Below are 110971 nucleotides of genomic sequence, written 5' to 3' on the forward strand. Positions count from 1 at the left end.
GTCTCCGCGAACGGTCCGTCGGTGACCGGCGGCCGCCCCTCGCCGTCGTAGCGGACCCACGTGCCCTCCTGCGCGAGCGCCTGGCCGTCCACGAACTCGCCGCTGTCCTTCAGCCGGTCGGCGAAGTCGTTCATGTACTGGATGTGCGCGGTGATCTCGTCGGGGGTCCACTGGTCCATCGGCACGTCGTTCGCCGGTGCCGGAGCGCCGCGGTAGTGCTTGAGCAGCAGGTACTTGGCCATCTCGGGTCATCTCCCTCGTTGCTGTCGCGACCTATCCTGGCCGCTTCCACCACGGGGACGGCGCCGAAACGCGGATCTCGACATGGTCGGCCGAGATCTTTTCGCCTGGTTGTGGCAAGCCTCGCACTACCTTGGGTGCGGGACCGTTGCGCTGCCGGGCAGCGGCAGCGAGTACCACAATGCCGTTCGAAAAGATCAGTCGTTCACATCGGGGGAGTTTCGATGACCTACCCACCGCAGCCGCCCGGTCCTTACGGCCAGCAACCGCCGCCCGGCTACGGCCAGCAGCCCGGCCCATATGGCCAGCAGGGACCGCAAAGCGGTGGCTTCCCGCAGCAGGGCTACGGGCAGCCCGGTCCGTACGGCCAGCAGCCCGGCTACGGCGGGTTCGGCGGCCCGCCGCCCAAGAAGAGCAACGCCGGCCTGATCATCGGCGTCGTCGTCGGCGTGCTGGTGCTGGTCGGCGGTGGCATCACCGCGGCCGTCATGCTCTCCGGCAACGACTCCGGCGGCTCCACCACCGCGTCATCCGACTCGGGCGACAGCAGTTCGGGCGACGCCGACGCCGATGTCAGGAAGGTCGCGCAGGACTACATCGCCGCGGTCACCGCCAAGAACGAGAGCAGGATCAAGTCACTGTCCTGCAAGGCGGTGCTCGACGAGTACGAGGAGCTGGCGAAGTCCGCCACGCCGGAGCAGAAGAGGCTGGTGGAGGAACTGGAGAACGCGCCCTCGCCCCGGATCACCTACAAGGGCGCCACCGTGTCCGGCAGCGAGGCGAAGGTCAGGTTCAACACCGTCACGTCCTACGGTGGTCAGCCCCAGTCGACCGATGTCGAGTACACGTTCAAGAAGGAGTCTGGCAAGTGGACGTACTGCCAGCTCATCAAGGACCTGAAGCTGCCTGGAATGAAGTGACCTGACGTCGCACCTCGGCCTGGGTCCCGGGGCTCGCCCCACCCTCGCCCCGGCGGGACTTCGGCAGGCTCAGGCGGTGGTGCAGTCGTTGGCGGCCAGGCGCATCAGGACCGTGGTCACCTTCGTGCCGTCGTTCTCGAAGACGTACGACCATCTCGGTGTCGCGGCCATCTGCACGACCAGGCTGGAACCGTTCTGCGCGGCGGTCGGATAGGCGTCCTTCACCTCGGTCACCGTCGAGCCGACGCCGATGTTCTTGGTCGTCTTGGCGTAGCTCGGCACAGTGATCCGCACGATCCCCTCGGCCGGCGAGATGATCACGGCGTTGCCGTCCGCCACCGTCTTCGTCGCGTAGGCCTTGCACCTGTTGTCCGGGTCGGCCGCGCTGCCGGGTTCGACCAGCGATCCGGTCTTCAGCGCGTCGGCCTCGGACATCCCGAGAGCAAGCGTGCCGTACCGGCCCGGCTGCGCCTCCGGGGTGGCCGGCGACGACGCGGTGCTGGAGCGCGGTTTGCTCGGAGATCCGGTGTTCGGGCCGCCGGGGTTGCCGCCGTTGGTCGCCGGTGGCTGCTCGACGGTCTTGGTCACCGTCGAGGTGACCGTGCTGACCGACGGCGGGGGCGGGGTCGTCGTGGCACCCGAGGACGCCGTCTGCAGGAGCGCGCCGACCGGGCTGTCCGCACTCAGCAGGCCCAGCTGGGGCACCCCGAGACCGAGACCGATCAGGGCCACCACGACGAACGCGCCGGAGACGGCGGTGCGCCGGCGGCGGCGCCGGTCGGCACCGCGGACCACCGCCTCGGTCGAGACCGGCGTGGAGTGGACGTCCAGCCGATCGTCGCTGAAGAGCTTGCGCAGCTCGTCGTCGAGGTCGTCCACCGGTCAGTCCCTTCCCAGGCGTGTTCGCAGATTCGCCATCGCCTTGCTGCTCTGGCTCTTCACCGTGCCGCACGAGATTCCGAGGGCGTGCGCGATCTCGGCCTCCGAGAGGTTCTCGTAGTAGCGCAGGACGATCACCGCGCGCTGCCGTGGCGGCAGTTCGCGCAGCGCCTGCCAGAGCGGTTCGTTCTCGAGCCTGCTCAGCTCGGGTGGCACCGCGCCGTTGTCGGGGAAGTCCGCGACGAGACTTTCCCGGCGGCGCCGGCGCCAGATGCTGATGTGCGTGTTCGCCATCGCGCGGCGGACATAAGCCAGCGGGTCGTCACCCTTGCGTTGCACGGCGAGCCAGCGTGAGCCGACCTTCTCCAGCACGGACTGCACGAGATCGGCCGAGTCGTGCGGGTTACCGGTGAGCGCATGGCCATATCGCAGAAGTCCGGGCATCGACATGCGCACGAACTCAGCGAAATCCCCCACGGCTTCCGCTCTTCCCCCGCCGCTTTCGGCGGCCAACTCCAGCTGCAGCACCGCCGTCACGGCACACCCCCTCCCCTGAAGCAGCGAACTGACTTCGGGGAGTTCACGCCCGGACGCGCGGAACGGTTGCCTTACTCAATCACAGAACGGCAACGGCTTCCGGCAGGACGAACGAGCCGTCCGGCCGGCACGGGAAGTCGTGGGTCTCCAGCACCGCCGCGACCGGGATCGGGCCGTAGACGTGCGGGAACCACAGCGGTGAGTCCGCCACCGCCTCCCACCTGACCGGCACGTCGAGCAGCTTCGGGTCGATGACGAGCAGCAGCAGCCCGCTCTGCCCGTGGAAGAACCTGCCCGCCGTCACGTGCACGACACCGCGGTCGGAGCAGTGCACGAACTCCTCGCCGGCGGCGGGCGAGATGGAACCGGCCGACCGGGCAGCAGCCCAGCCGGCCGTCGAGATGATGTGCAGCAGCACTTATCCACAACTTCCTGTGGACAACGTTGTGGACAACGCTGTGGACGGACCTACCGGAGGGTGATCTGACGGCCGCGGAGGCCGTCCCGGGCCCGGCGCTCGGCGTCGCTCAGCGGCTCGTCGGAGGCCAGCGCCTCCAGCAGGCGCCGGCCCAGTGCCTCGGCCGGCTCGGCCCACTCGCGGGCGTGCATCTCGCGGTCCAGGTCCCAGACCGGCACGAGCAGGCCGTGCGCACGGAACGACCCGGCGTACCGGGAACCCTCGCCGAGGTCGAGCTCGCCGCGGGCGGCCAGGCGCGCCATCGCGGGCAGCAGCTTCTCCTCCGGCTCCGGGCGGACCCAGCGCAGGTGCGCCTTGTCGCCCGCGTCCACCCAGTACGCGGCCTTCACGCCGGGGGCGTCGAGGCGCTCGGTCGGCAGGATCGCGGCGTTCGCGCGCTCCAGCGACAGCGCGACGTCACCGGTCGGCTCGGTGCCCTCCGGCATCCACCAGATGAAGTCGGTGTGCAGCACGGGCGTGATGTCGGCCTCGGGGTCGAGCAGGTCCTGCAGCCGGCCGGGGTTCTCGCCGTTGTCCGGCCCGACGACCGGCAGCACGTCACCGGTCTTCGCCTGCTGCGCCCACTGCAGCGCCCGCGCCAGGTCGCGGCTGATGTCACCGGACCGCGTCTGGACCTGCAGCCCCACGAACGGCACGTCGTCGCCGCGGATCAGGCCGGCGGCGGCCATGGGCAGCACGGTCGCCAGCGTGACCTCGCGCCCGTCCTTGACCGGCAGCTTCACGATCGCCGACGGCACGAACTCGCGCAGCGCGATCAGCTCGCACTCGGCGGCCAGCCCCTCGAACGGCCGGGACACGATCACGTCGGTCGCGCCGCCGGGCGCGCCGTGGCAGGCCTTGTAGCGCTTGCCGGACCCGCACGGGCAGGGCTGCTTCGGGTTGATCCCGTCCTTTGGTGCGTCCTTGACCGCGGTCCGCTTGGCCACCTCGGCCCCTCCTCGTGCTCGGGCTTGTCTAGGTCGCCAAGTTAGCCGTCAACAGGCGGCGGGTGTTCGCCGGGGCGTTCGTCGCGAGGTAGCGGACCCCCAGGTCACGGCACAGCGCGATGTCCTCGGCGCCGTCCACCGTCCACACGTACGTCTCGTGACCGGCACGCTTGGCCCGATCGACGTAACCGGGGTCGTTGCGCAGCATGTGCACGCCCGGCCCGGTGTAGTCGGCGAACGGCGGCAGCGCGCCGCCGCGATACCGGCCGAGGCGGTCGAGCAGCAGCACCGTGCGGATGTCCGGTGCCTGCTCGCGGAACGCCTTCACCGCCGTCGGCGAGAACGACATCATGACGATCTGCGAGCTCAGCCCGTGCTTCTTCAGCGCCTCGGCGAGCTTGCCTTCGATCTCGTTGCGGTACCGGACCGGGTGCTTGGTCTCGACGAAGAGCTCCACGGACGAGCCCTTGACCAGGTCCAGCAGCTCGTCGAGCACCAGCAGGTCCGCGGGCTGGCCGTGGCGATGCCAGCTGCCGTAGTCGAACTTCCGCAACTCGGCGAGCGTGAGCGCGCTGACCGTGCCACGGCCGTTCGACGTGCGGGCAAGCGTGCGATCGTGCACACACACGATCTCGCCGTCACGCGACAACCGGATGTCGCACTCCAGCCCGTCCGCTCCCTCCTTCAAGGCCAGCTCGTAAGCGCCGATGGTGTGCTCAGGACGGTCGGTGGACGCGCCACGGTGCGCGACGATCGAGGGCTGCTGCACACACCAGACGATAGTTCCTGCGCAACAATTTGAGTCATCAATCAAATTGACGTGGACGAAACGCCGATCGCGACTTACCGTCCCGCCTTGTGACGTTCGACCAGCGTGATCCCGAGTTCATCGCCGACCCGTACCCGGCCTTCGCCGCCCTCCGCGAAGCCGGTGAGGTGCACCACCACGAGCAGATGGGTGTCGCGGTCGCCGTCTCGCACGCCGCCTGCTCCACGGTGCTGCGGCACCGCTCGTTCGGCCGGATCTGGTCGGACGCGAAGCCGGTCGAGCAGTTCATGGCGTTCAACCTCCTGCACCGCAACTCGATGCTGGAGAACGAGCCGCCCACCCACACCCGCCTGCGCCGCCTGGTCGCCGCCGCGTTCGGCCGCGGCCACGTCGAACGCCTGCGTCCCTGGGTCGCCGACCTGGCCGACCGGCTGGTCGACGAACTGGTCGCCAAGATCTCCGGCCAGGGCCAGGGCGACCTGCTCGCCCACGTCGCCGCACCACTGCCGGTCGAGGTGATCGCCGAACTGCTCGGCGTCCCTCAGCAGGACCGCTACCTGCTGCAGCCGTGGTCGAACGCCATCGTGAAGATGTACGAGTACGGCCTTCCCGCCGAACAACAGGCCCTGGCGGAACGCGCCTCCACCGAGTTCGTCGCCTACCTGCGCGAACTGATCCCGTTGCGCCGCAAGAACCCCGGCCCGGACCTCGTCTCCGACCTGGTCGCCGTCACCGACACCGACGGCGCCAGGCTCACCGAGGACGAACTGGTCGCCACCGCCGTGCTCCTGCTGATGGCAGGCCACGAGGCCACCGTGAACGTGATCGGCAACGGCGTCTACGCCCTGATGCGGCACCGCTCGCAGTGGGAACGCCTCTCCCCCGAGCTGATGCCCACGGCCGTCGAGGAACTGATCCGCTTCGACTCGCCGTTGCAGCTCTTCGAACGCACCGCCACCGAACGCGTGGAGATCGCCGGCCACGTCGTCGAACCCGGCGAGAAGGTCGCCGCCCTGCTCGGCGCCGCCGCGCGCGACCCCTTGGTCTTCGAGAACCCGGACACGCTCGACATCGGCCGCGAGAAGAACCAGCACCTCGGGTTCGGCATGGGCATCCACTACTGCCTGGGCGCGCCACTGGCCCGCATCGAGGTGGAGGCGGCGCTGTCGGCGTTGCGCCGCAAGCTGCCCGGCGCGGTGCTGGCCGAGGAACCGAACCGGCGCGCGGAGTTCGTGATCCGCGGCCTGCACTCGCTGCCGCTGGCCGCGGGCTAGCGCTTCGGATAGCGCTTCGGGAGCTTGAACCCGCGTTCCTTCATCACTTTCCGCAGCCGGTCCGGGTAGTCGGTGATGATGCCGTCCACCCCGTCGTCGATCAGCTTGTGCATCGTCGCCGGGTCGTTCACCGTCCACGGGACCACCTTGAGCCCGTGGCGGTGAGCGTCGGCGACGAGCTCCTTAGTGGTGAAGGGAACGTAGTTCGGGTCGCCGACCTTGCCGTTCTGCGGGTTGCCGTGCACCGGCGACAGGGCATGGGCACCGAAACTGCGAACCGCCTTCGCGACGCTGCCACCGAAGTCGTCCAGGTTCAGCCCGCCCGTCCACGGCGAGCCCGGCCGCAGGAACTCCGGCTGCGTCAACGCCACCACCGGGATCCGCGGCTCGACTTCTTTGAGCCGCATCAACGTGCCCCAGTCGAACGACTGAACCGTCACGTTGGACATGAACCCGGACCGCCGAATCTCCCGCACGGCGCGCTGCACGAACTGCTCACGCGGCGCGGTCTCGTGCGGCGCGGCGGCCTCGACCTTGGTCTCGATGTTGAAGCGGACGCCCCATGCCCGGTGCCTGCGCACCAGGTCGAACAGCTCGGCCAGCGTGGGCATGCGGGCGCCCGGCGACAGTTCCTGGTCCGGGTACTGCGACCACCTGGTGCTGCCGCAGTCGAGCGTCCGCACCTGGGCGAACGTCAGGTCCTTCACGTACTTGCCGGCGTAGGGGAACTCCGGGTCACCGGGGAACGCGGGCGCCGTGTCGAGGCACTTCGCCGGGTTCGTCCTGCGGTCGTGGGTGATGACCTCGCGGCCGTCCCTGGTGATCTGGAGGTCGAGCTCCAGCGTCGTCACGCCGAGCTCGAGCGCCTTGCCGAACGCCTTGAGCGTGCTCTCCACGGTCAGGCCGATGCCGCCGCGGTGTGCCTGGAGGTCGAAGTCCCTGTGGTGGTGCGCCTGGGCCACGCCTGGTGTGACCAGTGCGATCACCAGAGCCCCGATGAGTGTCCGCATCCACCCAACCTGGCACCGACGGGTCAGGCCTGGAAGCCCTTGAGGAAGAACGCCCACTGAACAGACGAGAACACGCCGGGGAGCAGGTGTCAGCTCGGTGTAGCCACCGCGCAGCTTGCTCCGGGAGTGACGACGAGTGTCTCCCGCATCATGTTCGACGCGGACATCAAGCTGGAGATGATGCACAGGTCGTGGATCTCGGTTTCGGTGAAGTGCTCGTGCATGCGGCGCCAGATGTCGTCATCCGCGGACAGGCCGTGGTGATCATTCATGAAGCGCTGCGTGAACTCGATGACCAGGCGTTCGCGGATCGTGAATCCCGGCCACGTCGGGTAGTTCGGAATGTTGTCGTACCATTCGTCACTGATCGGCTCACCGGCATACTCCGCGGAATCGCGCGCGGCGCGCCACTGGGAACAAGAGTCGCAGTCGACGGTCCATGCCGCGTAGTAGCGCGCCGCTTCCCGCTCCTTGGGTGTCACCGTGGAGTCGTTGACGCGCAGGGTGTTGCTCACTTTTCGCAGCGTGTCACGCAGGTCCGGCGATCCGATCTCGGTCTGGATGTAGAGCAACGGGTGCCGGCCTTCAGGAACTCTTGTTCTCACGAATGCCTCCCTCGTTCTGCCCGTCGATGTCGACGATGCGCTTTCCCCGCACACCGCCCGATTCGACGGCGCGGTGGGCCGCGGCGATGTCGGAGAGCGGATGGACGGCGTCCACGACCGGTCGCAGCTGTCCGCTTTCGGCGAGCCGGGTGGCCTCGGCGAACAGTTCCCGCCCTGGGTTGCCGCTGAAGAACCGCACCCGCCGGGAGCCGTGCACCGCCGACGCGGCGATGTAGGCGAATGAGCGTGCGATGTGTTTGAGGTCGAAGCTGATGGCCACCATCCGGCCCTTGGGCGTGAGCAGCTTGCGGAAGGCGGCGAGCTCGGTACCCACGGTGTCGAACACGACGTCGAACGCGCCGAGGTCGGCCGGGCCGGTCGTGGTGTAGCTGAAAACCTCGTCCGCGCCAAGGCTTCGCACGAAGTCGAGGTTGCTCGGTCCGGCCAGGCCGGTGACATGTGCGCCCATCGCCTTGCCCACCTGGACAGCCAGGCTGCCCATGCCGCCACTGGCACCCCGCACGAGCAACCGCTCGCCACGGGTGAGGTGGGCCTTGTCGCGCAGGCCGATGATCGGCACCACGGCTGCCACCACGGACGCCGCCTCGACCGGGGTGAGGTTGCCCGGGGCGAGCGAGACGCGCTGTGGATCCACCGTCAGGTACTCCGCCGCGGCGCCGGTCTGCGCGCCCGCCTCGGCGGTGCGCGGCAGCACGCCCCACACGCGGTCGCCCGTCCGCAGCCCTGAGCGGCCGGTGCCGGTGTCGGCGACCTCGCCCACGAAGTCCACGCCGACACCCTTGGGGAAACGTTTGCCGGTCAGGAGCTTCAGCTCCCCGGAGCGGGCGCTGAGCTCGCCGCCGTTGATGCTGGTCGCCTGGACCCGCACCAGGATGTGGCCCGCAGGTACCTGGGGCACCGGAGCCTTTCCTTCGTACAGCACCTCCGGCGGCCCGTAGCGGTCGTACTGCGCCGCGCGCATCAGTGCCATTTTCCTGCTCCTCTCCGTGTTGATCTTGATCCGAGTCACCGTGTGTGTCGTGGCCAGCCGATGGCCCGCTCGATCGTCTCGGCCGCGGCCAGCAGCCGCTCGTCGGCGAACTTCCGGCCGACGAACATGACCCCGGCCGGCAGACCGTCGGCGACGCCGAGCGGGAGCGTGATGGCCGGGTGGCCGGTCACGTTCGACGGCGCGGTGTTGCCGACCAGGCTCCACGCCCGCAGCGCGCGAGTGGCCGGGTCGAGATCGGGCGCCACCGGGTGCGCCAGTACCGGGACGGTGGGCATGGCCAGCACGTCGCACCCGGCGAGCGCCCGGTCGTAGCCCTCGGTGATCAGGCGGCGCAGGTTGGCCGCCCTGGCGTAGTGGCGGCCACGGCCGTTCCACGCCGCGGCGCTTCCCATGATCAGCATGAGCTTGAGCGTCGGCGCCATGGCGTCCGCCGCGTTCGCGAACCCCTTCTGCAGCGCCGCCGCGAGCTCGGGCCAGTAGTGGCTGCCGTTGCCGAACGTGGCGCCGCCGCTGCGCATCTGGTCGGCGAAGCTCTCCGGAAACAGGTTGAACGCGATCGGCCCGGACAACCGGTGTTCCGGCACCGAGACGCGGGTGATCGTCGCTCCGAGCTCGCGGAGCTGGTCGAGGGACGCGGTGAACGCCCGGCCGACCTCCGGTGCCACTCCGAGCGCTGGGTCCAGTCCCTCGTCCAGCACCCCGATGCGCAGACCCTCGAGCGACGCCGCCGCCGACTCGACCGCGGCCACGGCGTCGATCCGCGGCAGCTGCGTGGGCTGGCGCGGGTCCGGGTCCAGGTCGTCGGTCCCGGCCAGCACCTGCAGGACTGCCGCGACGTCCGCCGTGGTGCGGGCGAGCGGGCCGATGTGGTCGAGCAGCGGCTCGCCGCCGAGCACACCGGAGTGCGGTACCAGGCCGTGGGTGGGCTTGAGGCCGATGAGCCCGCACCACGCCGCCGGGATGCGCACCGATCCGCCGGAATCCGCTCCGACGGCGACGTCGATGTCGTCGTAGTACAGCGCGGCCGCCGAGCCACCGGACGAGCCGCCCGCCGTCCGCGTGGTGTCCCACGGGTTCAGCGTCGGACCGTAGAAGCTCGTGTCGCCGCCGGGGGCGACACCCATGTCGTCCATGTTGGTGATGGCCGAGATGTGCCCGCCCGCGTCGAGCAACCTGCGCACCACGGTGCTGTCGCGGTCGGGCACGAACCCCTGCAGCAACGACGAGCCCGCCGTCATGGGGACGCCGGCCACCGCCATGCAGTCCTTGACCGCGATCCCGGCGCCGGACAGCAGCCCGTGCGCGCCCGGCTTGCGCACGGAGCACCAGCGAACGACCGCGTTGTAGGGATCCCGGCTCGCGTCGACGTCGTCGTGCACGACGCGATCCGCTTCCGCCACCATCGGACCCGAAGGCGCTTGCAGGTCGTCCATCGCCGAGATGATCGGCGTCATCTGGGCAACCGCGGGGAGGACGGTGGCGGCGGCCGACCGCGACATGCCCCACGAGGAGGCGTGGTCGTAGAACGCTTCCTCGGTGATCGTGTGCGGCATGCCGCACCCCTTCCGTTCGTAACCTTGTGGTTGGACGCCGGCCGGGTCAGCCGAGCGCCATGAATCGTTCGGCGACCCATCCCCGGTCGAACGACGTGAACGCGTCGACGGTCAGGACGAGGTCGCTGATCCGCCACCCCGCCGGGGTCAGTTCGTGCTGCTCGCGGTACCGGCCCAGGTGCCACGCGGCCGTCCCGTTGATCGTCAGGGGCTGGCAGAGGTACCAGGTGGAGCGGGCACTCAGCAGATCGCCGGCCACCTCGACATCGCCGCTGACGATGTAGTGCAGCGACCACTCCAGCCGGGCCGCGACGTCGGCGAAGTGCGTGCGCAGCTCCGCGTGGCCCGCGTGCCGGCCCAGCAACTCGCCCCCGTCCCACACAGCCGTCGAGGTGAAGATCTCGTCGATGCGGTCGAGCGGGAACCCGGCGTCACACCAGCGGACATAGGCCATCTGCGACGCCCGGACACTTTCCACGGCCTCCAAGCGCGCCACCCTGGCCTCGAGCGACGCGCTCGGTGCCGTGGTCATCCGGCCTCGTCGAACTTCACGACGGTGGTGAGCTCGCCACCCTCGGACTCGGCGTCGATCGTCATCGTCTGGTACTCGCCCGTCTCCGGGTCGAGGGAGTAAAAGGTGGTCGGGTAGGACGCCGGCAGCTCCACGGCGAGGACCTCGAAGTCGTTCGAGGCGTCGAGCTCGCGGTGGCGGTTGCGCGGCGGCTGGTAGAACCCCGTGCCCGCCTCCAGGCGGACCTTGCCGACGCCCTCGAACTCGAAGACCGCCCAACCCTTGATGATGTAGTTGAAGTGCACGTTGAGGTGGTGCAGGTGCCAGGGCGCGCCCTGCCACTTGTACTCGGGGTTGGCCCTGATGATGAACGCGTTGGCGAGGCCCCCGCTGTACTTCGCGACGGCCGGCAGCTGGCGCATCTCCGCCGCCGGGAATCCCTTGATCGGCTGGAAGCTGTCCGCTTCCAGGTTCATGAACATGTCCGGCTGGGCGAACGTGGCCTCGGACGGCGCGGGCGGCAGCGGGACCTCGGTGGGGGCCTCGGCGGTGGGGTTCTCCGCGGTGATCGACATGAGCTGACTCCTCTTCGTGGTCGTTCCACACTCTCTGCGACTTAGGGTACGAATTCGTACGCTACTGCTAAGTTAGCCTTTCCGGGGCAGTCGGGCAAGGCCCGACGCCGACATCACTCTTCGAGGAGCGAGATGCCACCGCGCAGTGAGCAGGCCGCCGGCGCCGAGCCCGACACCACGGACCCACGCCGCGGGCCACGCCGCCGGGGGGAGGCCCTCGAGCAGGCGATCCTGAGCGCCACCGTCGAGGAACTGACCGAGGTCGGCTACTCCGCTCTCACGGTCGACCGGGTGGCGGCCAGAGCCAAGACCAGCAAGGCCGCGATCTACCGCCGCTGGCCGGGGCTGCCGCAGTTGGTGATCGAAGCGTGTGCCCGGCACCAGATGACCGGCATCGAGGTGCCGGATACGGGGACGTACCGGACCGACGTCCTCGCGGTGCTGCGGGAGATGGCGGCGCGGATCACCGGCCCGTACGGCAGCGCCATCCGCACCATGGTCAGCGAGATCGCCCGCAGCGCCGAGTTCGCGTCACTCGCCACGTCCCAGCTCGACGTCGCCCAGCAGATCATGACGACATTGCTGGAACGCGGCATCGAGCGCGGCGAGATCGACCCGGAGGTGCGCGGCACCCGGCGCGTCACGGTCGCGACGGACCTGATCATCAAGCACCTGTTGATGACGCCGAACCCGGATGTCGACGCCGTCGTCGTCGACATCGTCGACAACATCCAGCTGCCGCTCGTGCTCAGGCCCGCGACGACCGGGTCGCGGGCGAAGGGTTAGCGCGGCGAGCCGGAGGCGCGGACCGAGCGCAACGGAGGTTCGGGCGCGTCCCTGACCTCCACCACCCGCATCAACCGGACGGACGCGGCGTCCACCGGCAGCAGCAGCGTGGTGATCCGCCGGACGACCAGCGCCGTCGCCACCGCCACCCCGGCGAGCAGCAGGTCGGCGATCGCGTGCAGCAGCACGCCGTCGGCCAGCGCCTGGGTGCTGTCGCGGAAGGACCAGAGGATCTGGATCACGAACATCAGGGCGGACGCGACCCACAGGCCCCACCACCAGCGCAGGAGCTTCGACGGGCGTGGCCGTTCGGCGGCGGGCCTGCGCGCCACGGCGTGTTCGAGCTCGGCGAGCACCGAGCCGGGAACGACGAGGTTCACGCCGGGCACGACCAGCCCGATCAGCGCGTCCCGGTCCGAGCGGGACGGCCCGTAACCCACGAGCGTCGCGGCCACGTTCCGCGCGCGCCGCACCCACAGCAGGGTGAGGACCAGCGAGAGCGCGCAGCCGGTGATCGTGATCGCCGAGGAGGACACCACCATCGCGTCCGACGCGCTCACCACGCCTGGGGACAACGCGCCGAAGCGGCTCATCGCGACCAGCACGTACCGCCAGATCTCGGAGAACGCGCCCCAGACGGCGACGAAGCCGAGCAGCCAGAGCGAGTTCTGCGCGGTCCTGCCGAGCCGGCGCACGGTGTCGACCGAGTCGGCCTGCTCGACCGTGCCGGGCACGGCCGTCGGCCAGCGCCACGCCAGCAGCGGGAAGCCCCAGCGCGGCGTGACCGGGTAGTTCGGCGGGCCGCTGTAGGACAGCCGCTGCGAGGGGTTCGACGGCTGTGGGTAGGCACCGGGTGGCGGAGTCGCCACCCAGTCCACGCGCATCGGCTGCAGCGGCTGCACGGTCAGATGACCTCGGGGTCCATGCCGTCGACGCCGCCCTCGAGCGGACGACCGGCGGCCTCCCAGTGCTGCATGCCGCCCTCGACGTTGACGGCCTCCCAGCCGTTCTGGTTGAGGTACTGGGTCACGCGGGCGGAACGGCCACCGGCGCGGCACACGACGTACAGCTGCACGTCGTTCGGCACCTCTTCGAGACGGGCGGCGATCTCGCTCATGGGGACGTGCAGCGCGCCGGGTGCGTGGCCGGCGTCCCACTCGTCCTGCTCGCGCACGTCCAGCAGGACGGCGCCCTCGGGCAGCTGCGCCGGGACGTCGGCGATCTCCACGCTTGGAACAGTCACGCCGTAGATGTTCCCATGCCGGAGGTTGCACTCACGTGAACCTCCGGCACGGGTCCACCCTCAGGCCACCTCCGCGATGGCGGGCCCGAGCCTCACGAGCTGGTCCTCGGACAGGGGCGGCGACTCCCGTCCCGGCCTCCCGTTGCCCTCGGTGGACTGCTCGATGCGGAACACCCGCCCGTCCGGCCGGTAGACCTGCAGCGTCTGCACCTTTGCCGGCGTGAGGACGGAGGGCGCCACGTCGTACAGCTGGTAGACGGTGCCGTCAGGTGCGGCCCCGCGGCGGGGTGCCCGGCAGGTCCCGACCGCCCACAGTGCCTGGTCCGCCGCTTCGACCGGCGTACCGGTGAAGCTGCCCACGGAGAGCCGCACGCTGCCGGTGCCGTGAACGTCGGTGACGTCGAACTCGTAGGTGTTGAGGACGTCCTCGTAGATGTGCCTGTCGACCTCCTGCGCGGTCAGCACGTTCGCCGCCCTGTCGCGCCACGCGGTGACCTGCTCGGCGGGGAGCCGTTCGTCACCGAAGTTCCGGGTCAACGCCACGACCGGCATCTGGATGCCGCAGTCCGACGCCGGTGTGGAGGGGTGGAGCTGCTTGCGCACCACGTCGGACACCCGCGGCCATTCCGCCGGGCTGCCGACGGGGGCCGAATGTCTCGGCATGCTCCACACCGCGGTGCCGGCCCCGATGACCGCGACGACGGCGAGGGCGCCGAGGGCCGCTCCCGCACGCCGGGCGAGCAGGCGGCGCCTGCCGAGCCTGAGCACGTCGTCCAGCGTCGTCGCGGGTGGTGGCGCGGACACGTCGAGAGCTCCGCGCAGCTCGTCTTCAATGCTCATCGAACACTCTCCGAGTTGACCGGCTCGCCGTACGCCTCGCGGAGCGCCACCAAGCCCCTGGATGTCTGACTCTTCACGTTGCCCTCCGAACAGCCCAGCTCAGCGGCTGTCTGCTCGATGGACAGGTCGTGCACGTACCGCAGCACGAGAACGGCCCGCTGCTTGGGCGGCACCCGCTGCAGCGCCGAGTGCAGATGCGAGTCGTGCTCGCCGAAGCCCCCGCCGACACCGCGTTCCGGCACGTCGGCGACCGGGTGCTCACGCCCGCGCACCCGTCGCCTGCTGTCCAGGAACAGGCGGGTCAGGATCGTGCGGACGTAGGCGTCCGCGCTGTCCCGCCGAACGCCCGGCCATTTCGCGTACGCCTTCACGAACGCGTGCTGTGCGAGCTCCTCGGCCTCCGACCAGTCACCGCACAACGCGTACGCCGTCCGCCGGGCCCAGTCGAACCTGCTCGTGAAGAACTCCGAGAACTCCTCGTCTCGTCGCACTCCGGTCCCCCATGCTCGTGCCGCCTCGCGTTCAGTACGCGGTCGGCCCGGGCAGGGTTGCACACGAAAAAACGGGCCGCCCCCGGAAGGACGGCCCGTTTCGTCGAACGTGGAGCTAGTGCGCGATGGCCTTCTCGGCGCCCGCACCGGTGAGGGAGCGGACCTCCATCTCGGCCTGCTTGGCGGGGTCGGCCTTGTCCTTGGACAGGATCGTGCCGATGTAGCCGAGCAGGAACGCGACGGGGATCGACACGATGCCGGGGTTCGACAGCGGGAAGAGCGCGAAGTCGGCGTCCTTGAACATCGAGCTCGGCGAACCGGAGACGGCCGGCGACAGGATGATCAGGGTGATCGTCACGATCAGACCGCCGTAGATGCTCCACAGCGCGCCCGAGGTGTTGAACCTCTTCCAGAACAGCGAGTAGAGGATCGTCGGCAGGTTCGCCGAGGCGGCGACCGCGAAGGCCAGCGCCACGAGGAACGCGATGTTCTGGCCGTTGGCGATGATGCCGCCACCGATGGACACGAGACCGATGACGATCGCGGTGAGGCGCGCGACCTTGACCTCGGAGTCCTTGTCCTCCTCCTTGCCCTTCTTGATGATGTTGGCGTAGATGTCGTGGGCGAACGACGCCGACGCCGTGATCGTCAGGCCTGCCACGACCGCGAGGATCGTCGCGAACGCGACCGCCGCGATCAGGCCGAGCAGGATCGGGCCACCGAGTTCCAGCGCGAGCAGCGGGGCGGCCGAGTTGGCCTTGCCGGGAGCCGCGTTGATCCGGTCCGGACCGACGAGCGCGCCGGCGCCGTAGCCCAGGACCAGCGTGAACAGGTAGAAGATGCCGATCAGCCAGATGGCCCACACGACCGAGCGACGGGCTTCCTTCGCCGTCGGCACGGTGTAGAAGCGCATCAGGATGTGCGGCAGACCCGCGGTGCCGAGCACCAGGGCCAGGGCCAGCGAGAGGAAGTCCAGCTTGCTGACGCCGGTCTTGCCGTACTGCAGGCCGGGGCCGAGGAGCTTCTCGCCCGCCTTCGGCGCGTTGTCGACAGCGGCACCGAGCAGGGTCGAGAGGTTGAAGCCGTACTTGCCGAGCACCCAGACGGTCATGACGCCGGCACCGACGATCAGCAGGACCGCCTTGATGATCTGCACCCAGGTGGTGCCCTTCATGCCGCCGATGAGGACGTAAGCGATCATCAGGGCGCCGACCACGGCGATGACCAGGGCCTGGCCACCGGTACCCGTGATGCCGAGCAGCAGTGCGACGAGGCCACCGGCACCGGCCATCTGGGCCAGCAGGTAGAAGAACGAGACGGCCATCGTCGACGTGGCGGCGGCGGCGCGGACCGGACGCTGGCGCATCCGGAAGCTCAGCACGTCACCCATCGTGTACTTGCCGGTGTTCCGCAGCAGTTCCGCGACCAGCAGCAACGCGATGAGCCACGCCACCAGGAAGCCGATGGAGTACAGGAAGCCGTCGTAGCCGTTGAGGGCGATGGCGCCCGCGATGCCGAGGAACGACGCGGCCGACAGGTAGTCGCCGGCGATCGCGATGCCGTTCTGCGGGCCGGTGAACGCGCGACCGGCGGCGAGGTAGTCGGCAGCGGTCTTCGTGTTGCGGCTCGCCCGGATGACCACGAACAGCGTGATCAGGACGAAGACACCGAAGATGCTGATGTTGAGGATCGGGCTGGACTCGTTCACTTGCCGTCTCCCTCGATCTCGTTGCGGAGCTTCTCCGCCAGCGGGTCGAGGTTCTTGTTCGCGTGCCGCACGTACAGCGTCGTGATGACGAACGTCGACACGAACTGCAGCAGGCCGAAGATGAGCCCGACGTTGATGTTGCCGATCACCTTGGTGGACATGAACCCGTGTGCGTAGTCCGCGAGCAGCACGTACAGCAGGTACCACGCGAGGAAAAGGCCGGAGACGGGGAAGACGAACTTGCGCAGACGGCTCTTCAGCTGCACGAAGTCGTCACTTGCTTGTACTTCGGCCCACTTCGTCGCATCAGGGGCCGACTCGCTCGGGGTGTGTTCGACGGTGCTCACAGTCCCCTCCTCGCGGTTCTGGTCGTAGGTGTCAGCAACGTGACGGGCACGTAATGCCTCCAGGGGCGGTCCGGTCTTGGGCGAGACCGTATGGAGACTTGAGTCACTCAGGTAAGGCCCCGTTCGTGCCGTTGCGCCCAGCAGTCAGGTGATGCGGCGAACGGTAGGTATGCGTAGACGAACAGCACTCTGCGTGACTTAGTTCACCGTTCACCGATTCGAGTGATTAATTTTCACCCATTCGAAACGGTGGTTACTCACCGTGTGCGACCGACTCCCCCGCGCTTGTCCTCGGTCATCCGCGCCTTCTCCTCCGCGGTCCCGAAGCGGGCGATGTCGCGGTCGCGGATGAAGCCCAGCGGGTCCGGGGCGTGCAACCGCAGCAGGATCTGGCTGACGTCCGCGGGCACGCGCCGGCGGGTCGCCTTGCTGACCACGATCATGATCATGAACGCGACCGGCACCGTGATCAGCGCGGGTTGCGTGATGAACGCGGGCGCCCAGCGGCCGGTGTACGAGCTGACGACGCTCACGACCTGCGCGCCGATCACCAGGCCGCCGCCGACCACGAGGCCGCACACGGCGCCCACCCAGGTGAGTCCGCGCCACCAGATGCCGAGGACGAGCAGCGGGCAGAACGTCGACGCCGCGAGCGCGAACGACATCGCCACCGTCAGTGACGCGTCGGAGCGCGGCAGCAGGAGCGCGAGCCCGATCGCGACGAGTCCGGTGAACACGGTTGCCCACCGGAAGTCACGAACCTTGCCCGGCATGATGTCCGTGGAGACCACCCCGGCGACGGACACGACGAGCCCGGACGAGGTCGACAGGAACGCCGCGAACGCACCCGCGGCGACGATCGCGCCGAGGATCTGACCGCCGAGGTTCGGCACCATCGTCTCCGGCAGCATCAGCACCGCCGCGTCGGTCTTGCCGTTCACCAGCAGCTGTGGCAGGTAGAGCCGCGACAGCACGCCCAGCACCGTCGGGAAGATGTAGAACAGGCCCAGCAGGTAGAGCACGTGCAACGCCGTGCGCCGGGCCGCCTTGCCGTCCGGGTTGGTGTAGAAGCGGACCAGGACGTGCGGCAGGCCCATCGTGCCGAGGAACGTCGCGAAGATCAGCGAGTACGTCCTGATCAGCTCGGACACACCACCGGTCTGCGGCTGCATCCAGTCGCGGTTGGTCGTCGGCGAACCGTCGACCACGGGCACCGGGCTGCCGGCGGCGAAGTCCATCGTCGTGCCGGGGCTGAGCTCGTAGACGCCGCGGCCCCAGAACACCGGCCCGTCCGCGTCCCTGCCGTCGATCTGGCCGCGCACCCGCAACGTCAGCGGTTCGTCGACGCGGACCTTCACGACCTGCTCGGACACGGTGATCGTCTCGGCCGTGGGGAACCTGACCACGCCGTCGTCGCTGATCGGCTGCGTGCCGCGGTCCGGCGAGGCGAGGAACACCACGAAGAGCACGAACGTGGGCGCGGCGATCGCGAAGAGCTTGCCCCAGTACTGGAACGCCTGCACCAGCGTGATCGCGCGCATCCCGCCGCCGAGCACGTTGACCACCACGATGACCGTGACGACCAGGCCGCCGAACCACACGGGCAGGCCGGTGATCGTGGTCAGCGTCAGACCGGCGGACTGCAGCTGCGGCACCAGATACAGCACGCCGATGCACACCACGAAGAACGTGCTGAAGTGCCGCACGTTCACCGACCCCAGCCGTGCCTCGGCGAAGTCCGGCAACGTGTACGCCCCGGAACGCCGCAGGGGCGCGGCCACGAACAGCAGCAGCGCGAGATACCCGGCGGTGAAGCCGATCGGGTACCAGAGCGCGTCGACGCCGTCCTTGAGCACGAGCCCGGCCACGCCGAGGAACGACGCCGCGGACAGGTACTCGCCGGAGATCGCGGCGGCGTTGCGGGTGGCCGGGATCGCCCGGCGCGCCACCAGGAAGTCCGGGGTGGTGTTCGCCTTGCGGGACCCGACGTACCCGAGCAGGAACGTGACGGCCGCGACGGCGACGATGGCGCTGAGGCTCCAGATGGTGGCGGTCACGTCAGCGGTCGACCATGTTCACGAAGTCGCGCTCGTGCCTTTCGGCCTGTCTGCGGAAGATCCACCCGACGCCGTAGAGGATCGGGAAGGGCGCGAGACCGAGCACGAGCCAGGGAATGGGGATGCCGAGGATCTCCAGGTCCCCGATCTGCGGGAAGAAGTAGAAGGCGACCGGCAGCAGGCACATGCCGATCAGGACCGCGAAGGCGAGTCCGAACGCGGACTTCAGCTGTTGCTTGATGAGGTCGCGGACCAGCTTCTCACCGACGCTGGTCTGCTCCTCCAGCTCGATGATCGTGCGCAGCGCCTTGCCACGGGACTTCGTGGAGTCCGCGAGCACGACCCTGCGCCGACGCGGCTTGCGGCCCTGCTCGCCGAGCCAGGCCTCGCGGGCGGGCTGCTCGGGTTTTCCCGCGTCGTGCTTGCTCACCAGCCGCTCTTCGGCGGTCGCACGATCCGTTCCTTGAGCTCCTTGGTGTGCCGGCGGCTGACCGGGAGCTCCTTCGCGCCCTCACCGGTGCCGATGACGACCGCGTAGCCGTTCGCCGTCATCCGCAGCTCGCTGACCAGCGGCAACGCCACCAGGAACGAGCGGTGGATGCGCACGAAACCCGCGTTGGCCCACCGCTCCTCGAGCTGGGCGAGCGGGATCCGCACCAGGTGGCTGCCGTCCTGGGTGTGCAGGCGGGCGTAGTCGCCCTGCGCCTCGACGTACCGCACGGACGCGCGCGGCACGAGCTTGATGGTGCCGCCGAGCTCGACGGGGATGACCTCGTCGTCGGTCGGCTCGGCCGGGTTCTGGGCCGTGGGCACCGCCTGTGCCGCCGGAGCCGCCGTGCGCCCCACCCGGTCCGCGACCCGCGAGATCGCCTTGAGGACGCGCTCCTCGTTGATCGGCTTGTTGATGAAGTCGAGCGCACCGACGTCGAACGCCGTGACGAGCGCGTCCCGTTCCTCGACACCGGTCACGAAGACGAGCGCGGGCGGATACCGGAACGCGCTGAGCACCCGTGCGAGATCCATGCCGGACAGACCGGGCATGTTGATGTCCGCGAAGACCGCGTCGACCGGCGGCAGGCCGGCCTTGGTCCGCGCCATGACCTCCTGCTCGTAGTCGCCCCTCAGGATGCGCAGGGCCTCGGCGGCGTCGAAGGCCGTGAGGACGCGCCGGATGTGGGGGCTGCTCTCGAGCAGGAACTTGATCTCGCTCAGGCCAGGAGCCTCGTCATCGACTGCGAGGACGAGGAGACCGGCGTTGTCTTGGGTACTCACTGTGTCGGGCATCTTGCCCACCAATGTGCGGTCATGTCTACGTCAGGAGTTGACTCGACACGCCCGGTGAAACCGAACTGATGCTCAGAGCCCGAATCGGGACCAGCGAGCACGTTCCTCGACGCTCGCGAGCACCTGCGCCACGAGATCGCCCGATCGGGTGGACGTACCGGCCAGTCCGAGCTTGGCCAGCAACGGCTTGCGCGGTTCCGCGATGGTCAGCTCGGCGTCCGGGAACCGCTTCGCGATGACGCTCCGGATCGTGCCGATGCCGTCGACCAGGCCGAGCTGCTGCGCCTTGTTGCCGGTCCAGACCTCACCGCTGAAGAGGTCTTCCTCGGTCTTGAGCTTGGCGCCGCGGCGTTCGACGACCCACGCCTTGAACTGCTCGTGCAGGTCGGCGTGCAGCCCCTTGAGCCACTCGACGTCCTCGGCCTTCTCGGCCTGGAACGGGTCGAGGCGCACCTTGTTCTCGCCCGCGGTGTAGACGCGGCGCTCGATGCCGGCCTTCTCCAGCAGTTCGGTGAGCCCGAAACCCGCACTCACGACACCGATGGAGCCCACGAGAGAGGTGCCGTGCGCATAGATCTCGTCACCTGCGCACGCCAGCCAGTAGCCACCGGACGCCGCCACGTCCTCACAGAACGCGAGCACCGGCACGTGCTTCTTGGTGGCCAGTTCCCGGATGCGCTCGGCGATGAGGGCGCTCTGGGTCGGCGCGCCGCCGGGCGAGTTGATGAGCAGAGCCACGGCGATCAGCCGCTCGTTGTCGAACGCGCGGTTGATCGCCGACTCGATGTTCTGGAGGCTGATCGTGTTGCGCGCGACCGGCGAGGACTGAGGCGTGATCACGCCGTGCAACCGCACCGCGGCGACGACCGGAGGCCGCTCACCCCGGTCCATGACCCTCGGAAGACGGGCCGCGATCTTGTCCGTGACGCTCATGTACTCGACAGTACGTGCGTTTCGACGCCACGCGGGAGTCCCGCGTTTCCTTCCAGGGAACGCGGGGCCCCCGCGTGACGCAGAACACAAGGTGCCGGGTTAGCATCGGTGGGTGACGTTCAACCCGATCCGCTGGCTCGAGCGCTACGTCGAGTGGTGGGACGACCGGGGCAGGCAGAACGCCGCCGGACCGACGCCGATGCACATCTACTGGATGTGGGTGAGCTGGAGCGTGTGCGCCGTCGTGCTGATCACGACTTTGGCTGTTGCAGCACGCTGAGCCGAGTGCCGGTCAGCACTTACAGCTGTTGAACCCCTTCGCGGTGCATTTGATGCAGACGCGGACGCGCTCGGGTGCTTGTTGTTCGTGCACTGGATGTGGCCCTTAACTCGCGGCCGGCCTCTGTTCGCTCAAACGGCCGGCTGATCATTGGTCAACACCACAATCGGCACGTTCCCCGCCGGGGTTGAGCATCCTTGCGTACGCAACTTGATGGTGCGTCAGGCGCGGATGGCGGGCTGCTCGGCCGTCATCGGCTCGTCCGTCAGCTGCGACCCGATGTTGAGGTTCGGCAGCACGTTGCGGGCGAACTTCGGCACCTTCAGGATGACCTTCGTGCCGGCGTTCGGGGCGGTCTCCACGACCAGGGCGTACTCGGCGCCGAACACCGTCCGCATCCGGTCGTTGATGTTGCCGATGCCGACGTGCGCGCCGGTCTGGTGGGCGTCCTTGATGTCGTCGAGGCGGTCCGGGTCCATGCCGACGCCGTCGTCCTCGACGCTGATCAGGGCCTCGTTGCCGTTGTCCTCGGCGGTGATCGTGAGCATGCCGCCGCCGGGCTTCTTCGCGAGGCCGTGGCGGACCGCGTTCTCGACCAGCGGCTGGAGCACCAGGAACGGCAGCACGACCTGCAGCACCTCGGGCGCGATCCGCAGCCGGACGCTCAGGCGCGCGCCGTAGCGGGCCTGTTCGATGGTCAGGTAGCGGTGGATGTTCGTGAGCTCGTCGGCCAGCGTCGTGAACAGGCCGTCGGTGCGGAACGAGTAGCGCGTGAACTCGGCGAACTCCTGCAGCAGCTCACGGGCGTGCGACGGGTCGGTCCGGATCAGGGACGAGATCGTGTTCAGCGCGTTGTAGACGAAGTGCGGCGAGATCTGCGCACGCAGGGCCCTCACCTCGGCCTGGGCCAGCGCCTGGCGCTGCTTCTGGACGACCTCCAGCTCGAGCTGGGTCGAGACGAAGCGGGCGGTCTCCTCGGCCATGCGGATCTGGCGCTTCGAGGCGACCCCCGAGACCACGATCAACGTGCCGGCGACGTCGCCCTCGACAAGCAGCGGCACCACGACGACGCTGTGCAGCGAGCACGGTCCCTGCAGCTCGCAGCCGAGCTTGCGGTGGTCGACGTGTTCCTTGTGGCAGTTGTTGATGGCACGGGCGACCGTGTCGCGGAGGTACTCGTAGTGGTCGTTCGCGCCGCCGTCCCACGAGAGGACGGTGCCCTCTTCGTCGGTGATGGCGACCGCGACGCACCGCAGCATCTCCCGCAGGTGGGGCGTGGCCTTGTCGGCGGCCTCCTGGGTCAGGCCCGCGCGGAGGTCGCTCGACGCCTTGGACATGCGGTCGAGCATGTCCATCACAGCATCCTCGACGGAGGTGCTGACTCGTCGAGCGCGGCACAGCATCACGAAGAGGCCAAGAACGGCCAGGGTCGCGATGACACCGAGCACGGCGCGCTCGGTCAACAGGTCGCCCACGGTGCACATGCTGTGCCGTGGGGCACCCGGATAGCAAGAGGCGCGTCCGGCGTACGCCCGTACGGTCCACCGCTCCGGCTAGACATCCGATGAATTTGGGGAGAAGGTGTGCGCGTGAAAGTGGCCCTCTTCGCGACCTGCCTGACCGACACGTTCTTCCCGGAGACGGCACGCGCCGTGGTGCGTCTGCTGGAGCGGCTCGGCTGTTCGGTGGAGTTTCCCCTGGACCAGACGTGCTGCGGCCAGATGCACTTCAACACCGGCTATCGGGAGCAGTCGAAGCCGCTGGCGCGCAAGTACACCGACGTCTTCGGCAGCTACGACTACGTGGTTGCGCCATCCGGGTCATGCGCCGGCATGGTCCGGGAAATCCATCCCACGCTGGGCACGGCCCCGCCGCGCACGTTCGAGCTCGCGGAGTTCCTCGTCGACGTGCTCGGCGTGACCGACGTCGGCGCGTGGTTCCCCCACCGGGTCACCTACCACCCCACCTGCCACTCGCTGCGCATGCTGGGCGTGGGAGACAAGCCGTTGGCGCTGCTCAGGGCCGTCAAGGCGCTCGACCTGGTGGAACTGCCCGACTCGACGCACTGCTGCGGCTTCGGCGGCACGTTCGCGGTGAAGAACGCCGAGACGTCCACGGCGATGCTCGCGGACAAGATGACCAGCGTGCTCTCCACCGGCGCCGAGGTGGTCTCGGCAGGCGACAACTCGTGCCTCATGCACATCGGCGGCGGGCTGTCGCGGCTGCGCACGGGCGTCCGACCGGTGCACCTGGCCGAGATCCTGGCTTCGACGGAGGAGGACCCGTGGCGCGCAACCCGGTGACGTGGCTGGGCAGTCCGACGTTCCCCAAGGCCGCCCACACAGCGCTGGCCGACACCCAGCTGCGGCAGAACCTGCGCAAGGCCACCGGCACCATCCGGGGGCGCCGGGAGGCCGCGGTCGCCGAGATGACCGACTGGGAGCAGCTGCGGGTCGCCGGCGAGCAGATCAAGGACGACGTCCTGGCGCGGCTCGACACGCTCCTCGTCCAGCTCGAGGAGTCGGTCACGGCACGCGGCGGCGTCGTCCACTGGGCGCGGGACGCCGAGGAGGCGAACCGGATCGTGCTCGACCTGTGCCGCGAGGAGAACGCGAGCGAGGTGGTCAAGGTCAAGTCCATGGCCACGGCCGAGATCGGACTGAACGAGGCCCTCGAAGCCGGTGGCGTGCACGCGATCGAGACCGACCTGGCCGAGCTGATCGTGCAGCTCGGCGAGGACCGGCCGTCGCACATCCTGGTGCCCGCGATCCACCGCAACCGCTCGGAGATCCGCGAGATCTTCCAGCGCCGCATGGGCGTCGAGGTGTCGGACGAGCCGGCGGACCTCGCCGAGGCGGCCAGGACCTACCTGCGGCAGAAGTTCCTCACGACGAAGGTCGCCATCTCGGGAGCGAACTTCGCCGTGGCCGACACCGGGTCGATCGTGGTGCTGGAGTCCGAGGGCAACGGCCGGATGTGCCTCACGCTGCCGGAGACCCTGATCACCGTGATGGGCATCGAGAAGCTCGTGCCGTCGTGGCAGGACCTCGAAGTCTTCCTGCAGCTGCTGCCGCGCTCGTCCACCGCGGAACGGATGAACCCGTACACGAGCGTGTGGACGGGCGTGACCTCCGGCGACGGCCCGCAGAAGTTCCACCTCGTGCTGATCGACAACGGCCGCACCGCCACGCTGAAGGATTCCGTTGGGCGCCAAGCACTCCGCTGCATCCGGTGCTCGGCGTGCCTCAACGTCTGCCCCGTCTACGAACGCACCGGCGGCAAGTCGTACGGCTCCGTCTACCCCGGCCCGATCGGCGCGATCCTGACGCCGCAACTGGTCGGCGACATGCACGATCCGCTGGCGGCCTCACTTCCTTACGCCTCTTCACTTTGCGGCGCGTGCTTCGAGGTCTGCCCGGTGCGGATCGACATCCCGTCGGTCCTCACGCACCTGCGCGCCGAGGCCGTGGAGGCCAAGGGCCGCACGGCGGAGTCCGTCGCGATGGCGGCCGCCGCGTGGATCTTCGCCTCGGCCTCGCGCTACGAGAAGGCGCAGAAAGCCGGTTCCCTGGCGCGGTTCCTGGCCAGGGACGGCCGGATCACCTCGCTGCCGTGGCCGGGATCGAAGTGGACGTCCTCACGCGACGTGCCCGCACCGCCGTCCGAGTCGTTCCGCGTTTGGTGGAGGAAGAACCGTTGCCAAGAATGACGAATACAGCCGCACGAGAAGTGATCCTCCAGCGGATCCGCGACGCGAAGGTGCCGGCGGCCCGGCCCGTCGTCCGCGGCTACCACCAGGAAGGGCCGGGCGGCGTCGAGCTGTTCGCCGAACGGGTCGCCGACTACCGCGCGATCGTGCACACGGTCACCGACGTGCCCGCGGCGCTCGACCGTCTCAGGGGCAAGCGAATCGTTGCGCCGCAAGGCGTTCCGGACGAGTGGCTGATCGACGGCGTCACGTGGCTGCGCGAACCGCTCACGATCGAGGAGCTCGACCAGTCCGACGGCGTGCTCACCGGGTGCGCGGTCGCGATCGCCGACACCGGCACCATCGTCCTCGACGGCGGCGCGGCCCAGGGGCGCCGCGCGCTCACCCTGCTGCCCGACTACCACCTGTGCGTGGTCCGCCAGGACCAGATCGCGGCGTCGGTGCCGGAAGCGTTGCACCGGCTGGAACCGACGCGGCCGCTGACGTTCATCAGCGGCCCGTCGGCCACGAGCGACATCGAGCTCAACCGGGTGGAGGGCGTCCACGGCCCCCGCACGCTGGAGGTGCTGATCGTCGGTTAGGACTCAGCCGCAGTGCACTCCGGAGACGGTCCTGACGGCGGTCTCGTCGTAGTACTTGGTGACGGCGTGCAGCGAAACGCACTTGCCCTTGGCGTACACCTTGACCGGGCCGGCGTAGTACTGGAAGTTGCCGGCGTCGAAGTCGTTGTTGTAGCCGGGACGGTTGTTGTCGTCCTCGCGGAAGTCCTGGTTGTACATGCTGATGCTGGCGTAGTGCTTGAACTGCGAGTAGTACGACGTCTTCACGTTCGCCGCGCAGTTGTAGCCGTTGCTGGAGTTGTAGTAGAGCCGGATCGTGCTCAGGTGGTTGCCCACGCTCGACTTCACCGTGTAGGTGTCGATCAGCGATCCGGTGCACCCGTACTCGGCGGCGTTGGCGTTCATCGGCGCGACGATGAGGGCCGCTGCGGCGGCCACCACGACGGCGACGGCATTCCTCAGACGTGTCATGCGACCGAGGCTCGGCCAGTCCGGTTAAGCGGCGGTTATTTGAGCAGGCGGGACAACCGGCGGTCGGCCAGCGGCTTGCCGCCGGTCTGGCACGTCGGGCAGTACTGGAACGCCTTGTCCGCGAACGACACCTCACGCACGGTGTCGCCGCAGACCGGGCACGGCAGCCCGGTCCGCGCGTGCACCCGCAGGCCCGAACGCTTCTCGCCCTTGAGCCGCGCCGCGTCCTGGCCGACGGACCGCGCGACCGCGTCGGTGAGGGTGCTGAGCATCGCCTCGTGCAGGTGGTCGAGCTGCTCGGAGTTCAGCTTGCCCGCCGTCGCGTAGGGCGAGAGCCGGGCCATGTGCATGATCTCGTCGGAGTAGGCGTTGCCGATGCCCGCGATCAGGCTCTGGTCGGTGAGCGCCGTCTTCAACCGCTCGGTGCGCTTGTCCAGCAGGTCCTCGAGCTGCGTGCGGGTGATCCCCAACGCGTCCGGGCCCAGCCTGGCGACGCTCGCGATGGACTTCGGGTCGCTCACGATCCACGCCGCGAGCCCCTTCTTCGTGCCCGCTTCCGTCAGGTCGAATCCCGGTCCCTGACCGGGCGGCCCGAGGTGCACGCGCAACGCCAGCGGCCCGCGCCCCTGCTTGGGCGGCGGCGCGGACATGGTGTCCGCCCAGCGCAGCCAGCCGGCCCGGGCGAGGTGGACGACCAGGTGCAGACCGTCCGCGACCTCCAGGTCGAGGTGTTTGCCGTGCCGGTGCGCCGCCACGACCTCCTGGCCGTGCAGCGCCGTCCACGGCGGGTCGAACGTCTTGAGGACCTGCAGTGACGCCACGTCGACGCGGTGCACCGTGCGGCCGACCGCGTTCTCACGCAGGTGGTGGACCAGTGCTTCTACCTCGGGTAGCTCGGGCACCGGTCCAGTGTCGCATCAGTCGACGGGTTGCAACGGGCCTTCGACGTCCGGCAGCGAGTGCATCTCGATCGTCCGGGCGACCCGCGACGCCTCCTGGCGCACCGCCAGCGGCCCCCTGACCTGGCCGATCCACCGCTCGGGTGGCAGCTCGTCGGCCGTGGCCTTGCTCTCCGCGACCAGCGTGTGCGGCCGGCGCAGGGCCCAGCGGACCGGGAAGAAGGCGAACAGGAAGGCCAGCGCGAGGATCAGCCACGCCGGCACCACGACCTGCTCCGGCGTCCAGGCGATCAGCACGACCACCATCACGACGAGCATGCCCGCCATCATGATGCCGGGCAGCGCACCACCGCTGACGTCGTGTTCGAAGTCGTCGGACTCCACGGGGTTGCGCCACTCGATGCGGCTGTGGACCGTCCACATCCGCCCGTCGGCACCGCGTACCAGCCGCGTCATGTACCCGTCTCCCACGCTCGGTCGGTCTTGGTCAAACCGTACCTGGCGCGGGCCGAGCCTTGTGGGTGAACTCGGCCGAGCTTGATCGTCACCGTCAGTTCTGGAGCGGCTTCGTCGGATACAGCGTGGCCGTCGTCGCCGTGGTCCGCGCGGTCGAACACGGCACGGAGGACGGCGCCGAGGACGCCGTGGGCGGTTCGGACGTCGACGGCGTGTTGAGCGACCGGATCTCACGCGAGGTGGTCTGCACCGTGCTGACCACCCCGGACTCCTCGGACGACTCGACGATCGTCTCCGCCCGCTCGGCCGGCGGCTCCCGGCGCGGCTCGCTGGTCGGCACCGGCGCGTCCGTCGTCTTGCGCACGGTCTCCTGCCGCTGGCCACCGGGGTTGATCAGGTTCTGCTGCGGCTCGCCCTGCCGTGGAGTCGGCGGAGCGAGCACGACCTCCTGGCTGCGCCCGGAACTGGCCGAACCGGAGGTGTTCAGGGCGATCACCGGGTTCTGGTCCGGCTGCAGCACCGCGACACCGGGGCCGCCGGTGAACACCGATGCCATCGTCCCGAACAGGCCGACGGTCGCCACGCTCGCCGCCGCGAACGCCATCTTCGCCTTGGTGACGAGCACCTTCCCCGCGAACGCGAGGCCGAGCGCGGACGGCACGACCAGGAACGCGGCGTTGGCGCGCAGCGTCGCGCAGACCTCGTTCAGCTCGATGTGGAGCTGTGAGCAGGACGAACAGGTGTCGAGATGGCCGCGGATCCGGCGTTCCTCGACGCCCTGGACGCCGCCGGCGGTGTACGTGCCGAGCTTCGCGCGGATAGCCGCACACGACGAACGCCCGTCGTCGGCCGCGAGGTGCGCCTGCAGGTACGCCGCCCGCAGCCCCTCACGCGCGCGGCGAGCCAACGCCGACATGGCGTTCGGCGAAAGCCCGAAATGCGGTGCCACGGTGGCGGGCCGCTCGCCCTCCACCTCGACGCGCCACAGCACGACCCGCCAGCGTTCCGGCAGGCTGGAGAAAGCCCTGGTGATGAGGTTGTGCTCGACCCGGCGGTTCGCGTTGTCGCTCACCGGCTCGACACGCCGGCCCAGCTCCTCGTCCTCGACCGGCACGTCCCGGCGCCGTCCGCTCCACTCCCACGCGACCCGGCGCGCGACGGTCAGCAGGTACGTGCGGACGTGGTCCGTGGGCCCGCTGCCGCGGCGGATGGCCTGCAGCATGCGGAAGAACGCCTCGGCGGTGAGATCGTCAGCTTCGGCCGCCTCGCGGACGTGCCTGAGGGAAAAGCGGCGGATCGCGTCCGCATGCCGGGAGAACAGTTCGCCGTAGGCCGAGTCGTCTCCCTCGCGCACTCTGGCGAGCAGGTCCCGGTCGACCTCGTTCTCGTCGACCATCACAGGCCTCAACATGCCACAAGGGGCCAGACCTGCTCCTTGTCGAGAACAGGTCGATATACAAGACCATCCGTTAGTAGTGGGCTGATCAGCGCAACGCATTCGGTGACAGGACGGTCACAGGTGGGCGTCGGGCCGTCGGCCGGACAAGATCGAGCGACTATCGTCACGAGCGTGGTGGACTGGCGGGAACGCGCTTCGGCCCTGGTGCCGGAACTTCGTGCTGTCGCCGAAACCGAGGAATGGTCCTGCCACGTCTTCTTCTCCGAGCTGTCCCAGCTGACCCAGGAAGCGCACCGCGAACAGGCCGACGACGTGCTGCGCCGCGCGTACGGCTTCGCGCACTGGTGCTTCCACCAGCCGGAGCAGTTCCTGGAGAACGCGGCGTTGATCAGCTTCTACGAGCACGTGTTCGACGACTGGGACCTCCGCGAGGAGGTCGCCGCCTGGCTGCCGGTCGACGTGCTGCCCAAGGTGCGGGCCCTGTGGGAGTGGCGCTGGCCGAAGGAACAGTTGTCCGAGGTAGATCAACTGCTCGCCGGTTTGGAACCCCCCACGCAAGATGCCGTTTGAGCGCTGTTGTATAGTTCTCTCCCGTAAGGCAGTGCGGATGTAGCGCAGTTGGTAGCGCATCACCTTGCCAAGGTGAGGGTCGCGAGTTCGAGTCTCGTCATCCGCTCCACTTCACTCGGGGTGGCTCATGCTCACAAAGAGCGTGAGCCATTTCTCGTTTCGCCATCATGTTGGGGGGGCGACCCCCCAAACCCCCCGGCTCCCGGCTCCCGGCCCTCGGCGCCCCGGCTCCTCGCCCCCGGCGTCCCCAAGCCTCCGAGTTTCCCGCGTCCCAACCCGGCGCCCCCGAGTTTCCCGACTCCCCCAAGTCCCCCTCAAAACCCGCACCTCCAAGCCCTCTGCACCCCTGCGATTTCCTGGCGCGGTTCACACTTCAGGCTCTCCCAGTCTCGACCCGTGGTTCTCGGGGTGATCTCGGCGGCGACCCGTGAAAGGGTGGTCGTAGCCGCTCGCATCAACCTGATCGAGCTCGTTCGACAAGGACCTGGAGACCATGGCCATCACTCAGACGGCAAACGCGCACTGGGAAGGCTCCCTCGTCGAGGGCAAGGGAAACGTCAGCCTCTCCACCTCGAACAGCGGCAGCTTCGACATCGACTGGAAGGCGCGCGCCGAGGAGGCGGGCGGCAAGACCAGCCCCGAGGAGCTCATCGCCGCCGCGCACTCGTCCTGCTACTCGATGGCGCTCTCGCACGGCCTCACCGGCGCGGGCACGCCGCCCACCTCGATCGACACCAAGGCCGAGGTCTCGTTCCAGGCGGGCGTCGGCATCACCGGCATCCACCTGACCGTCCGCGCCAACGTGCCCGGCCTGTCCCAGGAGGACTTCGTCACGGCCGCCGAGGGCGCCAAGGCGAACTGCCCGGTCTCCAAGGCACTCGCCGCCGTCGAGAACATCACTCTCGACGCCGCTCTGGTCTGAACCGCGGCACCGTAGGCCCAGGCGCCTGCGGTGGTGCGACGTCGCCGGGCTGCTCGGCCACCTCAGCCATCCCGGCCGAGCAGCTCTTCGGCGACGGCCGCGCCAGGTCTTCCCCTGGCATGGACGATGGGTGCGTGGACCGGGACAGAACGCTGGCGCACCTCAGCGACGACGACTGGCGCAGCCCAGACTCGTCGTCGACCCAGCTCTACCGGGACCTGTGCGCGTTGCGCGACCTGCCGGTCGGACAGCTGACGCCGACATCGCTGCACCTGCTGGTGACGCACCAGGTGGGCCTGGACGTGACCGCTCTGCTGGCGCTGGAACAGGTCGAAGACGACCCGCTGCGCTCGGTCGCGCTGTACCCCGGCGACCTGCTCGCGGCTCTACTGAGAGTAGATCACTCCTTCTGGGCCGATCACCCAGAGTTGCTGTCCAGGATGTCCGCATTGCTGGACCGCCTGCGCACCCTGCCCGACGGGGACTGGCAACTCCTGGTGTCCGCGGCCGAGCAGTTTCCTGGTTAGGCGAGCGTTAGGCGAGTCTTTGCCGCGGACTGAGTTCCTAGCGGCATGGCAAAGACTCTCGCGGCGGCCGGCCTCACGCTGGCCTCACTCGCCGCCACCGCTGTCCTGTTCTCCCCGGTCGCTTCCGCCGAGACCTGCAAGGCTTCCTACTACTCCGGCGGCGGCACGACCGCCAGCGGCGAGCGCTTCGACCCCAACAAGCTGACCGCCGCGCACAAGACACTGCCGTTCGGAACGCGCGTGAAGGTGAAGAACCGTTCCAACGGCAAGACGGTGACGGTGCGGATCAACGACCGTGGCCCGTTCATCACCGGCCGCTGCGTCGACCTGACCCCTCGCGCCTTCAAGGCGATCGCGCCGTTGTCACAGGGCGTGGTCGGCGTGACAGTGACGAAGGTGTGATCGAGTAGAAAACGATCGTTTCGCTTGACCCAATCGAGTGAACGAGATAGGCAATCTGGGTGTTGGCGGCGATGAGCGGGCCGGGTCGGCTCGCGACGGGGGCACTCCTAGGCGCGATCGTCGCCGCGTTTTCCGTGCTCGCACCGCATGTCGGGTCGCTCGCATCGGGCGATCCGACAGCACCCGGAAGCGACAGACCGGCCCGCGTCTCGTTGGTCAACACCCCTTCGTTGATCCCAACGCAGTCCGAACCCCCGTCACAGACAGTGTCGTCCAGCGAGTCGTCCGCGCCGTCTTCTTCTTCCGCGACAACGACTACGACGACCAGCTCCACCGCCGCGACCACCACGGCCGTGACGACGACAACCACCCAGGCGCCGCCGCCCGTCACGACCACGACGACCACACGGCCGCGGCCTACGACGACCACCACGACCACCCGTCAGTGCGGGCTCATCTTCTGCTGATGCGCCGTTCTTATCGACGTTGGCGCCCGCGCGCCCGGTCCTGCTGGTTCACGCTGCCGATCGTGCCGCCCGCTTCGAGCCGGATCTCCCGGACCGACCGCCCCAACTCGAACGCGATGCGGGCCGCGTCGTAGGCCTCGTCCGCCCCGGGCTCGGTCATTCGCCGATCACGGAGTTGCTGCCAGTCGGACATCGTCATCGCTCCCGTCGTGCTCGTCCACGGTGTGCAGCTGATCAATACACCGCGCCGGCGCATGACGCGCGCGCAGCGTTGCCACGAACCCTTGCTGATCATCACGGGGACACTTACAGCGTCTTGTCCCTCGAAGGGCGGGTGCCAGTGAAGACCATGAGCTACTCCGAGTTTCGTGCGAAGTACGCCGAGACGCTCGACTCCGTGGTGAACGACCGCGAGGAGGTCGTGATCGTGCCCCTTGACGACTACCAGTCGCTCAAGGGGACCGCTTACCTGCTTCGTAGTCCGGAGAACGCGCGGCGTCTGATCACGTCCATCGAACGACTGGCGTCCGGCGGCGGATCGCAGCACGAACTCGCTGAATGAATGCACCGGTCACTGAGAGGCCGGCGAGGCGGGCTTGTAGGAGTACTCGTGGCGGGCGTTCTTGGTCAACGAGAGCCACCACGGCCCGTCTGGACGCTCCTTGATGAATTGCTCCACGGCGTCCCAGTGGATCGCCAGTCGCACCAACTGCGACCAACGATCGAGATTTCCGGCGCCTCGCAGGTTCACGCACTTCAGGCCATGCTCGTGGGCCAGGGCGGCCTCGTACGGTCGCGTGCGCAGGTGATGGTCAATCGTGATCACCACCCAGCCGCGCGAGGCCACGAGCGGAATCCACTCGATGTCCTGCATTCCAAGACCTACGAGTTGATCCACAGGAGGTCGGCCGATCAGGGCTGTGTCCTTACGCAGCCCTGAGATCGCCTTGCCCAGTGCGAGCGTGTTCTCGTCCACGAAGAAGCCGACGTCGTCGAGCTCCATCGAGATTGCCTCAGGCCACCAGGTTGTGCGTAGCGGTGAAGTCGACCGCTTGCTGAACTTGGTCGGGGGTCAACTCGTACCAGTCGGCAACGTCTTCGACCTGGTCACCTGCGAACACCATCTCGGCCAACGTCGTCACGAGGATGCTTCGTCCGACGATGGTGGGCCGTCCGCTGCGATGCTCCGGGTCGATCGCCACGTCCGGGTAGCGAGGATCGGCTTGGAACCGCACTGCGATGGTCTTCCCATCCTGGGGCCGAACAGGGTCGGCTTCGTAAGTGGCCGCCCGAACGAACCGCTCCACTCGTGGCGTCACCACAAGCTGACCCGTGCGTACGATGACGAAGAGATCGTCCTCGAGCCCGGCAGCGTGCTGAGCACGCATGAGGATCTCCCGCCCGTTCGGAAGCAGGAACGGCTGTGCGTAGGCCAAGGGATACCTGTGCCCGAGCTCCTGACGCAGGTGATCGACGACGATGCGCAGCTTCTGGATCCTGATGTGGTCGAAGTCCCGGTACTCGCTCAACAAGCGAACCTCGGTGAACTCACCCCACGTGACCCATCGATCCCCTGTCGACTCTTCCCTCACGATGGGCGCGTAGTTCTTGTCAGCTCGGCGATAGCCGTCGACCCACCGCCGGGTTGTGTCCTGGTTCAGCCCGAGGAGCCGATCCACCTCGCGGAAGGTGTAGACCGGTCGATCCAGCAGTGAAACCACTTCGCCCACGACGCCACGATCGCACAGAACGACCTGTTCAAGGCAACCTGCCTCAGCAGGAGTGCGAAGATTTCCGTTGATCAGGTGACGGAGCCGCGGCCAGCCTCAGCCCGGACAGGTCTCGGTGAACGCCCGCCCGCCCCCGGACCCCGGCAACGCCCCGGCAGAGCGCCAAAAGCGCCTACCACCAGCCCCCACCGCGCGCCACGTGATCAACATAATCAGTGCGAAGCGCCACAACCAGGTCACGACTTGAGAGGCCCGCACGAACCGATAAAGGGACACGGGCACAATGTCCGAGTCTCATGTTCGCGCGGAAGGGGGTGCCAGGGGTGACCTGGCAAGACGAGCTGCAGAAGCTCGACAACGAACTCGCCTCTGGTCGGATCTCGGCTGACGACTACCGACGCCGCCGGGACGAGGTCCTCTCCGGGTCGGCCGGCGGTGGGCCTGCCCAGAATCCTCAGGGCGGGCCTTTTGCGCCGCCGTTCAAGTGGGAGGCGCAGCCGCCCAGCACGTCGGACCGCACGCAGGTCGTGAACGTGCAGGGAGCACCGCAGCAACAACCGCCGCAGCCGCAGCAGAACCCGAACCCCGACGCCACGCAGGTGGTCGCCGGTGGTCAGCGTGGCGGTGGCGACGCGGACCGCACGCAGTTCGTGGCACCCGTCCAGCCGCAGCAGGGTGGCTGGGGTCAGCAGCCCCAGCAGGCCGCGCCGCCGCCGTGGGTCGGCGGTGACTTCGACCAGATCAACCAGCCCTCACCGAGCTGGAGTCACGGGCCCGAGGTCTTCGACGACTCCAGTGGTGGTGGCAAGGGCAAGATCTTCGCGATCGTCGGCGTGGTGCTGGTGCTCGCGCTGATCGGTGGTGGCATCTGGTGGTTCACCGCGGGCAGCAAGTCCGGCGGTGACAACGTGGCGACCAGCAACACGACGCCGCCGCCCACCACGTCGTCGAGCGCGGGGCCGAAGCTGCCGCTCAACGGTCTGCAGGGCAAGGTCGACTCCGCCAACACCGGTCCGGTGACGGTGGACAAGGCGTCGAAGGAGAAGTCGCAGTTCAGCCCGGACGAGGCCGCTCTGCTGACCACGTGTGGTGCTGAGGAGGGCATGTCCCAGGTGCTCTTCGCGGACGACTGGTTCACCCAGGTCCACATCTTCAGCTGCACCGACGGCGCGACGGCCAAGACCGCGGCCGACGCTCTCGCCGAGTTGCAGAAGGGGTACGGCTTCGCGGCCACGACCGGTCCGAAGCAGCTGCCCTCGATGGTGTCGGAGAAGGCGACCGACGTGCCGGACGCGCCGTTCGACTCGCGCATCTTCTACGTCTCGGAGAAGTCGGTCGTGCGGGTCGAGGTTCGCGGCAAGACCAAGGCCGCCATGGACACCGGCGCGGAGAAGGTCGTCACCGCGATCGACAAGAACTACCCCGCCAAGTGAGAACTGGCGTGCCACTGCCACGCCGTGGCGAGGATCTCGGGAAGACCGAACCTGGCACGCCAGCCCAGAACGTCGAAGGCACGGGCCGGATCCGCCCACACCACGGGCGGGTCCCCCGGCCTCCGGTCGCCGAACGTCACCGGCAACGGCCGGTCGGCGACCTGCTCCAGCCCCTTCACGACCTGCAGCACCGAGTACCCGGTACCGGTCCCCAGGTTCAACGCGGCCGACGAGCCACCGGACCGCAGGTGCTCCAGCGCCAGGACGTGCGCCTCCGCCAGGTCGACCACGTGCGTGTAGTCGCGGACCGCGGTGCCGTCCTCGGTCGGGTAGTCGCTGCCGAACAACGTCACCGGTGGACGCGCTCCCAAGGCGGCCTTCGCCAGCAGCGGCACCAGGTTGTGCGTCGGGCCCCAGTCCTCGCCGATGCTGCCGTCGAGCGCCGCCCCGGCCGCGTTGAAGTAGCGCAACGACATCCAGCGCAGGCCGTGCGCGTTCCCGTACGCCTCGATCATCCGCTCGCCCACGAGCTTGCTGTGGCCGTACGGGCTGATGGGCTGCAACGGACTGTTCTCGGTGATCGGCAGCTTGTCCGCGGCGCCGTACACCGAACAGGACGACGAGAACACCAGATCGCGCACGCCGGTCCGGACCAGGGCGTCCAGCACGGACAACGTGCCGGTCGCGTTGTGGTGGAAGTAGAGCCCGGGGTCCTTCATGGACTCACCGGGGTTCTTCAGGCCGGCCAGGTGGATGCAAGCCGTCACACCGTGGTCGCGAATGACCTGTTCCAGCTTCGCGGTCTCGGTGACGTCGATAGTGTGTACGGGGGTGCCGGACGGTACGGCCGCGGGCGAGCCCGTGCGCATGTTGTCCACCACGACCGCGTCACGCCCGGCTGCGGTCAGCGCGTGCACGACGTGCGAGCCGACGTAGCCCGCACCGCCGGTAACCAGGATCGTCACCGCTTGTCCTCCGTTCGACGGCGACAGGCTATGCCAGACCCACGAGGGGATTGATGTCGACCATGACTCGCCAGGTCGTGTACGTAGTCCCGGACGTCACGGAGCCGTCCGGTGGCGTGCACGCCATCTACCGGCACGCCGAGCTCGCCGGGCGCACCGGCGTCGACGCCAAGGTGTGGCACCTCGCCGAGGACTTCCGGTGCTGGTGGTTCTCCTCGAGCGCGAAGGTCATCAGCGGCGAGACCGTCGAGCTGGGGCCGGACGACCTGCTGGTCGTGCCCGAGGTGCTGGTGATGGACGGGTTCGACCCGGCGCCCGGGGTGCGCAAGGTCATCTACAACCAGAACCACTACTACACCTACGACAACTTCAGCGGCACCGACTACCCGGCGTGGAAGCCCGCGCCACAGGTGTGGGCGGGCTCGGTGATGACCACCAACGTGCTGAAGGCGTTGCTCCCCAAGCTCAAGGTCCAACTGGTGCCGAACGTGATCGACACCGGGCTCTACCGCTTCGCCGAGGAGCGCAAGCGCAAGATCGTGCTGCTGCCGCGCAAGCGTCCGCGCGAGGCCACGGTCCTGACCTCGATCTTCAAGAACGACAAGCGTTTCGCGGGCGTCGAGGTCGTGGCGCTCGACGACGTGACCGAGCAGCAGATCGCCGATGAGCTGGCGGACGCGTCGATCTTCATCGCGCTCCACCGCGACGAGGGCTTCGGCCTGCCCGTCGCGCAGGCGCTCGCCGCCGGCTGCGTCGTCGTCGGCTATCCGGCGGGCGGAGGCGCGGAACAGTTCACCGCACCGGGCACGCACGCGGTCGAGGACGCCGACGTGCTGTCGATCGTCGAGAAGACGGCCGCGGTGCTCGCGCAGGAGCCGTCGATCGACGAACGCCGCTCCTACCGCGCGTGGGTCGAGGAGCACTACTCCGAGGACTCGCTGGTCGAGCATCTGCGGGCCGCGATCACCGCCGCCACCAGGACCAAGGCGAAGGGCGGCACGGCCCGCCACCCGCTGACCCAGGTCGTCGTGCCCGACACCGACCCCGCCGCGGACCAGCTGGAACGCAGCCTGGCGTTCGCCGAGGAGCAGAAGGCCGCCCGTGAGCGTGCCGAGTCGGTCGCGACCGGTCTCGAGGAGGCGCTGGGCAAGGCGCTGGCCGAGCTTGAGGAGTCCCGCAGCCGCGAGTACGTGGTGGCGCAGGAGCTGCACGACCTCAAGTCGGAGTACGCCGAGCTGGCCAAGGCGGCCGAGCGCCTCACCGCGCTGGACGAGGCCACGACGCTGCTCGCCGAGTACGCCCGCGACAACGACCGCCTCAACCGCAGGCTCGACGAGGAGATCCGCCAGCACACGCACTGGCGCACGACGCTGCAGGACAAGATCGACGACCTGGAGCGCTCCACGTCGTGGCGCGTCACGGCCCCGCTGCGCAAGGCGACCGGCGTGATCAAGGGCGGCCGCAATGCCTGATCTGCGTCTGCGCGTGGTCCAGTCGCGTTTCCAGAACGCGTTCTTCCACGAGCTGGCCGAGGCGATCGTCGACGAGGCGACCCGCCTGGGCGTGCCGGCCGACGTCGTGACGTCCGTGGTGGACACCGAGCCGGACGACGTGTTCGTGCTGCTGCCCACGCACGAGTACGCGGTGCTGGAAGGCGGGCAGTTCCTGGAGGACCCGCGCCTCGCGAAGCGCTGCATCGGCATCACGGCCGAGCAGCCGTCGTCGTCGCACTTCGACACGAACGTCTACTACGGACACAAGCTCGGCGCCGTCTTCGACTTCAGCACGCTGTCGGTGAAGCGCTACCGGACGCACGGCATCGAGGCCGAGCACCTGCAGTTCGGCTGGACGCCCAGCTGGGACAAGTTCAATCCGGACGCCGACTCCCACGAGCTCGACGTGCTGTTCATGGGGTGCGCGACGCCGCGCCGTGAGCACGCTCTCTCGAAGATCGGCCGGCAGCTGTGGTCACGCCGCAGCCGCCTGATCCTCTCGGACAACGCGGCTCCGAACACCGGCGACCACGCGGCGTTCGTGACGGGTGAGCGCAAGCGGGAGCTGTTGGCGGGCACCAAGGTCCTCGTCAACATCCACCAGGCCGACGAGCCGTACTTCGAGTGGCTGCGCGCCGCCGAGGCCGCGCACTGCGGCGCGGTGATGCTGTCCGAGACGTCGCTGCACACCGAGCCGTTCCGGCACAACGAGCACCTGGTGTTCTCCGCGCTGTCCACGATGCCGCACGCGCTGGCGGCGTTGCTGGAGGACCCGGACCGGCTGAACACGTTGCGCCGCAACGCCTACGCGCTGATCAAGGAGAACCCGTTCTCCGTCGGCGTCGAGAAGCTGGTGTCGGTGGCGCAGGACCTGCGCAAGACCCACGAGGGCCACCGGCTGCGGCTCGGCCCGAGCCGCACGCAGCCGTTCCGGCAGAAGATCACGCCCGCCTGGGAGCGTCCCGCCGAGAGCATCGACGGGGTGCGCCAGGCGATCCGCGAGATCCGGCTCGACATCATCGACCTGCGCCGGCGCGTCTCGACGGACCCGGCGCTCGACCCTACGCCGGTGATCGACCAACGCACGCCCGCGTGGGACCGCCGCACGCCACGCGTCTCGGTGATCATGGCGCTGTACAACCACGAGCCGTACGTCGTGGAGGCGCTGGAGTCCGCCGCGTCCGGCTCGTACCACGACCTGGAGATCATCGTCGTCGACGACTGCTCCAACGACGGGTCGAACGAGACCGTGCGCAAGTGGATGGACCGCAGCCCGCACGTCCCGATGACGCTGGTCCGGCACCCGGTCAACCGCGGTCTGCCGCGTTCGCGCAACGAGGCGTTCAAACACGCGCGCGGCGAGCTCGTGTTCGTGCTCGACTCGGACAACGCGATCGTGCCCACCGGCCTGGAACGGCTGGTCGCCGCCATCGACGCGGATCCGGAGGCGTCGTTCGCGTACGGGGTGCTGCAACGCTTCGACTCGACCGGCCCGGTCGGCCTGATGGGCGTGTGGCCGTGGGAGCCGTGGCGGCTGCGCTACGGCAACTACATCGACGCGATGGCGTTGATCAAGGCCACGGCGCTGCAGAAGTTCGAGGGCTACACGCTCGACCGCCGCCTGCACGGGTGGGAGGACTACGAGCTGTGGTGCCGGGTAGCCGAGAGCGGTGGACACGCGGCGCACGTGCAGACGGTCGTCGGTCGCTACCGGCAGTCGGCGACCTCGATGCTCAGTCTCACGAACATCTCCCAGGACGCGGGCTTCGACGCCGTCCGGGAGAGCTGCCCACGCCTCATGTCGGGTGCGCTCGAACTGCAGGACGACGCTCTCGGCGACTGGCTGTCGAGCGTGCGTGCCGAACGGGAGGCACGTGACGTGTGGCTCAGCAACTGGGAGACGCAAAACGCCTAGTTGCTGGCGTTTCGTAGCCTAGGTTTCACTGGTTCGTGTCTTTGGTCCTGGGGGAGGGGTTGGTTCACACCATGCGTGCAGTGGTCACCGGCGGTGCGGGTTTCATTGGATCGCACCTGGTAGACGCGGTGCTCGAGCGCGGCTGGTCGGTCGTGGTGGTGGACGACTTCTCCTCCGGGCTCACGGAGAACGTCACGAGGTACGCGGACGAGCCGCGCTTCGAGTTCATCGAGGCCGACATCTGCGGCGACTGGACCGTCGACGGCCCGGTCGATCTCGTGCTGAACTTCGCCTCCCCCGCCTCGCCGCCGCGGTTCCTGGAGCGTCCGTTCGAGACGCTGGAGGTCGGCTCGACGGGCATGAAGAAGGTCGCCGAGATGGCCGTCGCGAAGGGCGCGCGCCTGATCCAGGCGTCGACCAGCGAGGTCTACGGCGAGCCGCAGGTGCACCCGCAGCCCGAGGAGTACTGGGGCAACGTCAACCCGATCGGCCCGCGCAGCGTCTACGACGAGTCGAAGCGCTACGCCGAGGCCATGCTCGGCGCGTACCACCGCATGGGCCTGCTCGACGTCGGCATCGTGCGCATCTTCAACACCTACGGCCCGCGCCTGCACGCGACGGATGGCCGCGTGGTGTCGAACTTCGTGCACCAGGCGCTCAGCGGCAAGCCGTTGAGCGTCTACGGCACGGGCAAGCAGACCCGCAGCTTCTGCTACGTCGGCGACCTGGTCCGCGGCATCTTCGCGCTGGCGGACAAGCGCGGCGAGTTCGGCCCGGTGAACCTCGGCAACCCGCAGGAGATCACCGTCCTGGAGCTCGCGCAGGTCGTCGGCGACCTGACCGGCGTCTCGGTGAGCCTCGAGTACTCGGACCTGCCGACCGACGACCCGACCCAGCGCAAGCCGGACATCTCCCGTGCGCGGGAGCTGCTGGGCTGGGAGCCCGAGGTCGGCCTGCGTGACGGTCTGACGAAGACGATCGAGTGGTACTCGGCGAACGCGGCGCTATCGACCGACGCCGTGTGACGTGAGGCCGGCGCGCGTCAGGACGTCGACGTCGAGCAGGTTGCGGGTGTCCACCACGACCTGCCCGCTCATCGTCCCGGCGAGCGCCGCCCAGTCGAGCGACCGGAACTGGGGCCACTCGGTCAGCACGACGAGCGCGTCCGCGTCCTTCGCGGCCCGCTGCACGTCGTCGACGACCGTGACGTCGTCCGTCACACCCTCGACGGCCTGCGTGATGGCCGGGTCGTAGGCGACGAGCTCGGCGCCCTCCGCCTTGAGCATCCCGGCGATCTTGAGCGCCGGTGAGTCGCGGAGGTCGTTCGTGCCGGCCTTGAACGCGAGGCCGAGCAGCCCGAGCTTGCGGCCGTTCAAGCCGCCGACCGCCTGGTCGATCTTGGCGATGATCAGGCGGCTCTGCTTCTCGTTGGTGTTGATCGTGGCCTGGAGCAGCTCGAACTCGTGCCCGGCGGCCTCGGCGATCTGCAGCAGCGCGTGGGTGTCCTTGGGCAGGCACGAACCGCCCCAGCCGGGGCCGGGCTGCAGGAACGACTGCCCGATGCGCTGGTCGAAGCCCATGCCCTCGGTGACGTTGGCGATGTCCGCGCCGAGCCGTTCGCACAGCTCGGCCATCGCGTTGACGTAGCTGAGCTTCATGGCGAGGAAGCAGTTGGCGCTGTACTTCACGAGCTCGGCGCTGGCGGCGTCCATCAGCACCGTGGGCGCACCGAGGCGGGCGTAGAGCGCCGAGACGCGTTCGGCGGCGTTCTGTGCGTCGGAGCCGACGACGATCCGGTCGGGGTGCATGAAGTCCTTGACCGCGCTGCCCTCGCGCAGGAACTCCGGGTTGCTGGCGACGAACACGTCGTCACGGCCGAGCAGTTCGAGCACGCGCGCCGCCGTGCCGACCGGGACCGTGGACTTGTTGACCACGACGGTGCCGGGCGAGAGCAGGTCCTTCATCTCGTGCACCGCGGCTTCGACGGCCTTGAGGTCGGCCGCGCCGCCCTCGCCCATCGGCGTCGGCACGCAGAGGAAGACGACCTCGGCGTCCCGCACGGCGTTGCGCACGCCGACGACGAACTCCAGCCGTCCGGCGGCGAGTCCTTCCTGGACCAGCTCGGTGAGGCCGGGCTCGAAGATCTGGACCTCGGCCCTGCGGAGCTGCTCGACCTTCTTCTCGTCGATGTCCGCGCAGACGACGTGGTGCCCCAGCGACGCGAGGCAGGCGGCTGACGTGAGCCCGACGTACCCGGCGCCGACGACCGCAACCCGGCGAACGAACATCCTCAAACCGCCCTTGATCAGCGCGAACAGTTGCCTCGATCGTCGCACAGCGGCCTTTGCTCCCGTGGCGGTTTCACGGGGGCGTGAGATCTCTCGCAGGCATTCTGTTAAGAACGCGAGTCGGTCGGACTTGCAACCGCCGACGAGTGCTACACGTCTAGTACGGGTGTAGGCACCCACTCGGAGGCGACGCATGTGGATCAGCGTGACATTAGTCACATTGGGCGGTTTGGCCTTCTTGGTGCGAACCGTAACGGCCGTCCTGGCCGTTTCCTCCAGCAAGAAGGCTGTCGATTACCCTCAGCCACAAGCCGCGGCCAATTGAGACAACACTTTCGGACTACGGCTTACCACGAACAACGACGTACCGTACGATCCTTTTGGGTCGTATGACTGAACGGTCACTCCAAAGGTGACCTCACAGGGGTAGGTGCGCCATGGACCACGCACTGAACAAGGTCATCGAGCTGCGCGAGAGCGGCTTCCAGTTCCTCCACCTGAGGGACGACGCCGGGCAGCTCGACCGCATCATGGCGTTCAAACAGCGCAGAGGCTTCATCGACTCGATCCTGTTCTGGTCCGAGACCGAGGCGCGCGCAGGTCGTCTACCTGCGGTTCGCGACTCGGCCCGCCCCGCCCAGGCCGTGTGGATCTACGAGGGCCCGTTGGTCGAGGCCGTGGACAGGTTGCTCGACCTGCCGGAGCCCGGCGCTCGCAACGCCCCCATGTTGATGAAGGCGACCGCATCGGATCTGGCCGTCGTGACGACGCTACCGTTCAAGTTGAAACTTCCACCGGGCGCGATCGCCTAGTCAGTTCTTTTCGAAGTCGCCGCGCTTGATGGCGCCGATGAACGCTGCCCATTCGGGCGCGGCGACAACGGAACCTGCCCGGTTCTTGGAGTCACGCACACGCGCGACTGAGCCGTTCAGAGCAATCTCAACGCAGTTGGCCTCACCACCGCTGCCACTACGGCTGCTCTTGCGCCACATATCTACCTCTCGGCAGCCAACCTCTCGATCCACGCGGCGGACTCGTCGGGGGTCAGCGCCAGCTTCGAGAGGTGTTTGAAGACAAGGTTAGCGGCCGCCACCCGCTCGGGGTCCTCGATATGGATCGAGCCGGCAACGTGCTCGACGTAGAGAACTTGCGGATCTCCTGTGAACGGCAGATCCAGCAGTGCGAACGACCCCAACAGCCCGTCGTGCAGTCGTGCCGACTCCAGCAACACCTGGATCGTCACGTTGGGAAGACGACTGGCTTCGGCGAGATGCAGGATCTGCTCACGGTCGATGTTCCGGAACGCGGCCTGGTGGATGATCGCGTGATACGTGAACGGGCCTGCCAGCTTGCGTTGTCGGCGTTGTCTGACGGCGATCTCGTTGTCGACCCACTTCCTGGACCGCTTGACCGTGGCGCCGTCGAAGACATCACGCATGTACGGCACGACTTGCAGCTGCCCAGGGATCACCGCCAGCGCGAACTCCCTCACCCGCGACGCGTCGTGCTCCAGCCCGACATAGCCCGTCGCATTGAGACCGTGGGCGCGCCACCAGCCCTTCTCCCTGGCCAGTTTCCACATCTCGATGTACGGCGCCTCGTCTTCACCGATCACGCCGTAGGTGTCGAGCATGGCGCGCAACGCGTGGATGTCCGGTACCTGGCCGTTCTCGATGCGGCTGAGCTTGGGGACGTTGTAGTCGAGGCGGTCCGAAGCTTCCTTCTGGCTCATCCCGGCACGCTCGCGCAGCAGTTGGAGCGCCTCGCCCAGGCGCCTCTGCCGATACGTGGGTTCCGCCACGGTCCAAACGGTACGGGCGTGATCCCGGCTTTGAGAATCTCACCTTGCGGGTGCGGTGAGGAACGTCCTGGTCATGGACCACCTCCATCGCATCGAGTACCACCGCCGGATGCCCGACGGTGCGCTGGACCTCGCGCAGGTCGAGGAAGTCGTCGACCACGGTTGGTACATAAGGAAAGGCGAGGAGTGGCGCCGCCGCTACACCCTCGAATGCGCGTACGACTTCCTCGCCCGCACCGAAACGAAGTCGGGCGTCTTCGCGATCACGGTGTGGCGGAAGGACATCCGGGTCTGCACGGTCGGAATGGAGTGGCGTCCCTCCAAAGGATGAAGAACTTCCCTCGCCTGAGTTACGCAGCTTGATGTAGAGGGTCCGAACACGGGACGTTCGCGCCCATGAACCTCAGGAAGACCGTCGCGGGGGCCGCTGTCGCCCTCGGCAGCACCGCCGTCATGCTCGGCCTGGGTGGTACCGCAGTCGCCGACACCGTGGACGCCACCGCGAGCACGCAGCCCGACGTGGGTGGCCAGCTCGGTGACGTCGTGACCGTCGGCGACCTTGCGAAGATCGACACTTCCGACGTCAACGGCAAGATCCAGGCCATCAACGAGCAGGACGCGGACGTGGTCGCGCTCGTGGAGAACTTCGACGCCGGCGGCAGCGGCGTGCCCGCCGCCACGCTGCTCGGCCTCAACGAGCCGGCGCAGCCGTGGAACGGCTTCGCGCACGTCGACATCTGATCTGACCAGCACTTCCTGGCCGGGGCGGCGCCCGATTCCCTCCCCCTCGAATCGGGCGCCGTTCCACTTCTGACGGTTCAACAAGGAGCGAAACGCCTTGAGCATCAAGAAGATCGTCGCTTCCGCCGGTATCGCCGCCGGTGCGATCGCCGCCATGGCCGGCACCGCGAGCGCGAGCCCGGCGCCCGCGCAGGAGCTGGTCGACAACGTCGGCACGATCGGCTACGCAGCGGACATCGCGAGCACCGCCATCCTCCACCAGTTCGGTGGTTACGCGGAGACGGTGCAGGACAGCACCAACGTCACCAACCTCATCGGCGGCTAACGCCCGGCCGCGTAGCCCTGCGCGCCGCGTGCGTTCGCGCCGGCGCGCAGGAGTCCGTCCGCGGTGTCCCTCGCCACGGCCGACATCCGGCCGAGGGTCCACTCGCCGGCGTCCACGACCTGGTGGCCACGCTCTCGCAACGCAGCCAGGACGTCCGCGCCGGCGCGGGACTCGATGACGAGCTCGCCGGGGGTCCAGGCGCGCGGGTAGAACGAGCTCGGGAACGCGTTCGAGTGCCACATCGGCGAGTCGATCGCCTCCTGCAGGTTCAGGCCCGCCCGGTGCGCCAGCCAGAAACCGAGCTGCCACTGGTCCTGCTGGTCGCCACCGGGAGTGCCGAACGCGAGCGCCGGTCGGCCGTCGCGCAACGCCATCGAGGGTGAGAGCGTGATCCGCGGGCGCTTGCCGGGGGCCAGCGAGTTCGGCAGACCCTGGTCCAGCCAGAACATCTGGGCACGGCTGCCCAGGCAGAAGCCGAGCGACGGGATCGTCGGCGAGGACTGCAGCCAGCCGCCGGACGGGGTCGCGGAGACCATGTTGCCCCAGCGGTCCACGACGTCCACGTGCACGGTGTCGCCGCGCGTCACGCCGGAGCGTTCCACCGTCGGTTCGCCGATAGCGCCGGTCGGGTCGGAGACCAGAGTGGACGGTCCGCTGACGATGTGCTTGGGCAGCAACGGTTCCCGGCCGTCGGGCGAACCCGGCCGCAGCTCGAACGAGGCCGAGTCGCCGATGAGCGCGCGGCGTTCGGAGGCGTAAGCGCGCGAGAGCAACGTCTCCAGCGGCACGTCGGGATCGTCGCCGTACCACGCCTCGCGGTCGGCGAACGCCAGCTTCGCGGCCTCGACGGCCAGGTGCACGGTCTCCGCGGTGGGCTTGCCGTCCACATAGGACAGGTCGTAGCCCTCCAGCAACCGGAGCTGCTGCGCCAGCACGGGTCCCTGCGTCCAGGCACCGGCCTTCACGAGCGACCACTCGTCGAAGTCGACGACCACGGCGTCCTCGTACGACGCCTCCCAGGACGCCATGTCCGCCCCGGTCAGCACGCCCGCGTGGTCGCGGCCGGAGTCGTCGCGGAACTCCGAACGGCAGAACTCGTCGATCTGGGCGGCGACGAACCCCTGCGACCACGCCCGGCGCGCGGCCTCGATCTGCGCCTCGCGGTCGGCGCCGGCGGCCTCGGCGGCGGCCAGCAGCCACTCCCAGGTGTCGGCGAGCCTCGGGTTGCGGAACCGGCCACCAGGAGCGGGCAGTAGCCCGTCCGGCATCCACTGCGCGGCGGACGTCGGCCAGTGGTCGCGGAAGAGGTCCGAGACCATCGAGATGGTGTGCACGGCGCGTTCGACGAGCGGGAAGCCGTTGCGGGCATAGCCGATCGCGCGGTCCAGCACGTCGCGCAACGACTTCGTGCCGTGGTCACGCAGAAGAGTCAGCCAGGCGTCCCACGCGCCGGGCACGGTCGCGGCCAGCAACCCGCTGCCCGGTACGAGTTCCAGGCCCAGATCGGTGTAGTGCTCGATCGACGCTCCGGCGGGCGCCACGCCCTGTCCGCAGAGCACCCGCGGGGTCGCTCCGGCGGCCGAGAAGATGATCGGAACCTCGCCGCCTGGGCCGTTGAGATGCGGTTCCACCAGCTGCAACACGAATCCGGCGGTCACGGCGGCGTCGAACGCGTTGCCACCTTCCTCCAACACCGCCATGGCCGACGCCGAGGCCAGCCAGTGGGTCGAAGCGACCATGCCGAAGGTGCCGACGAGTTCGGGACGCGTGGTGAACACCCTACAAAGGTACGCGAGGCTAACTATATTTCGTGACGCCAAGTGACGCATACCCTAGGCCCGAACGGAGCAGTCCCTGAGATGGGTACGACTTTGGTCGTAGCGGACGGTGACAGATCTCCTACCAGAGGTCTACCGGCGCGGCCGATGTTTCGAACACGCTCGAACGGCACAGTTCATGGCATGGGAATTCTGACGATCGCGACGATCTTCATCGGACTCGCGCTCCTGGCAGCGGTGCCGTTGGTGGCGCTGCTCCACTGGTCCGACCGCTGAAGTCGAGGTAACGACCGTTAACCTCCTCGCGAGCAGTTCGCTTCGAGGAAGGTGAAGGCATGGAGATCTCGGGTACCGCGGCCATCGTCACCGGTGGCGCGTCCGGCCTCGGCGGCGCGACCGCACGCGCGCTGGCGGCACGGGGGGCGCAGGTGTTCGCGCTCGACCTGCCCAGCGCCATCGAGAAGGCCGACGCGGTCGAGAACGTCACCTACCTGGCCGCCGACGTGACCTCGGGTGAAGAGGTCCAGGCCGCCGTCGACACCGCTGCCGGCTCCGGCGCCCCGTTGCGCATCACGGTGAACTGCGCGGGCATCGGCCCGTCGTCCCGCACGGTCGGCAAGTCCGGCCCGCACGACCTCGACCTGTACCGCAAGATCATCGAGATCAACCTGATCGGCACGTTCAACGTGCTGCGCCTGGCCGCCGCCGCGATGGGCAAGACCGAGGAGCTCGAGCACGGCGCCCGCGGCGTCATCATCAACACCGCCTCGATCGCCGCGTTCGACGGCCAGATCGGCCAGGTCGCCTACGCCTCGTCCAAGGGCGGCGTCGTCGGCATGACCCTCCCGGCCGCCCGCGACCTGTCGAGCGTCGGCATCCGCGTGCTGACCATCGCGCCCGGCATCGTCGACACCCCGATGCTCGCCACGGTCTCCGACGAGTTCCGCGCGGGCCTCGCCGCCGGCGTGCCGTTCCCGAAGCGCCTGGCCCAGCCCTCGGAGTACGCGCAGCTCGCGATCTCGATCATCGAGCACGACTACCTGAACGCCGAGGTCATTCGCATGGACGGCGCCCTGCGGATGGCTCCTCGCTAGAGATCCGGCGGCTCGGGGCTCTGGTGCACGTGCAGGTTCTCGACCTGCCCGGCCTGGATCACGATCCCGGAGTTGCTCTCTACCTGGTTGCTCGTGCCGCCGGGAGCCGGTTCGACCGCTTCGGCGGCCAGCTCCCGGTGCAGGGCCTCCCGCTGGGCCGGATCCAGCTCGGCGATTCCGCCCGCGCCGATCCACAGCACCTTGATCACCTGGCTGCGCACCCCGTACTTCCTGGACCGCGTCGTCAGGAACCGGGGCAGCTCCACCCACAGCACGGGGAAGTCGTGCCCCTCCAGCAGTCGTCCCTCTGCTTCGAGCGTGCCACCGGCGAGGATGTAGATCCCCTTGCGCTTCGGCGCTCCGGCTGACACGACATCCACGGTCAGCTGGACGGGCAACCGGCGCAGCGTGATCAGCTCGGTGTGCCTGCGCAACGCGGCGAGCGTCTCGTCCCAGCCCCGCCCGCCCGCGTTCAGCGGTCCGTCCCGGTCGGGTCCGAGCAGGTAGGGGGCGTTATCGCTGACGTGTTGCAGGGCCCGGTAGTTGATGAACAGGGCGACGTTGCGCGCGGCGGCCGAGCCGATGGACGCGGTCGACAGCAGGTGGACGTCGTCGTACTTGAACGACAGCAAAGCGACGTCGGTGAGGGCCACCAGGTCCGCGGTCCGATCTCGTGCCAGGGCGTAGGCGAGCTCGCCCACGATCTCGCCCTGGCGCAGCGTGTGCAGCACCCCCGGGCGATCTTCGCCCTCGGAGTTGAAGACGCCCACCTCGCCGCGCAGGATCACGAACAGCGAGTCGCCGGAGTCCCCGTAGTTGCAGATGAACTCGCCGCGGCCGCGCTCGACGAGCTTCCCCAGCCGCAGCATCTCGGCCAGCTCGTCGAGGTGCGACTGCCCGAGGAACGGGTTGAGCTCGTCTCTTCCCGTGCGCCTGTCGGTGAACGTGAGCTTCGACTGCTCGATCGCCTCGATGCCGCGCGCGACGGTGCGGTCCTCCGAGCTGGACTGCCAGATCCGCTTCGCGTGGTAGAGGATGTCCCAGCTGCGGCCGTCCGTGACAGCGCTTTCCAGAGCGGCGTGGTCGTTCTGGTCCGACGTTCCCCAAGACGATCTACCGCGCTCGGCGGACAGCAGGTGGATCCAGTGCAGCCGGCCGTCGTTTCCCAGCAGCCGGCGCGGGTCGTGGAAGTCGACTTCGGGGACATGCGCCAGCGCCTGCCGGAACGCGTCCGACGCCACGATCCCGACGTCGACTCGTGCCAGGAGGTTCCCCGCGTCGTTGATCCCAGGGCCGACGGGCTGGAGCCGGCCGTCCGCGCCCGTGATGTGCACGACCGGTCCGCGGTGGCAGATGATGCGCAACGGCACGCGTTCGCGCAGCGACCAGCCTTTCCACCTGAAGGCGAGATCCAGGGCGGCCTGCTCCCACGCCTCCTGCCGGAACAGGACGTGGCCACCGTCCCCACCGGACGCCCACACGACATCGCCCTCGGCGGACCCGGCGATGGCCTCGGCGACCATGTCGTTGATCGCCGTGACCCGTGCCAGCTGGTCACGCTCGTCCGCCGACGAATGCCTGATGACGTCACACGAAACGATGGTGACGAGAGACGACTCGGTCTCCATCGCTTCCTCCTCGCTAGAGATCTCCGGCGTACGGCAGACGGGACATCGCGTCCGAGGTCATCCACTCGCGCAGGCGGTGGGTGGCCCGGACGTCGTCCTCGTTGTACTCCAGCAGCCGGCGCCGCTGGTCGGTGTCGAGCTCGTCACCGTTCAGCCCGACGGCCGACCGGTACCAGCGCATGGAGTTCTCGCCACCGGCCTCCGGGTCACGCCACGAGAAGCCCGCGACGGGAGCGATGATCTTCAGGCCCTTGCCGTGCGCGCACAGGAACTGCTCGCGGACGATGCCGAACAGGTCGACCCAGGAGTCCGAGCCGATGAACTCCTTGATCTGCGCCACGGTCGGGATGCCGGGCTTGCCCGCGAACCGTTCCGCCGACGCCAGCAGCCAGCGGTTCTCCGCCAGCTCGTTGTAGCAGTAGGCGCGGAACGACAACCCGCGTGCCTTGGCGCGCAACCGGATCCCGGTCAGCCAGGTCCAGAACTCGGCGAACGAGCGGGCCTCGTCGTCGCACGGCAGCGCGTCCCACGTGACGAACGCGCGGTAGCCCTGCTCCTCGTCGATGTCCTTTCCGGACAACAGGCAGCCCCACATGTACGCGCCCAGGTCGCCGAAGCTCTCCATGTCGACGTCGACCTCGACGTCGGCGCGCGGCACGTTCATCTCGGGCACCCGGCGCACCAGCGTGAGGTCGCGCAGCCACGCCCGTGCCAGCACCACGGCGTCGCCGAACGGCATGCCGACGAGCTGGACCGGACCCTCGGCCGCGGGATCCATCTCCGCCAGCTTGTCCACAGTGGACAGGCCGATCCTCCGCAGTGCCGCGGCGTCCTCGCCGCGCACGACGAGGCTGACGTCCCGACCCTGCTTCAGGTCGTTGTCGCACGTGGGCCACCACGGGCACGTCTTGCAGTCGACGATCCGCGACGGCCTCGCGAGCGCGTTCTTCTGGTTCACGGCGGCCAGCGCCACCGCCAGCCGGTCGCTGAACCGCGCGTCGTACTCGGCCAGCGCGGTGCGGCCGCCTGGCCACGTCGGCGCCTCCAGGTCGTGCCACAGCACCACGTCGGCGTCCATGCCGATCACGCCACCGGTCGCGCGCCCGCTCCTCGCGTACCCGGCCGCCTGCAGCTGCCGTTGCGCATGCGCCAGCCGCAGCTGGTCCCGGGGCTGGGGCCGCACCTTGCGGTGCGGGTCCGTGCGGCTGCCGTCGGGCAGCGGCATCGTCAACGGGCTCGTGCGAGCGCCCTGGCCGGGGTCGGTGATCTTGTGCCGCACCACCAGCACCGGCACGTACCCGGTGGAGTCCTTGACCAGCAGGTCGATCCCGCCGCGACGGCCACCGCGTGGGTCACGGGGCAGCGCGGCGCCCCAGATGTACCGCGCGCCCATCTCCATCGCCGCGAGCGTCACGCGTTCCCGGTCCGCACTGCGCACGTCGGGCCCGCTCGGCACCTCGAAGAAGTCCGAGCCGACGATCCTGCCGAGCGCGTCCGCCACCGCGCGCCGGTGGTTCGTCGCGTCCGCTTTCCGTTGTTCCGAAGCCGGATCCGGCGCCGCCTTGGGAGCGTCGCGCATCTCCGGATCGTTTTCGAGGTGCACCCGCCGCCGACAACGAGTGACCACGCCGGCGTCTAGCTGCACCTGGGAAGTCACAGGATGAAGCGTATGTCGCGCGTCGAACTGATGTGTCGGCAACCTGGGCAGTAAGTTCCACGTGACGGAGGAGGTGCACCCGAATGGCGCGCAAAGCGAGGGCCGGCTTCACGCCCAGCAGGGCCAGGAAGCTGGTCGGTGTCGCGAAGGTGGTGGCGCCCGCGCTCATTCCGGTGCTGGCCCCGGTGCTCGCCCGCGGAGCCGGGGTGCTGAGCGAGCAGTACGACCGCTACCGGGCGCGCCGGCTCGGCATCGACGTCGCGGACATCGGGAAGTACTCCGGCTACGGCGCCCGGCTGCACGCGCGGATCGTCGGCTTCTCCGAGTCGCTCGAGACCTTGCGCACGTCCGACTCCGAGTGGGTCGGCAAGACCGAGGCACGGCTGACCCAGCTGCTCGCGGCGGTGCGGGCGTCCGAACGGATGCCGACGGCCCGGCGCAAAGCCGCGCACCGGGCCGTCGGGACTGATCTGGAGATGTTGGAGCAGGAACTGCTCAGGCGCCTGAACGTGCGCTGACGTCCGGGGTCCTCCCGGTGACGTCGGCCACGGCCTTGACCGCCGCCTCCTCGACCACCTGACCGGGGTCGAGGTGCGCGGTGACCTCCTCCATCACCTCGGCGACGCGTTCCTCACGCCGGATCATCGGGTCGGAGCGCAGGTCCTTCGCCAGCGAGACGCACAGCCCCACCATCACGACCATGAACGGCAGCGCCGCGATGATCGTCAGGTTCTGCAGTCCTGTCAGCGCGTTGGACCCGCCGACCAGCAGCATCACCGCGGCGACGGCACCGGTCAGCACACCCCAGAAGATCACGCCGGGCTTCTTCGGCCGGATCGTGCCCTCCTGGGAGAGCGTTCCCATCACGATCGAGGCCGCGTCCGCACCGGACACGAAGAAGATCGCCACCAGCACCATGACGACGACACCGGCGACGCCCGCCAGCGGGAACTGGCCGAGCAGCGCGAAGAGCTGCGACTCGGGATTCGCCTGACCCGCGAGGTCGGTTCCGGACCGCTGCTCGAAGATCGCCGTTCCGCCCAGGATCGCGAACCACACCAGCGACACCGCGGACGGCACCAGGATCACGCCGGCCACGAACTGCTTGATCGTCCGGCCACGAGAAATGCGCGCGATGAACATGCCGACGAACGGCGTCCACGAGATCCACCACGCCCAGTAGAAGATCGTCCAGCCGGACAGCCACGCCTCCGTCGCGTCGCCACCCGAGGCGGCGGTGCGGCCCGCCATGTTCGCGAGCTCGCGGAAGTAGTCGCCCAGGGCGGTGGGCAGCAGGTTCAGGATGAACACCGTCGGACCGACGACGAACAGGAACAACGCCAGCACGACGGCCAGCACCATGTTGGTGTTCGACAGCCACTGGATTCCCTTGGCGACACCCGACACCGCCGACGCGACGAACGCCACGGTCAGCACGGCGATGATCGCGACGAGCAGCCCCTTGCCGACGTTGTCCGCCCACCCGGCCGCCTCCAGCCCGCTCCCGATCTGCAGGGCGCCGAGACCGAGGGAGGCGGCCGAGCCGAAGAGGGTCGCGAAGATGGCCATCACGTCGATGGCGCGACCCCAGCCGGAGGTGGCATGACGCCCCAGCAGCGGCGCGAACGCGGCGCTGATCAGCAAGGATCGGCCGCGGCGGAAGCTGCCGTACGCGATGGCGATGCCGACGACGGCGTAGATCGCCCACGGGTGCAGCGTCCAGTGGAAGAGCGTGGTGGCCATGGCGGTTTCGAGGGCGTCGCCCTCGGTGCCGGGCGGCGGTTTCACGAAGTGGGTCAGCGGCTCGTTGACGCCGTAGAACATCAACCCGATGCCCATGCCCGCGCTGAACATCATCGCGACCCACGAGACGGTCTTGAACTCGGGTTTCTCGTCGTCGCGGCCGAGCGGGATCTTGCCGTAACGGCTGAACGCGAGCCACAAGGCGAAGACCACGAAGCCAGTGGCGGAGAGCACAAAGGCCCATCCCAGATGCTGGATGATCCAGCCCAGCGCCGCCTTCGAGGCGGACGCCAAACTCTCGGTACCGACGATTCCCCAGGTCACGAACGCAAGCGTGAGACCTGCGGCAACGCCGAACACAACCCGGTCGGTACGGCCCGGCCTGTCGCATTGAACGGTCATGGGGCGCCGGTTACCCGCTCGTAGACCCGCGCAAACCCCTCGGATTACCCTCAATCCTCGTGAGTACACGTCCGAGCGAGTTGCGCACCCTCCGTGGTGCCGTACTCGCGCTGACGTCTGCCTCGCTCACGATCACCGCGCACGGGCTGGGCGGCGGCGAGCTCTCCGAGTTCATCCACGCGTTACCGCTGGTGGTACTCATCGCGTTCGCCGCGGCGAGCCTCGCGGACAAGCGCACCGGGAAGCTCTCGGTCATCGCCGGGCTCGGCACGGCCCAGCTGGCCCAGCACCTGTTGCTGACGTGGGTCAACCACGAGCACACGAACACGTTGACCGGGCAGATGTTCCTGGCGCACCTCGTCGCCGCGACGCTGACCGGCATCCTCCTGTTCCACGCGGAGAACGCCCTGTTCAGGCTGTTCGCCGCGGTCACCCGCCTGATCCCCCGCAGGCTCACGCCGCTGCCGGTCAGCACGCCGGTGCGGACGTTCACCAGCACGCCGTACATGAGGCACGAGCACGCAGTCCTCTACACGCGCGCGCACGGTCGGCGCGGGCCACCTTGTAGTTCCTGATCACCCGAACCCCTCACACCCCTTTGGCAATCAGGAGCCACAACTTCATGTCGACAAATCGATTTGGCGTGCGCACGCTCGCCGTCGTCGCCGTTGCCGGTATCGCCATGCTCGGCACCCCGACCATCGCGTCCGCGCACGTCAGCGCCCAGCCGGCCGAGTTCACCCAGGGCGGCCGCGCCACGTTCGCGTTCCGCGTCCCGAACGAGCGGGACAACGCCGGCACCACCAAGATCGAGGTGACGCTGCCGCAGGACACGCCGCTCACGTCGGTGCGCACCAAGCCGCTGCCCGGCTGGAAGGCCGAGGCCGTCAAGGGCAAGCTCGACAAGCCCGTGACGGTCGGCGGCAAGGAGATCACCGAGGCGTTCAAGACGATCACCTGGACCGCCGACGCCGGCGTGAAGATCGGCGTCAACGAGTACCAGGAGTTCTTCGTCGCCCTCGGCACCCTGCCGGAGGGCAAGGACACGCTGCTGCTCCCGACCAAGCAGACCTACGAGAACGGCGAGGTCGTGGACTGGAGCCAGCCGACGGTCGACGGCAAGGAGCCGGAGCACCCGGCGCCCGCGCTGAAGCTCGCCCCGAAGAAGGCCGGTGACGACGGCCACGGCGGTCACGGCACGACGCCATCCGGCGACAGCACGGACACGCACGAGGCGTCCGCCGCCGGTTCCGACCAGACTGCCCGCTACCTCGGCGGCGCCGGTCTGGCCGTCGGCGCGCTGGCGCTGGGCTTCGGCGTCGGTGCCATCCTGCGTTCGCGGCGCAAGGCATGAAGCGCGGCATCATCGCGTTCCTGATCGCCGGTGCGGCCGTGCTCGCCACGGCCGCCCCCGCGGCGGCGCACAACGTGCTGATCAGCAGTGATCCGAAGGACAAGACCTCGCTGGAGGCCGGTCCGTCCACCGTCACGCTGACGTTCGACCAGGACGTCCAGGGCGGCGAGGGCATCAACACGATCTCCGTGGTCGACGCGAACGGCGGCCACTACGAGGCCGCCGGCGACCCGACGATCAAGGACAACTCGGTCACCGCGAAGGTCAACGCGCTCGGCAAGGCCGGGCAGTACAAGATCGGCTACCGCATCCTGTCCGCGGACGGCCACCCCGTCTCCGGCGAGCTGACCTTCACGCTCACCAAGGACGGCACGGGCACGCCCACCACGCCGGCGAACCCGAACGCCTCGACCGGCGACAACGGTTCCGGTGACGGCCTGCCCGTGTGGGTGTGGATCGTCGGCGCCGTGGTGCTGCTCGGCGGCGGCGTGTTCTTCGCGCTGCGTGGTGGGAACGCGAAGGCATGAGCGACGTCCGGACCACCGCCCCCTCGCACTACCGCGTGCTCGCCGGGCTCGTCTTCGGCGCACTCGCGGGCATCGCGCTCGGCCTCGTGCTGGCACCACCCGTGGTGGTCGCCGGGGTCGTCGACGCCGGGGCGGCGGTCCGGTACGGCCTTCCGGTCACGCGGGTGCTGCTCGACGTCTCGGCGACGATCGTCGTCGGGCTGTCGATCCTGCCGAAGCTGCTCGGCTTCGACCGGCCCACGCACACCGAACCGGTCATGAGGATCGCCCGGCCGGCCGCGGTCGTCGCCGCCGCCGTCTGGGTGGTCACCGCCCTGCTGGCGATCGTGCTGCAGGCCGCCGAGCTGCGGCCGGGCAGTGACGTCAGCATCGGCAACGCCGTCGACTACATCGCCACCGTGGGCGCCGGCAAGGGCCTGCTGTTCAGCGCGGCCTGCGCGTTCGCGTACCTGATCGTCGGCGTGATGGCCGTGCGTAGCGGCGAGTCCGTGCCCGCTGAGCTGCGCATCCTCATCTCGATGTTCGGGCTGCTGCCGATCCCGGTGACCGGGCACGCGTCGAACTGGAAGTACCACGACTACTCCATGGTCTCCATGGAGCTGCACGTCCTGGGCGCCGCGGCGTGGACCGGCGGGCTCGGCGCGTTGATGGCGCTGGTCGCCTACCGCAAGGGACTGCTGGCGATCGCGCTGCCGAAGTTCTCGAAGATCGCGACCGTCAGCCTGGTCGTGGTCGCGGTGACGGGCCTGTTCAACGGGTTGCTGGAGCTGGTCCTCAACCCGGTCGTGCCGTTCCCGCAGTCGATGTTCACGACCGGCTACGGTCTGCTGTTCCTCGGCAAGGCGGTGTGCACGGCACTGATCGCGGTGCTCGGCGCGCACATCCGGTGGCGGCTGCTGCCGAAGATCGCCCAGCACAAGGTCACCGCGATCGTGCAGTGGGCGGTGCTGGAGGTGGCCGTCATGGGCGTCGCGTTCGGGCTCGCGGTCGTCCTGAGCCGCGCGCCGGTCAGCTGAACCCCGTCGCGACTCTCACCAGGTCGGCGAGGGCACGCGACCTGCTGTGCGGCGGCCACGCGATCACCGTGGTCACCTTGGGCGCGTCCACCACCGGCGTCGCCACCAGGCCTTCGGCCAGTCCCGCGCGGAAGACCTCGGGCAGGACCGCGACGGCCCGGCCGAGTTCGATCATCTGGAACAGCTGGGTCAGGTTGCGCACCTCGATGCCGGGACCGTCCGGGTAGGTGCCGTCCGGACGCGGCCAGCGGACGTGGTCGTCCAGGTCGCGGACGTCCGCCAGCCGCAGCCGCGACGCTCCCGCGAGAGGGTGCGACGCGGGCATCACCGCGACCTGTTCCTCGGTGTGCAGGACTTCCACGTCAAGGCCGGTCGTCGGGTCGTACGGCTCGTGCAGCAGCGCGACGTCGGCCCGTCCGTCGAGCAGCGGGACGTGGGTGTTCGACTCGCAGAGCAGGACGTCGACGGGGACGGCACCGGGCTCGGCGGCGTACGCGTCGAGCAGCTTCGCCAGCACTTCGCCGGAACCGCCGGCCTTCGCGGCCAGCACCAGCGAAGGCCGGTCGGCGGCCGCGCTGCGGGTCCGGCGTTCGGCCGCGGCGACCGCGCCGAGGATCCCCCTGGCCTCGGTGAGCAGGGTGGCGCCGGCTTCGGTGAGCGACACCCTGCGGCTGGTGCGGGTCAGCAGCGCGACGCCGAGCCGGTGCTCGAGCTGGGCGATCGTCCGGGAGAGCGGCGGCTGGGCGATGCCCAGGCGTTCGGCGGCGCGGCCGAAATGCAGCTCCTCCGCCACGGCGACGAAGTACCGGAGCTCTCTGATCTCCACGGCGTCCACGGTATCCATACCGGCCGGGTATCGCTGCGACACCGAGGTGGTGTTGGTCTTGAACGCTCCGCGGACCACGATCGAATGCATGAGCGAACAGACGATTGCGCTGGTCACGGGCGCGAACAAGGGAATCGGCTACGAGATCGCGGCAGGCCTCGGCGCGCTCGGGATGAGCGTCGGAGTGGGCGCGCGTGACCCTCGGCGCGGCGAGGAAGCAGCGGCGAAACTGCGGGCTGAGGGCGCCGACGCGTTCTACGTGCCGTTGGACGTGACCGACGACGAGAGCGTGGTCTCCGCCGCGTCACTGGTCGAGGAACGGTTCGGCCGCCTCGACGTGCTGGTCAACAACGCGGGGATCGCCGGAGCGTGGCCCACGGCGCCGTCCACCGCCACCCCGGAGGGCCTGAGGGAGGTTCTGGAGACCAACGTGGTCGGCGTCGTCCGGGTCACCAACGCGATGCTGCCGCTGCTGCGACGCTCCGCACGGCCGCGGATCGTCAACCAGTCGAGCCACCTGTCGTCGCTGACGCTGCAGACCACGCCGGACGCGGAGTTCGGTGACCCCGACGGGGTCTACACGCCGTCGAAGGCGTTCCTGAACGCACTTACCCTGCAGTACGCCAAGGAACTCGCCGGGATCAAGGTCAACGGGGCGTGCCCCGGTTACGTCGCGACGGAGTTCAACGACTTCCAGGGACACGAGACCCCGGCGAACGGCGCCAAGATCGCGATCAGGCTGGCCACCCTGCCCGACGACGGTCCGACCGGCGGCCTGTTCGACGGCGTCGGGACCGTGCCCTGGTGAGGCCGGAGGAATGTTCAACGTGAAACATCACGGAATCCAGCGGACTCGGTGAGTGGTCCGATCGGCGCGACGAGCTGCGCACGAACGGGCTAATCGGTGATCAGTCGAGCCGAAGATTCTTCGCGCATCCGCGCCAGCCGGTTCATCGTCCGCTGACCGCGGCGGTCCAGCTCACGGCTGTCGATCCAGCCGTTGGCGTAGTAGCGGTAGTCCTGGGCCAGTGCGACGAGTTCCGCGAGATAGTCGGCGGACCGCCGCCGTCGCTCCTCGTCGAACCCGGCCAGCAGTGGCAGCTGGGTGTCCACCACCTCGTCGAGCAACTGCGCGGACCGCAGCGCTCTCCTGGAACGCCACCTCCGAGTAAGGCTCACGCGCCGCACCTCGTCCTTCGCCCCGACCTGCCGCACCTTAGGCGTGGATTGCACGCCCGTCGATGCTGCATTCGTGCGCGAAGGTCCTGGCGTTACCGGTTCGTGTCCCACGCCATCCGAAAGTGGTGCTATAGGGCCCAAACGAGTTCGGTTCAGGCGGCCGACTCGGTGCCGGTGAAGCGGGCGACGCGGTCCGCGAGCTCGCGGGCCTCGGGGTTGTTGCGGCGCTTGTCGGCCTCCTGGCGAAGCGGCTCCATGCGCTGCTTGGTGCGCACCGACTTGAGGCTTTCCGACAGGTCGACGGCCTGACGGCCGATCTTGGCGCCGTGGTCGATGTCGCCCTCGAGCAGGTGGTTGATCGCCATCGAGGTGAGGTTGAACGAGCGGCTGCGCGCGTACTCGTCACCGAAGTTGTTGATCGCCTTGGACAGCGCCGGGATGGCGGTCCGCGTGTACTTGGCGTCCACTGTCTGTGCCAGCTCCGTGTGCACCGTGCCGATCATGGACGAGAGGTCGATCTCGTTGAAGAACTTGGCCCAGGCGGGGGCTTCGGCGACGTTCGCGCGGGAGAACTCGTCGCGCGCGCGGCCGAGCAGCTTGAGCGCCTGCTCGTCGGAGCCCATCTTCGCGTAGGCCCAGGCTTCGTTCGCGCACAGGATGCCCACGGCCAGTTCGGAACCGGAGTTCTGCGCGGCCAGCTGACCCAGCTGGAACACCTTCAGCGCGTCGTCCGGGGCGTTCTGGTGCAGGTAGACGCGGCCCATGCGGTACAGGATGTTCGCCATCAGCGCCTCGTTCTCGCCCTGCTTGGCGAGGTCGAGCGCCTGACCGAAGTGGTTGCGGGCGGAGTCCATCAGGCCCGTGTCGAACGACGTCCAGCCGGCGAGGTTGTGCAGGTCGGCCAGCGCGACGAAAAGGCGCTGGCGAACGATGTCCGTGGAACTCGCACCGAGCATCTGCTGTCCCCAGGACAGCTGGGCGACCACCGCGTCGCGGCAGGAACCGCCGCCGTACTGGTAGTCCAGGGCACGCAGTGCCCTCGTCGCCGCTTCGACCTGGCGCACATCGGTCATGCCGATGCGGCCCGGAGCCGGAGTCTGTGTGGGGTGAGAAACCCACGACCCGGAGTCCGCTCCGAACACGGCCGCGCCGACTGTCACGGCGGCGGCGTGCGCGAGGAACTTCCGACGCTTCACCGACTCGTCCTCCTCAGGATGGGGTGAGTCCGCGGTCGCGGCCACCCTCACTGCCGTTGTCTCGTCATAGGCGAGACCCATGTATCCACGTGGGACACCCAAGCCGACGGCGATCCTGGTCAGGACGTCGTACGCCATCACCTGGCGTCCCTTGAGGATCTCCGAGACCTCGGACTGCGACTGCCCAGTGAGCGCCGCGATCTGGCGCTGGGACACACCGTGCCTGCGGAGCAGCCGGTAAACCGAGCTGATCTCCCGCCGGGCCAGTGCGTCCCGCATCTCCTGCTGGTCCCACACCTCGGTGGGGATAGGAGAGCCCTGGGAACTCATGGTGTTCATCGCGCACCCTCACAGTCCGTTGGGCGTCATCGGCAGACTAGGGGCAGGTCCCCGAGCCCGAGAAGTCCTCTTCGGCGGAGCTGATCGGCTCCACCGAACACCGCTTACCGCTCACCGTAGGACTACCACCGGTGGGCGCTGTGACGTCCCGTTCCGGAGTGAATCATCGCAATCTGGAGTTCGGTAAGCGAGTGAGCACGGAGAGGAACGACCTAATAGTGGACAGCTCCTCCTCGTACTCCACCTCCATTGTGGAGACGGGTGACACCGACTCCACATGGCGCGGCACGACCGGGCAGCGTCGGATGTGGCAGATCAGCTGCGGCGACGTGGTCGACCGGGACCGCCAGCTCACCGTGAAGGTCGTACAGGGCCATGTGGTCCTGGTAGGCCCTCCTGGAGAGACGGCAGTCTTGTCCCACGACCAGCTCGTACAGCTCAGGGCTGCGCTACGCGAAGCCGCCGACCAGGCGGAAAGGTGACGGTGACTCCTTCGATGGACGCGATCCTCGGACAGGTTCTTCGCAACGCTGTGTGGGAACGCCTCGACCTGCTCACAGAGCTGGCGAGTCGCGCTGACGCCCCGTCTCTTCTGTCGGTGGCTCGATCCGAGCTCCCTCGGCTGACCGAGGGATGGCGTGCTCTGCTGGCAGCACACGAGCCGGACGAGAAGGGCAACTGCCCTGAGTGCTCCGGCCGTTGGCGCCAGCAGAAGTCACCTTGCTCGGTGTGGCGCGCCGCGTACGAACACCTGGTTGCGGGCGGACTCGCCCCGCGCCCGGCTCGCCACCTGCGCGAGGCCCCGGTGACCCCTCCTGTCACCCGGTCCCGTCGCGCGGTGGCTCGAGCCCACTAACGGGCGTTTGCGACCGACCTGGCGTCCCCCCGACACGACCAGGTCTGCAAACCGCCTACTGACCGGTGGTCCGCGATGCGCGAACCCCCGACCGCGACATCGCGGACCCCGGTCAGCTTTACAACTCCACAGATTTCCGCGGGCCGGTGCCGTGCACCTACCCTCCCCGACCGGCACCGGTCCGCGGCCACCAGCCACGGCCCCTGTCTGCACCTCCCGCGCAGGCAGGGGCCGTTTTCACGCTCCACGCGGGCTCACGCAAGGGTCCTCACGCACGCTCACGCAAGGGTCCCCCCGCGAAGGGGAACCCTTGCATCAATCCTCCCAGGCAGCACCGACAACTCCGCGCCAAGATCGCGAGTTGTCCACAGGTCAGCGGTGGGTGCCGGTCCTCCAGGCGAGGTACGACGTCAGGCCGGGGAACAGCCGGCCCGAGATCTCGAACGCCTTGAGCTGCCACGGGAACAGGTGCTCGGCGCGTTCCTTCTCCACGGCGTCGACGATCGCCTTCGCGCACTGCTCCGGTGTGACCGTCGGGATCATCCGGGCGATCGCCGGGATCCGCTCCTCCGCACCGGGGTTGTTGGTGAAGTACTCGCTGGAGACCTTGCCGGGCACCACCTCGCTGACCCCGACACCGGTTCCGCGCAGGTCGAGGCGCAACGAGGCCGTGAGTCCGCGCAGTGCCCACCGCGACGACTGGTAGCCCACGCAGCCGGGAATCGGGAGCCGGGACACCGGCGAGTTCACGTTGACGATCCAGCCGGAGCCACGCGACCGCATGGCGCCCAGGTATTCCCTGGTCAGCAGCAACGCCGCCAGGTACGGCACGGCGGTCATCGTCACCAGCTCGTCGGCCGAGGTGTCGTCGAGGAAGAGCCAGCGGCCGACGCCGGCGTTGTTGACCAGCACGTCGGGCGTGGAAACCTCCTCGGCGAGCGCGCGGATCTGCGCGGCGTCCGCGAGGTCGGCCGTGTGGGCGGTCGCCGATCCACCGAACTCGGTGATCCGTTTGACCTGTAGATCGAGCAGTTCGGCGCTCCGGGCCACAAGGTGGACATGAGCGCCGTGGGCCGCGAACCGGAACGCGGCCTCCGCGCCGATCCCCTGGGACGCCCCCGTGACCAGAACCGTCTTGCCCTCGACCCGCATCAGACCACCGATCGCACTCGACTCATCAACACCGCCGCCAGCGTCGTCGCCAACGCCGACACCGCGAACAAACCACGGTAGCCACCAAGGTTGGCCAAGATCACCGCGGTCAGCAAGGGGGCGATGACCTGCGGCAACGCGTTGGCCACGTTCAGCACGCCCAGGTCCTTCGCCCGGTCGGACGCAGCAGGCAGCACCTGGGTCAGCAGCGCGATCGCCACCGCCCAGTACGTGCCGAAGCCGACGCCGAGCAGTGGCGCCGCGACCAGGGCGCTGGTCCAGGTGGGCCAGACGACCAGCAGCAACGCCGCCAGTGCCATGACCGTCGCCGCGAGGTACACGTACGGCTTGCGGCGCCCGGAACGATCACTCCGTGCGCCGAACAGCACCGCTCCTGCGGCGAGCGCGACCCCGTAGAGCGCCATCAGCACCAGCAGACCGTCTTCCGGCGACGGGTGGTGGACGACGTCGCCCAGGAAGTAGAGGAGGTAGAGCGTCCCGAACGCGTTGCCGAGGTTGATCATCAGGTGGCCGAGCCAGGCCCACGCGAAGTCGGGGTGCTCGCGCGGTGAGATCCAGAACGTCGGCCGCACCGGCTTGGTGATGAGCTGTGTGTCCGGCGTTCGCCACACGAAGAAGAGGGCTCCCACCAGCACGATGACCGCGCACGCCAGGTAGCCGGCGGTCAGGCCGCTCACGAGCAACGTCACCACGACCGCGCCCAGCACCGTGCCGAGCATCTGGCTGATGCCGATGAGCCCGCCGACCTGCGCCCGTTGCACGACGGGCACCCGGTCCGGCACCGCGGAGGTCAGCGCGGCGAGCATGCCGCCGATCCCCGCCTGCACCAGGCACCACCCGATGGTCATGACCAGCACGGAGGGCGCGTTGCCGAGAACGCCCAGGCCAACGGCTCCGACGGCAGCGCCGGCCAACGTCCACGGATGACGACGACCGAACCGTGAGGTCGTGCGGTCGCTCAGGAAGCCGATGAGCGGCACGACGAGCAACGAGACCAGCGCACCGACACCGGTGACGATGCCGAACACCAGCTCCTTGTTCGCCCGGTCGAGCAGTTCGGCCTGCTGCGGCAGCAGGACCTGGATCGGTGCGTAGATCGCGAGCCACAGCCCGAGGTTCGCGGCGAAGAGCCAGGCCATCCAGCCTCTGCGAACCGGGACGACCGGTTCGGCGAGCGCCTCACTCACCGCTGATCACTCTGCGGTACCAGTGGAACGAGTCGCGCGGAGTGCGGCGCTGCGTCTCGTAGTCGACGTGGACCAGGCCGAACCGCTGCGAGTAGCCGGCCTCCCACTCGAAGTTGTCGAGCAGCGACCACACGAAGTACCCGGCGACATCGGCTTCCCGCGCGGCCTTGAGGTGCCCGTCGAGGTAGGAGATCCGCTCGGCGTCCTCGATCTCGGCGGGGAAGCTGCACCCGCTTTCGGTGACGTGGACCGGCGGCAGGTTCGGGTGGCGTTCGCGCAGCTTGGTGATCATCTCGGTCAGCCCGGACGGCACGACCGGCCAGCCGAAGCCGGTGCGCGGGTACTCGTCGATCTCCACCAGTTCGAACGGCAGCGGGTTGCCCTCGGACGGCGACCGGAGGCGCGTCGGGTTGTAGTAGTTGACGCCGTAGAAGTCGAGCGGCTGGTGGATCGTGGCCAGGTCACCGTCGGCGACGGGCAGGAGTTCGGCGACCGCGTCGGGATAGCGGCCCGACAGCATGGGATCCGCGTACAACCAGTTGTGGATCTCGCTGTAGGCCTCGGCGGCGGCCGCGTCGTCCGGCGTGGCCGGCCAGGCAGGCGTGTGGTTGTTCGCCGTGCCAACCGCTTGCGCGTTGTACGACCGGAGCACTTCGACCGCACGGCCGTGCGCGAGGTTCAGGTGGTGGGCGGTCGGCAGCGCGTCGAAGAGCAACGTCTTCCCCGGTGCGTGCTCCCCGATCGCGTAGCCCTGCAACGTCACCATCGCGGGTTCGTTGACCGGGATCCACAGCTTCACCCTGTCGGCGAGCCGTTCCGCGACCAGTGCCGTGTAGTCGGCGAACCGGTCGGCGATGTCCCGGTTCAGCCAGCCACCTTCCGCTTCCAGTTCCAGCGGCGTGTCCCAGTGGTACAACGTCACGACCGGAGCGATGCCGACCTCGACCAGGGCGTCGACCAGGCGGTCGTAGAAGGCGAGTCCCTCGGCGTTGGCAGGCCCCTTGCCGGAGGGCTGGACACGCGGCCACGCGATCGAGAACCGATACGCGTTCACGCCGAGCTGCGTCATGAGCGCGACGTCCTCACGCCACCGGTGGTAGTGGTCGCACGCAACGGAAGCGTTCTGGTTCTCGTGTACCGGAGTGAACTCGTCCCACACGGAGGGGCCTCGACCGCCCACGTCGAAGGCGCCCTCGATCTGGAACGCGGACGTCGACACTCCCCAGAGGAAGTCGCTCATCGATCCTCCAAACGTGAAACTTGTTCGGATCGTAGGCGTGTTGCCAGTTTCAGGGAAGTGAAAGCGCCGTACAACAGGCAAGATGGAAGTACCCGAACTACTGGGAGTCGCCGTGACGAGCACCACCCCGCTTCGCCGTCAGCCCGTCCAGCAGCGCAGCGCCAAGAGAGTCGAGCGAATGCTCGAGGCCTGCGCGACTCTCATCGACGAGGTGGGCTACGACGGCGTCACCACCACGTTGATCGCGGAGAGAGCGGGCGTGGCGGTCGGCTCGCTCTACCAGTTCTTCCCGGACAAGAGAGCCGTCGTGCAGGCACTGACGCTGCGCAACGTCGACAAGTTCTCCCAGGGCATCACCGAACGGCTCGAGCAGGCGACACTCGAGCACTGGTGGGACGCCGTGGACACCGTGTTCGACGTCTACGTGACGATGCACCGCGAGATCCCCGCGTTCGGGAAGCTGCACTTCGGTGACGTCGTGGACATGCGTCTGCTCGACGACCGCCGCGACAACAACGCCGTCATCTCGGACAAGATCTCCGAGCTGATCTCGGACAAGTTCGGCATCCCGATGGGCGAGGTCGGCCTGCCGATCGCGATCGCCGTCGAGGCCGCCGACGCCGTGCTGAAGATGGCCTTCCGCAACAACCCGATGGGCGACCAGGCGATCCTGGTCGAGGCGAAGGCGCTGGTCAGGGGCTACCTGTCCTCGCGCCTGCCGGACTAACCGAAGTTCCGCCGCTCGCCGCGGTACGTGGGCACGGTGCGCTCGATGCGGTCACCGTGCACCAGGTGCACCTCGTCGAACCGCTCGAACAGCTCGCCCGCCTTGGCGTGCCGCATCCAGACGCGGTCGCCGATCTCGAGCTGCTCGGCCGCCTTGCCGGTGACCGGTGTCTGCACCTCGCCCGCGCCCTCGAGCCCGAGCGTCTTGAGCCCTTCCGGCAGGTAGGGCGACGGCTGACGGTCGGGCGTCGGCGTGCCGGACGCGATGTAGCCGCCGCCGAAGAGCGTGGCCACCCGCTTGGTCGGCTTGCGCACCACCGGCAACGCGAACAGCGCGGCGGGTTCCGGTTTGAACGCCTGGTAGGCGTCGAACAGCGTCGGCCCGAAGAGGCCGCTGCCGGCCGCGAGCTCGGTGACCGACGGGTCGGACGCGGTCAGCTCCAGGCTGCCCGTCCCGCCGCCGTTGACGAACTCCAGGTCAGCGACCTGCCGGACGGCACCGACCACCGCAGTCCGGCGCCGGATCAGTTCGGGACCGGACCTCGACTGGATGAACCGGATGCCGAGCGCGCGGAACGGCTGGCCGGGCGGGTTGTCCCCCAGCCCGGCGATCTGCCCCTCGTACGCCATCACCCCGACGAGCTTGAACCCGGTGCGGCGCACGATCCTGGCGGCGAGCGCCTGCGCCTGCTGCGGCGTGTGGACCGACGAACGGCGCGGTCCGATGTGGACACCCGGCAGCGGCCGCCACGACACGTCCAGTTCCAGGCACAGCCGGATGTCGGCGTGCGGCCCGATCGCCGCGTCCACGAAGTCGAGGTGCTCGATCGAGTCGACCATGATCGTCACGCGCTGCCGTGCGGTCTCGTTGGCCGCGAGCTTCTGCAACGCCGCCCGGTCGGCCGTCGGGTACGCGACGAGCAGGTCCTCGCTCACGTTCTGCTCGGACAGCCACAACGCCTCGGCCAGCGAGTAGCACATGACCCCGGCGAAACCGGGCCGTTCGAGCGCCCTGGTCACGAGGTCGCGCACCCGGATCGACTTGCTCGCCACCCGGATGGGATGACCGGCAGCGCGACGGGCGAGGTCCGCCGCGTTGTGGTCGAAGGCGTCCAGGTCGACGATCGCGAACGGAGGATCCAGGTCCTTCGTCGCGGCATCGAGGCGAGTTCTGCGCATCCCCTGACGGTACGTCCTCCACCCTTGAAACGTGAAGAGCTTTCACTTACGTTACTCGCAGGTCACACTCTCTCGTGGAGGTTCGCGTGTGGACGAACTGGGCTAAGACGGCTTCGTGCACGCCGACGCGCGTCGTCCACCCGTCCAGCACGGACGAGATCGCCGCGGTGGTCCTCTCCGCCGGCCGCGTCCGCGCACGGGGCAGCGGCCACTCGTTCAACGACATCGCCGTCGCGCCCGAGGTGGCGCTGGACCTGGACCGCTGGACGGGCATCGTCCGCGCGGACACGGAGACGGGCCTCGTGACCGTCCGCTCCGGCACTCCCCTGCACGTGCTCAACGCCGACCTGCACCGCCTGGGCCTCGCGATGCCGAACCTGGGCGACATCGACGCCCAGACCGTCGCCGGCGCCGTCTCGACCTCCACCCACGGCACCGGCGCCAAGCTGGGCGTCCTGGCCACCGCGATCGACTCCCTGGAACTGGTCCTGGCCGACGGCACCGTCGTCTCCTGCTCGCGCACCGAGCGACCGGACCTCTTCAACGCCGCCCGCGTGGGCCTGGGCGCACTCGGCATCATCAGCACCCTGACCCTGCGCTGCGTCCCGTCCTTCGTACTGCGGGCCTCGGAATCGCCCGGCCGCCTGGACGCGGTGCTGGAACAGTTCGACGACCTCTGCGCAGTCGAGGACCACGTCGAGTTCCACTGGTTCACCCACTCCGACCGCGTGATCCTCAAGCGCAACAACAGGATCACCGAACCGGCCCGCCCGCTGTCGAAGCTCCGGCAGACCTGGGAGTACGAGGTCATGGAGAACGCCGCGTTCGGCGCGGTGTGCCAGGTGGCGCGCACGTTCCCCCGCCACACCAAGCGCCTGAACGAGCTCTGCGGCTCCCTGATCTCCGAACGGTCCTATTCGGACTATTCGCACAACGTCTTCGTGACGCCCAGGCGAGTGCGGTTCGTCGAGACCGAGTTCTCGATCCCCCGCGAGACCCTGCTGGACGTCATCGGCGAGCTCCGGGCCGTGGCGAACAAGCTGGACGATCGCGACCACCTGATCGTCCCGTGCGAGGTGCGCGTGGCGCAGGCCGACGACATCTGGCTGTCCACCGCGTCCGGCCGCGACACGGCGTACATCTCGATGCACCAGGCGCTCGGCATGCGGTACAAGGCTTTCTTCGACGCCTACGCGAGCATTGCCGCCTCGGTGGGCGGCCGGCCGCACTGGGGCAAGATGCACAACCTCACGGCAGAGCAGCTCCGCCCGCTGTACCCGCACTTCGACGACTTCCTGCGGGTGCGCGACGAGGTCGACCCGGACCGCACCTTCACCAACCCGTACCTGGACCGCGTGCTCGGCTAGAGAACAGCCCTGACCGCCTCGGCGACCGGCGTCTCGCCGTTCGTCAGCTCCAGCGTCTTGCCGATCGTCCCCGGCGCGTTCAGCAACTCCGCCAGCACGGCGGCCACGTCCGCCCTGGTGACCGAAGCCCGGGGCAACCGCGGCGCCGCCACCGTGACCAACCCGGTGGGCGGGTCGTTCACCAGCGGACCGGGCCGCAGGATCGTCCAGTCCAGGTCCCGCGACCTCAGATCCTCCTCGGCCAGCTTCTTGGCCTTGAGGTACACCGCGAACTCGGGATCCACGGACGGGGAGTCCGCCGCCTCGATCCCCACGGTCGACACCTGCAGGAACCGCCGCACGCCGGCCTCGACGGCAGCCGAAGCGAACAGAGCGGCAGCCCCGTAGTCCACGGTGTCCTTGCGAGCGGCTCCGGAGCCCGCCCCGGCACCGGCGGCGAAGACCGCCGCATCGGCACCGTTCAGATATGCGGCGACCGAGTCCAGATCAGCGGACTCCAGGTCGCACAAGACCGGAACAGCTCCGGCTTCCTGCACGTCAGCGAAGTGATCGGGGTTTCGGACCAGTGCGGTGGCCGCGTCTCCACGGGTGGCCAGCAGCTGCTCGAGAAGCAGCGCGATCTGCCCGTGTCCGCCGGCTATGACTACTCGCATGCCCCGACCGTAGATCAGGACGCGGTGGCGAGCACCTGCTCGTAGACCAGTTCGTTGACCCAGCGGGTGATGGCGGTGTCCTCGGCGGGCACGTGGTCCTGGCGGCCGGACACGTCGACCGAGAGGTCCTTCTCGTCGTCGGCCAGCAGGACGGAGACGCCGTAGCGGCGGACGCGCGGCAGGCAGTTCGCCAGGTAGTCGTGCGAGAAGGCGACCGACTCGGGCAGGACGACCGCGGTGTTGCCGTAGCGGGCGAAGGGCACCGCGGAGGCCAGGGCGGTCCGCCAGTGGCGAGCGACGGCGAGGACGCCGACGATCCGCACCGCGGCGGGGGGAACGCGACCTTCCATCTCCGGCCACACCCAGGTGGAGACGGTGGTCTTGTCGGCCTCGGGACCCGCACCCACGCACACGCGCTCGGCGTGGGCGTCGGCCAGGAGCTCGGCCACGACGACGACCTTGCGGCCCATGAGGACCATCTCGGGGAGAACCACGCCGTGCCAGCCGAGGCGGATCGCCGCGGCGGCTGCCAACTCCTCGACGGACGCGGGCAGTTCCGGAACCGGGACCGGGGTCGTCGACAGACCGTTCGAGCTGTCGAGGGCCGCGATCCTTGCTGGGGTGCTGCTCACGCCAGTGCCTCCTCGTCACCCGCGGCGGGCGATCCGCCGCGTTTCGACTCGTGCTCTGGATAAGAATTAGCAGGAAGCGCACGGCCCGCCCCCAGGTCAGCGCACCCCCTGCGATCGACGGCGCCGACCGGTCGGTGACCGGTCGAAGAGTGGCGCGGCGAGTTCGGTCCTACGATGCTGCCGTCTGGGTGACGTTAATCCGGATGGCCGCACCAAAAGACCTGCTCAAAGTGGATGCGCCACGCGTGGGGCGAATTGCCGGTCAGCGGTGAACGGTCACCGCCCGCCGACCGTTCACCGCGCCAGAACGACCACCTACATGATGATCACGGTCTTGCCGGGCCCGCCACCTGCGAAAACGCCGGCGGCATCCCGCAACGGCACGCGCCGGGCGATCGGCACCTGCAGATCTCCCCCCAGCACCATCGACGCCAGCCGCACCAATGTTTCCCGCGATCCCGTCATGCCGAAGTTCTGCGCGGGATCACTGGAGACGTAATTGGTGTTGAACGCCAACGGCGCGTAGCGCGCGTTCGCCTCGAACGACGAACGGTCGGCGCTCACGAGGTCGATCAGGGCGTCGGCCTCGACGAGAGAATCGCCACGACCGATCGGGATCACCCGCTTGCCGGCCGCACGCGCGATCTGGACGGCGAACGACCCCACTCCGCCGGACGCACCGACGATCAGCACGGATTCCGCGGACCCCAGCGACTCGACCAACTGCAGCGCGGTCATTCCCGCGGTCGGCAATGCGGCGGCCACGGCGGGATCGAGATCTTCCGGCAACGGCGCCAACGCGTTCCCGGCCGGAACTGTGACGTACTCGGCGTAGGTACCGATACCGACGGGCCGGTGGAAGAAGGTGCCGAAAATCCTCTCTCCGGAACCTTCCACCTCACCAGCACCATCAGTTCCGGGAACCAGCGGGAACCGATGAGGAGCGGAACCCCGCAACATCCCGTTCACCACTTTGCGGTCGAACGGGTTCACGCTCGCAGCGAACAACCGGACCTTGAGCTGACCGGGTTCCGCGACGGGTTCGGGAAGCTCGACGAGCTCGAGTTCCGCGCCGAAGTCCGCCGCCGCTATCGCCCACATGCTGGCCCCCGAACGAGTGACAGACATCACCTGTTGGATCAAGGAATCTGATACGGCCCATCAACGAAAGAACCCCCCTCGCGATTCCGCGAGAGGGGTTCCATCTGTCTTTCGATGGGCAAGGGGGGAGTTGAACCCCCACGTCCTTTCGGACACACGGACCTGAACCGTGCGCGTCTGCCATTCCGCCACTTGCCCCTGGAGACGTTGGGAACACTAGCACGCGTCCAAACCAGGTTCCTAATCGCCCCCTGTAGGCCTCGTCGTACCCGGATACGATCGGTACAGGAGCCGGTCCGAGCGAAGGGAGTAGACATGGGCCTGCAACGCTTCGAGCGCAAGCTGGAAGGCCTGGTCGGCAACACCTTCGCGCGGGTGTTCGGCGGCAACGTGGTGCCCCAAGAGGTGGCACAGGCGCTGCAACGGGAGGGTGACAGCAACATCCGCGAGCTCGCGGGTGGCAGACTGCTAGCCCCCAACCACTACAAAGTGTTGCTCGGAGCCCAGGACCACGAACGTCTTGCGGGCGACGAGCAGGATGAACTACGCATCACCCAGCTTCTCGCAGAGGGCCTGCGAGAGCACCTGGCCGAGTCCGGATGGGATACCTATGGTGACGTCGTAGTCTCCCTGGAGCGCTCCGAGGCGCTGCACACCGGACAGTTCCGAACCAGCTCGTCCGTCGACCCCGACGTGAAAGCGGCCAGCCGACGGTCAGCACCACCTCGCACCGCAGGAGACCGATCCATGAGCCAGCCACCCGGCTACGGACAAGGACAGGGCCAGCCCGGCCAGGACCCTTATGGTCAGGGCGGCTACGGCCAGCAGGGATACGACCAGCAGCAACCGGCCTACGGCCAGCAGCAGGGTTATGGCCAGCAGGGCTATGACCAGGGCTACGGCCAGCAGCAGGGCTACGACCAGGGCTACGGCCAGCAGGGCGGCGGCTACGGCGGCGGCCAGCAGGGCTATGACCAGGGTTATGGCCAGCAGCAGGGCTACGACCAGGGTTACGGCGGCGGCCAGCAGCAGCAGGGCGGCGCCGGCTACGACCAGGGTTACGGCCAGCAGCAGGGCTATGGCCAGCAGGGCTACGACCAGGGTTACGGCGGCGGCCAGCAGGGCGGCGGCTACGACCAGGGCTACGGCCAGCAGCAGGCCGGCGGCTACGACCAGGGGTACGGCCAGCAGCAGGCCTACGGCCAGCAAGGCGGCTACGACCAGGGCTACAACCAGGGCGGATACGCCCCACCGGCCACCCAGGGCGCCAACCGTCAGCTCAACGCGACGCTGCACCTCGACGACGGTTCCAACCGCACGTACAACCTCAAGCAGGGTGGAAACGTCGTAGGACGTGGGCAGGAGGCCGACTTCCGCCTCCCGGACACGGGTGTCTCCAGGCGCCACCTGGAAATCTCCTGGGACGGGCAGAATGCGATGCTCGCTGATCTCGGTTCGACCAATGGCACCACGGTGAACGGCACGCCAGTGCAGACTTGGCAGCTCGCGGAGGGCGACGTCGTCCGCATCGGCCACTCGTCACTGGTCTTCCGCACCGCGGGCTAGAGGTCGATACGGGCATCGGTCAGCAACTCAAGGCAGGAGCGGTTACAACCGGTGCAAGAGCTGGTGATGCAGCTGACCAGAGCGGGCTTTCTCGTGCTCCTCTGGCTCTTCGTGCTGGCCGCCCTACGTGTGGTCCGCTCTGATCTCTACGCAGCCTCAGGGCTCCGGGCGTCAGGTCTGCCCGGCTTCCGGAGGTCCGAGAAGTCGGCGAGGGGAAGCAAGGCGCCTCGGCAACTCGTGGTCACCCACGGGGCGCTGACGGGCACCCGCATCTCGCTCGACGGCAGGCCGATCCTGATCGGCCGCGCTGACGACTCCACTCTCGTCCTGGACGACGACTTCGCGTCGACCAGGCACGCGAGGCTGTCCATGCGCGGAACCGACTGGTACGTGGAGGACCTCGGTTCCACAAACGGCACCTACCTAGACCGAGACAAGGTCACCGCACCCCTGCGCGTACCTCTCGGCACCCCGATCCGCATTGGCAAAACGGTGATCGAGCTGCGCTCATGACCTTGGTTCTTCGATACGCGGCCCGCAGCGACAGGGGTCTGGTTCGCTCCAACAACCAGGACTCCGTGTACGCGGGCCCCCGCCTGCTCGCAGTAGCCGACGGCATGGGTGGCCACGCCGCCGGTGAGGTCGCGAGCAAGGTGGTCATCGCCTCGCTGGCCCACGTCGACGACGACGAGCCCGGCGACGACCTCCTCGGCAAGCTGCGCGACGCGGTCGCGAGTGGCAACGGCGCCATCTCCGAGCTCGTGACGAGCGACCCGGACCTGGAGGGCATGGGCACCACGCTCACGGCCATCCTGTTCGCGGGCAACCGCCTCGGGCTCGTGCACATCGGCGACTCGCGCGCGTACCTCCTGCGGGAGGGCTCGTTCGCGCAGATCACGCACGACGACACGTTCGTCCAGTCGTTGATCGACGAGGGCCGGATCACCCCGGACGAGGCCGCCACGCACCCGCAACGCTCGTTGCTGCTGCGGGCCCTCACCGGGCACGACTTCGAGCCCAGCCTCACGGTGCGCGAGGCGCGTGCCGGCGACCGCTTCCTGCTCTGCTCGGACGGTCTGTCCGGGGTCGTGAGCCTGGAGACGCTCGACGAGGCGATCCGCATCCCCGACCCGCAGGCCTGCGCGGACCGGATGATCGAGCTGGCGCTCAAGGGCGGCGGCCCCGACAACGTCACGGTGATCGTGGCGGACGTCGAGGACGTCGACTTCGGCGACAACTACCCGATCGTCGGTGGCGCGGCCGGTGACGGCAGCGAGGAACACAACACGCCGCCGGACTCCGCGGCCTCCCGGGCGAGCGCGCTCACGCAGCAGCGCCCGCCGATGCCGCAGCGCATGGAGGCGCCGCCGCCACCGCCGCAGGACCCGAAGCGCAAGAAGCGCAACGCCATCAAGGCGTTCGCGATCATCTTCGTGCTGCTCCTGCTGACCGGTGTCGTGGCGGTCGGCGGCAAGCTGTGGCTCAACACGCAGTACTACGTCGGTGCCACCGAGGACGGCCAGGTCGCGATCTTCCGCGGCCTCAACGGCTCGGTGCTCGGCTTCAAGCTGTCGTCCAAGGTCGAGGACTCGTGCCCGCCCGGATCCACGGGCTGCACCCCGATCACGCTGAACGACCTGCAGGAAGCCGGCCGCAAGACCATCACCGCGGGCATCCGCAGCGACAACGGCCTGGACGGCGCGCGCGCCGCGGTCAGGTTGCTGCGCACCGAGCACATGCTCCCGTTGTGCAAGGACACGTCGTCGACGTCGAGCACCACCACGACGCCCACGACGCCGCCCAGCACCCCGTCGAGCACGCCACCCGCGAACGGTTCGCCGAACCCGGAGACCGGTTCCACCGAGCCTTCGCTCACCCCCTCCCAGCAGGAGCCGGGCGTGGAATGCCGGGAGGGTCCGTAGTTGATGGGCTCGTCCGTCCCCGTCGGGGAAGGCTCACCAGGCGCGTCGGTGGCGACGAGCACGTCGCCAGGACTGCGAGCGCCGACGAGGCGCGGCACCGAACTGGTGATGCTGTCGTTCGCCGCCGGTCTCGTGACGCTGGCGCTGATCCTGGTCGAACTCAACCAGGAACGCTCGCTGAGCCTGAGGATCCTCTACCTCGGTCTCGCGTACCTCGCACTCTTCGCGTGTGCCCACCTCGCCGTGCGCAGGTGGGCGCCGTACGCCGACCCGGCGATCCTGCCGTGCGTCGCGCTGCTCAACGGGCTGGGACTGGTGGTCATCCACCGGATCGACCTGGCGCTGGAGGGCACCGTCTTCCTGGACGGCTCCACGTGGGAACCGGTGGCGTTCAAGCAGATCATCTGGACCGCCATCGGGTTGCTGATGTTCGCGGCCACGCTGAAGTTCCTCACCGACCACCGCATGCTCGCGCGGTTCGGCTACACCTTCGGCCTCGTCGGACTGGTCGCGCTGCTGCTGCCCGGTGTGCTGCCCAACTTCATCGCCCCGACGATCAACGGCGCGAAGATCTGGCTGCGCATCGGCCCGTTGTCCATCCAGCCGGGTGAGTTCGCCAAGATCCTGCTGATGGTCTTCTTCGCCGCGTTCCTGGTGTCGAAGCGGGACCTGTTCACGGTCGCGGGCCGCCGGTTCCTCGGCATGGACCTGCCACGAGCCCGCGACCTGGGCCCGCTGTTCGCGGCGTGGGGCGTCACGGTCGCGGTCATGGTGCTGCAGAAGGACCTCGGCTCCTCGCTGCTGTTCTTCGGCATCGTGCTCGTGCTGCTCTACATCGCCACCGAACGCGCCGCGTGGGTCGTGCTCGGTCTCGGCCTGTTCGCCGGCGGCGCGATCGTCGCGTGGAAGCTCTTCACGCACGTCCAGCAGCGCGTGGCGAACTGGCAGGACCCGATCGCGCGCTACGAGATGATCGGTGGCGGCTACCAGATCTCGCAGTCGCTGTTCGGTCTCGCGACCGGCGGCATCGCCGGTGCGGGGCTCGGCGCCGGCCGCCCGGAGATGATCCCCGAGGCCAACACCGACTTCATCACCGCCGTGATCGGCGAGGAGCTCGGGTTCGTCGGCTTCGCGGCGCTGCTGCTGGTCTACATGATCTTCGCGTTGCGCGGTCTGCGCAGCGCCATCGCCGTGCGCGACAGCTTCGGCAAGCTCCTGGGCGGCGGTCTCGCGTTCGCGGTCTGCTTCCAGGTGTTCATCGTCGTCGGCGGTGTCACGAAGCTGATCCCGATGACGGGTATCACCGCGCCGTTCCTGTCCTACGGTGGTTCGTCGCTTCTCGCGAACTACATCCTGGTCGCGTTGCTCCTGCGGATCTCCGCGGCGGCGCGGGCCCCGCAGCGGGCTCCGAAGCCGAAGCCGCAGCAACCGGCGATCGCCGATCAGCACACTGTGATGGTGGAGCGTCCCAAATGAACACACCGCTCCGCCGCGTCGGCATGGCCATGATGGTGATGATCCTGCTCCTGCTGGGCAACGCCACGTGGGTGCAGGTGATCAACGCCGACGAGTGGCGCAAGAACCCGTACAACCGCCGGGTGCTGCTCGACGAGTACGCCCGCAAGCGCGGGCTGATCACGGTCGCCGACGGCACGGTGATCGCGGACGTCAAGGAGACGACCGACCGTCTCCGGTTCCTGCGCACCTACAACGCCGGCCCGGTCTACGCGCCCGTCACCGGGTACCTGTCGGTCACCTACGGCACCTCCGGCATCGAGCGCACCGAGAACGACCTGCTGAACGGCTCGGACGACAGGCTGCTGGCGCGCCGCATCTCCGCGCTGATCACCGGTCGCGACCCGGTGGGCGGCAACGTCCAGCTCACCCTGAACTCCAAGGTGCAGCAGACCGCGTACGACCAGCTGACCTCGAAGGGCTTCACCGGCTCGGTCGTCGCGATCAAGCCGGACACCGGCGAGATCCTCGCGATGGTGAGCACGCCGACCTACGACCCGAACCGCCTCGCGAGCCACGACGCCGCGGAGCAGCAGACGGCGTGGAAGGAGCTCACCGCCAAGGACAACGGCAACCCGCTGATCAACCGCGCGACGCAGGGCCTCTACCCGCCCGGCTCGACGTACAAGGTCGTCGTGGCGGCCGCCGCGCTCGCGGAGGGCAAGAACAAGGACTCCCAGTACACCGCCAAGGGCACGGTCAACCTGCCCGGCACGTCGAACGCGCCGTTCCCGAACTTCAACGGTCAGCCCTGCGGCCCCGGCGAGACGGTGTCGATGGAGACCGCGCTCGCCAAGTCGTGCAACACGGCGTTCGGTGAGATGGCGGCGCAGGTCGGCAAGTCCAAGCTGACGGCGCAGTCGAACAAGTTCGGCTTCAACGACGACGACCTCAAGGTGCCGCTGACGGTCGAGACCTCGACCCTGGGCCCGATCCAGGACGAGGCCGCGCTCTGGCAGAGCGGCATCGGCCAGCGCGACGTGCGCGTGACGCCGCTGCAGAACGCGATGGTCGCGGCCACGATCGCCAACGGCGGCAAGCGCATGCACCCGTACCTGGTGTCGAAGATCCTCGGCCCGGACCTGAAGCCGATCGACGAGACCGATCCCGACCAGGTCGAGACCGCCATGAGCACCGCGAACGCGAACGCGCTGCGCGACATGATGATCCAGTCGGAGATCAACACCGGCGGCGAGGGTCGTCTGTCGAACGTCCAGGTGGCGTCGAAGACCGGTACCGCCGAGCACGGCGAGAACGTGGCGCAGACCAAGCCGCACGCCTGGTACATCGCGTTCGCGCCGGCGCAGAAGCCGGAGATCGCGATCGCGGTCATCGTCGAGGACGGTGGCGACCGCGGTCTGGGTGCCACCGGTGGCAAGGTCGCCGCGCCGGTCGGGCGCGCCGTGATGAACGCGTACCTGGCGGGTCGCTGATGCTGACCACGGGCCAGCTCCTCGCCGACCGCTACCGCCTCACCCGGCGGATCGCGGTCGGTGGCATGGGCGAGGTCTGGGAGGCGGCCGACGACCGGCTCGACCGCCGGGTCGCGGTGAAGGTGCTCAAGGCCGAGCTCTCCGGCGACCCCGAGTTCCTGCACCGCTTCCGCACCGAGGCGCGGATGACCGCGTCGCTCAACCACCCCGGCATCGCGTCGGTGCACGACTACGGCGAGACCGCGTCCGTCGCCGACGGGCCGGAGGACACCGCGTACCTGGTGATGGAGCTCGTCGAGGGCGAACCGCTCGCGACGATCATCTCCCGCGGCCGGCTGACGGCCGAGGTGACGCTCGACCTGCTGGAGCAGACCGGGAACGCGTTGCAGGCGGCCCACGAACGCGGGCTCGTGCACCGCGACGTGAAGCCCGGCAACATCATGGTCACGCCGTCGGGGAAGGTGAAGATCACCGACTTCGGCATCGCGAAGGCCGTGGACGCGGCACCCGTGACGCGGTCCGGCATGGTGATGGGCACCGCGCACTACATCGCTCCAGAACAGGCACTCGGTGGCGAGGCCGAACCGGCGAGCGACGTCTACTCGTTGGCGGTGTGTGGTTACGAATGTCTTGCCGGGCACCGGCCCTTTCTGTCGGACAACGCGGTGACGGTCGCGATGATGCACATCCGCGACATCGCGCCGCCGTTGCCGCCGGACGTGCCACCGGGTGCGCGGGCGTTGATCGAGGCGACGCTGGTGAAGGACCCGCGGCAGCGCTACCGGACCGGCGGGGAGTTCGCCGCCGCGGTCAGCGCGGTGCGGGTGGGTCAGCCGCTGCCGACGCCGTCGGGGTTCACGATGCCGCCGGTGATCCCGCAGCAGGTGGTGCAACAACCTCCGCCGCCACCGCAGGCGTCCCAGCCGCTGCCGGTACCGCCGCAGATGGCGCGCCACCCGCGTCCCGGCACGCACCCGGCGATGCAACCGGCGCACCAGGCGGGCATGCAGACCGGAATGCAGCCGGCGCACCAGACCGGCACGTTCACTCCCATGCCGACACCACCCGGAAGAAACCGGACCGTCGTCTGGGTTATGGTCGCTTTCCTGGTGGCCGTGTTGCTGGTGATCGGCGTGGTCGTCCTGTGGCAGTTGACAATGCGGCAGAACGACGGCACCGGACAGGGTGGCCGGCCGGCCACCTCCAGCTCGGCGAATCCGAACGCACCGGCGAACGGGCAGGCGAAGCCCGACTCCGCCGACCGGATCCCGGGCAGTTCGCCGCACCGGATCGACGAGGACGACTACATCGGTCGTGCCGGCGACGAGGTCAGGACCGAGCTGATCGGTCACGGCCTGGAGCCCACAGTGCAGAGCGCGCAGGGCACATCGCCGGGCGACCTGAAGAAGTGCCGGGTCACCGCCATCGCGCCCACAGGTGAGGTGCCGGCTGGCTCGGAGGTGAAGGTGACGTGCGCGCCATGAGCAAGACCAGAACCGAGTTGGGAACACCGTCGATGAGGAGCGGGACGAAGCACCGATGAGCACTCCACGACTGCTCTCAAACCGCTACGAACTGGGTGAGACCCTCGGCTACGGCGGCATGTCCGAGGTCCACAAGGGGCGGGACGTCCGCCTCGGCAGAGACGTGGCGATCAAGGTGCTGCGAGCCGACCTCGCCCGTGACGCCCAGTTCCAGGAACGATTCCGGCGCGAGGCGCAGAACTCCGCCGCTCTGAACCACCCGGCGATCGTCGCCGTCTACGACACAGGTGAGACGCAGACCGAGTACGGCCCGTTGCCGTACATCGTGATGGAGTTCGTCGACGGCCGGACGCTACGCGACATCGTGAAGACGCAGGGCCCGTTGTCGGGCAAGCGCGCGATGGAGGTCATGGCCGACGTCTCGGCCGCGCTCGACTTCAGCCACCGGCACGGCATCGTCCACCGCGACGTGAAGCCGGCGAACGTGATGATCACGAAGTCCGGTGCCGTGAAGGTGATGGACTTCGGCATCGCCCGCGCGCTGCACGACGGCCAGGCCGCGGTCACCCAGACCGCCGCGGTGATCGGCACGGCCCAGTACCTGTCGCCGGAGCAGGCGCGCGGCGAGTCCGTCGACGCCCGTTCCGACGTCTACGCCGCCGGCTGTGTGCTGTTCGAGCTGCTGACCGGCGAACCGCCGTTCACCGGCGACTCCCCCGTCGCGGTCGCGTACCAGCACGTGCGGGAGGACCCGAAGGCCCCGTCGCAGCTGAACCCGAAGGTGTCGCCGCAGCTCGACGCCATCGTGCTGAAGGCGATGTCGAAGGGTCCGGCGAACCGCTACCAGTCGGCCGCGGAGATGCGCGGCGACCTGGTGCGCGTGCTGTCGGGTCAGCGTCCGTCCGCGCCGGCCGTGATGACGGCCGAGGACCGCACCGCCGTGATGAACGAGCAGGCGCGCGCTCCTCGCACGCAGGTCGTGTCCAGCGGCGGCAGGCACCGTCCGGCCGCGTTGAAGTCGGAGCCGGACGACGACTACGACCCGATCGCCGACGAGGAAGAAGAGCGTCGCGCGAAGCGCAAGAAGGCCATCATGGTCACGCTGGTGGTGATCCTGTGCCTGGCGGTGCTCGGTCTTGCCGCGTGGATCACCAACAACGTGATGAACTCCGGCAACCAGGCGGCGGAGAAGGTCTCGGTCCCGTCGATCGTCGGCCTCAGCCCGTTGGAGGCCAAGGAGAAGATCACGAAAGCCGGCCTGGTCCCCGTGCAGCAGGACGTCGCCTGCGAACCCGGTGCGAACGGCGCCGCCGCGAAGTGCACCGCCGACCAGATCAACAAGGTGATCAGCACGGACCCGCCGGAAGGCACCCAGGTGCTCAAGGGCGGGCAGGTCACCGTCTCCGTCGGCGCACCCCCCGGTGAGGGCACCGTCCCTGACCTGAAGGGTAAGTCGCCGCAGGAGGCCCAGGCCCTGCTGGAGAAGGACCCGAACGGCTTCAAGCTGCAGCAGAGCACCGAGACCGTCGAGGTCGACGACCCGGCGAAGGTTGGCAAGGTCGTGCAGCAGAACCCCGAGGTCGGCCTGAAGCTGAAGAAGGGCGGCACGATCACCATCCAGCTCGGCAAGGCGCCGGAGAAGGAGGTCGTGCCAGGCGTGGTGAACGAGGACGTGAACGACGCCCGCCGGACGCTGGAGGATGCCGGCTTCAAGGTCACCATCGAGCAGGTCGACAGCGCGAAGCCCGAGGGCACCGTCATCTCGCAGACGCCGACCGGCAACGCCAGGGCCGACAAGGGCTCGCTGGTCACCCTGCGGGTCTCGAAGGGCAACCAGATCGAGATGCCGGACCTCACCGGCATGACCGAGGAGCAAGCCGAGAACAGGCTGAAGTCGCTGGGCTGGAACGGAAACCTCAACGTTCAGAACGAGCAGGTCAACACGGGATCGCCGCAGAAGGACAAGGTCATCTCGCAGACGCCCACGAAGGGCTCGCCGATCTCGAAGGGCTCCACGGTGACCCTGGTGATCGCACGGACGAGCATCATCCCGACGGGCTGATACGTGGAAGCACGCTGGTTCGCCCCGTCGCCGTCAGGTGGCGGGGCGAACTGCTGAGGTCCTCAGGTGAGGTGCCGCGTCGTCGACTGGCGGGCGGCGACGCGGAGCAGGTCGAGTTTTGCCTGGTCAGGGCTGTCCGTCGCGGTGGTGTAGGTGACCATGCGCAGATCGGAGTCGGGGACCGTGAGCACATCGCAGTCGAGGATCAGCTCTCCCACGTCCGGGTGCTGAATGGTCTTCTCGTCACTGGTCAGTGCCGCCATGTCGACGGTCGTCCACAGCCGGGAGAAGGCAGGCGAGGTCTCCCGCAGTTCGGTGATCAGGGCGGTCAGCGTCAGGTCGGCCGGGTAGCGCAGGGCCGCCTTCTTCAGGTCGGCGACGATGGAGGCCTCGAACGAGTCCTGTCCCGCGGAGGAGTGCATCGGCCGCAGGTAGGCGCGGGCCGCCCCGGTGCCGAACAGGGCGCGGGCCAGGTTGCGTTCCTTCACCGTCAGCGCCACCGGGTCGCCGTGCAGAGCCACCCACATGTCGTTCCACCACAGCAGGCTCCAGTCCGCGGCGAAGATCCCGATGGGGACATCGCCGAGTCTCGTCGCGAGGCGTTGGACACCGCGCGACACGTAGGTCTCGACCAGGCCGTCCTGCGGTGGCAGCAGTCCCGCGGACTCGTAGAAGACGTCCCGTTCGGCGCGTTTGAGCTGCAGGGCACGGCTGAGGGCGGCGACCACCTGCGGGGACGGGTTGGTCGCGCGCCCCTGTTCGAGGCGCAGCAGGTACTCGACGGAGAGACCGGCCAGCTGGGCCAGTTCTTCGCGGCGCAGTCCGGGCGCACGGCGTTTGGGCGAACGGGAGAAGCCGGCATCGGCCGGATCCAGCCGGTCGCGCCATTCACGCAGCCGAGCCGCGAAGCTCAGGGGGTCCATGACGTCATCATCGCGCCAATCGGTCAGTGCGAGCGTGGGTACCGCTGGTCCCAGGGACACACGAGTCACTGGCTGCCGGCCAGCGGTGGGGCGAGGCTCAGGGCCATGAACACCGAGAACGCACCGACGCTCGCGACCCCGGCCGGCGTTTCCAGGCCGCTGATCTCGGCCGGTGACCACACCGTGCCCGTCACCGTGCAGACCCGCACCCACCTGTCCCCGCAGGACGCCTTCCGGATCATCGTGCCCATCGATCTGTCGCTGGTGTTCACCGGCTGGGGACCGTTTCCCGGCGTCCGGGGAGCCCAGAACCAGACCGGCGCCTGGAACGCGGCCGGCCAGAGCCGCAACCCCGACCTCAGTGACGGATCGACCGCCTTCGAGCGGCTCACCGAGTACACCGCCCCGCACTCGTTCGCCTACGAGATCACCGGCTTCACCGGACCGATGCGCTTCCTCGTCGACGGTGTGCGCGGCGAGTGGACCTTCGCACCCGACGCGACGGGCACCCTCGTGCGCTGGACGTACGAGTTCCGGCCGCTGCGGGGCCGGCGGTTCCTGCTGCGGCGGATCGTCGCACCACTGTGGCGCCGCTACATGCAGCGCGGCGCCGACGTCGCCTGCCGCGTCGCCGAACGAGCAGGGTGACCCTGGTGCGGCTACTGGCGGGCGGCCGCGGCGAGCGTGCGCATGCCGTTCTCGAGCTGGGCGACCGTGGCTTCCGGGACCTCGAAGCCGCAGACCTTCAGCCAGTTCGCGAGCATCCGGTGGCCCCCGTCGGTCAGCACCGACTCGGGGTGGAACTGCACGCCCTCGACCGCGAGTTCCTTGTGGCGCATGGCCATCACGATGCCGGTCTCGGTCCGGCCGGTGACCTCGAACTCCGCGGGGATCGTCTCCGGCAGCACCGTCAACGAGTGGTAGCGGGTCGCGATGAACGGCTGCGGCACACCGCCGAGGACGCCCTTGCCCTCGTGGAAGACGATGCTCGTCTTGCCGTGCAACAACTCGGGCGCGCGGTCGACCGTGCCACCCCAGACCACACCGATCGCCTGATGACCGAGGCACACACCGAACACCGGCTTGCCGGTGTCGGCGCACTTCTTGATGACGTCGATGCTCGCACCCGCCCGCTCCGGCGTACCGGGACCGGGGCTCACGAGTACACCGTCGACCTTGTCGATCTCGTCGAGGTCCACCTCGTCGTTGCGCCTCACGACGCACTCGGCACCGAGCTGAGCCAGGTACTGAACGAGGTTGTAGACGAAGCTGTCGTAGTTGTCGACCACGAGCACGCGCATGAAGAGAGCTTAGTTGGTCGCGTCGAGTGAGTTAGCTCTCGTCTTCAGTGAGGTTAGGCTCACCTAAAATAGGTGTCATGAGTCGCCCCTTGCGCGTCGCGGTCGTCGGCGCCGGCCCGGCAGGCGTCTACGCCGCCGACATCCTGACCAAGTCCGACGTCGACGCGCAGATCGACCTCTTCGAGAAGCTGCCGGCGCCGTACGGCCTCGTCCGCTACGGCGTCGCGCCCGATCACCCCCGCATCAAGGGCATCGTGTCCGCCCTGCAGAAGGTGCTGGACAAGCCGTCGGTCCGCTTCTTCGGCAACGTCGAGTACGGCGTAGACATCAAGCTCGACGACCTGCGCCAGTTCTACGACGCCGTCATCTTCTCGACCGGCGCGTCGTCCGACCGGCCGCTTCCCATTCCCGGCATCGACCTGCCCGGCAGCTACGGCGCCGCGGACTTCGTGTCCTGGTACGACGGCCACCCCGACGTGCCGCGCACCTGGCCGCTGACCGCCACCTCGGTCGCCGTGCTGGGCGTCGGCAACGTAGCGCTGGACGTGGCACGAGTGCTGGCCAAGACCGCCGACGAACTACTGGTCACCGAGATCCCGCCGAACGTCTACGAGGGACTAGCCGCGTCCCCGGTCACCGACGTCCACGTGTTCGGCCGCCGAGGCCCGGCCCAGGCGAAGTTCACGCCGCTGGAGCTCCGCGAGCTCGACCACTCGCCGAACGTCGAGGTGATCGTCCACGCCGAGGGCATCGAGTTCGACGAGGCCTCGATGCACGCGATCAGGACCAACAAGCAGGTCGAGATGATCGTGAAGACCCTCCAGGAATGGGCGATCCGCGACGTGGGCTCCCGCCCCCGCCGCCTGCACCTGCACTTCCTGGAAGCCCCGGTCGAGGTCCTCGGCTCGACGTCCGTGACCGGCCTGCGCACCGAAACCCAGGAACTGACCGGCGACGGCAACGTCCGCGGCACCGGCGTCTTCACCGACTGGGACGTCCAGGCCGTGTACCGCGCGGTCGGCTACCTCTCGACCCACCTGGCCGACCTCCCGTTCGACCACGTCTCGGGCACGATCCCCCACCTCGCCGGCCGCGTGCTGGACCTCGACGAGGTGCCCATGCCCGGCGTCTACACGACCGGCTGGATCAAGCGCGGCCCGATCGGCCTCATCGGCCACACCAAGGGCGACGCCCTGGAAACCATCACCAGCCTCCTCGAAGACGCCGCCTCCCTCCCCCTCGCCACGTCAGCGTCACCCGACGCCGTGGTCGAGTTCCTCTCGCAGCGCGGCGTGCCGTACGTGACCAACGAGGGCTGGAGCCGGCTCGACGCCCACGAGATCGCGCTGGGTGCGGCGCATGGGCGGGAGCGCGTGAAGGTTGTGGCGCGCGAGGAGATGACGTCGATCTGCAACGGCTGATCTGTCCGGCTGAGGACTTGAACGGCTGAACCGCCGTTCCCTGATGAAGCCGCCATCGCGTGTGGGCGCGGTGGCGGCTTCACTTATTTCGGTCGCGGTCGCGCGATGTCAGCCGGTCACTCGGTGGTGACGTTGTTGAACGGCAGCTTCGGCTCCGCCCACGGGAACACCACGAACATCAGCAGCGCCACGATGCCGACGACCAGCACGACGGCCTCGATGACCCGCACGAACAGTGGGCCCGGCAGGTGCCGCCAGATCCAGCTGTACATCAGGCCTCCGTCATCTCTGGCGGCACGAAGCCGTCAGCCACCGGGTAGCTCTTGGTCTCGATGGCGTGCACGATCAGGCGCTGCTTGTCGGAGAACCGCGGGTGGCAGGTCGTCAGGGTGAGCAGCCGGGCCTGCTTGTCGGCGGGCACGGTGGCGGCCGTCTGGTGTGGGACGGGGGCGATGACCTCGCCCTGGGTCGGGAGGACGATCTCCTGGCCCACCGTCTTGGCGTAGGCCTCACCGAGGGTCGTCGACAGCGGGGCGACGCCGGCGCAGGCGGCTTCCTTCGACTTCGGGTTCGAGGCCCAGCCGGCGACCTCGTTCCTCATGGGGAGCACCCGGTAGACGTACCACTGGGTCTGGGTCTGCACGACGATCGAGTTGCACGACTCGAGCAGGTCGAGGTCGTTGAACGGCGCGCCCTTGCCGACGCGGTGGCCCGCGATGGAGAAGTTGCCGGCCTCGCCGGGCTGGGCGGTGTCCTTGTAGTGGCCGGGGCCGATCTCGAGGTGCTTGTCGGTGGTGCCCTCGACGACGGAGAACTTCCAGTCGTTGCCGAAGACCGGGATGTACATCTTCGCGAAGGCCTTGCCCTCGATGAGGTTCAGCTTCGACTGGCGGTTCGGGTCGGCCGGGGGTGGCGTGACGACGTTCGAGTTCCACTCGGAGTCGAGGGCGGCGGTGGCGTCCTCCTGCTTCGCCGCGGAGAGCAGGTCGGTCACGTAGACCTCGTAGACGACGAACAGCAGGACGACCAGGCCCATCGTGATGAGGCCTTCGCCGACGCCGCGGACGGCCTTGCGCGCGAAGCTGTCGGGCGGTGGGGCCGGCTTCTCGTCTTCCTCGTCGTAGTAGTCGTCGTTCTCGTCGTAGTAGTCGTAGTCGTCCTCCACGGGCTCGATCACCTCGGTGGGCGGATCGACCGGGCGGGGACGTGGCGGCAGCGGCCGCGGTGGCATTGCCCTGGGCGGCGGGCCGGGACGGGGCATTCCGCGTGCGGGAGTGCCCGGCGGCGGGGCCTGGAACTGCGGGCCGGGGTGGCGCGGAGGTGGGCCGGACGGGGGCAGGCTTCCGGAGAAAGCGCTGGTGAACTGCGTTGCGTCAGGCGGGGGCACCGGGCGGGGTGACGGCGTGGCCCGCACGTTCTGCAGGTCATCACGACGGGGTGCAGGACGCCGTGGAGGCGGCTGCTGCGGTCCCGAGTTCACCTAGAACCTCCGCGCGGACTGTGAACTGAAAACAACTGCATCTGCAAGGTGGTTCGCTGACCACCGCCGCTACGTTAACGTGTCTCTTGAGTAGTGCACGTAAACTTGCGTCACTCACGGATATCCACGTCAGGCGAGGACAGCATGCCCAAGTCCAAGGTCCGGAAGAAGGCGGTCTACACCGCACCCACTGACCGCCGCACGCCGGTCAAGGTCAAGGCAGCGGGACCGTCTCACCCGGTCTACGTCGTTGTCATGCTCGGCTTCATGCTGCTGGGCCTCGCGTGGCTGGTCGTCAACTACCTCGCGGCCGAGAAGATCCCGTTCATGCTCGAGCTGGGCGCGTGGAACTTCGCCATCGGCTTCGCGCTGATGATCATCGGCCTGCTGATGACGATGCGCTGGCGCTAGGCACTCGGCAAGTCACCGTTCGTAGAGGTCGGCCCGGACGTCACACGTCCGGGCCGACCTTTGTTCGTGCGAGGTTCACCTGGTTCATCTGAGCGTCACCGAAGCACACGGCTGTAAGTCATCCCCATTGGGGACAAGTCCTGTGGACAACTTTGCACCAAAATGCACAAGCGACGGTTTTCCCTCATAAGGACCCGTTCAGTTGTCCACAATTCATGCGGCACACTCGACAGTGTGACTCGCACCTGGTCCACCCCCGCCCCGTTGGTCGCCGTCGCGTGGGTGGCCGCCCTCGCTCTCGCCGTCGCGACGTTCATCGCCGACGACAACGCGGGCCGTCTCCTCATCGGACTGGCAACGCTGCTGGTCAGCTACCTCGCGGCGTTCGCGACGATCGCCAGGCCGAGGCTCACCGCGGACGTGAACGGGCTCGCCGTGCGCGGGTTCGCGAGCACGACGCTGCTGCCGTGGCACGAGGTGAAGGTCAAGCTGCAGACCACCCGGCGGCTCGGCAGGGAACAGCAGACATTGGAACTCGACGCCGACGACCGTCTCGTGGTGCTCACGAGACTGGACCTCGGCGCCGACCCGGAAGAAGTCGCCGGAGTGCTCCACGCACTGCGCCCGTGAATCGCTTCTAGCGGCACGTCCTCGCGTACTCGAGGACGAGTTCGGCGGTCGTGTCGAGTTCGGCGGCACGCAGCACGAACATCACCCCGAGCAACACCGCGGCTGCCACGACGGCGCCGATCTGGTACGCGTTGCGGTTCTTCCGGGGTGCCTTGACCATCGCGAGCGTCAGCAGGCCGCCGATGACGAACCCACCGAGGTGCCCGAGCAGCGAGGCGTTGGTGAAGAGGTTCGACACCAGGTTGATGCCGACGATCACGAGGATCGTCGAGATGTCCCGCTTCTGGCGCTTGAACACGATCAGCAGCGCGCCCATCAGGCCGAACACCGCACCGGACGCACCGGCGAGCTGTTGGCAGACGGTGCCGAAGTAGAACGCCGCCGCACTGCCGCCGAGCAGCGACAGGAAGTACACGGCGCTGTACCGCAGCTTGCCGAGCTCCTGCTCGATGACGGGACCCACTACGAAGAGCGCGGCCATGTTGAGCGCGAGATGGATCAGGCCGAAGTGCATGAAGCCCGACGTGAGGATCCGCCACCACTCACCGTTGGCGGTGAGTTCCGGGATCATCGACGTCGCCGTGAACAGCTCCGAACGCGAGTTGTTCATCGGACTGCCCGACTGGACGACCGTGACCACGTACGCGAGCACGTTGAGCGCGATCATCACCTGCGTGATGATCGGCCGGCCAGTCGAGACCACAGCGCCCGCCGACGTGCGCGCCTGGCGAACCGAACGCGCGCCCTCGTTCACGCAGTCGACGCACTGCATCCCGACCGAGGCGTCGCGCAGGCAGTCCGGGCACGCCGGACGCTCGCACCTGGTGCAGCGCAGCCGGGTGGGCCGATCGGAATGACGTGCGCAGACCGGGGTTTCCGGCTGCGCTCCGATCGGCCCGTCCGGTGGCACGAGTGCGTCGCTCACGCGCGTTCGATCGTGATCCGCTCGATCTTGATGTCGTTGACCGGACGGTCGCCCGCACCGGTCGTGGTGTTGCCGATCGCGTCGACGACGTCGCGCGACTCCTGGTCCGAGACCTCACCGAAGATCGTGTGCTTGAAGTTCAGCCACGTCGTCGGCGCCACGGTGATGAAGAACTGGGAGCCGTTGGTGTTCGGCCCGGCGTTCGCCATCGCGAGGATGTAAGGACGGTTGAACTGCAGTTCGGAGTTGAACTCGTCCGCGAACCGGTAGCCGGGGCCGCCGCGGCCGGTGCCCGTCGGGTCACCGGTCTGGAGCATGAAGCCCGCGATGACGCGGTGGAACAGGGTGCCGTCGTAGAACGGACCCGAGTTCGTGCCACTCGCGTTCGCCTCGGTGTAGTTCTTCGTGCCCTCGGCGAGCCCGACGAAGTTCGCCACCGTCTTGGGGGCGTGGTCGGGGAACAGGTTGATACGGATGTCGCCCTGCGTGGTGTGCAGGGTCGCCGTCACCTTGGTCCCGACGAAGGATTCATTGCTGTCAGCCACCACCCCATCGTGCCATCCACGGGCACCGATGTTCAGAAAGGGGCACGATGGGTACCTCTATGGCATCACCGGACGACAACGTGTGGAGCAGAGGATGGACGAGGTGGACGTCATGACCCGTGCCGGCGAGAACGTTGGCAAGGCTGTCGGCACCGGTCTGAAGGCCGCGCGTCAGGGTGTCGTTCGCGCTGGTCACGCCGCTGAGGTCAAGCTCGCCGAGCGTGGCGTCACGGCAGACCAGGTTCGCGGCGCACTCGTCGAGCGGGCTGACACGCTCATGGGCAAGGCCGAGGACTGGGAGAAGCAGACGCGTCGCTCTCGCAAGCGCCTCGCCAAGAAGAGCGCGAAGACGCGCGCCGACCTCATGGGCAAGGCCGAGGTCGTACGCAAGGAAGTGAAGAAGGCGGCCAAGCACGCGCGCAAGGACGCCAAGGTGCGCGCCAAGGAGATCCGCAAGGCCGCGGCCCAGCTCGGTGCCGACGCACCGAAGCGCCGCAGGTGGCCGTGGGTGCTGGGACTCCTGATCGCGGCCGCGGCGGTCGGCTACGTCGCGCTGACGCGCAGGCCGCAGGAGGTCCACCTGCAGGACGAGGAGCAGGCTCCGCTGCCGGAGCCCGTCCTCAACGGGCAGGTGCCCACCCAGAAGGAACCGGTCAAGTAGGCACGACCGGACACCAGCCGGAGCCAGTCAGAGCTTCAGGCCCTTGATCGCCTCTTCGGCGATCCGGCGAGCCTTGATCGACTGCTTCTGGTTGCTCGTGACGACCACAGCGGCGTCGCTCTTCGCCACGGCGTAGACGACGCCGCTGTCGTTGCTCACATACCCTCCGCTCCACCCCGTGGGCGAGCTTGCGGGCTGTGAACCGTCCGGCGCCGCCTCGTTCACGATCGCCTTGGCAACACCTTCGTCACCCACGTACACCCGCACGGTCAACTGGACCTCAGTTGCGTTCGCGTAGAAGAAGCACGCCGGGTGAGGTTGGTCCGTTGACAGTTTCACTTTGGGCACCAGTTGCCCGTTCGCCTGGGCGACGAAAGCGGTCGCCAGGTACGGGCAGGTGCCGTCCTTCGCGGGCTGGGGCGCGGGCGGCACCGTCGCAGCCGCGCTGGTCGTGGTGGTGACCTGCTGGATCTGGGTCGTGGGAACCGGCACGTCCTGGGCGACCTCGGTGCCGCACGCGGCGAGGACGCCGAGCAGGGGCAGCAACAGTGCTCGTTTCATAGGGGCAACAGTCAACCAGATACCAAAAGCGCCTTGAGCGGGACACTCTAAATTGGTCCATACCTTTTGTGCCCTGACCCTGCCATCCCGCGCCCCCGGAAGGACGTTGACCATGGAGTTCCTGGAGCAACGACGAGAGCACGCCCTGGCGCTGTTCCGCATCATCATCGGACTGTTCTTCGTGTTCCACGGCGTGCAGAAGGTCTCGAAGGGAACCGAGCTGCTGTCCTGGCCGGGCGGCCCCATGAGCGTCATCGAACTGGTGGGCGGCGGCCTCATCCTGATCGGCCTGTGGACACGCTGGGCCGCGCTGATCAGTTCCGGCGCCATGGCCTACGCCTACTTCGTGGTGCACCAGCCGAAGGCCCTGCTGCCGATCGAGAACGGCGGCGAGCTGGCGGCCATCTACTCCTGGGCCTTCCTGCTCCTGGTCTTCACCGGCGCCGGTGCCTGGAGCATCGACCACCTCCGCACCAAGACGACAAAAAAGTCCCTAGCCAGCGCCTAACACAGGCCAGCAATACCTGAAGCCCTGTTCGCACCGCAGCGAACAGGGCTTCAGCGAAAGTGGACGCGGATGCGGGCGAGGATCGAGCCTGCCGAAGCCGAAGACGAGGCGGCCGGGGGGTCCGGGGGCTTGCCCCCGGCTGGGTCTGGGGGCTCGGCCCCCAGAAAACACTTCGGGCCGAGGAGGTCTGCGCTTTCTGCAGACACTCCTCGGCCCGAGGAACGATATGGAGACGAGGGGAATCGAACCCCTAACCCCCGCCTTGCAAAGGCGGTGCTCTGCCAATTGAGCTACGTCCCCGGAGATCCGGGGCGGCAAGCCGCCCGCGAGATCAGTCGGTGGGAGCGGTGGCCTCGCGCCACAGGTCCGCGTCGGCCTTGGCCGAACGGTTGCGCTTCACGAAGAACAGGACCGCACCGGCGACCACAACGAGTGCGATGATCTTCTTAGCCACTTCGAATCCCTCCCAAGACTGCTGGCGCACGACCCCACTACGCTACAGGATTCCGAGCGATCATGATGGGGGTCCGGGGGCTTACCCCCGGCAGGGGGTCTGGGGGGCTTGGCCCCCAGAGAATAAGACGATGATTCGGGATGAGGTCGACGCTTTCCGTCGACACATAAAGCCACCGAATCGAGTGGGCCTAGGAGGACTTGAACCTCCGACCTCTTCATTATCAGTGAAGCGCTCTAACCGCCTGAGCTATAGGCCCTCGATCAACTGTCGCCCCTCGGGGCGACGAGGAGAACCTTACAGGATCGTCCTCGCCGCTCCCAAATCGGGGGTCACTCTCGCTCGGAGAGCGTCAACTCCAAGCCACCGGCCAGATCCGCGGACACGTTGTAGACGAATGCGCCGACGGTCGCGAGAGCGGTGAACAGCACGATGTTCACCGCGCCGATGATCGCCGAGACGCCGAACACGCGGCCCGCGCTGATCAGCGGTTCGCCCGGCTCGTTGGCCTGGAGGAGGTCGTTCGCGGTGCTGTTGATCTTGTCCCAGACGCCCATGCCGTGCAGCACGCCGTAGAGCACGCCGACCGCCACGAGCCAGACGAAGAACAACGCGACGCCCAGCACCAGGGCGAGCTTGAGCACCGACCACGGGTCGACGCGCTTCACCTGGAGCGAGGCGCGGCGCGGGCCGCGGCCGGGGCGCCGGGCCGACGGGGTGGACGCGGCGGGCCGGGTTCCCCCGTTGCCGAGATTCACCGACGTACGGCTGCTGCCGAGACCCACCGGCACGGCCGAGCCCGGGATCATGGGCTTCTGCACCTTGACGGTGTCCGGGTCGGTCGACGGGAACGCCGGCGCCGGCTCGGAGGACGGCACGGGCGGTGCACCCGGAGCCACGTGCGTCTCGACCGCGTCGTGCTGTGCGGCTTCCGTGTCGTTCGTCACCCGCTGCCAGGGCGGCGGCGTCGAGACGACGACCGGCTCGTCGGAGGCGGGTGAAACCGGAGCCACCACGGTCGGAGCCGGAGCCGGCGTGTCGATCGAGACGGTCTTGTCCTCGGCCGGTGCCGGAGCAGCGGCCTCGGCCGCCTTCTCCGCCGCGACGGGCTTGGTCTTGTCCTGCGCGGTTCCACCCGAGGAACCGGAGGCCGCCGGCGCGGCCGAGTCCGCCTGCTCCGCGGGCTTCTGCGCGGAATTCTGGGGAGTCGGCTTGGTTATCACCGCGGTCTTGTCCGCGTCCCGACCTTCGCGGTTCTCGGGTGGAGTCACGAGCTTGTCCTTGACCTCTCGCTAACGATTCCGGCTACTCGGCCGAGTCGGTGGGGGTGACTGCCTGGTCGGCGGCAGAATCCTCCGCGACAGACGTCTCACCGTTAGTGACGTCGACGGGCTCATCCGCGTTGCGTGCGACGGCGATCAAAGTGGTGCTCTCGCCGAGGTTCATCAGCCGCACCCCCTTCGTCTGCCGTCCAGCCTTGCGCACCTGCTCGGCACGGGTCCTGATGACCCCGCCGCTCGAGGTGATGGCGTAGAGCTCGTCGTCGACGTCGACGATGAGCGCTCCGACCAGCCTGCCACGTCGGCGGTCGTGCTGAATGGTCAGCACACCCTTGCCACCCCGACCCTGGACCGGGTAGTCCTCGATCGGCGTTCGCTTCGAGTACCCCCCGTCCGTCGCAACCAAAACGAACAGACCCTCTTGGACGACACCGACCGAGAGCAGTTCGTCGTCGGCGTTGAACCGCATGCCCTGCACGCCTGACGTGGCACGACCCATGGGGCGCAGCACGTCGTCCGTCGCGTGGAAGCGGATCGACTGGCCGTCGGCGGACACCATGAGCAGGTCGTCGTCGGCAGCGCAGAGCACCGCTCCGACCAGCTCGTCGTCCTCGCGGAGGTTGATGCCGATAAGTCCACCCGATCGGTTGGAATCGAAGTCGGAAAGCTTCGACTTCTTCACCAGACCCTTCCGGGTGGCGAGCACCAGGTACGGCGACACGTCGTAGTTCTTGATCTGGATGACCTGCGCGATCTCCTCGTCCGGCTGGAACGCGAGGAGGTTCGCGACGTGCTGGCCGCGGGCGTTGCGGTTCGCCTCAGGCAGCTCGTACGCCTTCGTGCGATACACACGGCCCTTGTTCGTGAAGAACAGGATCCAGTCGTGCGTCGAGCACACGAAGAAGTGCGCGACGATGTCGTCCTGCTTGAGCTGTGCGCCCTGGACGCCCTTGCCGCCGCGCTTCTGCGCCCGGTAGAGGTCGGTCTTGGTGCGCTTCGCGTAGCCGGTGCGGGTGATCGTGACGACCACGTCCTCGACCGCGATCAGGTCCTCCATGGACACGTCGCCGTCGAACGGGATGATCTTCGTCCGGCGGTCGTCGCCGAACTTGTCCACGATCGCCGTGAGCTCGTCGCGCACGATCTGGCGCTGCCGCTCCGGCTTCTCGAGGATGTCCTTGAGGTCGGCGATCTCGACCTCGATCTCGGCCAGCTGGTCGATGATCTTCTGGCGCTCCAGGGCGGCCAGGCGGCGGAGCTGCATCTCCAGGATCGCGTTGGCCTGGATCTCGTCGACGTCGAGGAGCTCCATCAGACCGGTGCGCGCGATGTCCGGCGTCTCGGACCGGCGGATCAACGCGATGACGGCGTCGAGCTGGTCGAGCGCCTTCACCAGACCGCGCCAGATGTGCGCGCGCTCTTCGGCCTTGCGCAGGCGGTACCTCGTCCTGCGCTGGATGACGTCGATCTGGTGCTTCATGTAGTGGCGGATCATCTGGTCGATCCGCAGCGTGCGCGGCACGCCGTCGACCAGCGCCAGCATGTTCACACCGAACGAGTACTGCAGCTGGGTGTGCTTGTAGAGGTTGTTCAGCACGACCTTCGCCACGGCGTCGCGCTTGAGCGTGACGACGATGCGCATGCCGATGCGGCGGTTCGACTCGTCGGCGATGTTGGCGATGCCGGTGAGCTTGCCGTCGCGCACGAGCGCGGCGATGTTCTCGACGAGGTTGTCCGGGTTGACCTGGTACGGCAGCTCGGTGACGACCAGGATCGTGCGGCCCTTGGCGTCCTCGTCCACCTCGACGACGGCGCGCATGCGGACCGAGCCGCGGCCGGTGCGGTACGCGTCCTCGATGCCGGACGTGCCGAGGATCTGGCCGTACGTCGGGAAGTCCGGTCCCTTGATCCGGGCGATCACGGCCTCGAGGGTCTCCTCGTCGGAGGCCTCGTGGTTGTCCAGCGCCCACACCACCGCCTCCGCGACCTCGCGCAGGTTGTGCGGCGGGATGTTGGTCGCCATGCCGACCGCGATGCCGGAGCTGCCGTTGATCAGCAGGTTCGGGATGCGCGACGGGAGGACGACCGGCTCCTGGATGCGGCCGTCGTAGTTGTCGCGGAAGTCGACGGTCTCTTCCTCGATGTCGGCCAGCATGTGCATGGCCAACGGGGAGAGCCGGCATTCTGTGTTGTGGCTGACGAACCCGTCCGTGATGAACGCGTGGTCGTCCGTGTCGACCCGGATGCTGAACACCGGCTGCACACCCGCGTCAGTCACGGAGGCGACCTCGGCGTAGTAGAACCGGCCGTCCACCAACGGCTCGACCACGTCGAGCACCTCGCGGTTCGTGATCCGCTCGGCGATCTCGTCGCGGCTGTTCTCCCACCGCTCGATCCGGTCGACGTTGTGGCGCCGCAACCAGTCCTGCTCGGTCCGGCGGCTCGCACCGTTCGCCCGGACGTACTCGCCGACGAACGGCACGTGGTCGCTGCTCATCGCCCGGCTCTCGACCGGGATGGCGTCGAGGATCGCCGCCAGCTTGTCCTGCTTGGCGCCGAGAAAACCGACTCGCGCCGAGAACAGCCGCGCGTCGCGGCGGTTGGTGATGACGACCTTGATCTCGCCGCTGTCGTAGTTCACCTGAGTGCTGACGACACCGAACTCCAGCAGCAACTGCTGGACCTCACGCGCGAGCTGAGCGCTGCGCGTCGAGTACGAGATCTGCACGGTGTTGCGCGGCAACGCCGACGCCGAACCATCGCCGGTGAACAACGAGCTGAGGAACGCGCGCTTGACCGTGTGGCCGCTCTGCCAGATGAACTCCGGCACGCGCTTGGCCGCACTGCGCTGACCGATGACCTCGGCGAGCGGGCTCTGCCGCAGCGCCGTCAGATCCTGGACATCCAGCTCGTGCAGCAACGAACCCGACTGGATGACACGGGAGGCGACATAGCGACGGCCACCCACGACGAGGTCGTAGGAGTTCAGCACGAAGTCGAAGTACGACTTGTCGGTGTTGTTAAAGCCCGCGCGAGTCTCTGACGCGAAGCCTTCGCTCACGAATCCACCGGCGAGGATGCCCGCGGCGTACTCCTTGACGACCGTCGTCGTGCCGAGTTCCTGCTGTGTCCGCTGCATGACCACGCGGTCCCCGGGCTGGATCTCCTCCAGCAGCTTCCACAGCAGGGTCGGCACGCCGAGCACGTTGACCAGGCAGAGCACCGGGTGGTTGTGCGTGCCGGTGAGCTCGAAGCCGTTCTTGGTGCGCAGCTTCAACGTCGGGTGCTCGCCCGAGTGGAACAGCATGTCGGCCCGCACCGGGTCGCCGTTGCGGTCTAGCACCTTGAGATCGATCGGGTTGTCGCTGTTCGGCTGGGCGCCCGGCACAATGTCGCCGATCCGAACGGTGCCACCGTCAGCCAGCTTGATACGTGTTTGCGAAGGCAAACAATAACGCATCGCGGCAGCCGGATCGTTGCCCGGCGAGCCGAAGTTGCCCTGGCCGTCGATCAACGGGTAGCGCAGCGCCCACGGCTGGGCGAGACGCACCAGGGCGTCGTAGATCGCCGAGTCACCGTGCGGGTGGTAGTTGCCCATCACGTCGCCGACGACGCGCGCGCACTTGTTGAAGCCGCGGTCGGGACGGAAGCCTGAGTCGAACATCGAGTACAGAACGCGGACGTGCACGGGCTTGAGCCCGTCGCGCACGTCTGGCAGCGCGCGTCCGACGATGACGGACATCGCGTAGTTGATGTACGAGTTCTGCATCTCCTGCTGGATCTCGACCGGCTCGATGCGGTCGTGCTCCGGCGGCAGAGTCGTCTCGGTCACTGTTCTCTTTCCTTCTCGCCAGAAACGCCAGGGTGCCTAGGTGCCAAGACCGGACTCAGATGTCCAGGAACTTGATGCTCTTGGCGTTGCGGGTGATGAACGAACGGCGTGCCTCGACGTCCTCGCCCATGAGCACGCTGAACAGCTCGTCGGCGGTGGCCGCGTCGTCCATGGTGACCTGCCGCAGGATCCGGTTCGCCGGGTCCATCGTGGTCTCCCACAGCTCCTCGGCGTTCATCTCGCCGAGACCCTTGTACCGCTGGATGTTGTCTTCCTTGCCGAGCCGCTTGCCGGCCGCGAGACCGTCCTTGATCATGGCGTCGCGCTCGCGGTCGGAGTAGCAGTACTCCGGCTCGGCGCGCTGCCACTTGATCTTGTAGAGCGGCGGCTGCGCGAGGTACACGTGGTTGTGCTCGATGAGCGGCTGCATGAAGCGGAACAGCAGCGTGAGCAGCAGCGTGCGGATGTGCTGGCCGTCGACGTCGGCGTCGGCCATCAGCACGATCTTGTGGTAGCGCAGCTTCGACAGGTCGAACTCGTCGTGGATGCCGGTGCCGAGCGCCGTGATCAGCGACTGGACCTCGGTGTTCTTCAGGACGCGGTCGATGCGGGCCTTCTCGACGTTGATGATCTTGCCGCGGATCGGCAGGATCGCCTGGTACATCGAGTCCCGCCCTTCCTTGGCTGATCCGCCGGCGGAGTCGCCCTCGACGATGTAGAGCTCGCAGCGCTCCGGCTCGGTCGAGCGGCAGTCCTTCAGCTTGCCGGGCAGGCCGCCGATGTCGAGCGCGCCCTTGCGGCGCACCAGCTCGCGGGCCTTGCGCGCGGCGATGCGGGCCTGGGCCGACGAGACCGCCTTGGTGACGATCGTCTTCGCCTCGTTGGGGTGGCGCTCGAACCAGTCGGCCAGGTGCTCGTTCGTCGACTTCTGCACGAACGACTTGGCCTCGCTGTTGCCCAGCTTGGTCTTCGTCTGGCCCTCGAACTGGGGCTCCTTGAGCTTCACCGAGATGATCGCGGCGAGACCCTCGCGGATGTCGTCGCCGGTGAGGTTCGCGTCCTTCTCCTTGAGGACCTTCTTCTCGCGCGCGTACTCGTTGACGACTCGCGTCAGCGCGGCGCGGAAGCCTTCCTCGTGGGTGCCGCCCTCGTGGGTGTTGATCGTGTTCGCGAACGTGTAGACCGACGCCGTGTAGCCCGTGTTCCACTGCATCGCGACCTCGACCTGCAGGTCGTCGCCCTGCGCCTCGAAGCCGATGACCTTCTGGTGCACCGCGTCACGCGTGTGGTTGATGTGGCGGACGAAGTCCTCCAGACCACCTGGGTAGTGGTAGACGCGCTCCTTCACCGCGGCCTTGTGGCCCTCGGCGTCGGCTTCCTCGTCCTCGGCCGAGACCCGCTCGTCGCGCAGGACGATGGTGATCCCCTTGTTGAGGAACGCCATCTCCTGCAGGCGGCGCGCGATCGTCTCGACGTTGTACTCGGTGGTCTCGAAGATCTCCGGGTCCGCCCAGAAGGTGACGGTCGTGCCCGTCTCGCTGGTCGGCTCGCCCTGGCGCAGCGCGTGCGCGGGCTTCGAGTTCTCGTAGCGCTGGGTCCAGACGTAGCCCTGGTGCTTGATCTCCAGGTCGACGGCGGTGGACAGCGCGTTCACCACCGAGATGCCGACACCGTGCAGGCCGCCGGACACCGCGTAGGAGTCGCTGTCGAACTTGCCGCCCGCGTGCAGCTTGGTCATCACGACCTCGACGGTGGGCACGCCTTCGACCGGGTGCATGCCGGTCGGGATGCCGCGGCCGTCGTCGATCACCCGGACGCCGCCGTTGGCCAGCAGGGTGACGTCGACCGTCGTCGCGTAGCCGGCCATCGCCTCGTCGACCGAGTTGTCCACGACCTCCTGGACCAGGTGGTGCAGACCGCGCTCGCCGGTCGAGCCGATGTACATGCCCGGCCTCTTGCGCACCGCCTCGAGGCCTTCGAGGACGGTGATCGAGGACGCGCCGTACTCATTCTTCTTAGCTGACACGGGCTGGAGTCTCCTCGCTGATGCGGGCAGGACCCGCACGGTGATGGGTGACGCTCCTCGTGATTCTACCGGGGCACCCTGACAGAACGGGGCCAAGGACACCTTTGATTCGGTCACAGAGCGCCTCAAGCGGCGCGAGACGGGTCAGGACGGCCGAAAAGGGGGTTCAAATCCGCTGGTGAACGCTCATTGCGCCACAGAACGGCCGCTGAGCCCTTGACAGGACCTCACCCGTAGGTGTCACGCGGACCGCGGCCCGGGACGTGTCTGGGGCCGTGTCGCCAGTTCGGAGCGTCCGGGCCCTTGATCTTGAGCCGTTTCACGACGCCGTTGCCGACGCCGGCGGCGATCCGCTTGATCAGGTCGCGCTGTAGCAGGCGCAGCTGGGTGGCCCACGCCGTCGACGACGCCTGGACCGTCAGTTCCCCGTCACTGAGCGCGATCGGTTTCGCGTGCTCGGCGACGTCCTCTCCCACCAATTTTGCCCAACGGCCGAAGACCTGGCCACCCTGCAGCTGCTCGACCCAGCCCCGGTCGGCGGCGAGCCTGGACGCGATCCGCCCGAGCGGCTGGGGGTCGCGGTCGTCGGGGCCGGGACCCGACCAGCGGCGTCGGCGGCGGTTGACCGGACGGCCCTTCGACTTGCTGCCCGGCACCCGTCCACGGGCCTTCGCGCTCGCCTTCGCGGCCTCCAGGGCAGCTCGCGCGAGGTCAGAACCCTTCAACGACTCACCCTCAGGTGTGAATGAACCTGTGGACAAGTCCGGATTTGTGACGGAGTTATCCACACCATCCACAGACTTGTCCCCAGATGTGTGGGCGGACACACCCGATCGAGCTACATGTGGGGGGTTCGCACCCCGAGAGTCAGCCTCCGAGTCAGACACGCCGCACCTCCCCGCCATCCACCTCGAACCGGGCACCGGTCAGCTCGTCCGGGACGTCCTCCGCCACCGCCGCGGTGATCAACACCTGTTCGGCGGCGGCCGCGACCTTGGCCAGCTGCTGCCGGCGTCCCCGGTCGAGCTCCGCGAACACATCGTCCAGGACGAGCACCGGTTCGATGCCGTCGACACGCATCAGTTCGTAGCCACCGAGCCGCAGTGCGAGCGCGAACGACCATGACTCTCCGTGACTGGCGTAACCCTTCGCGGGGAGTTCGCCGAGGGTCAGGTCGAGGTCGTCGCGGTGCGGGCCGACCAGGCACACGCCACGTTCGATCTCCTGCGGGCGCACCCGGTCGAGCTCGGCCAGCAGCAGGTCCTCGATGCTCTCCCGGTCCTCCGGCAGGTCGCCGACGCTCGACCGGTACGAGATGAGCGCCGGACGTGACTCCGGAGCGACCTCCGCGTACGCCGACGTCACGTGGTCCGCCATGTCCCGGACCAGCTTCAACCGCGCGGCCAGCAGCTCCGCGCCGTGCTTGGCGAGGTGCCCGTCCCACACGTCGAGCGTCGACAGGTCCGCCGACCGGGAATGCTTCACCGTCTTCAACAACGCGCTGCGCTGCTTGAGGACACGGTCGTAGTCGCTGCGGACGCCCGCGAACCGCGGCGCGCGCAACACCAGCATCTCGTCGAGGAACCTCCGCCGGTCACTCGGATCGCCCCTCACGAGAGAGAGGTCCTCCGGTGCGAACAACACGGTGCGCAGGATCCCGAGCACATCGCGCGGACGCGGCACCGGACCGCGGTTGATCCGCGCCCGGTTCGACTTGCCCGCCGTGATCTCGAGTTCCACGAGCAGTTCGCGGTCGTCGTTGACCACGGCCGTCCGCACCACGGCGCGCTGTGCACCGTGCCGGATCAGCGGCGCGTCGCTGGAGACCCGGTGCGACCCCAGCGTCGCCACGTACCCGATCGCCTCGACCAGGTTCGTCTTGCCCTGGCCGTTGCGGCCCACGAGCACCGACGCACCGGGGTCGAGCTCCAGGTCGGCGAGCTTCCAGGACCGGAAGTCGCTGACCTGGAGGTGTCTGACGTGCACTCGCTAGCCCTGGGTACTGCCGCCGCCGGACGACGGTCCGGCGAGATGCACCGAGTGACCGCCGAACTGGTTGCGCAGCGCGGCGACGGCACGCATCGCCGGCGAGTCCTCCTGGCGCGACTGGAACCGGGCGAAGAGCGCGGCGGAGATGACGGGGAGCGGCACCGCGTTGCTGATGCCCTCCTCGACGGTCCACCGGCCCTCGCCGGAGTCCTCGACGTAACCACGCAGGTCGTCGAGCTCCGGGTCGGACTCCAGGGCACGGACCAGCAGGTCGAGCAGCCACGACCGGACGACGGTGCCGCGCTGCCAGGCCGAGATCACCGCGGGCACGTTGTCGACGACGTCGGTCTTGTCGAGCAGCTCGAAGCCCTCGGCGTACGCCTGCATCAGGCCGTACTCGATGCCGTTGTGCACCATCTTCGAGTAGTGGCCGGCGCCGACCTTGCCCGCGTGCGCGAAGCCTTCCTCGCGCGGACCCTCCGGGCGCAGCGCGTCGAAGATCGGCATCGCCTGCTCGACGTGCTTCGCGTCGCCGCCGACCATCAGCGCGTAGCCGTTCTCGAGGCCCCACACACCGCCGGAGACACCGCAGTCGAGGTAGCCGATCTCCTTCTGCGCCAACAGGTCCGCGTGGATGCGGTCGTCGGTGAACTTGGAGTTGCCGCCGTCGATGACGAGGTCGCCCGGCGCCAGCAGGTCGGACAGCTCCTTCACCGTGTCACGGGTGATGTCGCCGGCGGGCACCATCACCCACACCACGCGCGGTGCTTCGAGCTTGGACACCATGTCCGCCAACGACTCCGAGTCGCTGACCTCCGGGTTGCGGTCGTAGCCGACCACCTCGTGGCCGGCGCGACGCACCCGCTCGCGCATGTTGAAACCCATCTTGCCGAGGCCGACGAGTCCGAGCTGCACGGTGTTCTCCCCTAAACGTTTCTCGTTACCCGCTAAGAGTTTTAGCCGGGCAGGCGAACGGGCATCAGGAGGTACAGGTAGCCCGGCGCCACGTTCCCATCCTCGTCCACCGGCTTGAGCAACGCCGGTCGGCTGGGTGTGGTGAAGGACAAGTGGACCTTCTGGGTGCGGACCGCGCCGAGACCGTCGAGGAGGTAACCGGGGTTGAACGCGATGGTGACCGCGTCGCCGGTGTACTCGACGGGGAGCTCTTCCTCGGCCGAACCCTCGTCGTCGCCACCGGCGGACAGCCGCAGGCCGCCGTCGACGAACTCGAGGCGCACCTGCGTGCCGCGCTCGGCGACGAGCGACACGCGCTTGATCGCCTGCTGCAGCGCGTCGATGTCGATGATCGCCGCGGCCGAGTGCTCGGACGGCAGCAGCTGGCGGTACTTCGGGAAGTCGGCGTCGAGCAGGCGGGTGGTGGTCCGCTTGCCGGAACCGGAGAGGCCGAGCAGACCGTCGTTCGCCGCGAGCGACATCTCGACCTTGCCGCCGGACGAGCCGAGCGTCTTGGCCGCGTCGCCGAGCGTGCGGGCCGGGACGAGGACCGCCACGTCGCCGAGCTTCGCGTCCGGCTCCCACTCGAACTCGCGCATCGCGAGCCGGAACCGGTCGGTGGCGACGAGCGTCAGCTTGCCCTCACCGATCTCGACGCGGACGCCGGTCAGCATCGGGAGCGTGTCGTCCTTGCCGGCCGCGACGGCGACCTGGCTGACCGCCTCGCCGAAGACCTCGCCGGGAAGCTCACCGATCAACTGCGGCATCGACGGAAGAGCCGGGTAGTCCTCGACCGGCATCGTCGGGAGGCTGAACCTGGCGCTGCCACAGCTGATCATCATGCGGGCGCCGTCGACCGCGATCTCGACGGGGTGGTTCGGCAGCGCCTTGGTGATGTCGGCGAGCAGACGCCCGGAGACCAGTGCGCGGCCGCCGTCGGCGATCGTCGCGGGGACGCCGACCTGAGCGGAGACCTCGTAGTCGAACCCGGAGACCGTCAGCGAGTCGTCCGACTCCGCGTCGAGCAGCACGCCGCCCAGCACGGGAACCGGCGGACGGGACGGAAGGCTGCGAGCGACCCAGGCGACAGCGTCGGCCAGGCCGTCGCGTTCGACGCGGATCTTCATGAGGCGTCCTTTCCTCGACAGTCGACAAGCCCAACCACGACAACGTGCCAGTGGGGGTCAGGGAGCCTCGACCCTCGGCATCCCGAGGTGCGGAGCAACCACGTTAGAGCGTCCTGGCCCTTCTCGTCACTTCGGGGTTCGGGCACCGATCCCCGGGAGCTGTCCACGCTGTTTTGCTTTTGAAGTTCTTCCTTGAAGAGATCCAACAGCAGTAACAGTAAGGGCTGTGGATTGTGTGGACTGGTGTTGAACGCGCAGGTCAAGGTGTCACCCACCATGTGGACTAAGGGGGGACAGCACCCGGGGACAGATCGGGCCACCCGGGGACAACCAGTTGTGCACAGGTCTCGATCCACAGATCGTCCACAGTTGTCCCCGGGTGCGTCCCCGGGTGCGGGGCAGTTGTACCCGGGTGTTCAACAGGCTTCCGTGGCCAGATCGTGGCCTGGGTCTCATGTTTTTCCAGTTGTCCCCACCCCTTCGAGTGCCTGGGGCGAACAGAAAGCCTTCCCCGCGCGGCCGGGCGGGCCTCGTCTACCCGGGTACGTGCGTCGCGCGTGGTGGTGGTTGGAGCCGCACGCGCTGATGCATCCCATCGCTCCGCGGAACTCGTCCCCGGGTGCTCCCCGCCGAGCCGCAGCCGCGTCCCCAGGCGCCCGCCGTCGCCCCGCCCACCGCCGTCCCCGGCCCGTCGCGGGCGCACGAAAAAGGGGCCCTCCGCGATGGAGGACCCCTTCGTTGTCACCCGGGTGGGATCAGGGAGCGTGGCGAGCGCGCTGCTTGATCCGGGACGTCAGTTCCTGGACCTGGTCGTAGATCCGCCGGCGCTCGGCCATCTCCTTGCGGATCTTCTTGTCCGCGTGCATGACCGTCGTGTGGTCGCGGCCGCCGAACGTCTGGCCGATCTTCGGCAGCGACAGGTCCGTCAGCTCGCGGCACAGGTACATGGAGATCTGCCGCGCCTGCGCGAGCGCTTTCGTCTTACCGGGGCCGCATAGGTCGTCGATCGTGACGCCGAAGAACTCGGCGGTGACCGCCATGATCGTCGGCGCGGTGATCTCCGGCGCGTGCGAGTCCGGGATCAGGTCGCGCAGCACGATCTCGGCGAGCTGGACGTCGACCGGCTGGCGGTTGAGCGACGCGAACGCCGTGACGCGGATGAGCGCGCCTTCGAGCTCGCGGATGTTGCGCTCGATGCGGGCGGCGATGAACTCCAGCACCTCGGCCGGGGCCGCGAGCCGGTCCTGGGCCGCCTTCTTGCGCAGGATCGCGATGCGCGTCTCCAGCTCGGGCGGCTGGATGTCCGTGATCAGGCCCCACTCGAACCGCGTGCGCAGGCGGTCTTCCAGCGTCTCCAGCCGCTTGGGCGGCCGGTCGCTCGACACCACGATCTGCTTGTTCGTGTTGTGGAGCGTGTTGAACGTGTGGAAGAACTCCTCCTGCGTACCTTCCTTGCCCTCCAGGAACTGGATGTCGTCGACGAGTAGAACGTCGATGTCCCGGTAGCGGCGCTGGAAGGCGACCTTGCGGTCGTCGCGCAGCGAGTTGATGAAGTCGTTGGTGAACTCCTCGGTCGACACGTACCGCACGCGCATGCCGGGGAACAGGCGCTGGGCGTAGTGCCCGACGGCGTGCAGCAGGTGCGTCTTGCCGAGGCCGCTCTCACCCCAGATGAAGAGCGGGTTGTACGCACGGGCCGGAGCCTCGGCCACCGCGACCGCGGCGGCGTGCGCGAACCGGTTCGACGCGCCGATGACGAACGTGTCGAAGTTGTACTTCTCGTTCAGCCTGGTCTGCGACGGCGACGGGTTCGCGGGCCGGGTGTAGGGGAGGTTCCCGTTCGGCGTCGCGGCGCCCGCCGTGTTCGCGGTGTTGAAGGTGGGCCAGATCTCGGTGACGGCGGCGAGCGCGTCGCCGGCCTCGTCGACCTCTTCCTCGGGTTCCTCGGCGAGAACGGGAACCGGCGCGTCACCGACCGGCATCGGCTGGAGCGCCGACACCGGCTGAACGGCCTGGACCGGGATGGGTGTGGTCGGCGGGGTCACCGGGCTCACCGGTTCCGGCGAGTCGACCTTCACCGCGAGGGAGACGGTACGGCCGAGCCTGCGGGACAGCGCGGCGGTGATCGGGTCGCGCAGTGCGCGTTCGATCGCCTCTTTCGCGAAGTCGCTGGGAGCTGCGAGCAGTGCCGTTCCGTCCAGCAACCCGATGGGACGGGTGACCCTCATCCACGCGCGCTGCTGGGGAGACAGGTGGCTCGTCGCGAGCTCCTGCACCACCTCGGCCCACACGAGACCAAGATCGACCTGCTGGTTCGACACCTCCGCGCTCCCCTCCCCTCCACCGGAGCCCAAGACTCCACCGTGGACACGGAGAATAGAGGTATCCACAGAGTTATCCACAACTGTGCACTAAAAGGTGCGTTGTGTTGCCGGTACGGTGGCGGCTCCCACGCCAACCCGGCATGCGCGAGGGAAGAACGGTAACAAGGCCCGGCACGCCTCACAAGACGTGGCGTCGGCCACCCCGATTTGGTCGGCGCACCCGGGGGTGCGTACCCTCGTACGAGTCTCCCGCTTGCGACGGGCGCCTTTCGCGCGCCTACGTCCACTGCCATCGGGGGCGACCACACAGGCTTTGTAAGCAGTGAAGCACCGGGAGAACCGACCGTGAGCAAGGGTAAGCGCACCTTCCAGCCCAACAACCGCCGCCGCGCGAAGACGCACGGCTTCCGGCTGCGTATGCGGACCCGCGCCGGCCGCGCCATTCTGGCCGCGCGCCGTAGCAAGGGCCGTGCCACGCTGTCCGCCTGACAGCAGCTGGTAAGCGCAGCGTCGTCGTGCTACCCCCGGCCGCCCGGCTCACCCGTAGCCAGGACTTCGGCCTGGTGGTCCGCCGAGGCCGCCGCGCCGGACGACCCCGGTTGGTCGTCCATGCCTTGAAGCCCGACGTGCCCACCTTGGATTCGTCCAAGGTGGGCTTCGTCGTGAGCAAGACCGTCGGCAACTCGGTGGTCCGCCATCGCGTGTACCGACGTCTGCGTCACATCGTGCGCCCGATCCTGGCAGAGATGCCACCGGGAACTCTCGTCGTGGTCCGCGCGTTGGCTCCAGCAGCCGAGGCGTCGAGCCAGGAGCTCGCCGCCGACTTCTCCTCTGCCCTGCGCAAGGTGCTGCGATGACCACGTTGCCCGCGAAGGTCGCGCTGCTGCCGGTGCACTTCTATCGGAAGTTCATCTCGCCGCTGCTGCCACCGACCTGTCGCTTCTACCCGAGCTGCAGTGCTTACGCGGTGGAAGCCCTGACCGTCCACGGTGCGCTTCGAGGAACCTGGCTGACCATCCGCCGGTTGCTGCGCTGCGGACCCTGGCACCCTGGAGGCCTGGACCCCGTTCCGCCGAGGCGGCAGGTCCCCGACGTATCCACCGAGGAGTAGCTCCGTGCTCAACTTCATCTACTACCCGGTGTCCTTCATCTTGTGGTGTTGGCACTGGGTGTTCGGCAAGGTCTTCGGTGAATCGAGCGGGTTCGCCTGGGCGCTGGCCGTCATCTTCCTGGTCTTCACCCTCCGCGCCATCCTCTTCAAGCCGTTCGTCGGCCAGGTGCGCTCCATGCGGCGAATGCAGGAGTTCGCCCCGGAGATGCAGAAGATCAAGAAGAAGTACCCGAACGACCGCCAGCGCCAGGCGCAGGAGATGCAGAAGCTGCAGTCCGAGCACGGCGTCAACCCGCTCGGCGGCTGCCTGCCGATGCTGGTGCAGATCCCGGTGTTCATCGGTCTGTTCCACGTGCTGCGCTCGTTCAGGCCCGGCTGGGGCGAGGTCTACTTCTTCGACAAGCAGGGCGTCGACTCGTTCGTCAACGCCAAGCTCTTCGGCACGAACCTCTCGACCTTCATCACGATGCCGGCCGACCAGCTCGCGCAGTTCGGCACCGAGCGCCTGAACGTCATCCTCGTGTCCGTGCCGCTGATGATCGTCGCGTCCATCGCGACCCACTTCACGGCCCGTCACTCGGTGGCCCGCCAGAACCAGGCCGCGATGGACAACCCGCAGACGGCCATCATGAACAAGCTGACGCTCTGGATCTTCCCCGTGGGCGTCCTCGTCGGTGGCTTCTTCTTCCCCGTCGCGATCCTGCTGTACTGGCTGTCCAACAACGCGTGGACCCTCGGCCAGCAGCACTTCGTCTACAAGCGCATCGACGCCGAAGAGGAAGAGAAGAAGGCCACGATCGTCGAGACCCGCCAGGCCCTCGCCCCGAAGCCGGGCGCGAAGCCGGTGAACCCGAAGAAGCCCGCCCCAGGAGCGAAGCCCGCACCCGGCGCGAAGCCCGCGAACGGCGCCAAGCGCATGCCGACCGCAGGCCCGAGCGGCCCGTCGAAGCCGTCGTCACCGGACGCCACCAACGGCAACTCCAACACCGAGATTCCCGGCCTGACTCCAGGCCGATCCACCAGCAAGAAGCCGGGCAGCAAGAAGCGCCGCTGATTTCGGGCGTTGCCCCGGAGAGGAGACATCGTGTCGGAGACCTTGCAGGCGACCGACGACGTGGAGGCGTCGTCGCCGGCCGAGGCCGAGACCTCAGCCGAGCCGCAGTCGCAGAGCAAGACCGAAGACCTGCTCGTCCAGGAAGGCGACATCGCGGGCGACTACCTCGAGCGCCTGCTGGACCTGCTCGACTACGACGGCGACATCGACCTGGACGTGGAAAGCGGCCGAGCCATCGTCAGCATCGACGGCGGCGAGGACCTGGCCAAGCTGGTGGGCCCCCGAGGCAACGTCCTGGAGTCGCTGCAGGAACTAACCCGCCTGGCAGTACAACAGGAAACGGGAGTCCGCTCCCGCCTGATGCTGGACATCGCCCAGTGGCGAGCAGGCCGCCGAGCAGAACTGGCCGAACTGGGCCGTACCACCGCCGAGAAGGTCCTCGCCTCCGGCGAACGAGCCCGCCTGCACCCGATGACGCCCTTCGAGCGCAAGGTCGTCCACGACGCCGTCGCCTCGGTCACCGGCGTGCACAGCGAGAGCGAAGGCGAAGAGCCGCAGCGCCGGGTAATCATCTTCCCCAAGCCCTGACACGCACCGCACCACCACGGCCCCTGGCTCCCACGATCGGGAACCAGGGGCCGTTTGCTGTCCCGGACCAGAGGGAGAGGCGAGGCGGGACGCACGACGAGCCGAGGAGCGCGGAGCGCGACAAGGCGACGCGACGTGACCCCCCCGGCGACCCACCGGCAACCCATACAGGGCCAATGGCGCAGCCGAGACGACCGAGCACTCCGGCGGCGGGCAACCGGTGATGACGTGCCCAGCCCGGCGATTGGGGCTTGACCTTGAGGGGCGGGGTGCGACCGTTGAAGGGATCGGCCGGGCTCCTTATGCCCGGCCGTTTAGGCCGATGAATGCATCCCGCCAGAGGCTCAAGGTCAAGCCCCAATCGCAATCGTCGCGAAGCGGCGATGACTCGACCCGGCTCGGCAACAACAGCGGCGACCACCAACGCAAGGTGACCGCCCGCAAGCCAGCCGCCCCCTCCGCTGGAACAGGAACCAGCCAACGCAACCCGCACCCGCCCCGCACGCAACCGGCCCCGTTTCACGTGAAACTGACCCACCACAGAAGCGCCGAACCCAACTTCCCCAAAGTTTCACGTGAAACCGCCCCCAGGATTTGGCAGACCCCACGGTAGATCCGTCATGATGGTCCCCTGGCATTCGCCAGCTTTCCACCGGCCGCCGCACCACCGCCGCCGCGTGGTTTCACGTGAAACGCTCACGGACGGAGAACATGGCCGGGGAGTTGCCTGACAACGCGAAGCTCGTCTTCGGTGAGCACGTGGACCGTGCCGCCGAGTTCGTCAGGCTCCTGGAGGAGCACGGCGTCGAGCGTGGACTCATCGGTCCCCGCGAGGTCGACAAGATTTGGGATCGGCACGTGCTCAACTCGGCGGTGATCGAGGAGCTCTTCGCGCCCAACGAACGTGTCGTCGACGTAGGCTCGGGCGCGGGGCTGCCGGGTGTGCCACTGGCCATCGCGCGACCCGACCTGAGGATCACGCTGCTGGAGCCGATGGCGCGCCGCATCGCGTGGCTCGAAGAGGTAGTAGAGCGCCTGCACCTCGACAACGTGACGGTCCTCCGCGGCCGCGCCGAGGAAGGGCCGGTTCGCAAGCAGTTGCTGAACTGCGACTCGGTGACCGCGCGGGCCGTCGCGCCGCTCGAGAAGCTGACGAAGTGGTGCCTTCCGCTCCTCAAGGGTGGCGGACGCATGGTCGCGCTCAAGGGTGAGCGCGCGCAGGAGGAGCTCGAACGCGACGGTGCCGCGGTGCTCAAAGCCGGCGGCGCCAACCCGAGGGTCGTCGCGGTGGGAGTGGATGTACTTGAGGTGCCGACGACGGTGCTGATCGTCGAGCGCCAGACGAGGAGGGATCGGTGAGCGTGTACCCGGAGTTCCAATCCGCCGATGTTCCACGTGAAACCGTCACCCCTCAGACCAAGCCGAAGCCGACCAACAACGGAGATGACAGCGCCGTGGTGTGGACCCCGATTGCAGAAGAGGCGGCTCGTGCGGCAAGCGTGCTGCACCCCGACGAGTCACTGCTCCCCCGCCCGACTCATCGCCGGGTGATCACCGTCGCCAACCAGAAGGGTGGCGTCGGCAAGACGACGAGCACGGTGAACCTCGCTGCGGCGCTCGCGATCCACGGGCTCAAGGTGCTCGTGATCGACCTCGACCCGCAGGGCAACGCCAGCACGGCGCTCGCGGTCGAGCACCGCAGCGGCACCCCGAGCGTCTACGAGGTGTTGATCGGCGAGATCTCCATTGCCGAGGCGGCTCAGGTCAGCCCGACGTCGCCGAACCTCTTCTGCGTGCCCGCGACGATCGACCTCGCCGGCGCCGAGATCGAGCTCGTCTCGATGGTGGCCCGCGAGTCGCGGCTCAAGGAGGCGCTCTCCCCCGAGGCGCTCGACCAGCTGCAGCCCGACTACGTCTTCATCGACTGCCCGCCGAGCCTCGGCCTGCTGACGGTCAACGCGATGGTCGCCGCGCAGGAGGTGCTGATCCCCATCCAGTGCGAGTACTACGCGCTGGAGGGACTGAGCCAGCTGCTGCGCAACATCGAGCTCGTGCAGCAGCACCTCAACCCGGACCTCGGCATCTCGACGATCCTCCTCACGATGTACGACGGCCGCACGAAGCTCGCCGACCAGGTGACCAGCGAGGTGCGCAGCCACTTCGGCGACGTCGCCCTCAAGACGGTGATTCCGCGCAGCGTGAAGGTCTCCGAGGCACCAGGATTCGGTCAGACGGTGTTGACGTACGACCCGGGCTCGCGCGGGTCGATGAGCTACCTCGACGCCGCGAAGGAGATCGCGATCCGCGGGGCCAAGAGGGAGGGCGCATGACGGAGCAGCGCAAGGGTGGACTCGGGCGCGGGCTGGCCGCACTCATTCCACAGGGGCCTCCGGCCGGTGCGCCCAGCGCCGTCCGGCCCGCAGCGGCCGGCAACGGGGCCGCCAAGGCCCAGGCCCCGCAGCCCGTCGGGGAGGTCGCGGGCGCGGTCTACCGGGAGATCGCGGTCACCGCGATCAAGACCAACCCCAAGCAGCCGCGCCAGGTGTTCGACCCGGATGCGATCAACGAGCTCTCGTTCTCCATCAAGGAGTTCGGGCTCATGCAGCCGATCGTGGTCCGCGAGCTCACCGGGGACACCTTCGAGCTCGTCATGGGCGAGCGCCGGTGGCGGGCCACCCAGCAGGCCGGGCTCAAGACCATCCCGGCGATCGTGCGGCAGACCGCTGACGACGTGATGCTGCGCGACGCGTTGCTGGAGAACATCCACCGCGTCCAGCTGAACCCGCTCGAAGAGGCGTCGGCGTACCAGCAGCTGCTCGAGGAGTTCGGGGTCACGCACGAGGAACTGGCGGACCGCATCGGTCGCAGCCGGCCCGTCGTCACGAACACCATCCGGCTGCTGAAGCTTCCCCTTCCCGTGCAGCGACGGGTCGCGGCCGGCGTGCTGAGCGCCGGACACGCGCGGGCACTCCTCGGTCTGGACGACGCGGGAGCGCAGGAGGACCTCGCGGCACGGATCATCGCCGAGGGCATGTCGGTCCGCGCGACCGAGGAAGCGGTGACGATCGCCAAGAACGAGAAGCCGGCGAAGGCCAAGCCCGCTCCCCGCAAGCAGATGCACGCGCCCGGTCTGCAGGAGCTCGCCGAGCGCCTCTCGGACAACTTCGACACCCGCGTGAAGGTCGAACTCGGGCAGCGAAAGGGCCGGATCGTCGTCGAGTTCGGGTCAGTTGACGATCTTGAACGCATCGTCGGCATGATCAGCCCGAATACGACAATTCGGACATCGGAGTAGCCCCATAGGATCACCCACGGGCCTTATGTCACGGTGACGATGACGCCCCGCATCCAAACGGATACGGGGCGTCACCTATGAAACAGAGATCAACGAGCGACAGCACGCTCGATCAAACCGGCGTAAATCTCACCCAACGACTGCCCCGCCGCTTCGACGGCCATCGGCAGAAGCGACGTCTCGGTCAGTCCGGGCGACACGTTCACTTCGAGGAAGTAGACCGTCCCGTCCTCCGCCACGATGGCGTCGGTCCGCGACACGTCCCGCAGCCCGAGCAACCGGTGCGCCGCCACCGCGAGCTCCCCCACCGCCTTGGCCGACGCGGGGTCCAGCCGAGCCGGCGAGTGGAAGTCGGTCAGCCCCGCGGTGTACCGAGCCGTGTAGTCGTACACACCGCTCTCCGGAACGATCTCGACGGCGGGCAGAGCCGAAGGACCATCGGGACCGTCGACGACGGCCACCGCCACCTCCACCCCGGAGATGAACTGCTCGGCCAGCACGGTGTCGCCGTACGCCAGGCAACCGACCATCGCCGGCGGCAGCTCCGCGGCGTCCCGGACGACCTGAGCGCCCAGCGCCGACCCGCCCTGGTCCGGCTTCAGCATCAACGGCAGCCCCAGCGTCGAGACCATCGCGTCGAGCACCGGCTTGGCACCCAGTTCCCGGAACGTCGCGTGCGGCAGCACGATCCACTCGGGAGTCGCCAACCCAGACCGAGCGAGCTCGGCCTTCGCGGTCGGCTTGTCCCACGCCCGGCGGCACGCCCGCGAGTCGGTGCCGACGAACGGCACACCGAACATCTCCAGGACCGCCTGCACCGACCCGTTCTCGCCTTCGCCGCCGTGCAGCGCGACGACGACGGCGTCCGGCCGGTTCGACTCGAGACGCGTCAGCAACGAGGCGTCGGCGTCCCACTCCTCCACCGTCACGCCCGCCGACCGCAGCGCAGCCGACAGACGGCGGCCGGAACGGATCGAGACCTCGCGTTCGTGGGAGAGCCCACCGGACAGCACAGCGACCATGCGGTCAGCCACAGCACAACTCCAAAGAAAGATCAGGCGGTGTCAGGCGACGGGGTCTGCGGACCGGACAGCTGACGGCCCGGCGTCGCCCCGAAGGTCACAGCCAGCTCCATCTCCTCCTCGATGACGTTCGCCAGCCGGCGGACGCCCTCTCGGATGCGTTCCGGCGTCGGGTAGCAGTACGAGATCCGCAGCTGGCGGGAGCCGAAGCCGTCCGCGTAGAACCCGGTGCCGGACGCATACGCCACGCGGGCTGTCACGGCCCTGGGCAGCATCGCCTTGGTGTCGATGCCCTCCGGCACCGTCACCCAGACGTAGAAGCCGCCGTCGGGAATGTTCCACGTGGAACCTTGCGGCATGTGCTGCTCGAGGGCGGAGACGGCCGCGTCCCGCCGCTCCCGGTACGCCTCGCGGTAGGTCTTGATCTGACCCTTCCAGTCCTGGGTCGACAGGTACCGCGACACGACCATCTGGTTGAGCGTCGGCGGGCACAGCGTGGCCGACTCGGCCGCCAGCACCAGCTTCTCGCGCACCGCGTGCGGCGCCAACACCCAGCCGACCCGCAGACCGGCGGCGAACGTCTTCGAGAACGATCCGAGGTACACGACGTTGTCCGGGTCCATCGACCGCAGCGCCGGATACGTCTGGCCGTCGAACCCGAGCAGCCCGTACGGGTTGTCCTCCACGACCAGCACGCCGTAGGAGCGGCAGATCTCCAGGATCTCGGCCCGCCGCGACACGGCCAGCGTCACGCCGGCCGGGTTGTGGAAGTTCGGGATCGTGTAGAGGAACTTGACCCGCTGACCAGCGCGCTTGCACGCCTCCAGCGCCTCTCGGAGCAACGACGGCACGAGCCCGTGAGCGTCCATCGCGACGTGCACGACCTGCGCCTGGTAGGCGGTGAACGAGCCCAACGCGCCGACGTACGACGGCCCCTCGGCGATCACCACGTCACCGGGGTCGCAGAAGATCCGGGTGACCAGGTCGAGAGCCATCTGCGAGCCCACGGTCACCACCACGTCATCCGGGTGGCCGTTGATGCCCTCCAGCGCCATGACCTCGCAGATCTGCTCTCGCAGCAACGGAACACCGTGCGCCGAGCCGTACTGCAGCGCCACCAGACCCTCGGTGGCCACCAGCTGGCCGATCTCCGCGGACAATGACTCCAACGGCAGCGCGGCGAGGTGCGGCATGCCGCCGGCGAGCGATACGACCTCGGGACGCGACGCGACTGCGAAAAGTGCCCGGATCTCCGACGCCGTCATCCCTGCCGTGCGCGCTGCGTAGCGGCGGAGGTGGGGGTCAAGGCTTCTGGGGCCCTGTTTGGCGGGCTGTCCGGACACAGTCATGTGGGACTCCTGAATAGGAAATGTCCCGAGCGAG

Annotated in this window: 117 protein-coding genes, 4 tRNA genes and 1 pseudogene (1 of these 122 only partly in view); 53 read left to right on the forward strand and 69 right to left on the reverse strand. The window is 68.4% G+C overall.

The genetic code is table 11. The features are described from left to right. Positions 1-242 carry the 5' portion of a YciI family protein gene (locus tag ACRSBM_RS39760; protein ID WP_434451871.1) on the reverse strand. 166 nt of this gene lie to the left of the window's left edge, so the window shows 242 of its 408 coding nt (coding positions 1-242); it begins with the start codon at positions 240-242; the stop codon falls past the left edge of the window. A gap of 222 nt (positions 243-464) precedes the next feature. On the opposite strand from ACRSBM_RS39760, the gene ACRSBM_RS39765 reads away from it, so the two are divergent. Beyond that, positions 465-1160, forward strand: coding sequence for an Rv0361 family membrane protein (locus ACRSBM_RS39765; RefSeq protein WP_434451872.1), 696 nt, complete (start codon positions 465-467; stop codon positions 1158-1160). A gap of 69 nt (positions 1161-1229) precedes the next feature. Here the strand turns inward: ACRSBM_RS39765 and ACRSBM_RS39770 are convergent, their stop codons facing one another. The 5 genes from ACRSBM_RS39770 to ACRSBM_RS39790 form a co-directional block, all read right to left on the reverse strand. After that, positions 1230-2039 carry a hypothetical protein gene (locus tag ACRSBM_RS39770; RefSeq protein ID WP_434451873.1) on the reverse strand — a complete coding sequence of 270 codons (810 nt, stop codon included), beginning with the start codon at positions 2037-2039 and terminating at the stop codon, positions 1230-1232. A gap of 3 nt (positions 2040-2042) precedes the next feature. After that, positions 2043-2489 carry a SigE family RNA polymerase sigma factor gene (locus ACRSBM_RS39775; RefSeq protein WP_434453420.1) on the reverse strand — a complete coding sequence of 149 codons (447 nt, stop codon included), beginning with the start codon at positions 2487-2489 and terminating at the stop codon, positions 2043-2045. 166 nt (positions 2490-2655) lie between these two features. After that, positions 2656-2994, reverse strand: coding sequence for a DUF952 domain-containing protein (locus ACRSBM_RS39780; protein WP_434451874.1), 339 nt, complete (start codon positions 2992-2994; stop codon positions 2656-2658). 50 nt (positions 2995-3044) lie between these two features. Then, positions 3045-3980: a DUF5926 family protein gene (locus ACRSBM_RS39785; protein WP_434451875.1), complete on the reverse strand. Its 936-nt coding sequence runs from the start codon at positions 3978-3980 to the stop codon at positions 3045-3047. Positions 3981-4008: 28 nt separating this feature from the next. Beyond that, positions 4009-4749 carry a glycerophosphodiester phosphodiesterase family protein gene (locus tag ACRSBM_RS39790; RefSeq protein ID WP_434451876.1) on the reverse strand — a complete coding sequence of 247 codons (741 nt, stop codon included), beginning with the start codon at positions 4747-4749 and terminating at the stop codon, positions 4009-4011. 89 nt (positions 4750-4838) lie between these two features. On the opposite strand from ACRSBM_RS39790, the gene ACRSBM_RS39795 reads away from it, so the two are divergent. Beyond that, the gene (locus ACRSBM_RS39795; RefSeq protein WP_434451877.1) at positions 4839-6023 is read left to right on the forward strand and encodes a cytochrome P450; all 1185 of its coding nucleotides are present in this window, start codon (positions 4839-4841) and stop codon (positions 6021-6023) included. On the opposite strand, the gene ACRSBM_RS39800 is transcribed toward ACRSBM_RS39795, so the two are convergent. From ACRSBM_RS39800 to ACRSBM_RS39825, 6 genes are all read right to left on the reverse strand, one after another. Then, positions 6020-7033: a glycerophosphodiester phosphodiesterase gene (locus ACRSBM_RS39800; protein ID WP_434451878.1), complete on the reverse strand. Its 1014-nt coding sequence runs from the start codon at positions 7031-7033 to the stop codon at positions 6020-6022. The genes ACRSBM_RS39795 and ACRSBM_RS39800 overlap by 4 nt on opposite strands. 89 nt (positions 7034-7122) lie before the next feature. Then, on the reverse strand, positions 7123-7548 hold the full coding sequence (locus ACRSBM_RS39805) for a carboxymuconolactone decarboxylase family protein (RefSeq protein WP_434451879.1): 426 nt from the start codon (positions 7546-7548) through the stop codon (positions 7123-7125). Positions 7549-7618: 70 nt separating this feature from the next. Then, complete coding sequence (locus ACRSBM_RS39810) at positions 7619-8629, reverse strand: NAD(P)-dependent alcohol dehydrogenase (protein ID WP_434451880.1); 1011 nt, start codon at positions 8627-8629, stop codon at positions 7619-7621. A 35-nt stretch (positions 8630-8664) separates the two neighbouring features. After that, positions 8665-10203 carry an amidase family protein gene (locus ACRSBM_RS39815; protein WP_434451881.1) on the reverse strand — a complete coding sequence of 513 codons (1539 nt, stop codon included), beginning with the start codon at positions 10201-10203 and terminating at the stop codon, positions 8665-8667. 46 nt (positions 10204-10249) lie between these two features. After that, the gene (locus ACRSBM_RS39820; protein ID WP_434451882.1) at positions 10250-10735 is read right to left on the reverse strand and encodes a nuclear transport factor 2 family protein; all 486 of its coding nucleotides are present in this window, start codon (positions 10733-10735) and stop codon (positions 10250-10252) included. After that, complete coding sequence (locus tag ACRSBM_RS39825; protein ID WP_434451883.1) at positions 10732-11289, reverse strand: hypothetical protein; 558 nt, start codon at positions 11287-11289, stop codon at positions 10732-10734. Before ACRSBM_RS39825 ends, ACRSBM_RS39820 begins: the two co-directional genes overlap by 4 nt. 132 nt (positions 11290-11421) lie before the next feature. On the opposite strand from ACRSBM_RS39825, the gene ACRSBM_RS39830 reads away from it, so the two are divergent. Then, on the forward strand, positions 11422-12075 hold the full coding sequence (locus ACRSBM_RS39830; protein ID WP_434451884.1) for a TetR/AcrR family transcriptional regulator: 654 nt from the start codon (positions 11422-11424) through the stop codon (positions 12073-12075). On the opposite strand, the gene ACRSBM_RS39835 is transcribed toward ACRSBM_RS39830, so the two are convergent. The 10 genes from ACRSBM_RS39835 to ACRSBM_RS39880 all read right to left on the reverse strand — a co-directional run bounded on the left by ACRSBM_RS39835 (position 12072) and on the right by ACRSBM_RS39880 (position 20978). Next, positions 12072-12977 (reverse strand): DUF4328 domain-containing protein, encoded by a 906-nt coding sequence (locus ACRSBM_RS39835; protein ID WP_434451885.1) that lies wholly within the window; start codon positions 12975-12977, stop codon positions 12072-12074. The two genes, ACRSBM_RS39830 and ACRSBM_RS39835, sit on opposite strands and share 4 nt — an antisense overlap. A gap of 2 nt (positions 12978-12979) precedes the next feature. Then, on the reverse strand, positions 12980-13318 hold the full coding sequence (locus tag ACRSBM_RS39840) for a rhodanese-like domain-containing protein (protein ID WP_434451886.1): 339 nt from the start codon (positions 13316-13318) through the stop codon (positions 12980-12982). A 60-nt stretch (positions 13319-13378) separates the two neighbouring features. Beyond that, positions 13379-14158: a hypothetical protein gene (locus ACRSBM_RS39845; protein WP_434451887.1), complete on the reverse strand. Its 780-nt coding sequence runs from the start codon at positions 14156-14158 to the stop codon at positions 13379-13381. Then, complete coding sequence (locus ACRSBM_RS39850) at positions 14155-14649, reverse strand: SigE family RNA polymerase sigma factor (RefSeq protein ID WP_434451888.1); 495 nt, start codon at positions 14647-14649, stop codon at positions 14155-14157. The genes ACRSBM_RS39845 and ACRSBM_RS39850 overlap by 4 nt, the downstream gene beginning before the upstream one ends. 115 nt (positions 14650-14764) lie before the next feature. Then, a complete protein-coding gene (locus tag ACRSBM_RS39855) occupies positions 14765-16357 on the reverse strand; it encodes a solute symporter family protein (protein WP_434451889.1) in 1593 nt (530 codons plus the stop codon). Further along, positions 16354-16704, reverse strand: coding sequence for a DUF485 domain-containing protein (locus tag ACRSBM_RS39860; protein WP_434451890.1), 351 nt, complete (start codon positions 16702-16704; stop codon positions 16354-16356). Before ACRSBM_RS39860 ends, ACRSBM_RS39855 begins: the two co-directional genes overlap by 4 nt. Positions 16705-16961: 257 nt before the next feature. Next, positions 16962-18761, reverse strand: a complete 1800-nt coding sequence (locus ACRSBM_RS39865) for a cation acetate symporter (protein WP_434451891.1) — start codon at positions 18759-18761, stop codon at positions 16962-16964. Between the two features lies 1 nt (position 18762). Then, positions 18763-19191 (reverse strand): hypothetical protein, encoded by a 429-nt coding sequence (locus tag ACRSBM_RS39870; protein WP_434451892.1) that lies wholly within the window; start codon positions 19189-19191, stop codon positions 18763-18765. Beyond that, complete coding sequence (locus ACRSBM_RS39875) at positions 19188-20045, reverse strand: LytR/AlgR family response regulator transcription factor (protein ID WP_434451893.1); 858 nt, start codon at positions 20043-20045, stop codon at positions 19188-19190. The genes ACRSBM_RS39870 and ACRSBM_RS39875 overlap by 4 nt, the downstream gene beginning before the upstream one ends. Before the next feature lie 72 nt (positions 20046-20117). Beyond that, entirely contained in the window at positions 20118-20978 is an 861-nt protein-coding gene (locus ACRSBM_RS39880) for a S49 family peptidase (RefSeq protein ID WP_434451894.1), read from the reverse strand. 112 nt (positions 20979-21090) lie between these two features. Between ACRSBM_RS39880 and ACRSBM_RS39885 the strand changes: the two genes are divergently transcribed. Continuing rightward, complete coding sequence (locus ACRSBM_RS39885) at positions 21091-21258, forward strand: hypothetical protein (protein WP_166048541.1); 168 nt, start codon at positions 21091-21093, stop codon at positions 21256-21258. A gap of 221 nt (positions 21259-21479) precedes the next feature. Here ACRSBM_RS39885 and ACRSBM_RS39890 read toward each other — a convergent pair whose 3' ends face one another. Beyond that, a complete protein-coding gene (locus tag ACRSBM_RS39890) occupies positions 21480-22742 on the reverse strand; it encodes a histidine kinase (protein ID WP_434451895.1) in 1263 nt (420 codons plus the stop codon). Between the two features lie 111 nt (positions 22743-22853). Here ACRSBM_RS39890 and ACRSBM_RS39895 point away from each other — a divergent pair, with 111 nt between their 5' ends. Genes ACRSBM_RS39895 through ACRSBM_RS39905 form a run of 3 tightly spaced genes read left to right on the forward strand, consistent with a single transcriptional unit; the run spans position 22854 to position 25548 of the window. Then, positions 22854-23561: a (Fe-S)-binding protein gene (locus tag ACRSBM_RS39895; RefSeq protein ID WP_434453422.1), complete on the forward strand. Its 708-nt coding sequence runs from the start codon at positions 22854-22856 to the stop codon at positions 23559-23561. After that, the gene (locus tag ACRSBM_RS39900) at positions 23543-24967 is read left to right on the forward strand and encodes a LutB/LldF family L-lactate oxidation iron-sulfur protein (protein ID WP_434451896.1); all 1425 of its coding nucleotides are present in this window, start codon (positions 23543-23545) and stop codon (positions 24965-24967) included. The genes ACRSBM_RS39895 and ACRSBM_RS39900 overlap by 19 nt, the downstream gene beginning before the upstream one ends. Beyond that, positions 24964-25548 (forward strand): LutC/YkgG family protein, encoded by a 585-nt coding sequence (locus tag ACRSBM_RS39905; protein WP_434451897.1) that lies wholly within the window; start codon positions 24964-24966, stop codon positions 25546-25548. The genes ACRSBM_RS39900 and ACRSBM_RS39905 overlap by 4 nt, the downstream gene beginning before the upstream one ends. 3 nt (positions 25549-25551) lie before the next feature. On the opposite strand, the gene ACRSBM_RS39910 is transcribed toward ACRSBM_RS39905, so the two are convergent. The 4 genes from ACRSBM_RS39910 to ACRSBM_RS39925 form a co-directional block, all read right to left on the reverse strand. Further along, a complete protein-coding gene (locus ACRSBM_RS39910; protein WP_434451898.1) occupies positions 25552-25998 on the reverse strand; it encodes a hypothetical protein in 447 nt (148 codons plus the stop codon). A gap of 35 nt (positions 25999-26033) precedes the next feature. After that, positions 26034-26900, reverse strand: coding sequence for an Fpg/Nei family DNA glycosylase (locus ACRSBM_RS39915; protein ID WP_434451899.1), 867 nt, complete (start codon positions 26898-26900; stop codon positions 26034-26036). 15 nt (positions 26901-26915) lie between these two features. Beyond that, the gene (locus tag ACRSBM_RS39920) at positions 26916-27353 is read right to left on the reverse strand and encodes a DUF983 domain-containing protein (protein WP_434451900.1); all 438 of its coding nucleotides are present in this window, start codon (positions 27351-27353) and stop codon (positions 26916-26918) included. A gap of 94 nt (positions 27354-27447) precedes the next feature. Next, positions 27448-28764, reverse strand: coding sequence for a sigma-70 family RNA polymerase sigma factor (locus ACRSBM_RS39925; protein ID WP_434451901.1), 1317 nt, complete (start codon positions 28762-28764; stop codon positions 27448-27450). A 159-nt stretch (positions 28765-28923) separates the two neighbouring features. Between ACRSBM_RS39925 and ACRSBM_RS39930 the strand changes: the two genes are divergently transcribed. The 5 genes from ACRSBM_RS39930 to ACRSBM_RS39950 all read left to right on the forward strand — a co-directional run bounded on the left by ACRSBM_RS39930 (position 28924) and on the right by ACRSBM_RS39950 (position 31173). Then, entirely contained in the window at positions 28924-29322 is a 399-nt protein-coding gene (locus ACRSBM_RS39930) for a DUF7674 family protein (RefSeq protein WP_434451902.1), read from the forward strand. 33 nt (positions 29323-29355) lie between these two features. After that, a tRNA-Gly gene (locus ACRSBM_RS39935) sits at positions 29356-29431 on the forward strand. Positions 29432-29815: 384 nt separating this feature from the next. After that, the gene (locus ACRSBM_RS39940; protein ID WP_434451903.1) at positions 29816-30244 is read left to right on the forward strand and encodes an OsmC family protein; all 429 of its coding nucleotides are present in this window, start codon (positions 29816-29818) and stop codon (positions 30242-30244) included. 134 nt (positions 30245-30378) lie between these two features. Continuing rightward, positions 30379-30771, forward strand: coding sequence for a contact-dependent growth inhibition system immunity protein (locus ACRSBM_RS39945; RefSeq protein WP_434451904.1), 393 nt, complete (start codon positions 30379-30381; stop codon positions 30769-30771). A 45-nt stretch (positions 30772-30816) separates the two neighbouring features. Beyond that, the gene (locus ACRSBM_RS39950) at positions 30817-31173 is read left to right on the forward strand and encodes a septal ring lytic transglycosylase RlpA family protein (RefSeq protein WP_434451905.1); all 357 of its coding nucleotides are present in this window, start codon (positions 30817-30819) and stop codon (positions 31171-31173) included. A 477-nt stretch (positions 31174-31650) separates the two neighbouring features. On the opposite strand, the gene ACRSBM_RS39955 is transcribed toward ACRSBM_RS39950, so the two are convergent. Continuing rightward, positions 31651-31800 carry a hypothetical protein gene (locus ACRSBM_RS39955; RefSeq protein WP_434451906.1) on the reverse strand — a complete coding sequence of 50 codons (150 nt, stop codon included), beginning with the start codon at positions 31798-31800 and terminating at the stop codon, positions 31651-31653. Between the two features lie 189 nt (positions 31801-31989). Here ACRSBM_RS39955 and ACRSBM_RS39960 point away from each other — a divergent pair, with 189 nt between their 5' ends. Continuing rightward, positions 31990-32202, forward strand: a complete 213-nt coding sequence (locus ACRSBM_RS39960) for a type II toxin-antitoxin system Phd/YefM family antitoxin (protein WP_434451907.1) — start codon at positions 31990-31992, stop codon at positions 32200-32202. A 9-nt stretch (positions 32203-32211) separates the two neighbouring features. Here the strand turns inward: ACRSBM_RS39960 and ACRSBM_RS39965 are convergent, their stop codons facing one another. Together ACRSBM_RS39965 and ACRSBM_RS39970 are read right to left on the reverse strand one after the other, a co-directional pair. Further along, on the reverse strand, positions 32212-32643 hold the full coding sequence (locus tag ACRSBM_RS39965; protein ID WP_434451908.1) for a hypothetical protein: 432 nt from the start codon (positions 32641-32643) through the stop codon (positions 32212-32214). A gap of 10 nt (positions 32644-32653) precedes the next feature. Further along, complete coding sequence (locus tag ACRSBM_RS39970; RefSeq protein ID WP_434451909.1) at positions 32654-33370, reverse strand: DUF433 domain-containing protein; 717 nt, start codon at positions 33368-33370, stop codon at positions 32654-32656. Positions 33371-33693: 323 nt separating this feature from the next. On the opposite strand from ACRSBM_RS39970, the gene ACRSBM_RS39975 reads away from it, so the two are divergent. Beyond that, positions 33694-34803, forward strand: coding sequence for a hypothetical protein (locus ACRSBM_RS39975; protein ID WP_434451910.1), 1110 nt, complete (start codon positions 33694-33696; stop codon positions 34801-34803). Here the strand turns inward: ACRSBM_RS39975 and galE are convergent. Then, the gene (gene galE, locus ACRSBM_RS39980) at positions 34788-35768 is read right to left on the reverse strand and encodes a UDP-glucose 4-epimerase GalE (RefSeq protein ID WP_434451911.1); all 981 of its coding nucleotides are present in this window, start codon (positions 35766-35768) and stop codon (positions 34788-34790) included. The two genes, ACRSBM_RS39975 and galE, sit on opposite strands and share 16 nt — an antisense overlap. Before the next feature lie 53 nt (positions 35769-35821). Here galE and ACRSBM_RS39985 point away from each other — a divergent pair, with 53 nt between their 5' ends. The 3 genes from ACRSBM_RS39985 (at position 35822) to ACRSBM_RS39995 (ending at position 40201) form a co-directional block, all read left to right on the forward strand. Next, the gene (locus ACRSBM_RS39985) at positions 35822-37240 is read left to right on the forward strand and encodes a glycosyltransferase (RefSeq protein ID WP_434451912.1); all 1419 of its coding nucleotides are present in this window, start codon (positions 35822-35824) and stop codon (positions 37238-37240) included. Then, positions 37233-39176 carry a glycosyltransferase gene (locus ACRSBM_RS39990; RefSeq protein ID WP_434451913.1) on the forward strand — a complete coding sequence of 648 codons (1944 nt, stop codon included), beginning with the start codon at positions 37233-37235 and terminating at the stop codon, positions 39174-39176. Before ACRSBM_RS39985 ends, ACRSBM_RS39990 begins: the two co-directional genes overlap by 8 nt. Positions 39177-39247: 71 nt before the next feature. After that, positions 39248-40201: an NAD-dependent epimerase/dehydratase family protein gene (locus ACRSBM_RS39995; RefSeq protein ID WP_434451914.1), complete on the forward strand. Its 954-nt coding sequence runs from the start codon at positions 39248-39250 to the stop codon at positions 40199-40201. Here ACRSBM_RS39995 and ACRSBM_RS40000 read toward each other — a convergent pair. Further along, positions 40181-41464 carry a UDP-glucose dehydrogenase family protein gene (locus ACRSBM_RS40000; RefSeq protein ID WP_434451915.1) on the reverse strand — a complete coding sequence of 428 codons (1284 nt, stop codon included), beginning with the start codon at positions 41462-41464 and terminating at the stop codon, positions 40181-40183. The two genes, ACRSBM_RS39995 and ACRSBM_RS40000, sit on opposite strands and share 21 nt — an antisense overlap. A 437-nt stretch (positions 41465-41901) precedes the next feature. On the opposite strand from ACRSBM_RS40000, the gene ACRSBM_RS40005 reads away from it, so the two are divergent. After that, entirely contained in the window at positions 41902-42276 is a 375-nt protein-coding gene (locus ACRSBM_RS40005; RefSeq protein WP_360047111.1) for a hypothetical protein, read from the forward strand. Here ACRSBM_RS40005 and ACRSBM_RS40010 read toward each other — a convergent pair whose 3' ends face one another. Together ACRSBM_RS40010 and ACRSBM_RS40015 are read right to left on the reverse strand one after the other, a co-directional pair. Continuing rightward, positions 42277-42456 (reverse strand): DUF397 domain-containing protein, encoded by a 180-nt coding sequence (locus ACRSBM_RS40010; protein ID WP_434451916.1) that lies wholly within the window; start codon positions 42454-42456, stop codon positions 42277-42279. A gap of 2 nt (positions 42457-42458) precedes the next feature. Further along, positions 42459-43265, reverse strand: a complete 807-nt coding sequence (locus tag ACRSBM_RS40015) for a helix-turn-helix domain-containing protein (protein WP_434451917.1) — start codon at positions 43263-43265, stop codon at positions 42459-42461. Between the two features lie 73 nt (positions 43266-43338). On the opposite strand from ACRSBM_RS40015, the gene ACRSBM_RS40020 reads away from it, so the two are divergent. The 3 genes from ACRSBM_RS40020 to ACRSBM_RS40030 all read left to right on the forward strand — a co-directional run bounded on the left by ACRSBM_RS40020 (position 43339) and on the right by ACRSBM_RS40030 (position 44331). Next, positions 43339-43596 (forward strand): hypothetical protein, encoded by a 258-nt coding sequence (locus tag ACRSBM_RS40020; RefSeq protein WP_434451918.1) that lies wholly within the window; start codon positions 43339-43341, stop codon positions 43594-43596. Positions 43597-43661: 65 nt separating this feature from the next. Continuing rightward, positions 43662-44006: a hypothetical protein gene (locus ACRSBM_RS40025; RefSeq protein ID WP_434451919.1), complete on the forward strand. Its 345-nt coding sequence runs from the start codon at positions 43662-43664 to the stop codon at positions 44004-44006. 97 nt (positions 44007-44103) lie between these two features. Continuing rightward, on the forward strand, positions 44104-44331 hold the full coding sequence (locus tag ACRSBM_RS40030) for a hypothetical protein (RefSeq protein WP_434451920.1): 228 nt from the start codon (positions 44104-44106) through the stop codon (positions 44329-44331). Here the strand turns inward: ACRSBM_RS40030 and ACRSBM_RS40035 are convergent. Continuing rightward, on the reverse strand, positions 44328-46109 hold the full coding sequence (locus ACRSBM_RS40035; RefSeq protein WP_434451921.1) for a gamma-glutamyltransferase family protein: 1782 nt from the start codon (positions 46107-46109) through the stop codon (positions 44328-44330). The two genes, ACRSBM_RS40030 and ACRSBM_RS40035, sit on opposite strands and share 4 nt — an antisense overlap. Before the next feature lie 335 nt (positions 46110-46444). Between ACRSBM_RS40035 and ACRSBM_RS40040 the strand changes: the two genes are divergently transcribed. Further along, positions 46445-47203, forward strand: a complete 759-nt coding sequence (locus ACRSBM_RS40040; RefSeq protein ID WP_434451922.1) for an SDR family NAD(P)-dependent oxidoreductase — start codon at positions 46445-46447, stop codon at positions 47201-47203. Here ACRSBM_RS40040 and ACRSBM_RS40045 read toward each other — a convergent pair. Continuing rightward, complete coding sequence (locus ACRSBM_RS40045; RefSeq protein WP_434451923.1) at positions 47200-48831, reverse strand: cyclic nucleotide-binding domain-containing protein; 1632 nt, start codon at positions 48829-48831, stop codon at positions 47200-47202. The two genes, ACRSBM_RS40040 and ACRSBM_RS40045, sit on opposite strands and share 4 nt — an antisense overlap. A 13-nt stretch (positions 48832-48844) precedes the next feature. Beyond that, positions 48845-50488, reverse strand: a complete 1644-nt coding sequence (locus ACRSBM_RS40050; protein ID WP_434451924.1) for a TM0106 family RecB-like putative nuclease — start codon at positions 50486-50488, stop codon at positions 48845-48847. An 83-nt stretch (positions 50489-50571) separates the two neighbouring features. On the opposite strand from ACRSBM_RS40050, the gene ACRSBM_RS40055 reads away from it, so the two are divergent. Next, positions 50572-51006, forward strand: coding sequence for a DUF6474 family protein (locus ACRSBM_RS40055; RefSeq protein WP_434451925.1), 435 nt, complete (start codon positions 50572-50574; stop codon positions 51004-51006). Here the strand turns inward: ACRSBM_RS40055 and ACRSBM_RS40060 are convergent. Further along, entirely contained in the window at positions 50984-52633 is a 1650-nt protein-coding gene (locus ACRSBM_RS40060; protein ID WP_434451926.1) for a BCCT family transporter, read from the reverse strand. The genes ACRSBM_RS40055 and ACRSBM_RS40060 overlap by 23 nt on opposite strands. A 59-nt stretch (positions 52634-52692) precedes the next feature. On the opposite strand from ACRSBM_RS40060, the gene ACRSBM_RS40065 reads away from it, so the two are divergent. From ACRSBM_RS40065 to ACRSBM_RS40080, 4 genes are all read left to right on the forward strand, one after another. Further along, complete coding sequence (locus tag ACRSBM_RS40065; RefSeq protein ID WP_434451927.1) at positions 52693-53208, forward strand: hypothetical protein; 516 nt, start codon at positions 52693-52695, stop codon at positions 53206-53208. 68 nt (positions 53209-53276) lie between these two features. Beyond that, entirely contained in the window at positions 53277-53987 is a 711-nt protein-coding gene (locus ACRSBM_RS40070) for a YcnI family copper-binding membrane protein (RefSeq protein ID WP_434451928.1), read from the forward strand. Beyond that, positions 53984-54514 carry a copper resistance CopC family protein gene (locus tag ACRSBM_RS40075; protein WP_434451929.1) on the forward strand — a complete coding sequence of 177 codons (531 nt, stop codon included), beginning with the start codon at positions 53984-53986 and terminating at the stop codon, positions 54512-54514. The genes ACRSBM_RS40070 and ACRSBM_RS40075 overlap by 4 nt, the downstream gene beginning before the upstream one ends. Next, the gene (locus tag ACRSBM_RS40080; RefSeq protein ID WP_434451930.1) at positions 54511-55530 is read left to right on the forward strand and encodes a copper resistance D family protein; all 1020 of its coding nucleotides are present in this window, start codon (positions 54511-54513) and stop codon (positions 55528-55530) included. Before ACRSBM_RS40075 ends, ACRSBM_RS40080 begins: the two co-directional genes overlap by 4 nt. Here the strand turns inward: ACRSBM_RS40080 and ACRSBM_RS40085 are convergent. Then, a complete protein-coding gene (locus tag ACRSBM_RS40085; RefSeq protein ID WP_434453424.1) occupies positions 55523-56356 on the reverse strand; it encodes a LysR family transcriptional regulator in 834 nt (277 codons plus the stop codon). The two genes, ACRSBM_RS40080 and ACRSBM_RS40085, sit on opposite strands and share 8 nt — an antisense overlap. Before the next feature lie 88 nt (positions 56357-56444). Here ACRSBM_RS40085 and ACRSBM_RS40090 point away from each other — a divergent pair, with 88 nt between their 5' ends. Further along, positions 56445-57164, forward strand: coding sequence for an SDR family oxidoreductase (locus ACRSBM_RS40090; RefSeq protein ID WP_434451931.1), 720 nt, complete (start codon positions 56445-56447; stop codon positions 57162-57164). Between the two features lie 89 nt (positions 57165-57253). Here the strand turns inward: ACRSBM_RS40090 and ACRSBM_RS40095 are convergent, their stop codons facing one another. Together ACRSBM_RS40095 and ACRSBM_RS40100 are read right to left on the reverse strand one after the other, a co-directional pair. Further along, positions 57254-57589 (reverse strand): hypothetical protein, encoded by a 336-nt coding sequence (locus tag ACRSBM_RS40095; protein ID WP_229905107.1) that lies wholly within the window; start codon positions 57587-57589, stop codon positions 57254-57256. Positions 57590-57687: 98 nt separating this feature from the next. Then, the gene (locus ACRSBM_RS40100; protein ID WP_434451932.1) at positions 57688-59070 is read right to left on the reverse strand and encodes a helix-turn-helix domain-containing protein; all 1383 of its coding nucleotides are present in this window, start codon (positions 59068-59070) and stop codon (positions 57688-57690) included. Between the two features lie 191 nt (positions 59071-59261). Between ACRSBM_RS40100 and ACRSBM_RS40105 the strand changes: the two genes are divergently transcribed. Together ACRSBM_RS40105 and ACRSBM_RS40110 are read left to right on the forward strand one after the other, a co-directional pair. Beyond that, positions 59262-59552, forward strand: a complete 291-nt coding sequence (locus tag ACRSBM_RS40105) for a hypothetical protein (protein ID WP_434451933.1) — start codon at positions 59262-59264, stop codon at positions 59550-59552. A gap of 14 nt (positions 59553-59566) precedes the next feature. Beyond that, entirely contained in the window at positions 59567-59926 is a 360-nt protein-coding gene (locus tag ACRSBM_RS40110) for a hypothetical protein (protein WP_030480258.1), read from the forward strand. Positions 59927-60298: 372 nt separating this feature from the next. On the opposite strand, the gene ACRSBM_RS40115 is transcribed toward ACRSBM_RS40110, so the two are convergent. Genes ACRSBM_RS40115 through ACRSBM_RS40125 form a run of 3 tightly spaced genes read right to left on the reverse strand, consistent with a single transcriptional unit; the run spans position 60299 to position 63526 of the window. Then, positions 60299-61078: an SDR family NAD(P)-dependent oxidoreductase gene (locus ACRSBM_RS40115; RefSeq protein ID WP_434451934.1), complete on the reverse strand. Its 780-nt coding sequence runs from the start codon at positions 61076-61078 to the stop codon at positions 60299-60301. Beyond that, complete coding sequence (locus tag ACRSBM_RS40120) at positions 61078-62238, reverse strand: MFS transporter (protein ID WP_434453426.1); 1161 nt, start codon at positions 62236-62238, stop codon at positions 61078-61080. The genes ACRSBM_RS40115 and ACRSBM_RS40120 overlap by 1 nt, the downstream gene beginning before the upstream one ends. Positions 62239-62278: 40 nt before the next feature. Beyond that, complete coding sequence (locus ACRSBM_RS40125) at positions 62279-63526, reverse strand: GH1 family beta-glucosidase (RefSeq protein WP_434451935.1); 1248 nt, start codon at positions 63524-63526, stop codon at positions 62279-62281. A gap of 82 nt (positions 63527-63608) precedes the next feature. Between ACRSBM_RS40125 and ACRSBM_RS40130 the strand changes: the two genes are divergently transcribed. Continuing rightward, complete coding sequence (locus ACRSBM_RS40130) at positions 63609-64253, forward strand: TetR/AcrR family transcriptional regulator (RefSeq protein WP_434451936.1); 645 nt, start codon at positions 63609-63611, stop codon at positions 64251-64253. Here ACRSBM_RS40130 and ACRSBM_RS40135 read toward each other — a convergent pair. Beyond that, a complete protein-coding gene (locus ACRSBM_RS40135) occupies positions 64250-65431 on the reverse strand; it encodes an amino acid deaminase/aldolase (RefSeq protein WP_434451937.1) in 1182 nt (393 codons plus the stop codon). The genes ACRSBM_RS40130 and ACRSBM_RS40135 overlap by 4 nt on opposite strands. 86 nt (positions 65432-65517) lie before the next feature. Here ACRSBM_RS40135 and ACRSBM_RS40140 point away from each other — a divergent pair, with 86 nt between their 5' ends. After that, positions 65518-66798, forward strand: coding sequence for a D-arabinono-1,4-lactone oxidase (locus ACRSBM_RS40140; protein WP_434451938.1), 1281 nt, complete (start codon positions 65518-65520; stop codon positions 66796-66798). Here ACRSBM_RS40140 and ACRSBM_RS40145 read toward each other — a convergent pair. The 4 genes from ACRSBM_RS40145 to ACRSBM_RS40160 all read right to left on the reverse strand — a co-directional run bounded on the left by ACRSBM_RS40145 (position 66795) and on the right by ACRSBM_RS40160 (position 69382). Further along, positions 66795-67451 (reverse strand): NAD(P)H-binding protein, encoded by a 657-nt coding sequence (locus ACRSBM_RS40145; RefSeq protein WP_434451939.1) that lies wholly within the window; start codon positions 67449-67451, stop codon positions 66795-66797. The genes ACRSBM_RS40140 and ACRSBM_RS40145 overlap by 4 nt on opposite strands. A gap of 14 nt (positions 67452-67465) precedes the next feature. Beyond that, on the reverse strand, positions 67466-68083 hold the full coding sequence (locus ACRSBM_RS40150; protein ID WP_434451940.1) for a hypothetical protein: 618 nt from the start codon (positions 68081-68083) through the stop codon (positions 67466-67468). A 315-nt stretch (positions 68084-68398) separates the two neighbouring features. Next, the gene (locus ACRSBM_RS40155; protein ID WP_434451941.1) at positions 68399-69211 is read right to left on the reverse strand and encodes an NADP-dependent oxidoreductase; all 813 of its coding nucleotides are present in this window, start codon (positions 69209-69211) and stop codon (positions 68399-68401) included. Positions 69212-69299: 88 nt separating this feature from the next. Further along, positions 69300-69382 (reverse strand) — tRNA-Leu (locus tag ACRSBM_RS40160). Between the two features lie 117 nt (positions 69383-69499). Here ACRSBM_RS40160 and ACRSBM_RS40165 point away from each other — a divergent pair. From ACRSBM_RS40165 to pknB, 7 genes are read left to right on the forward strand one after another with little or no spacing between them, the layout of a single operon-like run. After that, entirely contained in the window at positions 69500-70750 is a 1251-nt protein-coding gene (locus tag ACRSBM_RS40165) for a DUF3662 and FHA domain-containing protein (protein ID WP_434451942.1), read from the forward strand. Positions 70751-70801: 51 nt separating this feature from the next. After that, a complete protein-coding gene (locus ACRSBM_RS40170) occupies positions 70802-71263 on the forward strand; it encodes an FHA domain-containing protein FhaB/FipA (protein WP_434451943.1) in 462 nt (153 codons plus the stop codon). Then, a complete protein-coding gene (locus ACRSBM_RS40175) occupies positions 71260-72672 on the forward strand; it encodes a PP2C family protein-serine/threonine phosphatase (protein ID WP_434451944.1) in 1413 nt (470 codons plus the stop codon). The genes ACRSBM_RS40170 and ACRSBM_RS40175 overlap by 4 nt, the downstream gene beginning before the upstream one ends. 3 nt (positions 72673-72675) lie before the next feature. Then, positions 72676-74148: an FtsW/RodA/SpoVE family cell cycle protein gene (locus tag ACRSBM_RS40180; protein ID WP_434451945.1), complete on the forward strand. Its 1473-nt coding sequence runs from the start codon at positions 72676-72678 to the stop codon at positions 74146-74148. Then, positions 74145-75620 (forward strand): peptidoglycan D,D-transpeptidase FtsI family protein, encoded by a 1476-nt coding sequence (locus ACRSBM_RS40185; protein WP_434451946.1) that lies wholly within the window; start codon positions 74145-74147, stop codon positions 75618-75620. The genes ACRSBM_RS40180 and ACRSBM_RS40185 overlap by 4 nt, the downstream gene beginning before the upstream one ends. Beyond that, the gene (locus ACRSBM_RS40190) at positions 75620-77104 is read left to right on the forward strand and encodes a serine/threonine-protein kinase (RefSeq protein WP_434451947.1); all 1485 of its coding nucleotides are present in this window, start codon (positions 75620-75622) and stop codon (positions 77102-77104) included. Before ACRSBM_RS40185 ends, ACRSBM_RS40190 begins: the two co-directional genes overlap by 1 nt. 55 nt (positions 77105-77159) lie before the next feature. Next, a complete protein-coding gene (pknB, locus tag ACRSBM_RS40195) occupies positions 77160-79166 on the forward strand; it encodes a Stk1 family PASTA domain-containing Ser/Thr kinase (protein ID WP_434451948.1) in 2007 nt (668 codons plus the stop codon). Between the two features lie 62 nt (positions 79167-79228). Here the strand turns inward: pknB and ACRSBM_RS40200 are convergent, their stop codons facing one another. After that, entirely contained in the window at positions 79229-80089 is an 861-nt protein-coding gene (locus tag ACRSBM_RS40200) for a helix-turn-helix transcriptional regulator (protein WP_434451949.1), read from the reverse strand. A gap of 105 nt (positions 80090-80194) precedes the next feature. Between ACRSBM_RS40200 and ACRSBM_RS40205 the strand changes: the two genes are divergently transcribed. Further along, positions 80195-80737 carry an SRPBCC family protein gene (locus tag ACRSBM_RS40205; protein WP_434451950.1) on the forward strand — a complete coding sequence of 181 codons (543 nt, stop codon included), beginning with the start codon at positions 80195-80197 and terminating at the stop codon, positions 80735-80737. Between the two features lie 11 nt (positions 80738-80748). On the opposite strand, the gene ACRSBM_RS40210 is transcribed toward ACRSBM_RS40205, so the two are convergent. Further along, positions 80749-81390 carry an aminodeoxychorismate/anthranilate synthase component II gene (locus tag ACRSBM_RS40210; protein WP_434451951.1) on the reverse strand — a complete coding sequence of 214 codons (642 nt, stop codon included), beginning with the start codon at positions 81388-81390 and terminating at the stop codon, positions 80749-80751. Positions 81391-81467: 77 nt separating this feature from the next. Here ACRSBM_RS40210 and ACRSBM_RS40215 point away from each other — a divergent pair, with 77 nt between their 5' ends. After that, positions 81468-82811 (forward strand): FAD-dependent oxidoreductase, encoded by a 1344-nt coding sequence (locus ACRSBM_RS40215; protein ID WP_434451952.1) that lies wholly within the window; start codon positions 81468-81470, stop codon positions 82809-82811. Positions 82812-82927: 116 nt separating this feature from the next. On the opposite strand, the gene ACRSBM_RS40220 is transcribed toward ACRSBM_RS40215, so the two are convergent. Both ACRSBM_RS40220 and ACRSBM_RS40225 read right to left on the reverse strand, forming a co-directional pair. Next, on the reverse strand, positions 82928-83083 hold the full coding sequence (locus ACRSBM_RS40220; protein WP_434451953.1) for a hypothetical protein: 156 nt from the start codon (positions 83081-83083) through the stop codon (positions 82928-82930). Beyond that, on the reverse strand, positions 83083-83988 hold the full coding sequence (locus ACRSBM_RS40225; protein WP_434451954.1) for a class E sortase: 906 nt from the start codon (positions 83986-83988) through the stop codon (positions 83083-83085). Before ACRSBM_RS40225 ends, ACRSBM_RS40220 begins: the two co-directional genes overlap by 1 nt. 447 nt (positions 83989-84435) lie before the next feature. On the opposite strand from ACRSBM_RS40225, the gene crgA reads away from it, so the two are divergent. Beyond that, positions 84436-84702, forward strand: a complete 267-nt coding sequence (crgA, locus tag ACRSBM_RS40230; RefSeq protein WP_093595063.1) for a cell division protein CrgA — start codon at positions 84436-84438, stop codon at positions 84700-84702. A 234-nt stretch (positions 84703-84936) separates the two neighbouring features. Beyond that, complete coding sequence (locus tag ACRSBM_RS40235) at positions 84937-85332, forward strand: PH domain-containing protein (protein WP_434451955.1); 396 nt, start codon at positions 84937-84939, stop codon at positions 85330-85332. Between the two features lie 7 nt (positions 85333-85339). Here the strand turns inward: ACRSBM_RS40235 and ACRSBM_RS40240 are convergent, their stop codons facing one another. Next, entirely contained in the window at positions 85340-86257 is a 918-nt protein-coding gene (locus tag ACRSBM_RS40240; protein WP_434451956.1) for a rhomboid family intramembrane serine protease, read from the reverse strand. Next, the gene (locus ACRSBM_RS40245; RefSeq protein WP_434451957.1) at positions 86254-86802 is read right to left on the reverse strand and encodes a peptidylprolyl isomerase; all 549 of its coding nucleotides are present in this window, start codon (positions 86800-86802) and stop codon (positions 86254-86256) included. Before ACRSBM_RS40245 ends, ACRSBM_RS40240 begins: the two co-directional genes overlap by 4 nt. Before the next feature lie 94 nt (positions 86803-86896). Between ACRSBM_RS40245 and ACRSBM_RS40250 the strand changes: the two genes are divergently transcribed. After that, entirely contained in the window at positions 86897-87463 is a 567-nt protein-coding gene (locus ACRSBM_RS40250) for a hypothetical protein (protein ID WP_434451958.1), read from the forward strand. A gap of 27 nt (positions 87464-87490) precedes the next feature. On the opposite strand, the gene ACRSBM_RS40255 is transcribed toward ACRSBM_RS40250, so the two are convergent. Further along, on the reverse strand, positions 87491-88024 hold the full coding sequence (locus tag ACRSBM_RS40255) for a DUF2020 domain-containing protein (protein ID WP_434451959.1): 534 nt from the start codon (positions 88022-88024) through the stop codon (positions 87491-87493). Between the two features lie 112 nt (positions 88025-88136). Here ACRSBM_RS40255 and ACRSBM_RS40260 point away from each other — a divergent pair, with 112 nt between their 5' ends. Then, positions 88137-88532 carry a DoxX family protein gene (locus ACRSBM_RS40260; RefSeq protein WP_434451960.1) on the forward strand — a complete coding sequence of 132 codons (396 nt, stop codon included), beginning with the start codon at positions 88137-88139 and terminating at the stop codon, positions 88530-88532. Between the two features lie 227 nt (positions 88533-88759). On the opposite strand, the gene ACRSBM_RS40265 is transcribed toward ACRSBM_RS40260, so the two are convergent. The 11 genes and pseudogenes from ACRSBM_RS40265 to dnaA form a co-directional block, all read right to left on the reverse strand. Continuing rightward, positions 88760-88832, reverse strand: a tRNA-Ala gene (locus tag ACRSBM_RS40265). A gap of 34 nt (positions 88833-88866) precedes the next feature. Beyond that, positions 88867-88986 (reverse strand): annotated as a pseudogene (locus tag ACRSBM_RS40270) (DLW-39 family protein); the annotation flags it as partial. A 185-nt stretch (positions 88987-89171) separates the two neighbouring features. Further along, positions 89172-89245 (reverse strand) — tRNA-Ile (locus ACRSBM_RS40275). A gap of 73 nt (positions 89246-89318) precedes the next feature. Beyond that, positions 89319-90257, reverse strand: coding sequence for a DUF3566 domain-containing protein (locus tag ACRSBM_RS40280; RefSeq protein WP_434451961.1), 939 nt, complete (start codon positions 90255-90257; stop codon positions 89319-89321). Between the two features lie 34 nt (positions 90258-90291). Continuing rightward, positions 90292-94098, reverse strand: a complete 3807-nt coding sequence (gene gyrA / locus ACRSBM_RS40285) for an intein-containing DNA gyrase subunit A (protein WP_434451962.1) — start codon at positions 94096-94098, stop codon at positions 90292-90294. A 55-nt stretch (positions 94099-94153) separates the two neighbouring features. Beyond that, positions 94154-96124 carry a DNA topoisomerase (ATP-hydrolyzing) subunit B gene (gene gyrB, locus ACRSBM_RS40290; RefSeq protein ID WP_434451963.1) on the reverse strand — a complete coding sequence of 657 codons (1971 nt, stop codon included), beginning with the start codon at positions 96122-96124 and terminating at the stop codon, positions 94154-94156. A 227-nt stretch (positions 96125-96351) separates the two neighbouring features. Then, a complete protein-coding gene (locus ACRSBM_RS40295) occupies positions 96352-96849 on the reverse strand; it encodes a DciA family protein (protein WP_434451964.1) in 498 nt (165 codons plus the stop codon). A gap of 154 nt (positions 96850-97003) precedes the next feature. Then, positions 97004-98110, reverse strand: coding sequence for a DNA replication/repair protein RecF (gene recF / locus ACRSBM_RS40300; protein WP_434451965.1), 1107 nt, complete (start codon positions 98108-98110; stop codon positions 97004-97006). Positions 98111-98113: 3 nt separating this feature from the next. Continuing rightward, positions 98114-99028 carry a phosphogluconate dehydrogenase (NAD(+)-dependent, decarboxylating) gene (gene gnd, locus ACRSBM_RS40305; protein WP_434451966.1) on the reverse strand — a complete coding sequence of 305 codons (915 nt, stop codon included), beginning with the start codon at positions 99026-99028 and terminating at the stop codon, positions 98114-98116. 41 nt (positions 99029-99069) lie between these two features. Next, the gene (gene dnaN, locus ACRSBM_RS40310; RefSeq protein WP_434451967.1) at positions 99070-100194 is read right to left on the reverse strand and encodes a DNA polymerase III subunit beta; all 1125 of its coding nucleotides are present in this window, start codon (positions 100192-100194) and stop codon (positions 99070-99072) included. Positions 100195-100949: 755 nt separating this feature from the next. Then, the gene (dnaA, locus tag ACRSBM_RS40315; RefSeq protein WP_434451968.1) at positions 100950-102515 is read right to left on the reverse strand and encodes a chromosomal replication initiator protein DnaA; all 1566 of its coding nucleotides are present in this window, start codon (positions 102513-102515) and stop codon (positions 100950-100952) included. 348 nt (positions 102516-102863) lie between these two features. Here dnaA and rpmH point away from each other — a divergent pair, with 348 nt between their 5' ends. From rpmH to ACRSBM_RS40355, 8 genes are all read left to right on the forward strand, one after another. Beyond that, a complete protein-coding gene (rpmH, locus tag ACRSBM_RS40320; protein ID WP_030465619.1) occupies positions 102864-103007 on the forward strand; it encodes a 50S ribosomal protein L34 in 144 nt (47 codons plus the stop codon). Between the two features lie 74 nt (positions 103008-103081). After that, a complete protein-coding gene (rnpA, locus tag ACRSBM_RS40325) occupies positions 103082-103375 on the forward strand; it encodes a ribonuclease P protein component (protein ID WP_434453428.1) in 294 nt (97 codons plus the stop codon). Further along, complete coding sequence (yidD, locus tag ACRSBM_RS40330) at positions 103372-103629, forward strand: membrane protein insertion efficiency factor YidD (RefSeq protein WP_030480223.1); 258 nt, start codon at positions 103372-103374, stop codon at positions 103627-103629. Before rnpA ends, yidD begins: the two co-directional genes overlap by 4 nt. A gap of 4 nt (positions 103630-103633) precedes the next feature. Beyond that, entirely contained in the window at positions 103634-104683 is a 1050-nt protein-coding gene (yidC, locus tag ACRSBM_RS40335; protein ID WP_434451969.1) for a membrane protein insertase YidC, read from the forward strand. Between the two features lie 30 nt (positions 104684-104713). Continuing rightward, positions 104714-105271 carry a protein jag gene (locus ACRSBM_RS40340; protein ID WP_434451970.1) on the forward strand — a complete coding sequence of 186 codons (558 nt, stop codon included), beginning with the start codon at positions 104714-104716 and terminating at the stop codon, positions 105269-105271. Between the two features lie 711 nt (positions 105272-105982). Continuing rightward, complete coding sequence (gene rsmG / locus ACRSBM_RS40345; RefSeq protein WP_434451971.1) at positions 105983-106630, forward strand: 16S rRNA (guanine(527)-N(7))-methyltransferase RsmG; 648 nt, start codon at positions 105983-105985, stop codon at positions 106628-106630. A gap of 95 nt (positions 106631-106725) precedes the next feature. Beyond that, positions 106726-107601: a ParA family protein gene (locus tag ACRSBM_RS40350; RefSeq protein ID WP_434453430.1), complete on the forward strand. Its 876-nt coding sequence runs from the start codon at positions 106726-106728 to the stop codon at positions 107599-107601. Continuing rightward, positions 107598-108566: a ParB/RepB/Spo0J family partition protein gene (locus ACRSBM_RS40355; RefSeq protein ID WP_434451972.1), complete on the forward strand. Its 969-nt coding sequence runs from the start codon at positions 107598-107600 to the stop codon at positions 108564-108566. Before ACRSBM_RS40350 ends, ACRSBM_RS40355 begins: the two co-directional genes overlap by 4 nt. A gap of 89 nt (positions 108567-108655) precedes the next feature. Here the strand turns inward: ACRSBM_RS40355 and ACRSBM_RS40360 are convergent, their stop codons facing one another. Both ACRSBM_RS40360 and ACRSBM_RS40365 read right to left on the reverse strand, forming a co-directional pair. Beyond that, a complete protein-coding gene (locus ACRSBM_RS40360) occupies positions 108656-109600 on the reverse strand; it encodes a D-alanine--D-alanine ligase family protein (protein WP_434451973.1) in 945 nt (314 codons plus the stop codon). A 20-nt stretch (positions 109601-109620) separates the two neighbouring features. Continuing rightward, entirely contained in the window at positions 109621-110937 is a 1317-nt protein-coding gene (locus tag ACRSBM_RS40365) for a PLP-dependent aminotransferase family protein (RefSeq protein ID WP_434451974.1), read from the reverse strand. Positions 110938-110971 lie beyond the last annotated feature (34 nt).

Source organism: Lentzea xerophila (assembly GCF_051094245.1).
Classification (GTDB): domain Bacteria; phylum Actinomycetota; class Actinomycetes; order Mycobacteriales; family Pseudonocardiaceae; genus Lentzea; species Lentzea xerophila.

What these genes read in the sequence shown, in the direction of transcription:
- ACRSBM_RS39765 (WP_434451872.1), top strand. Translation starts at nt 465, where the DNA reads ATGACCTACCCACCGCAGCCGCCCGGTCCTTACGGCCAGCAACCGCCG.
- ACRSBM_RS39775 (WP_434453420.1), bottom strand. Translation starts at nt 2,489, where the DNA reads ATGTCGATGCCCGGACTTCTGCGATATGGCCATGCGCTCACCGGTAAC.
- ACRSBM_RS39800 (WP_434451878.1), bottom strand. Translation starts at nt 7,033, where the DNA reads ATGCGGACACTCATCGGGGCTCTGGTGATCGCACTGGTCACACCAGGC.
- ACRSBM_RS39810 (WP_434451880.1), bottom strand. Translation starts at nt 8,629, where the DNA reads ATGGCACTGATGCGCGCGGCGCAGTACGACCGCTACGGGCCGCCGGAG.
- ACRSBM_RS39815 (WP_434451881.1), bottom strand. Translation starts at nt 10,203, where the DNA reads ATGCCGCACACGATCACCGAGGAAGCGTTCTACGACCACGCCTCCTCG.
- ACRSBM_RS39820 (WP_434451882.1), bottom strand. Translation starts at nt 10,735, where the DNA reads ATGACCACGGCACCGAGCGCGTCGCTCGAGGCCAGGGTGGCGCGCTTG.
- ACRSBM_RS39825 (WP_434451883.1), bottom strand. Translation starts at nt 11,289, where the DNA reads ATGTCGATCACCGCGGAGAACCCCACCGCCGAGGCCCCCACCGAGGTC.
- ACRSBM_RS39830 (WP_434451884.1), top strand. Translation starts at nt 11,422, where the DNA reads ATGCCACCGCGCAGTGAGCAGGCCGCCGGCGCCGAGCCCGACACCACG.
- ACRSBM_RS39845 (WP_434451887.1), bottom strand. Translation starts at nt 14,158, where the DNA reads ATGAGCATTGAAGACGAGCTGCGCGGAGCTCTCGACGTGTCCGCGCCA.
- ACRSBM_RS39875 (WP_434451893.1), bottom strand. Translation starts at nt 20,045, where the DNA reads ATGCCCGACACAGTGAGTACCCAAGACAACGCCGGTCTCCTCGTCCTC.
- ACRSBM_RS39880 (WP_434451894.1), bottom strand. Translation starts at nt 20,978, where the DNA reads ATGAGCGTCACGGACAAGATCGCGGCCCGTCTTCCGAGGGTCATGGAC.
- ACRSBM_RS39890 (WP_434451895.1), bottom strand. Translation starts at nt 22,742, where the DNA reads ATGTGCACCGTGGGCGACCTGTTGACCGAGCGCGCCGTGCTCGGTGTC.
- ACRSBM_RS39905 (WP_434451897.1), top strand. Translation starts at nt 24,964, where the DNA reads ATGACGAATACAGCCGCACGAGAAGTGATCCTCCAGCGGATCCGCGAC.
- ACRSBM_RS39910 (WP_434451898.1), bottom strand. Translation starts at nt 25,998, where the DNA reads ATGACACGTCTGAGGAATGCCGTCGCCGTCGTGGTGGCCGCCGCAGCG.
- ACRSBM_RS39920 (WP_434451900.1), bottom strand. Translation starts at nt 27,353, where the DNA reads ATGACGCGGCTGGTACGCGGTGCCGACGGGCGGATGTGGACGGTCCAC.
- ACRSBM_RS39925 (WP_434451901.1), bottom strand. Translation starts at nt 28,764, where the DNA reads ATGTTGAGGCCTGTGATGGTCGACGAGAACGAGGTCGACCGGGACCTG.
- ACRSBM_RS39940 (WP_434451903.1), top strand. Translation starts at nt 29,816, where the DNA reads ATGGCCATCACTCAGACGGCAAACGCGCACTGGGAAGGCTCCCTCGTC.
- ACRSBM_RS39950 (WP_434451905.1), top strand. Translation starts at nt 30,817, where the DNA reads ATGGCAAAGACTCTCGCGGCGGCCGGCCTCACGCTGGCCTCACTCGCC.
- ACRSBM_RS39955 (WP_434451906.1), bottom strand. Translation starts at nt 31,800, where the DNA reads ATGACCGAGCCCGGGGCGGACGAGGCCTACGACGCGGCCCGCATCGCG.
- ACRSBM_RS39960 (WP_434451907.1), top strand. Translation starts at nt 31,990, where the DNA reads ATGAGCTACTCCGAGTTTCGTGCGAAGTACGCCGAGACGCTCGACTCC.
- ACRSBM_RS39965 (WP_434451908.1), bottom strand. Translation starts at nt 32,643, where the DNA reads ATGGAGCTCGACGACGTCGGCTTCTTCGTGGACGAGAACACGCTCGCA.
- ACRSBM_RS39985 (WP_434451912.1), top strand. Translation starts at nt 35,822, where the DNA reads ATGTCGACCATGACTCGCCAGGTCGTGTACGTAGTCCCGGACGTCACG.
- ACRSBM_RS39990 (WP_434451913.1), top strand. Translation starts at nt 37,233, where the DNA reads ATGCCTGATCTGCGTCTGCGCGTGGTCCAGTCGCGTTTCCAGAACGCG.
- ACRSBM_RS39995 (WP_434451914.1), top strand. Translation starts at nt 39,248, where the DNA reads ATGCGTGCAGTGGTCACCGGCGGTGCGGGTTTCATTGGATCGCACCTG.
- ACRSBM_RS40000 (WP_434451915.1), bottom strand. Translation starts at nt 41,464, where the DNA reads ATGTTCGTTCGCCGGGTTGCGGTCGTCGGCGCCGGGTACGTCGGGCTC.
- ACRSBM_RS40005 (WP_360047111.1), top strand. Translation starts at nt 41,902, where the DNA reads ATGGACCACGCACTGAACAAGGTCATCGAGCTGCGCGAGAGCGGCTTC.
- ACRSBM_RS40010 (WP_434451916.1), bottom strand. Translation starts at nt 42,456, where the DNA reads ATGTGGCGCAAGAGCAGCCGTAGTGGCAGCGGTGGTGAGGCCAACTGC.
- ACRSBM_RS40020 (WP_434451918.1), top strand. Translation starts at nt 43,339, where the DNA reads ATGGACCACCTCCATCGCATCGAGTACCACCGCCGGATGCCCGACGGT.
- ACRSBM_RS40025 (WP_434451919.1), top strand. Translation starts at nt 43,662, where the DNA reads ATGAACCTCAGGAAGACCGTCGCGGGGGCCGCTGTCGCCCTCGGCAGC.
- ACRSBM_RS40040 (WP_434451922.1), top strand. Translation starts at nt 46,445, where the DNA reads ATGGAGATCTCGGGTACCGCGGCCATCGTCACCGGTGGCGCGTCCGGC.
- ACRSBM_RS40045 (WP_434451923.1), bottom strand. Translation starts at nt 48,831, where the DNA reads ATGGAGACCGAGTCGTCTCTCGTCACCATCGTTTCGTGTGACGTCATC.
- ACRSBM_RS40055 (WP_434451925.1), top strand. Translation starts at nt 50,572, where the DNA reads ATGGCGCGCAAAGCGAGGGCCGGCTTCACGCCCAGCAGGGCCAGGAAG.
- ACRSBM_RS40060 (WP_434451926.1), bottom strand. Translation starts at nt 52,633, where the DNA reads ATGACCGTTCAATGCGACAGGCCGGGCCGTACCGACCGGGTTGTGTTC.
- ACRSBM_RS40075 (WP_434451929.1), top strand. Translation starts at nt 53,984, where the DNA reads ATGAAGCGCGGCATCATCGCGTTCCTGATCGCCGGTGCGGCCGTGCTC.
- ACRSBM_RS40080 (WP_434451930.1), top strand. Translation starts at nt 54,511, where the DNA reads ATGAGCGACGTCCGGACCACCGCCCCCTCGCACTACCGCGTGCTCGCC.
- ACRSBM_RS40090 (WP_434451931.1), top strand. Translation starts at nt 56,445, where the DNA reads ATGAGCGAACAGACGATTGCGCTGGTCACGGGCGCGAACAAGGGAATC.
- ACRSBM_RS40100 (WP_434451932.1), bottom strand. Translation starts at nt 59,070, where the DNA reads ATGAACACCATGAGTTCCCAGGGCTCTCCTATCCCCACCGAGGTGTGG.
- ACRSBM_RS40110 (WP_030480258.1), top strand. Translation starts at nt 59,567, where the DNA reads ATGGACGCGATCCTCGGACAGGTTCTTCGCAACGCTGTGTGGGAACGC.
- ACRSBM_RS40115 (WP_434451934.1), bottom strand. Translation starts at nt 61,078, where the DNA reads ATGCGGGTCGAGGGCAAGACGGTTCTGGTCACGGGGGCGTCCCAGGGG.
- ACRSBM_RS40120 (WP_434453426.1), bottom strand. Translation starts at nt 62,238, where the DNA reads ATGGCCTGGCTCTTCGCCGCGAACCTCGGGCTGTGGCTCGCGATCTAC.
- ACRSBM_RS40125 (WP_434451935.1), bottom strand. Translation starts at nt 63,526, where the DNA reads ATGAGCGACTTCCTCTGGGGAGTGTCGACGTCCGCGTTCCAGATCGAG.
- ACRSBM_RS40130 (WP_434451936.1), top strand. Translation starts at nt 63,609, where the DNA reads ATGGAAGTACCCGAACTACTGGGAGTCGCCGTGACGAGCACCACCCCG.
- ACRSBM_RS40135 (WP_434451937.1), bottom strand. Translation starts at nt 65,431, where the DNA reads ATGCGCAGAACTCGCCTCGATGCCGCGACGAAGGACCTGGATCCTCCG.
- ACRSBM_RS40145 (WP_434451939.1), bottom strand. Translation starts at nt 67,451, where the DNA reads ATGCGAGTAGTCATAGCCGGCGGACACGGGCAGATCGCGCTGCTTCTC.
- ACRSBM_RS40155 (WP_434451941.1), bottom strand. Translation starts at nt 69,211, where the DNA reads ATGTCTGTCACTCGTTCGGGGGCCAGCATGTGGGCGATAGCGGCGGCG.
- ACRSBM_RS40165 (WP_434451942.1), top strand. Translation starts at nt 69,500, where the DNA reads ATGGGCCTGCAACGCTTCGAGCGCAAGCTGGAAGGCCTGGTCGGCAAC.
- ACRSBM_RS40175 (WP_434451944.1), top strand. Translation starts at nt 71,260, where the DNA reads ATGACCTTGGTTCTTCGATACGCGGCCCGCAGCGACAGGGGTCTGGTT.
- ACRSBM_RS40180 (WP_434451945.1), top strand. Translation starts at nt 72,676, where the DNA reads ATGGGCTCGTCCGTCCCCGTCGGGGAAGGCTCACCAGGCGCGTCGGTG.
- ACRSBM_RS40185 (WP_434451946.1), top strand. Translation starts at nt 74,145, where the DNA reads ATGAACACACCGCTCCGCCGCGTCGGCATGGCCATGATGGTGATGATC.
- ACRSBM_RS40190 (WP_434451947.1), top strand. Translation starts at nt 75,620, where the DNA reads ATGCTGACCACGGGCCAGCTCCTCGCCGACCGCTACCGCCTCACCCGG.
- pknB (WP_434451948.1), top strand. Translation starts at nt 77,160, where the DNA reads ATGAGCACTCCACGACTGCTCTCAAACCGCTACGAACTGGGTGAGACC.
- ACRSBM_RS40200 (WP_434451949.1), bottom strand. Translation starts at nt 80,089, where the DNA reads ATGGACCCCCTGAGCTTCGCGGCTCGGCTGCGTGAATGGCGCGACCGG.
- ACRSBM_RS40205 (WP_434451950.1), top strand. Translation starts at nt 80,195, where the DNA reads ATGAACACCGAGAACGCACCGACGCTCGCGACCCCGGCCGGCGTTTCC.
- ACRSBM_RS40210 (WP_434451951.1), bottom strand. Translation starts at nt 81,390, where the DNA reads ATGCGCGTGCTCGTGGTCGACAACTACGACAGCTTCGTCTACAACCTC.
- ACRSBM_RS40215 (WP_434451952.1), top strand. Translation starts at nt 81,468, where the DNA reads ATGAGTCGCCCCTTGCGCGTCGCGGTCGTCGGCGCCGGCCCGGCAGGC.
- ACRSBM_RS40220 (WP_434451953.1), bottom strand. Translation starts at nt 83,083, where the DNA reads ATGTACAGCTGGATCTGGCGGCACCTGCCGGGCCCACTGTTCGTGCGG.
- crgA (WP_093595063.1), top strand. Translation starts at nt 84,436, where the DNA reads ATGCCCAAGTCCAAGGTCCGGAAGAAGGCGGTCTACACCGCACCCACT.
- ACRSBM_RS40250 (WP_434451958.1), top strand. Translation starts at nt 86,897, where the DNA reads ATGGACGAGGTGGACGTCATGACCCGTGCCGGCGAGAACGTTGGCAAG.
- ACRSBM_RS40255 (WP_434451959.1), bottom strand. Translation starts at nt 88,024, where the DNA reads ATGAAACGAGCACTGTTGCTGCCCCTGCTCGGCGTCCTCGCCGCGTGC.
- ACRSBM_RS40260 (WP_434451960.1), top strand. Translation starts at nt 88,137, where the DNA reads ATGGAGTTCCTGGAGCAACGACGAGAGCACGCCCTGGCGCTGTTCCGC.
- dnaN (WP_434451967.1), bottom strand. Translation starts at nt 100,194, where the DNA reads ATGAAGATCCGCGTCGAACGCGACGGCCTGGCCGACGCTGTCGCCTGG.
- yidD (WP_030480223.1), top strand. Translation starts at nt 103,372, where the DNA reads ATGACCACGTTGCCCGCGAAGGTCGCGCTGCTGCCGGTGCACTTCTAT.
- rsmG (WP_434451971.1), top strand. Translation starts at nt 105,983, where the DNA reads ATGGCCGGGGAGTTGCCTGACAACGCGAAGCTCGTCTTCGGTGAGCAC.
- ACRSBM_RS40355 (WP_434451972.1), top strand. Translation starts at nt 107,598, where the DNA reads ATGACGGAGCAGCGCAAGGGTGGACTCGGGCGCGGGCTGGCCGCACTC.
- ACRSBM_RS40365 (WP_434451974.1), bottom strand. Translation starts at nt 110,937, where the DNA reads ATGACTGTGTCCGGACAGCCCGCCAAACAGGGCCCCAGAAGCCTTGAC.